Source organism: Kineosporia mesophila, assembly GCF_021129235.1.
Lineage (GTDB): Bacteria > Actinomycetota > Actinomycetes > Actinomycetales > Kineosporiaceae > Kineosporia > Kineosporia mesophila.
The window spans coordinates 1-113,752 of the sequence record NZ_JAJOMA010000009.1 but is presented as its reverse complement, the minus strand read 5'-3'; the positions used below and the strand labels follow the sequence as shown (position 1 = coordinate 113,752).

Below are 113,752 nucleotides of genomic sequence, written 5' to 3'. Positions count from 1 at the left end.
AGCGGTTCGTGATTCCGATCGGATTGTTCCTGGGGCTGGGGTTACTGGGCGCTTTCATCGACGAGCCGGTGGAGAAACCGTCGGCCCGGCAACAGCCCGGTGTCGGGGTGAGCACGAGCGAGCCGTCCACGTTGCAGGCCGAGGCGGCCGCCCTGGCCGAGGCGCGGGTCTCGGCGACGGCGGAGGCCCGGGCCCGGGCGGAGGCGAGGGTCCGGGCCAGGGCCAGGGCGAGGGTTCAGGCCAAGGCCCGGGCGAAGGCTCGCGCCCTGGCTCGGGCGAAGGCGAGGAAGCGGGCACGGATCCTGGCGGCGAAGGCACAGGAGCGACGTCGGGCCGAGGCGGCAGCAGCCGAGGAGGCAGAGGCCGCGCAGGAGGCGGAACCGGTCGCGGCGTACTACGCGAACTGCACGGCCGTCCGGGCCGCCGGTGCGGCTCCGATCCGTACCGGCGATCCGGGGTACAGCCGCAAGCTCGATCGCGACGGTGACGGTGTGGCCTGCGAATAAGCCCCTTCCGGGTCAGGAAGTCGAGCGGGCTCAGGCAGCACTACCGGCTCGAGTCGGACTTGGACATGATGGCGCGTGCACCAACTGGTTCTGTCTCATGCTTGGAGGGTCTCCCGTGCCACCTCGGGTCCGTGCCGCTGCCCCCGTCGTCATCGGGCTCATACCCCTGTTCTCGCTCGCCGGTGCCGGACCTGCGCACGCGGGCGACTCCTCGGAGCCGCTCCAGCTCGGGGCGGCCCGGGTGACGACCGGCAAGGCGCTCCTGGGCAAGCTGACGGTGCGGGCCGAGCACCGGGGTGGCTACCAGCGGTCGAAGTTCAAGCACTGGATCGACGTGGACAACGACTGCCAGGACACCCGCTCCGAGGTTCTGCAGAGAGAGTCCCAGGTCAAGGTCGCCTTCTACTCGGCCCGCCAGTGCGCTGTCCTGACCGGGCGATGGACGTCTTCCTATGACGGGCTCGTCGTCACCCAGGCCGACCAGCTCGAGGTGGACCACGTGGTCGCTCTCAGCGAGGCCTGGAAGTCCGGCGGGTCGACCTGGAAGAAGGCCAGGCGAACTCGGTACGCGAACGACCTGGGGTTCGCCTGGACGCTGGAGCCGGTGACCCGTAAGTCGAACCAGGACAAGGTTGATCAGGATCCCGCCGAGTGGCTCCCGGCCCAGGGCCGCTGCGCCTACGCCCGGCACTGGGTGGCGATCAAATACCGGTGGCGCCTGAGCATCGACACGGCGGAGAAGCGAGCGCTCTCGGGGCTTCTGTCGGGTGACTGCGGCCTCCTGAAGCTGAAGGTGCCGGCCCGGGCCCAGTGAGCCACCCGGCGAGCCAACCGGTGCGTCGGCCGGGTTGCGAGACCCGCCGGGCCCGGCGGAGAAGGCGTTGCCAGATCCGGGCCGGCGGTCTGTCCTGGCCAGATGCAACCCGCGACCGTCCACGGCCGGGCCCCTGGTCTCCGGCCTGCTCGCCGGGGTCTGGCCCGAGGTGTTCGGCTACCGCACCACGTTCGGGCTGTGCGCGCTCACCGCCGTCCTGGCAGCCGTGGCCTTCGGCAGCCGCAGCCGCCGATAATGGGCGCATGGCCCAGCCCTTCGACCCCGTGGACCGCCGTCCGACCCTGGAGGACGTGGCCCGGGCCGCCGGGGTGTCCCGGGCGACGGTCTCGCGGGTCATCAACAACGTGCGCAACGTGGACCCGGACATCACCCAGGCCGTGACCGAGGCGGTCGTCGCCACCGGGTACGTGCCCAACCAGGCCGCGCGCTCGCTGGTCACCGGGCGCACCGGCACGATGGCGCTGGTCATCAGCGAGGTGGTCCACCGGGATCCGGAAGACCCGTTCACGAGCCAATTTCTCGCCGACCCGTTCTTCGGCCGGGTCGTCGCCGGGCTCTCGAACGCGTTCGCGGAGGCCGGGGTGCGCCTGACGCTGACCTTCGCCGAGTCCGACGGTGCCCGGGCCCAATTGATGGACGACCTGCACGCGGGTCGCTGCGACGGTGCGGCGGTCATCTCGCTGTACCCGCGCGACCCCCTGCCCGGACTCCTGAGCGCGGTCAAGGTGCCGGTGGCCTTCTTCGGCCGCCCGCCGCGAGGTCTGCCGTTCAGCTACGTGGACCTGGACAACCGGGAGGGTGGCCGGCTCGCCGCCGAGCGCCTGATCGAGCTGGGTTGCCGCCGGATCGCCACCATTGCCGCTCCCGCGCAGTCGATCGCGGGCAAGGAACGCACAGCCGGCTTCGCCTCGGTGCTGGCGGCCCGGGGTATCCACGAGTTCCCCTGCGAGGCCGGTGACTTCACCCAGGCCGGGGGAGAGGTGGCGATGGAACGTCTGCTGGCCCGCGCCCCGGGCCTCGACGGGGTCTTCGCCGCCTCCGACCTGATGGCGGTAGGAGCCGTCGGGATTCTGAAGGACAGTGGACGACGCGTGCCCGAGGACGTCTGCGTGGTCGGCTTCGACGACGGCCGGGCGGCGACCGCCAGCCGGCCCCTGCTGACGACGGTGCGTCAGCCGGTCGAGGACATGGCTGCCGAGATCGGGCGCTTGCTCGTGTCCGTACCAGCCGATGGACGCGTGCGGTCGGTGATCTTCCGGCCCACCTTGGTGGTGCGCGGCTCGGCTTGATCCGAAGTCTTCGAAAATTGTTCGAGGCCGAAAACTTTCAGGTGCCGACCGGTCGGCGCACCGTCGCGACGGCCTGATTGACACCCAGGACTCCGGTCAACCATGTTGGAGAGCGCTCTCCACATCCCTGACCGGAGGAGCACCGTCATGAAACGCTGGCAAGTCACCACCGGACTCACCGCTGTCGTCGCCGGATTCGTGCTGGTCGTGACCAGTGCGGGCTGGGCTCCCGCCGCCCCGGCCCTGGCCGCGACCGGTTCCGTGCACCACGCCGCCCCGGCCGCCGCGGCCTTCAACCCCAACCTGGACCCGGGTGAGTCCGTCACGCTCTCGCCCCCGGTTGCGGGCATCGCCCCGCACCCGGGATTCCAGCCCGCGCCGGACACGTATCACCATGAGTTCCAGGCCAATTGCGCTCCCAATCATGCGGCCTCCGACGACCCGATCGTCTTCCCCGGCCAGGCCGGGGCCTCGCACAACCACACCTTCATGGGAGCCAGTACCACCAACGCCCGCAGCACGACCGGGTCGCTGTACGCGTCGTCCACCTCGTGCGTGACCCCGCAGGACAAGTCCGCCTACTGGTTCCCGACCATGTACAACGGCGACCAGGTGATCACGCCGAGCGGCGCTCAGGTCATCTACTACAAGTCGGCCGTGTACGACTACACCACGGTCGTCCCCTTCCCCAAGGGCCTGCGCTTCGTCGTCGGCAGCCCGACCGCCACCCTGGACGAGTTCAGGAACGCGCCGGGAGCGGTCGAGGGCTGGGAATGCGGTGACAGCACGAGGAACTGGGACTTCCCGGCGAACTGCCCGGCCGGCACGCAGCTGAACGTACGAATGCAGTCGCCTGGCTGCTGGGACGGCGTACACCTGGACTCGGCCGATCACAAGAGCCATATGTCCTACCCGGTCGGGAACGCCGCCGACTACGGTCACCTCGTGTGCCCGGCCAGTCACCCTGTAGCGGTACCGATGATCGAGTTCAAGATGGCCTTCCCGGTCTCCGGTGACATGTCGAAGGTGCGGCTGGCCAGCGGGCGCGGCTACTCCTGGCACTACGACTTCTTCAACGCCTGGGACCCGACCATCCTGAGTCCGCTCGTCCACCATTGCATCAACGGTGGTCTGCAGTGCAACCCGCGTGGTTTCGACCTGTACAAGCCCAGCCGGGGGGCCGTGCTGGACGAGAACTACCAGCTCCTGCCCGGCGTTTCCTGAACCGCCCCTGAACCCGTCCGCAGTAATCGTCACCCTAGGAGCCGAGGATGTCTCCCGTTCCCCGAACGTCCCCTGATCGTGCTGGCCATGATCGCCGATATCTACCGACCCTGATCGGCGCCGTACTGGCCCTGATGGCCGGTTTCCTGACCTTCAGCCCGGCGGCGCCCGCCCAGGCCGCCGCCACGTTGCTCTCCCAGGGCAAGCCGGCCACGGCCTCGTCCAGTGAGAACGACGGCGTCTTCGGTGCCGCCAAGGCCGTCGACGGAGACGCCGGAACCCGCTGGTCGAGCGCTTTCTCGGACCCGCAGTGGCTCCAGGTCGACCTGGGCAGCACCCAGACGATCACTCAGATCCAGCTGAACTGGGAAGCCGCCTACGCCTCGGCCTTCACGATCCAGACCTCGGCCAACGGCACCAGCTGGACGAACATCACTCCCACCACCGCCGGTGCGGCCGGGCTGCAGACCATCAACGTGACCGGTAGCGGCCGCTACGTACGGATGAACGGCACCGCCCGGGCCACCGCCTACGGCTACTCGCTCTTCGAGTTCCAGGTCTACGGCGGCACTTCCACCGACCCGACGCTCCCGACCTCCGACACCCCGGACTTCGGCGCGAACGTGAAGATCTTCGACCCCACCACCCCGACGGCCACGATCCAGACGGCCTTCGACAACGCCTTCAACTCCCAGCTGGTCAGCCCCACCGCCCAGTTCGGGACCCAGCGGTACGCCTTCCTGTTCAAGCCGGGAACGTACGGACGCGTCTGGGCGAACCTGGGTTTCTACACCTCGGTGGCCGGTCTCGGCCAGAACCCCGACGACGTCACCATCAACGGTGCGCTCAACGTGGACTCCGGCTGGAACTACGGCGACACCTCCAACGCGACCCAGAATTTCTGGCGCAGTGCGGAGAACCTGTCTGTCGTGCCGGAGGGCGGCACCGACCGCTGGGCCGTCTCGCAGGCCGCGCCGATGCGCCGGGTGCACATCAAGGGCAACCTGACGATGGGCCCGTCCAACCAGGACAACGGTCAGGGGTACTCCAGCGGCGGGTACCTGGCCGACAGCAAGGTCGACGGCCAGATCTCCTCCGGTTCGCAGCAGCAGTGGTACACCCGCGACAGCACCATCGGCAGCTGGACCGGCGGTGTCTGGAACATGGTGTTCTCCGGGGTCTCGGGTGCACCGGCCAACGCGTTCCCGAGCCCGCCGCACACCACCCTGGCCACCACGCCGGTGACCCGGGAGAAGCCGTACCTGTACGTGGACAGCGCCGGTAAGTACCGGGTGTTCGTGCCGTCGCTGAAGCGCAACTCCTCCGGGGCCAGCTGGCCGAACACGCCCGGCACCTCGATCCCGATGAGCCAGTTCTACGTGGCCAAGCCCGGTGACAGCGCTGCCCGGATCAACCAGGCGCTGACACAGGGCCTGAACCTGTTCTTCACGCCGGGCACTTACACGCTGGACCAGACGATCAAGGTCACCCGGGCCAACACCGTGGTCACCGGCATCGGCTTCCCGACCCTGATCCCCTCCGGCGGGGTCACGGCCCTCAGCGTCGCCGACGTGGACGGGGTCAAGATCAGCGGCCTGACCTTCGACGCCGGCACGACCAACAGCCCGACCCTGATGAGTGTCGGGACGGCCGGCGCCCACACCGACCACGCGGCCAACCCGACGAGCATCCAGGACGTCTTCTTCCGCGTCGGCAGCAGTGTGCAGGGCAAGGCCACCACCACCCTGGCCGTGCACAGCGACGACACGCTCGTCGATCACATCTGGGCCTGGCGGGCCGACCACGGCGGTGCGGCCACCGGCTGGACGGCGAACACCGGTGACACCGGTCTGCTGGTCAATGGGGATGATGTGCTGGCCACGGGTCTGTTCGTGGAGCACTACCAGAAGTACGAGGTGATCTGGAACGGTAACCGGGGCAAAACGATCTTCTTCCAGAACGAGAAGCCGTACGACGTGCCGAACCAGGCCGCCTGGATGAACGGCTCCCAGAACGGTTACGCCGCCTACAAGGTCGCCGACAGCGTGACCGATCACGAGGTGTGGGGCGCAGGCTCGTACTGCTACTTCAACGCCAATCCCGCGGTGAAGCTCGACCACGCCTTCGAGGTGCCGAACAAGACCGGGGTCAAGCTGCACAGCATCCTCACCGTCTCGCTCGGGGACGTCGGCACGATCAGCAATGTCGTCAACAACACCGGCGGGGCGGTTCCCAACCCGGCCGGCAACACGGTGCCGCGCAACGTGGTGTCGTACCCGTGAATTAGCTCGCGGTAAGGCCCGGGCACCGGAACATTCCTGATCGGTCCGTGAATCCCACTGGAATGGATGGGGTTCACGGACCGATCGGGTCGATCCGGTGCGGAATCAGTGGGCGCTACCGATTCCCCGGTCGGACTCGGCGCCGGCCAGCATGAGGGTGGTCTCCTCGATCCGGCGGAATCGGCCGTCCGGCGCCAGTTCAGCGAACAGGTAGACCTCCTGTGTCACGGTTGAGCCGTCGCGCTTGGTGATCGTCACGAGATGGCGGTCGGCGTAGCGCCGGTCATCGCTCAGCTCGTCCAGCACCTCGACGTGAGCACTTGCGACAACAGCCCGTAAGTGAGTCATGTGCTGGAGGAACCCGTCCAGGTCGTCCCACCGCCCGTCGGTGCGCTGGCGGTAGTCCGCGGCGAAGTACCGGGAGACGAGGTCGGGCAAGGGCTGCTCACGTTCGTTCAGCAGCTCATGCAGAACCTTGGCGATCGATGGCATGGCGACTCCTTTTAGCGTGTCTTCGGCACGCATTAAGGTAAACCAAAAGCGTGCTCGATGCACGCTATGATGGCAAGGTGAGCACCGACGACATCACCACGATCGCCGACGCGCTGGGCTCCGTGCTGGGCCGCGACTTCCGTGGCGGGCTGTACGAGTACCTGACCGCGGATCTGCACGACGCAGTCGATGCCGGCGCCTATCCCGTTCTCAGCGGCCTGGATCGGGCCGGGGCCGTCAGTGCGGCCGGTCTCGGTCACCTGGTCGGGCTGGATCGTTCCGTGGTCAGCCGTCGGGCCTCTCGCCTGACCGCCGCGGGGCTGGTGTCCTCCGCGCCGGATCCGGACGATGCCCGGGCCAGCTTGCTCACGCTCTCCCCGGCCGGCGTCCGGCTGGTCGGAGTCATGCGCGCGCGTCTGGCCGATGCCCTGGAGCAGCGCCTGGAGGCCTGGCCGGCTGCCGACCGGCGTGATTTCGCCCGCCTCCTGAAGTGCTTCGCCCTGGCCGGGCCGCTACAGCCACCCCATCGCTCCGGGCGCCGCTGACGCCTGGAGGCCCACGTCCTCGCCGCTGCGCCTCCCCTGTCGCGGTGCCGACGACCGCTCGTCGTCCGGTGGGGTTGTCCCGCCTCAGGCGGCCGGTGTCGTGGTCGGACCGCCACTCGGCACCGGGCCACCACCCGCGTCCTCACCCTCGTTCGTCGCACCGGGATCGACGCTCACCGTCAGGCGTGCGGTGACGCCGCGGTCGGTGCGGTGCTGGTGGAAGTTCAGGGTCAGCAGCCCGCCGGCGGACCCGGTGCCGGGGTAGATGCTGTCCTGCTCCAGAGTCGTTCGCGGCGTGGTGTTCTCGCTGTAGGGCGGGTACTGGTCGAGTAGGGCGATCAGTCTCTCGCCGAAGTACAGCTGCCCGGTGTGGCAGGTGTGGCCGCCGGTGTAGCCCGTCGCGGTGGCGCTTCCCTCCGTGTGCACCTTGACGTGAATGTGGACCGCCCGCCCGGCGTACCAGCCGGGAACGATGCTGGCGAAGGCCACCCGGCCGTGGCGATCGGTGATCTGCATTCCCCGCAGGAAGGTCAGGTCGTCGGTGGGGGTCACGTGCCCACCGCCACCGCCCCCGGTCGGCGGACCGCCGGGGGTGCCGGAGGGGGTTCCGGTCGGGGGAGGGCCGCTGGGGGTGGGCATGCCGGTCGGCGGTCCAGCACTTCCCGGCTCGCCGGTGCCCCCCGACCCCTGTGAGGCGTACCCGGAGTAGACGCCCTGTCCGTCGCAGTGCCAGATCTCGATGGCGGCGTTCTTGACGGGCTTGCAGCTGCTGCCGTCGATGAGCCGCAGCTCGAGGTCGAGGGGGATACCGGTGCGGTCCTCCGTGATGTCACTGCGCAGCAGGGCGTTGTCGAGGTAGTAGGGGCCTTCGATCTGTTCGCTGGTGAGCAGGCAGGCCCCGGCCGCCTCGGCCGCGGACACCGATGCGTTACCGGATGCCGAGGCGCCGGTGCCGGCCGGCACGCCCCAGGCACTCAGCAGGCCGGCCCCGGCCACCCCGCCGACGGCGAAAACCTTTCGGCGGGACAGTAATACTGCGGATACATCGTCATTGCCGGGCTCGTCCTCGTGGCTTGTGGTCATGGCCAGGGACGCTACTGGCAGTGCCGATTCGACTGCGCCAGGTAAAGCTGTGGGTCTTCTGTCAACGCGATCAGGAGGGGGCCCAGATTTTCAGGCCGCTCAGCGTCCACCCGGCCAGTTCCAGGCCGGGGAGAAAGCGATCATATCCGGCAATGTACCCGGGGCCGGGCGCGGGTAAGTGGCGCCCTCCAGGCATCGACCTAGGGTGAAGGCATGTCTTCGCTCACCGAGTACTTCACGCTCAGCAATGACGTTCAGATCCACAAGCTCGGGTTCGGCACCTGGCAGATCCCCGACGGTGACGACACCTACAATTCGGTCACCACGGCGCTGAAGCTCGGCTACCGGCACATCGACACCGCCCGGGCCTACGAGAACGAGGCCAGTGTGGGCCGGGCGGTGCGCGACAGCGGCATCCCGCGCGACCAGATCTTCATCACCACCAAGCTGCCGGCCGAGGTCAAGGACTACGACCAGGCCCGCGCCACCTTCGAGGAGTCCAGCTCGCTGCTCGACCTCGGGCACGTCGACCTCTACCTGATCCACGCCCCCTGGCCGTGGGCGGAGCAGGGTAAGGACTACAGCGAGGGCAACATCGCGGTCTGGACGGCCATGGAGGAGCTGTACGAGGCCGGGCGCGTCCGCTCGATCGGTGTCTCCAACTTCAGCGTCGCCGACCTGGAGTCGCTGACGGCGTCCACCCGGATCCGCCCGCAGGTCAACCAGATCCGCTGGTTCATCGGCAACACGCAGGACGAGACCACCGCCTACTGCGAGGCCAACGACATCCTGGTCGAGGGCTACTCGCCGCTGGCCACGGGCGCCATCCTCGACAACCCGCAGGTGCGGAAGATCGCCGAGCAGTACGGCAAGACGGTGGCCCAGGTCTGCATCCGCTACCTGCTGGAGAAAGACGTCCTGCCCCTGCCCAAGTCCACCACCCCCTCCCGGATCGCCGAGAACGCCGACGTGGACTTCGTCCTCAAGCCCGAAGACGTCACCTTCCTCGACGGGCTGACCGACACCACCGCCTGAACAACTCAGCCATCGATCTTCCATACGTGGTGACCCGAGGCGACTTCGACGCTCTCGCGCCCCGGTAACCGCACCGTGGCCGTGGTGCCGGTCGGCACCGTGGCCTCCACCACGATCACGTCACCGTCCCGCCGCCAGCCGGCGCTCGCCGTCCCGTACGGCGTGTGCAGGTCGGCGCGGGCGTGATCGAAGCTGGGCAGGGGTACCGGGGCGATCTCGAGGGTGCGGTAGCCCGGTTCGCCGGGAGCCAGGCCGGCCAGTCGCCGGTGCAGCCAGTCGGCGATCGCGCCCAGGGCGTAATGGTTGAACGATGTCATCTCGCCGGGGTTGATCGAGCCGTCCTCGAGCATGCTGTCCCAGCGTTCCCAGATCGAGGTCGCTCCCATCGTGACCGGGTACAGCCAGGACGGGTTGCTCGTGGAGGTCACCAGGGCGTCCAGTACCTCCAGCTGCCCGGTCTCGGTCAGGGCGTCGCAGACCAAAGATGTGCCGACGAATCCGGTACCGATCCGGAAGTTGTTCTCGCGCACCAGTGAGGCCAGGCGTTCACCCATCCGGTCGCGTTGCTGCGGCGAGTCGTGCAGGCCGAAGACGATGCCCAGCGCGTAGGCGGTCTGCGAGTCCGACGACATCAGCGCGTCCTCGCCGACGTACTCGTCCACAAAAGCCCGATGGATGTTGTAGGCCAGCGCCGAGTACCTCTGCGCCTGCGCCGGTCGGCCCAGAAGCATTGCGGTGCGCGATGTCAGAAGGGCCGAACGGTGGAAGTACGCCGTGGCCACCAGATCGGGTGAGGTCATGGCCCGGAAGGCGTCTTCGGGCGGGGCGGTCGGGTCGAGCCAGTCGCCGAACTGGAAGTCACCGGCCCACAGCAGATCCTGCCCGGCGCGTTCCTGCACCAGCCCGACCCACGCGCACATGCTGGTGAACTGCCGCTCGAGCACCTCGCGGTCGCCGTACCGCTCGAACAGTACCGCGGGCACCACGGTGGCCGCGTCTCCCCAGGCCGCCGTCGGGTTCGTCCCCTCGCCGGGCGGTTCGTCCCCGCCGCTGATCACGTGCGGAACGGTGAAAGGCACGCTTCCGGTGCCGATCGCGTCCTGCTCCAGGCCCAGGTCGACCAGCCAGGAGGCCAGGAACGCGTCGACGTCGTAGAGGAAGGCGGCGGTGGGCGCGAAGACCTGGATGTCGCCGGTCCAGCCCAGCCGCTCGTCGCGCTGCGGGCAGTCGGTGGGCAGGTAGAAGAAGTTGCCGCGCATGCTGCGCACCACATTGGCGTGCAACTGGTTGATCAGGGGGTGCGAGCTCTCGAAGAAGCCGGTGCGGCGCAGATCGGAATGAAGGACGACGACCTCGGCGGCCGCCGGATCGATCGGCTCGGGGAGCCCGGTCACCTCGGCGTACCGAAAGCCCTGGAAGGTGAAAGCCGGCTCCCAGATCTCCTCGCCGTTCCCGGACAGGACATAGGTATTGGTGGCCCGCGCCGAGCGCAGTGGCCGCACCCCCAGCTCGCCGTCCTCCAGCACCTCGGCGTGCCGCGTCACCACGCGGGTGCCGGCCGGGCCGGTCAGCCGGATCCGCAGCCGCCCGACCACGTTCTGTCCGAAATCCAGGATCTGCTTGCCACTACGGGAATTGAGGACGCGGGTCACGGGCATCCGCTCGATCGCCCGCACGGCGGGCGAGGTGCGGGCCTCGGGGACCGGAAAGTTCTCCCGGAGCACGTGCGCCGCGGACCAGGCCGAGTCGTCGAAACCGGGGCGGTCCCAGCCGGGCATCTCCCGGCGGGCGTCGTACTCCTCACCGTCGTAGAGGCTGGCGGAGCGGCGGGGGCCTTCCGTGGTGCAGCGCCACTGTTCGCCGCTGAGAACGTCGTCGGTGCTGCCGTCGACGTACTCCAGTTCGAGATGGACGGTCACGGAGGGCTGTTCGCCGTAAGAGACGCCGCTCTCGGTCATGAACCCGACCCGTTCGGTGTACCAGCCCCCGGCCAGGTCGATCCCCAGGGCGTTGGCGCCCGTCGCCAGCAGTGCGGTGACGTCGGTCGATTCATGGACGATGCGCGAACGATAAGGCGTCCAGCCGGGTTTGAGCACCTGATCGTCGACCTCGTGGCCGTTCACGAAGGCCTGGTACACGCCGTGAGCCGTCGCGTACAGCGTGGCCCGCCGCAGTTGTGGGCGCACGGTGAACTCGGTGCGCAGCAGGACCGGCCGGGCCGCAGTCGTCGGTTCCGGGGCGGCGATCAGCGGTGCCACCCAGTCACGACCGGACCGGAAGGCGGCCCGGATGCGGCAGGGCTCGCTCCAGTCCGAGAGCAGGCCGTCCGAGCCCAGCACCCTCACCTGAACGGTGCGTACGCTACGGGATCGGAGGGGTTCGAAGGGCCAGGGGACCAGGACCGAACCGGGTCCGTCCACCCGGGCGACCACCTCGTCCTCAATTTTCATCTCGGCCCATTGCTGTGACCAGCCGGGGGTTTCCGAGACGGTGGTCCAGGACAGGCGAGGCGTGGCGGTCGCGACGTCGGCGCTGTCCGACCTCAGCTCGGCCCGCACTGATGCGATCCGCGTGGTCATGAGAGATCCTCCTGGACGGAATGGTTCAACCCTTCACCGCGCCGCTGGTCATACCGGCGACGATCTGCCGGTTGAAGAAGACGTAGAGCACCAGCGGGGGAATGGTGGTGAGCAGGATGTCGGTGAACAGCAGGTTGTACTGGCTCAGGGTGCGGCTCTGGAAGCTGTAGAGCGTCTGCTGCACGGTGGCGTTGTCGCTGCCGGGCAGGAAGTACAGCGGCCCGGCGAAGTCGTTGAACACCGTGACGGACTGCACGACGATCACGGTGACGACCACGGGCCGCAGCAACGGCAGCACGACCGAGAAGAACAGCCGGATCGGCCCGGCGCCGTCGAGCACCGCCGCCTCGTCCAGGTCGCGGGGGATGGTGGCGACGAACGCGCGGAACAGCAGGATGCAGAACGAGAGACCGAACGTCGCCTCGATCAGGATCATTCCGCTCATGCTCTTGAACAGATGGGTCTTCTGCAGCACCCAGATCGTGGGCACTACGGCCGGCGGCACGATCAGGCCCGCCAGCACGAAGAAACTGACCACGCCGTTGAGGCGGGAAGGCCTGCGCTGCAGCACGTATCCGACCATCGCCGCCAGCACGACCATGATGGTGACGCTGCCGACGGTGAGCACGGCGCTGTTCCAGAACGCGCGGCCCATCAGTCCGTCGTCGGTCGAGAGCACGGTGGTGAGATTGTCCCAGAAGACCCATTCCTGCGGCCATCTGAAGCTCAGCTGGCCGGCGTCCGGGGCGGTCTTGACCGCCTGGAGCAGGATGAAGACGAACGGGACGAGGAAGACCACGAACGAGATCACGATCGCGATCCCGCCGACGATCCAGCGCTGGGTGGTGCGGTTCACAGGTCCACCTGCTTGCGGTTGAGGACGGCGAAGACCGGCAGGACGAAGGCGGTCACGACCAGGAAGAGCACCACGTTCCCGGCGGTGGAGAGGCCGTAGAAGCCCGCCTGGTACTGCTTGTAGATCACCGATCCGATGACGTCGCTGGAGTATCCCGGCCCACCGCCGGTGGTGGCCCAGATCAGGTCGAACGAGCGCAGCCCACCGATCAGCGACAGGATGACGACGGTGGTCGTGGCCGGGCGCGACAGCGGCAGGGTGATGGACCAGAAGATCCGCCAGGCGCTCGCTCCGTCGACCCGGGCCGCCTCGAAGTACTCCTCGGGGATGGCCACGATGCCGGCGATGTAGATCAGGGTGGCGATGCCGACGCCCTTCCAGACGTCGATGGCGGCCACGCTGAGCAGCGCCAGGTTCGGGTCGGTGAGCCAGCCCGGCTGGGGCAGGCCGACCGCGCCGAGAGCGCCGTTGACGATGCCGTGGAAGGGATCGAGCAGTGACTTGAACGTGAGCCCGATGCCGATGGTGGAGACCAGGACCGGGAAGAAGACCACCGCCCGCAGGTAACCACGGCCGATGAGGGACGAGGTCAGCAGCAGTCCCAGCGACATCCCGAGCACGATCTTCGCGGCCGAGGTGACGAACGCGTAGATCACCGTGTTGGTGAAACCCTTGAGAAGCTGCGGGTCCTGGAAGAACTCGACGAAGTTGTCGAGGCCGATGAACTCATGGTCGAACAGCGTCCACCGGGTCAGGGAGAAGTAGAACGAGACCAGGGTGGGCACGGCGAAGAAGATGACGTACAGGATCACGGCCGGGGCCAGGAACCAGGACGGGTAGAAACCACGCATCAGGCTGCGCGAGCGCGCTTGCGTCGACATCGACACAGAACCTCTCGTCGGATCAGGGGGGCCGGATGCGTCACCGTCCGGTGACGCATCCGGGTTGGTCACCAGCCGCTGAGCCCGAGCTGCTGGGCCTGCTTGCGGGCATCGTCGTCGTACTGCTTCGCACCCTGCGCCCCGCTGGTGATTCCGGAACCGACCTGGACGGTGATCTTGTCGAGGTTCGGGCCCTTCACCTCGGACAGGAACTCCAGCGCGGGGGCGACCTGACCGTCGTCCAGGTACTTCTGCACGTCCTTGACCGCCTGGGACACGTCGCTGGGCTGCTTGCAGACGGGGGAGACGAACGCCCCGATCGCGACGCCGGTGTCGGACTGGATCTGGCAGCCCTGTTCGCTGGAGCTGACGAAGGCCACGAATTTCTTGGCCGCCTCGAGCTTGTCGCCCTCGGCGCTGCGGGGGATGTAGAGGCCGCCCGGCTGCCAGATGGTCGCCGTGGTGTTCGCGGCGTCGTCCGCGGGCAGGGCGAAGAAACCGATGTCGTCCACCGCGTCGGGGCTGTCCTGGGCGATGGTCGGCAGCTGGTCGCTGATCATCGGGTACTGCGCGCCCTTGCCGTCGGCCAGCGCCTTGAGGGCCTGGATGTTGGTCATCGAGGCGTAGTCCTTGTTCACCAGCCCGGATTTACCCAGCTGTTCCAGGTGCGTGAACGCGGTCAGGGCCGGGCTCTGCCCGAATTTCTTCTGTCCGGCGGTCCAGCCCTGCGCCCAGGCCGGGTCCTGCTTGGTCACGTTGGCGAAGTCGGCCAGCACCGGGACCTGGGCGGTCCAGGCGTCGCCGTAGGCCTGGAGCACCGGCGTGATGTCGGGCTCGGCCGCCTTGATCTTCTGGCCGTTGGCGATGAACTCGCTCCACGTGGTCGGCACCGACAGCTTGAGCTGGTCGTAGACCTTGCGGTTGTAGAGCACACCGCCGCCGGAGGACTGGCCCAGCGGCGCGCCGTACATGCCCTTGTCGGTGCTGACCACCTTCTTGTACGAATCGGGCAGGTCGGCGGCCCAGGCCTCACCGGACAGGTCGGTCAGCTGGTTGTCGGGTTGCAGCGCCCGGAACAGGGCCCCGGCGTTGTAGTTGAAGACCTCGTCCATCTCGCCCGTGGACAGCTTGGTCTTGACCAGGTTGTCGCCGTCGGCACCTTCGGGAAAGGTGTCGAGCTTGACGATGATGTCGGGGTTCGCCTTCTCGAAGGCGTCGATCTCGGCCTGCGCGCCCGCCTTGCTGCCTTCGCGGGCGACCACCAGGTAGGAGATCTCGGTCTTGCCGCCGGCACCGCTGTCGTCACTGCTGCCGCAGGCGGCCAGGGCCGCCCCCGCGACCGCGATCGTGACGCCGAAACCGCAAGCACGCAGCGTGCTCCGTACACCTCTCATGGCCGTACCTCTCTGTAACGCTTCACGTGAGGGACACCCACCAGCAGCGGGTGTGGGCCGAGCATAGGTTTGCCGTTTACATCGATGCAATAGGCCCTCGGCTTAGCTCGGGCGCTGCCCTGAGGGCGCGAGGTTGCCTGAACGACAGCAGTTTCCGCCGGCCTGGAGATTTCGCCCAGGCGGTTTTGCGGTCCTGGCGGGTTACGACTCGCCGGCCTCGTCCGCGTACCGGCTCGGTGGGACGCCGAAGGTCTGGCGGAAGACCCGCGAGAAGTACAGCGGGTCGCCGTAGCCCACGTGCGTGCAGATCTCGCTGACGCGCAGACCGCTGGTGCGCAGCAGCAGCGCTGCCCGCTGCATGCGGACCTGGCGGACCCAGACCTGCATCGAATGGCCGCTGTAGCGGGTGAACAGCCGCTCGGCGGTGGTCGGGCTGCACCCACCGGCCTCGGCCACGACGCCGACGCTCAGGTCGGAGTTCATGTGGCTCATGATGTATTCGGTCATGCGCATGAACGGCGCCGAGGCGCGGGCCTCGGGGGTGGGGCCCCCGGTCCAGTCGGCGGTCTCGCGCACGAACACCTCGCCCAGAGCCCGGAAGACCTCCTCGTCGTACGGGCCCTCGGTGAAGCGGTCCACGACGTAGGTGCCCAGGGTGGTGAGCTGGCGGCCCGGCGCGGAGGCCGTCGGCATCGCGACCGCCTGACGGACCGAGCCCGGCAGATCCGAACGCTGCTGCGGGTACACGAAGTCGTCATCGGGCCGGTGGGCCACCACGGGGGTCACCTCGGTGTCCCGGGAGTGCCAGGGGACGATGTGGATCGTGCCGAGGCGGAACGGGTTCCGGGTGTCCGGCCGGTACTCGATGTCGTGCTGCCACGGCAGCCGCAGCACCGTGCGCGGGGACATCTGGAAGGGCTGCCCGGCGGAGACGATCAGGCCGGAACCCTCGGTGGCCCAGAGGAAGCAGGTACTCATCACCTGGGGGTGCCGGATGTGCTCGTGCGGGCCGAAGTGGTACCAGTTCGCCCACACGACCACCGGGCCGCCGGACGGAATCTCTCCCATCTCCTCATCCTAGGCACGGGTTCGGGTGGTCGGATTTTCCATGTCCGCAGTGGCGCCGTGTATGGGCTCTTTGTCCGTCCACGGAGAGTCAGAAAAAAGTTTGGTCAGGGCCCGTCAAGGCTGCTGCCGGAGTTCGAGGTGGAGGCGTTGAACGCGGCCGGGGACGTGTGCTCGACCAGCCGGCCGCTCAGCAGCAGGCCGGGCAGGACGGCGATCGGTGCGGCCCAGCGGCGGACGACAGCGGGGAACACCGTGCTCCTTCCAGCCGCATCCACCGGCGGCCACCCGACGCCGCCTCCGATCGGCACGCGGGCCCAGGACTCGAGTCCCGGGTTCTGTCCATCGGGCACCTTCGTCTCGACCGATGCGTTGGACTGTGCGGATAATGCTGGTGGACGCACGGAAGGCGGGGGTCATGGCAGTGGCGAGGTTCGCCAGTCGTTTCGTGGACGGCGCGCTCGACGTCGCCCATCAGCGGGCGCCCGTGGTGACCGAGCGCGCCTATCGCACCGTGGCCGGCCCCTTGCTACTGGCCGATCCCGCGGGTGCGGCCCAGGCGGTCGAGGCCCGGCTGGACGGTACGCGCGAGCGGGTGGCCCAGATGGCCGTGCGGGGGGCGGTGCCCTCGGCCGCCGCCCGGCGGGTGCGGCGTGACCTGGCCCGGTCCCGGGCCGACGTCGAATGCATCGCCTCCCGGCTGCCCGTCGTCCAGGCGCGATCCCTGACCCTGCGCTCGAGCGCCTACTCGGACACGCTTCAGTCGCTCTCGGCCCGGCCGCCGGCGCGCGCCGGAACCGACCTGGCGTGGGGCGCCGGGGTTCTGGGTGTGAGCCTCGCCGCCTGGATCGGTGGGCTGCTGCTGGTGGGCGGCGGCGTCCTCACCGCGAGCCTGGTCGGCGTGCTCGCGGGCGTCGTCACCGCCTCGTTCGTCACCGGTGCCCGCACCCGCCGGGTCGGCCGGGCCCGGATCAGCGCCATCGCCGAGAGTCTGGCCCGGGCCGATCTGGCGGCCATGGGGTCTTCTTCCGCTCAGGCCCCCGGTCTGGACCGCGACCGCCGCGCCCAGCTCGAGCGGGCCCGGGCCTCGGGCCGCCTGGACCAGCGGGGCCTCGCCGCGCTGGAAGCGATCGATACCCACCTCGACGACCTGCTCGTCCGTCTGCTGGAAGGTGAGCTCGAGGCCGACGGCATCCACCTGGTGCAGGGCACGATCGAGCGGTACCTGCCCGACACCCTGGAACCGTTCCTGGCCATGCCCGACCGTCAGGCCCGGGTGCGTGAGCGGCCCGCGGTGATCGAGGTCGCCGACCAGCTGACCTCGATCGAGGCGGCGCTGGCCGAACTGGTGCGGCGTCCCTCGCGCAACAACCTCGAGCAGCAGCTGCTGCGGCAGGGCGAGTTCCTGCGCTCGAAGTTCGGCACGCCGCAGAACGCTTCTTAGGACGAGTAGATCGCCAGCTCCGACAGTTGCGCGGCCGGGTAGCCGCTGCCCCCGGTGAAGGTCAGCCGTAGGTAACGGGTCTGGACCGGGGAGAAGCTGACGGTGACCGGCGGGGAGCCGGCCTGCGCGAACCGGTAGGACGATCCGCCCCGGACCGTGCTGAACGAGCTGCCGTCGGTGCTGCCGCGCACCGTGAGGCTCTGCGTGCGGCTCTTGGTGGTCGCGGGGGCCGACAGTTCGAGACGGGCTACGGTGACGGTGCGGCCCAGGTCGACGGTCACCGAGTCGGGGTATCCCGACGAGGCTTCCCAGTAGGTGCTCAGGTCGCCGTCGGTCAGAGCGGCCGCGCTGGTGCCGGACGCCTGGCTGGTCACGCTCAGGCCGGCGGAGGCGGCCAGGTTGCCGGTCGGGGCGGGCACATCGTCGTCGGACCCGGAACCGTCGCCCGATCCCGGACCGTCGTCAGATCCGGAACCGGAACCGGACCCGGCATCGTCGTCGGACCCGGTGGCGGGATCGGCCTCGTCATCGGTGGCCGGTGCGGTGCCGCCGGAGCCGTCCCCGGATCCGGTGCTCGGCTGTGCGGCGCCCTGGGTGCTGCCGGGCGCGGAACCTGCTCTGCTACCGGCCGTCTGGCTCGCACCCGGTGACGAACCGGGCGAGGCGGAGGCACTGGCCCGAGCCGTGGAGGTCGCCGACGCGGTGGACGAGGTGGTGGGCGAGGCGCTCACCGACGCGGAGGCGTCCGGTACGGGGATGTCCACCTGGAGCCCCGAAGGTGAGGGACCCAGGTCGGAGGAGCGGGTCGTCCACTGCACCACCGCCACCCCACCGACGATGACGGCCACCACCGCCGCGATCGCCCAGACCCCCAGGCTGATCCCGAACGGCCCGCGCCGCGGCGCGGGGGAGTGGGCGCCGAGGTCGAGCTCAACGGTGGACACATCCTCGGTCGACCGCCGCGGTGTCTGGTTGTTGCTGTCCACGCAGGAGTTCCGCCCAACGTCTGAGCGCGGCCAGGTTGCTGCACTGGCCGCACATTCTGACATATCGCCTGGACAGGCCTGCTGGTCACTGGCGGGTGGCCACCGCACTACGCCGCGGTGTAGACGACGACGCGCAGGTCGCCCCGGTGGAGAGTCAGCACGTCCAGGTCCAGGTCGAGGTGGCCCTGGACCGGGTTCGGCACCAGCAGACGGTCGGCGTGGGCGCCCGGGATCGGCGGGGCCTCCCAGAGCTGGGCGAACTCGGGGCTGAGGGCGTGCAGGTCGGAGATCATCGACGAGAGCTCGGCGTCGGCCGGGTAGCGGCGGGCCGCCTCGCGCAGTTCGGCCACGACGGTGGCGCGGAACCCGGCCAGGCGTTCGGGGACCTCGAACACCGAGGGGCCGGTCTCGGTGAACGCGCGCCAGACCACGTTCCGGTCGCGGCCGGGTGTCTCCGGCACGGTGCACACGTCGGAGTGCCAGAGCTCGTTCGCGGCCAGCACGGTCCAGCTCGCGTCGCAGACGCAGACCGCGACCTCGGTCAGCCGGTCGAGCATGCGGCGGGCCGGTTCGGTGACCTCCCGCGGGACCTGGCCGTCGGGCTCGGGGGAGGCGGCGAACCCGGCCAGGGCCCGGAGCCGCACGTGTTCTTCCGGGCTCAGCCGCAGAGCGCGGGCCAGCGCGTCGACCACACTCGGGGACGGTCGGCGGCGGCCCTGCTCCAGGCGTTTCATGTGTTCCCCGGAGACGCCCACGATGCCGGCGAGCTCCTCCCGGCGCAGGCCGGGTACGCGCCGCGTGGCGGGCAACGACGCCGGCACCCCGGCTTCGTCCGGTGTCAGCCGCCGGCGCAGGGTCCGCAGCGTGTTCCCGAAGTCGTCGTCCCGCCACACGGCTTCATTGTGTCAGTCGCGGGCCAGGCGCGGTCCACCCGGGACCGCGGCGTCGGCGGCGTCGATCGGCTCCATGTAGAACCGCGACCGGCGGATCAGGCCGTCGCGCACCGTGATGATGACGACGCCCTTCAGCTCCTGCCCGGCTGCCTGGGTGTAATGCCACTCGCCCCACACCTCGTCGCCGACCTCGACCGCGTTCGTCATGGCGATCGTGATGTCCGGCGACATCGTGAAGATCATTTCCCAGTTCCGGCGCACCTGCTCCGGCCCCTGGAAGTCCCGGCCCGGGTGGGCCGGCCATTCACCGGAGAAGTCCGGGCCGAAACAGGACGAGACCGCGTCCAGGTCGTGGTTGTTCAGCGCTTTGATCAGTTGCTCTACCAGGGGATTGCTCATGACGAACCACGCTATTCGCCGGGGCGGGAGGCCTGCCGGGGCCAGGATGTACCACCCGCGAGACAAATCAGTTGCGCCCGCAGAAGTGGCCCGGCACCATCGTCATCACCAAGTAGTGCCTGAGTGCCCGGAATCGAAGGGAGAGAAGACCATGCGAGCGACGCCTGCGCGACTGCCCCGTCCCCTGCCTGCCCTCTCCGTTTCGACTCCCCCGAAGGACATCTCACCGTGCACGAAAATGATCAAGAATTCGGCCGTCGCCGTCGCGGGCGCCGCCGTTTCGACGACGAGCTCAACGACTCGTATTCTCTGGACGAGCTGACCCCTCGCCCGGTCCGCCCGGAACCCGAGCCCGACCCGGACACCCCCGCCACCGGGGACCGGTGGAGCACCTGGGGTGAGACATCCCCCACCGCTCGGGGCCCGCGTCCTCACCCGGACTGGCTGGTCATCGAATCAGCAGCGGTGGATACCGATCTGGGTCTGCTGAAGACCGGTAAGGAAGCCGACGTCTCGCTGCTGCGCCGCGGTGTGCCGGGCACCGACCGCTCGTGTCTGCTGGCCTGCAAGCAGTATCGCTCGTCCGAGCACCGCCTGTTCCACCGCGACGCGGGGTACATGGAGGGGCGTCGGATGCGTGAGTCGCGCAGCAACCGCGCGATGGACCGGCGTACCGACTTCGGCCGGGAACTCATCGCGGAGCAGTGGGCCGGGGCCGAGTTCGAGGCCCTGAGCCGACTCTGGCAGACCAGCCGGGAGCGGGGGCGCCCGGTCGTGCCCTATCCCGTGCAGATTCTGGGCACGGAACTCCTGATGGAGTTCGTCGGCGACCACGGAACCGGCCACGGTGCGCCACGTCTGGCGCAGGTGCGGCCCACTCCCGAGGAGGCGCAAGACCTCTGGCGGCAGGCGGTCTCGGCGATCGGGCTGATGGCCCGCTGTGGTCTGGCCCACGGTGACCTGTCCGCCTACAACGTCCTGGTGCACGACGGGCAGCTGGTCCTGATCGACCTGCCCCAGGTGGTCGATCTCATCGCCAACCCCTACGGCCCGAAATTTCTGTACCGGGACGTCGGCAACCTGGCCGCCTGGTTCGGTGCCCGGGGCGTCCCCGGGATCGACGCGCGGCAGGTCACGCAGGAGCTGCTGGCCGAGGCCGGAGTGTACTGACAACGCCGTCGGCCCGCCCCGAAAGCCTCTCCGGGCGGGCCGACGGCGACTGCTCTAGGAGATCAGGTCCTCGGGCAGCTCCTGCGGCTGCGGTGCGCCCGGGTGCCGGATCGAGTCACGGCCCCGGCGGGCCGAGAGCTTGCCCGTAGTGGTCTCCAGCGATTTCGTCAGCTTGGGGACGGCACCGTGGTACGCATCGTGCACGTTCCCGGCGGAGTGTGTCACGACCAGTGACTTGACGCCGGCGATCCGCGCGTCCAGGGAGCACCGGATGTCGTCGGTCCCGGGCTTGTCGCCGTTCTGGTCGCTCAGGTGCACCTCGACGCGGACCAGCTGGTCGGAGAAGCGCGAGAGCGACTCAAGGAGCTGTTCCTCGATCCAGTCCGTCTCCGTCTTGATGTACTTGTCGGTCTGAACCTGAACCTGCACGGGCTTACCTCCATCGCAATCGTCTTACTGCACGGCAGCGTTCCACAAATGGATCAAGGCCGCGACGGGAGATCACGTGGCGGCCGGGCCGCAGATCGAGGGCGTCCGGTATCGTGCAGATACCGGCCGGTCGGTTTGCCAGTCGGCACCGGCCGCCGGGCCTGGGTAGGGATGAAGGACGATGTCGGCATGAGGCAGACGAGTGTTGCGGACGATGTGATGAGGGCGGCCCTGGAGCTGTTCGCCGGCCAGGGGTACGCGAACACGTCGGTGCAACAGGTGGTAGAGGCCGCCGGTGTCACCAAAGGCGCCCTCTACCACTACTTCCAGTCCAAGGACGACCTGCTCTTCGCGATCTACGAGCGGATCCTGTCGGTGCAGACCGAGCACCTGAACGCCATCGTGGAGAAGGAGCTGCCGGTCGGCCAGAGCCTGCGCGAGGTCTGTGTCGACGTGGTCGAGACCTCGGCCGACTTCCTGCTGGAGGGCACGGTCTTCTTCCGCAGCCAGCACATGCTCTCGGCCCCCCGGCAGCAGGAGGTCACCCGCCGGCGCCGGGCCTATCACGAGGTCTTCATCGGCCTTCTGGCGCAGGGGCAGACAGAAGGCCTGTACCGCAAGGACATTCCTGTCACCGTGATGGCGGCGCACTTCTTCTCCGACCTGCACTACCTCTCGTCCTGGTACTCCCCGGCCGGCCCGGAGGACAAGACCACGCTGGCCCACCAGCTCACCGACATGTTCCTCGTGTCGATCGCCGCGTCGAACCGGACCACCGAAACCTGATCCCCCGACCCTCAGGAGCAGCCCGTGTGTGATCTCGCCCCGCCCTTCGTCCTGGAAGTAACCGCACGAACGAGGGACGACCGATGAGCCCGGGCGGTGAAGGGCTGGCCGGGCGGGTGGCCCTGGTCAGTGGGGGAGCCCGGGGCCTGGGCGCCGCCTACGTGCGCGCCCTGCACGAGCGCGGCGCGAGCGTCGTGATCGGCGACGTGCTGGACGAGCAGGGCCGCGCCCTGGCCGAAGACCTCGGTGAACGGGCGCACTTCGCGCACCTGGACGTCACCAGCGAGCAGGACTGGGCCGGGGCCACCGGGGTGGCAGCCGGTCTGGGCGGCGTGCACGTGCTGGTGAACAACGCGGGCATCGCCAACGCCGGGCGCATCGAGACGTACGAACCGGCCCAGTGGCACGCCGTGATCGCGGTCAACCTGACCGGCGTCTACCTGGGCGTGCGGGCCGTGGTGGGAATGATGAAAGACGCCGGTGGCGGCTCGATCATCAACATCTCCTCGGTGCAGGGCATGCGGGGAGGGGCCGCGCTGCACGGGTACACCGCCTCCAAGTGGGGGGTTCGCGGGCTGACCAAGTCGCTCGCGGTCGAGCTGGGCCAGGACGGGATCCGGGTGAACTCGGTGCACCCGGGCTTCGTCGAGACCGACATGACGCAGCGCCTGGACGCCCAGCGGCAGGTCATCCCGCTGGGGCGCATCGCCCAGCCGGAGGATCTGGTCGGCGCGGTGCTGTTCCTGGCGGGCGACGCCTCGGCCTACGTCACCGGGGCGGAACTGGTGGTCGACGGGGGCATGATCGCCGGGGTCCCGTACAGATAGGACAAAAACATACCGTCCGGTCGGTTTAGGTCGTAGGGTGGCGATAACCGACTCAATGAGGTGTCGATGGCCACACACGGTGCGGCGACGGAAAGACCCGTTCCCCGTTTACGCATACAGGGACTCGGAGTACGGTTCGGCGGTCTGGACGCCCTGGTCGACGTCGGCCTCGAGGTCGGCGACGGTGAGGTCGTCGGCCTCATCGGCCCCAACGGGGCCGGCAAGACCACCCTGTTCAACGCCGTGTGCGCCCTGGTCCGCCCGTCCACCGGCACGATCGAGACGGCCGGGGTGCCCGCCCCCGGGCGCCCCGACCGCCTGGCCGCCGCGGGTATCGCCCGCACCCTCCAGGGCCTGGGCGTCCTGCCCGGGCTCAGCGTGCTGGAGAACGTCCTGGTCTCGGTGCTGGACCGCCCGGACCGCAACGGCCGGGCCCGGGTCGCCCTGGAACGCGTCGGCCTGGGCGCCCGGTCCGGCGACCCGGTCGGCGCCCTGCCCTACCCGGAGCAGAAACGCGTCGCCCTGGCCCGCGCCCTGGCCACCGGTCCGAGCCTGCTCCTGCTGGACGAGCCCGCCGGCGGTCTGGGCCCGGCCGACGTCCTCGACCTGAGCACCACGATCCGCGAGGTCGCGGCCGGCGGGTGCGCGGTGCTGCTGGTCGAGCACCACGTCGACTTCGTCATGGGCGTCTGCGACCGGGTCGTCGTCCTGGACTTCGGCCGGGTCATCGCCACCGGCCGCCCCGAGGAGGTGCGCCGCGACCCCGCGGTCGAGGAGGCCTACCTCGGCCTGGCGGTGGACCGATGACCGCAGCCCTCGAGATCCGCCGCCTCACCGCCGGTTACGGGGCCGAACCGGTCCTGCGGGAGGTCAGCCTCCAGGTCCCCGACGGCCAGGTCGTCACCCTGCTCGGCGCCAACGGGGCCGGCAAGACGACCTTGCTGCGCGCCGTCTCCGGTCTCCTGCCCACCACCGGGACGGTGCTGCTGCGCGAGCAGGACCTCAGCGACGTGCCCCCCGAACAACGCGTCCGCCGTGGCCTGGCCCACGTGCCCGAAGGCCGCGGCGTCATCGCCGAACTCACCGTCGAGGAGAACCTGCGCCTGGGCGGTCTGTGGCGCCACGGCCGCACCGCCCTGCGCGAGCGCACCGACGCCGAGTACCAGCGCTTCGAGCCCCTGGCCCGCCGCCGTAAAGCCCTGGGGCACCAGCTCTCCGGCGGCGAACGACAGATGCTGGCTCTGGCCCGCGCCCTGGTCGCCGCCCCCGACGTCCTGCTGCTCGACGAACCCTCCCTCGGCCTCGCCCCCCAGGTCGTGCACTCGATCATGCAGACACTGCGCGACCTGTGCGACAGCACCGGCCTGACCGTCCTGCTCGCCGAGCAGAACGCCGCCGGCGCCCTGTCCATCGCCGACCGCGGCGTGGTCCTGCATCTGGGAGAGGTCCGCTCCGACGGCCCGGCTGCCCAGATCGCTCAGGACGAGGCCCTCCGACACGCCTATCTCGGCTATTGAGGGGGTACTGATGGATCGTTTCGTCTTCCTTCTGGCCACCGGGATCGCGGACGGCGTCGTGTTCGCCCTCTTCGCCCTCTCCCTGGTCCTGATCTGGCGCTCCACGCGGATCATCAACTTCGCCGCCGCGGCCATGGCCGTGACCGCCTGCTACCTCGCGCTCGCCGTCACCGACCTGACCGGCAGCTACTGGGCCGGCCTGATCATCGCGGTGCTGGTCGGCGGCACCCTCGGCTGGGCCGTCGAGCGAGGAGTCATGCGCGCCGCCCGCGACCCCCTCTCCGGGGTCATCCTGGCCATCGGGACCGTGATGGTGCTCCAGGCCCTCACCGGCATCCTGGCCGGACCCCAGTCCCGTCCCGCCCCTGTCCCTTTCGGCGACCGGCCGGTGATCGTCGGCGGAGTGCCGACCCTGTCCCCGTACGACCTGTTCGTCATCGCCGTCGCGGTCACCCTCACCGCCGGACTGCACACCCTGTTCGCCCGCACCTCCCTGGGCCTGCAGATGCGCGCGGCCGCCTTCGCCCCCGAGATGTCCCGCCTGCTCGGCGTTCCCGTCGCCCGGATGCGCACGCTCGGCTGGATCCTGGCCGCGGCCGTCGGGGCGCTCGCGGTACTGCTGGCCGTACCGGGCGAACTGGGCCTGGATCCGCACGCCGGGGACCCGCTGTTCGTCAGCGCCTTCGCGGTCGCGGTGATCGGCGGCCTGGACTCCGCCGAGGGCGCGGTGATCGGTGGCCTGCTGGTGGGCGTCCTCGTCAGCCTGGTCACCGGCTACCTCGGCGCGGCCGTGGCCCCTCTGGGTGTGCTGGCCCTGCTGGCCCTCGTGCTGCTGGTTCGCCCGGCCGGCCTGTTCGCCGGGGTGGAGGCGAGGCGGGTATGAACCAGAATCCGCGCCGCATCGTCCTTCTCACCGTCGGCGGCCTGGTCGTCGCGTTGGCCGGGACGTTCCTGCTCGACCCTTACCGCAACTACCTGCTGGCCCTGGTGGCCGCCCACCTGTGCGCCATCGCCGGGCTGAGCCTGCTGATCGGGCGCACCGGCCAGCTGTCGCTGGGGCACGCGGCGCTGATGGCCGCCGGGGGCTACGGGTACGTGGCCGGGGTGAAGTTGGGAGACGGTGCCGTACCGGACGGCCTGCAACCGGTGCTCGGCCTGATCGTGGCGGTGGTGACCGCCTCGGTCGTGGGCCTGCTGCTGGGGCTGGCCGGGGCCCGCCTGCACGGCCCGTACCTGGCCGGGCTCACCCTGGCGGTGGTCCTGGCCCTGCCCGCGCTGACCTCCCAGATCCCGGCCCTGGGCGGCGACCAGGGCCTGATGGTGCCCTTTCGTTCGGTGCCGCAAGCCCTGTCGTCACTGATCGCCCTGGAGCAGTGGCAGGCCTGGATCGCTCTCACCGTGGTGGCCGTCGTCCTGGGAGTGCTGGCAACGGTGGACGCGGGTGCGTCCGGGATCCGGATGCGAGCGGTCCGGGACGACGAGGTGGCCGCCGCCCTGGCCGGTATCCGCCCGGGGCGCATCAAGGTCCAGGCGTTCGTGCTGTCCGCCGCCGCGGCCGGAGCCGGAGGCGGGGTGCTGTGTTTCGTCGACTCCGGGGTCCGGCCCGGCGGGTACGGCGTGACGCTGTCACTGCTGCTCGTGGTCGGTGTCGTCGTCGGCGGTACCGGCCGGCTGGCGGGGGCGGCGATCGGTGCCGCGCTCGTGGTGCTGTTGCCCTGGCTGATCGGGCTGGGCACGTCCGGCCTCGACCTGCCGGCCGAGGCGGCCCAGCGACTGGACGGCAATCTCGCCGTGCTGGTGTTCGGCCTGCTCCTGATCGGTCTCACCGTTGCGGCCCCCACCGGCGCCCTCGGGCTCCTGACCCGGGCCGGGGCGTCCCGTAAGAGATCCGCACCATCCATCCCGACAACGTCGAAGGACTGACAATGACGTCGCGTTCACGGCCCGCAATTCGTCGTCCGGCCACGGTGTTCCTCGCCGTGGCCATGATCGGTGCCACTGCCCTGACCGCCTGCAGCACCCCGGAGAAGTCCGGGTCGTCGGGGGAGGCGAAAGACGTCCCCGGCGTTACCAGGACCTCCGTCAAGATCGGCACCCACACCCCACTGACGGGCCCGGCCTCGGCCGGGTACGCGCCGATCTCGAAGGCCGCGGCGGCCTACTTCGCCTACCTGAACGCCAAGGGAGGGGTGAACGGCCGCAAGATTGACTACGTGGTCAAGGACGACGGCTACAACCCGGCCACGACCTCCACCGTGGTGCGCGAACTGGTGCAGCAGGACCAGGTCTTCGCGATCGTGAACGGCCTCGGAACCCCGACCCACGCGGCCGTGGTGGACTACCTGAACCAGCAGAAGGTGCCCGACCTCTTCGTCGCCTCCGGGGCCAGCCTCTGGAACCAGCCCGAGAAGTCACCCCAGACGTTCGGATTCAACCTGGACTACGTGCGGGAGGGCAAGATCCTCGCGCACTACCTGCAGGAGAAGAACCCGGACGCCACGTTCTGCGTGCTGCGCCAGGACGACGACTTCGGCAAGGACCTGACCACGGGTATCACCCAGGTCCTGGGCAAGGTCACGGCCGAGCAGAAGTACGCGGTGTCGAACGAGTCGCTCACCGCCCAGATCGGTGCGCTCCAGCAGGCCGGCTGCACCGTGAACCTGCTGGGCACGGTGACCCCCTTCACCGCGCTGGCGCTGGGGACCGCGGCCAAGATGGGCTACCGCGCGCAGTGGGCGGCTTCCTCCTCCGGCGGTGACTACCCCTCGCTGGTGGGCTATCTGGGAGAGGACGTGGGCCCGAAGCTGCTGGAGGGCCTGGTCGCGGCGAACTACCTGCCGTTCGACGCGGACGACGACTGGGTCAAGCTGTTCCGGCAGATCAACACCGAGTACAACGCCGACGCGCCGTTCACCGGCAACACCATCTACGGCATGTCGATGGCCTACACCTTCGCCGAGGCTCTCGGCCGGGCCGGCCAGAACCCGACCCGTGAAGGCATCGTCGAGGCACTGCAGTCGGGCTCGGTGAAGTCGAACGGGATCACCCCGGCGGCCTTCTCCGCCACCAACCACGATCCGTTCGGTGGAGCCGGGATCACCGTGGTGAGCAAGGGCGTTCAGGCCTACCTGGACGGCCAGGTGTTCACGACCGACGCGCAGGCCGGCCCGGTCGAGGCGTACACCGGGCCGGCCGTCGCCCTTACGGGCGAGGGAATTCCGGGGAAGTAGCACCCGAGGCGTTCCCGGCCGGTGCGTGCTCGGCGACCAGCTCACGCTTGAGCAGCTTGCCACTCGCACCGGTCGGCAGCGTCTGACGTACATGCACGACCCGCGGGTACTTGTAGGCGGCGATCCGTTCCCGGGTGAAGGCCAGGATCTCCTCCCCGTTCAGTGACTGCCCGGGGGCGGCCACCACCGCCGCGTGGACCTCCTGCCCGTGCACCGGGTCGGGCACCCCGAACACCGCGACCTGGGCGACCGCCGGGTGCCGCAGGATCACGTCCTCGACCTCGCGCGGGTACACGTTGTACCCGTTGCGCACGATCATGTCCTTCTTGCGGTCGACGACGGTGATCACGCCGTCCTCGTCCTTGGTGCCGAGGTCACCGGTGCGGAACCAGCCGTCCACGACCGCCGAGGCGGTCGCCTCGGGATTGCCCAGGTAGCCCTTGAAGAGGTTGTGGCCCCGGACCACCAGCTCACCGAGCTGACCGGCGTCCACCAGCTTGATCTCCCCCTCGAGAACCGGGTCGGCGACCTCGACGTCGACACCCCACAGAGCCCGCCCGACCGTACCGGGCCGGGTCGGCTCGCCGACGTAGTTGAACGAGACCGTGGGCGAGGTCTCGGTGAGCCCGTAACCCTCGTGAACCGAAGCGCCGAAAGCCTTCTCGAAGGCCTCCAGGAGCGGCACGGGCAGCGCGGCGCCACCGGACACCGCGTACCGCAGGGGCGGCGTCTCGTTACTGCGGGCCGCCGCCTGCACCACGCCCAGGAACATGGTGGGAACGGCGGTGAAGATCGTCGCGCCGTGACGCACCATCAGGGCCAGGGCCTCGTCCGGATCGAACCGCGGCAGCAGGAGCACGGTGGCGCCCCGACGGAACCCGATGTTCAGCACCGAGGACTGGCCGAAGGTGTGGAAGAACGGCAGACCGCCGAAGATCACGTCGTCGGGCTGGACGTCGCCGCTGTCGATGAGCGCGACGTGCACCTGCTCGACCAGGGCCAGATGACTGGAGACCGCCCCCTTGGGGCGCCCCGTCGTCCCACTGGTGTACAGAATCGTGGCCGGGGCCAGGGGATTGACCGAGGCGTAGGTGCGGATCGGGGTGCTCGTGCGGGCCTCGTCCTCCAGGCGGGCCACCGGTGCACCGTCGGGAGCCAGCACCGTCACCACCGGGACCCCGGCCGCGGCGGCCGCCGGCAGCCCCTCGCCGAGCGCCGGGGCGGCCAGGACCAGGAGGGATGCCCCGCTGTCACGCAGCACGTGCTCGATCTCCCCGGCCTTGAACAGCAGGTGCACCGGCACGACGACGGCGCCGAGGGAGAGCACGGCGTAGTAGACACGGGCGAAGTCCGGCACGTTGGGCACCAGCATCGCCACGCGGGTGCCCGGACCGACTCCGCGGTCGGCCAGTGCCCCGGCGTAGGAGCGGGTCTGATCCCAGAGCGGGCCGTAGGCGATGGACTGGTCCCCGCTGATCAGGGCGGTGCGGTCGGGTGTGCGGCGGGCGGTCTCGGCCAGGATGGCGGCCACCGAGAGGGTGCCGTGGCCGGGGCCGGCCAGGGCTTGGTCGTTTTCGGGGGTCATCGGTGTTTCCCTTTCTCGTCCTTGAGCGGGTACCGGATGCTGGTCTAAAGGGCTGAAGAACGGCGGAACTCGGCCCGGCCGAGAGAAGACAGGTGCACCTCGTCGGGGCCGTCGGCCAGACGCAGCGTGCGGATGCCGGCCCACAGACCGGCCAGCGGCACGTCCTGGGAGACCCCGGCCGCGCCGAAGATCTGGATCACCCGGTCGAGGATCTCCTGAACAGCCCGGGGCACGGCAATTTTGATGGCCTGAATCTCGGTCATCGCGGCCTTGTTGCCGACGGTGTCCATCAGCCAGGCGGTCTTGAACACCAGCAGGCGCAGCGCCTCGATCTGGATCCGGGCCCCGGCCACCCATTCACGCACCACGCCCCGTTCGGACAGGGTCCGGCCGAACGCCGACCGGTCCGCGGCCCGCTCCCGGGCCAGGTCGAGAGCGCGCTCGGCGGTACCGAGCGAGCGCATGCAGTGGTGGATACGGCCGGGGCCGAGCCGGGCCTGGGCGATCGCGAAACCCTCACCCGGACCACCCAGGATCGCGTCCGCGGGCACCCGCACCTCGTCGAAGGCGATCTCGGCGTGGCCGCCGTGCTCGCGGTCGTCGTAGCCGAAAACAGTGAGCGGACGGACGATGTGCACGCCTTCGGTCTCCCGGGGCACCAGGATCATGCTCTGCTGCCGGTGGCGGGCCGCGTCCGGGTCGGTGATCCCCATGACGATCAGCAGGCGGGCGTCGGGGCTCATCGCTCCCGTCGACCACCACTTGCGGCCGCTGATCACCCAGTCGTCGCCGTCGCGGCGGATCCGGGTGCCGATCTGGGTGGCGTCGGAGGAGGCGACACCGGGCTCGGTCATGCAGAACGACGATCGGATCTGCGCCTCCAGCAACGGGTTCAGCCATCGTTCCCGCTGGGCCGGGGTGCCGAACTCGGCCAGGAGCTCCATGTTGCCGGTGTCGGGGGCGGCGCAGTTCATCGCCACCGGGGCCAGCTGGGGGGAGTGCCCGGTCAGTTCGGCGATCGGCGCGTACTGCAGCTGGCTGAGCCCGGCGCCGTGCTCGCCGGGCAGGAACAGGTTCCACAGCCCGGCCTCGCGGGCCCGGACCTGGAGGTCCTGGATCACCGGGGGCCGCCCCCACCGGCCGGGGTCGGCGGCGAGCTGTTCATCCAGTTCCGGCTCGGCCGGCAGAACCTGGTCGGCGATGAAGGCCCGGGCCCGGTCGGTCAGGTCCCGGGTGCTGGGGTCGGGTGCGAAATCCACGGATTCTCCTCGGCTCTCGACAGTTGGTTCAGCCCGTGCACGGCCAGCGGAACGGCGAGGTCGCCGACCGTTTCGAACCCGGTGCCGACCGTGCCCCCGGCCTGGTAGCGGAAGTAGACGCCCTCGAGGATCACGGCCAGCTTGTAGGCGGCGAAGGCGCGGTACCAGGACAGATGGTCCACCCGCGTCCCGAGCACCTCGCAGTACGTGTCGAGCAGTTCCGGGAACGAGGGGTAGCCCGCCGCCGGGTCGACGGCGCTCACGGCCGTGCCCGGGCTGATCGTATGGATCTCCCAGTAGAGGCCGAGCAGCCCGACGTCGACCGCGGTGTCGCCGAGGGAAGACAGCTCCCAGTCGAGGATCGCGCTGATCGAGGTGCCGTCCACCAGGGCGTTGTCGAGCCGGAAGTCGCCGTGCACGAGTCCGTTGCGCCGGGTGGTCGGTACGCCGTCGCGCAGCCGTTCCTGGAGCCGGTCGAGCTGGGGCAGCTCGCGTGAGCGGGAGCCGTCGTACTGCAGCCCCCAGCGGTGCAGCTGGCGCACGAGGTAGCCGTCGGGGCGGCCGAAGTCGCCCAGGCCGATGCGGGCCGGGTCGAGGCGGTGCAGTTCGGCCAGCAGCCGGATCAGCTCGAAACTGACGTCGCGCAGCGCGGTGGGGGAGTAGGCGGCGTTCTGGTGGCGGCGGGCCAGGGCCTGGCCGGGCATGCGGGTCATCAGGTAGAAGGACGAGTCCAGACCGGTGGACGCGTCGGGCGAGCGTTGCAGGGCCAGGGTGGCGGGTACGGGGACGCCGGTGCCGGCCAGGGCGCTGATCACCCGGTGCTCGCGGGCCATGTCGTGGGCGGTGGCCTGGACGTGGCCCAGCGGTGGGCGGCGCAGGACCAGGGGCCGGGTCGCGCCGTCGATGCCGTAGGTGACGTTGGAGCGCCCGCCGGTCATCAGGGCGGCCGACAGCGGTCGGGGCCCGGTCAGACCGGGATGGGTTCGCCGCAGCCAGCTCTCGAAGACCGGTACGTCCAGGCCGGGGGTGGGCGAGTGCGGGTCGTCCGTCATCCGTGATCCTCTCGCCCGGGAACAGTCTGGAGCCGTGAGTCGAGGTAAGCATACCGCGCAGTCGGTTTGTCGTAGGGGGGATCGACGGGCTACCGTTCATGGCGCTCGTTGACTTCGCCGACCGTCCAGGAGCCCCGTGTGCGTGTACTGATCGTCACCACTGGATCGCGCGGGGACGTTGCGCCGTACCTGGGTCTCGGCCGGCACCTGGCGGACCATGGACACCAGGTCGCGATCGCTGCGCACGACACGTTCGAAGAGATGGTCCGGGAGACCAATCTGGAATGGCGCCGGATACCCGGCGATCCCAACGCCCTGATTGCCGGTAGCCTGCAGAGACAGGTGCCTGGAAAGCCGCTCCCCACGATGTCCGACTTCCTCGACGGCGTCGCCGACGGGATTGTGGACGCGGCCGGGCAAGGCACCGATGTGATGGTGACCTGCCTGGGCCAGGCCCCGGTAAGCCTGCTGGTCGCGGATGCACTCGGCGTACCCAGCCTTGGCGCATACCTCATACCTTCGATTCCCACCGACCAGTTCGCCCTCCCTCGGGCCACCTGGTCAGGCGCGGGTCATCGGGCCGACGGGCGGCGCATGATGTCCGGCGCCCGGCGGCACTACATCGACGTGCTGCCCCGGCTGGCCCGGCGCCTCGGCCTGGCCTCGAGTGCGGTCGATGGCATCTGGGAACGATGGCTGGGTGACAACGGCTGGCCGATCTGCCTCGGATATAGCCCCAGCGTCGTCCCCCGGCCGTCCGACTGGCCGAGCAATGTCGAGGTGACCGGTTACTGGTGGCCGCCGGTACCAGCTGATTGGGCCCCTGATCCTGTCCTGGTTGAGTTCCTTGAGGCTGGGCCGGAACCCGTCTTCGTCGGTTTCGGCAGCATGGTGGTCGATGACGGAGACCGCCTGGGACCGCTGGTAGCTGAAGCAGTCAGCACCGCGGGAGTGCGCGCGGTCGTGCAGGCCGGCTGGGCGGGATTGGCGGTCGCGGGGGACAACATCCTCTCGATCGGCAGCGTTCCGCACGAGTGGTTGTTGCCTCGCACCTGCGCTGCTGTGCACCACGCGGGAGCTGGGACGACCGGTGCGGTCTTACGCGCGGGCGTTCCGGCGGTGCCAGTGCCGGTAACTGCGGACCAGCCGTACTGGGCCCAGCTTGTGCACGAGCTTGGAAGCGCCACCGCTCCAATGCCTTACGGCCAGCTCACGTCCCAGGGTCTGGCTCGGGCGATCACCGAAGCTCTGAGCCTGGATCATGCGCGGGTCGACGAACTGGCGCGTTCGGTGAAGGCAGATGACGGTGCTGGGCAGGTGTTGTCACGGATAAATGCCCTGGTCCAGGACGGGCCTTACTGACGCCCCATCCAGGAACGCCTTGGTCCGCCGCCGGGCCCTCCCAGATTCTCAGGCTCCGTCCTGGCTGGGCAGTGATTGTGCCGACGATCTTCGCAACCTGGAACAGTTTCTGGAATCCCTTTTTCTGGCGGGCCGAGGTCAGGTAGTCCTTGTCACTGACGACGAGTGCGTCTCCGTCGTCATCCCATACCTTGAGGTCAGGATCTTCTGGGGGCGGGGACGAAGGCCTGCCGTCGCAGAGGCGCTACCGCGAAGGTGGACGTCCCGGCGTCCTGATCTGCGGTGCCGCAACGGCACACGGCCGAACTGTCCATGCGCACGATCGTTCACGGTGGCCCCTGCTTCCCGGCGAAGGGGGCACCTCCCGGCCAAAGGCTGGGGGATTGCCTGATCACGAATGAAGGGGTGAGGCCTTATCGGACGAGGAGGTCCCGTTCGATCGCGGCGCGTAGGTGGGCGGGGATCGGGATCGGGCGGCGGGTTTTCGCGTCGACGAAGACATGGACGAAGCGGCCTGTGGCCGCCGGTTCGGTGTTGTCCTCGTCTGCCTGCTGGCGGTGGATGGCCAGTTCCCAGGTGACGCTGCTGGTGCCCAGGCGTCCCGCCCGCAGACCTACCCGCATGACGTCGGGGAAGGAGATCGGGGCTCGGTACTCGCAGGCCGACGATACGCAGATCGCGATCTCCGTGCCGCCGGCCGGGACCAGGCCGGCCGTGATCAGCCAGGTGTTGATCGTGGTGTCCATCGCCTCGTAGTAGACGGCGTTGTTCACGTGGGCGTACTGGTCGTTGTCGTTCCAGCGGGTGGGGAAGAGGCCGTGGTGGCCGTAGTCGCTCATCGGCTCAACCACCCGACCGCATGACGAACGCGAACGCTGCCCGTACGCGTCCACTGCTGGGCGTCTCCCCGGTGATCAGGTCGGCGTAGGTGTGGGACTCGGAGATCCGGACCAGCAGGTACGCCAGGTCGGCCGGGCTGATGGCCGTGCCGAACGGCTGGTCGCCCATCTCCGCCTGCACCAGGTGCTCGACCACCGCGACGTAGCGTCGCTGGATCTCGCTCTCGTTGGTGGTCAGCAGGCGCAGGGCGCGGGCGGGTTCGCGTCGCAGGAAGGTGCGGAAGTAGTCGGCCGAGATCAGGTCTTCGGCGAAGGCGGTGAGGACCGCGACGACCCGCTCGGCACCCTTCAGGTCGGCGTGCGCCCGATCGGCCTGCGACAACGTGGGGACGGCCAGCGACCAGAGCAATTCCGACAGCAAGTTGTCGCGGTTGCCCACCCAGCGGAACAGGGACGTGCGGTCGATGCCCAGAGTGGCTGCGAGGCGGCCCATGTCGATGCGCTGACCGGCCACGAACGTCTCTCGGGCCAGGCGGAACACCGAGACCGTGTCGGGGCGCTCGGCGCTGTCCAGGCGCTGGGATAGCCAGGACGGCGCACTGGCCGTCCCGATCAGGGCCAGCGGGGTGCCGTGCGATCCGGGTGGTCCCTCGGCGAATGACGTGGCGGCCTTCGGCATATCCAGACTCTAGACCGCGCCTCCGGTTGTGGTGCAACATTCTGCAAAGTGATGCACGGGTGCTCGGTCGATGATGCTCGAGGAGGCCACGACCGACACGATCCGGAACGTCCCCCCGGAACCGGTTGCGCCAGAGCTCATTCCGGAGACGCTGGAGGCCGAATTCGACGGCTTCAGGCCGATCTGAGCCCGCTGGAGCAGGAGAGGGCCATGCAGGTGCGGGCCTTCCTGGAGCGCGAGGTGCGCCCGATCGTGAACGATTACCGGGACCGGGCCGAGTTTCCGCACCAGATCATCCAGTCCATCGCCGATCTGGGGCTCTTCGGGATGCAGATCGCCGAGACGGCCCGGTTCGAGAACAGTTCCGTGTTCCGGGGCTGGGTCGCGCTGGAGACCGGGCGGGTCGACGGCCACGTTCGTCGGGGTGCAGAGCGATCTGTCGATGCGCGCAATCGCCCTGGGCGGCTCATCGGGTGTTGCTGGGCGGCAAAGGAATCACGCTGGAAGGGGGAGCGGCCCGGTACTTCGCCGACGCGCTCTACTCGCTGGAGGGCGCGCGCGACATGAGCAATCTGATCGTGGGCCGCGACATCACCGGGGTGTCGGCCTTCGTCCGAGTCAGGTGCGGCGCAGCACCGAGACGACCTTGCCGAGGATGGTCGCGTGGTCACCGTCGATGTCGGCGTAGGCCGGGTTCCGGGGTTCCAGGATCACGTGACCGTCCTGGCGGCGGAACACCTTGACGGTGGCCTCGTCGTCGATCAGGGCCGCGACGATCTCGCCGTTGTAGGCCTCGGGCTGCTGCTTGACCACGACGATGTCGCCGTCGCAGATGGCCGCCTCGATCATCGAGTCGCCGCGCACCCGCAGTGCGAACAAGGTGCCCTTGCCGACCAGGTCGCGGGGCAGGGAGAGCATCTCGTCGGAGATCTCCTGGGCCAGGATCGGTGTGCCCGCGGCGATGTCGCCCAGCACGGGGACGCCGATCGTGCCCGGCTCGGCACCGGGTCGCGGTCCTTCCTCAGCGGCCAGGAACATCCGGACGTCGACCGGCCGGGTGGAGCGCCCGCGGCGCAGGAACCCCAGCTCCTCCAGCCGGCGCAGGTGCCGGCTGACCGTCGAGGTGGAGGCCAGGCCGACCGCGTCGGCGATCTCCCGCGTGGAGGGGGAGTAGCCGTACCGCACCGCCGACTTCTGGATGACGGCCAGGATCTGGCGCTGCCGGTCGTTCAGTATCGACGTGTCCATCGCGTCCAGATCTTCAAGCACCAGCAAATAGTCGCAGACGCGTAGTTCCTCCTTCGCACCGGCTCGACTACGGTGTCATCGGTACAAAACCGGCATAAGGAGACCTATGAGCTCGCTGAGCGACACCGAGACCGAGCTGCGCCGCCCGACCGCCGTCATCACGGCCGACATCAAGGCGAACGCCATCCAGGCCTTCGGCGAGCTGGCGGCCCGTGGACCGGTCTTACGTGTCACCCTCAGCAACGGCCTGGACGCCTGGGCGGTGCTCTCCTACGACGCGGCCCGCGCCGCGCTGACCCACCCGGCGCTGCTGCACGACGCGACCCCGGCCGAGAAGGCGCTCGATGCCGTCGGATACACCATGCACAAGGTCGGGCAGGGCATCGCCGGCTCGATGCTGATGTCCGACCCGCCCGACCACACCCGCCTGCGCCGCCTGGTGGCCCCGACCTTCAGCCCGCGCCGCACCAAGCTGCTGGCCGACCGCGTGCACGAGATCACCGCCGAACTGCTCGACGCGATGGGCCCGGCCGGTGAGGCCGAGCTGGTCGAGGCATTCACCGCGCCGCTGCCCATCACCGTCATCTGCGAACTGCTCGGCGTTCCGGTGCCGGAGCGGGCGGCCTTCCGGCAGTGGACGAACGACATGCTCGACCTGCCCTCACAGAAGCAGCGCACCGCCGCGGCCAGCCTCTACGGCTACCTGTCCGGCCTGGTCGAGCGCAAACAGGCCGAACCGGGCGACGACCTGCTGTCCGACCTGATCGCGCAGCACAACCACGAGGACGGGCGGCTCTCGCGCCAGGAGCTGATCGGCACCGCCGTCCTGCTCGTGGTCGCCGGGCACGACACGACCGTCAACCTGCTGGGCAACGCCCTGGCGGCGCTGTTCCGCCGGCCCGACCAGGCTCAGATCCTGCGGGAGCGGCCCGAGCTGATCCCCGGCGCGGTCGAGGAGTTCCTGCGCCTGGACTCCTCGGTGGAACTGGCCACGCTGCGCTACGCCGCCGAAGACCTCGAGCTGGCCGGAGTACCCATCCGCCGCGGTGACGTGATCGCGGTCTACCTGGGCCAGGCCAACCGCGACGCCCCGCAGAACGACGACGGCGACCGCGACGTCCTCGATGTGACCCGGCCCAGCGCCCGCCACATCGCCTTCGGCCACGGCATCCACCACTGCCTGGGCGCACCCCTGGCCCGGATGGAGGCGACCATCGCCCTCGGTGCCCTGCTGCAGCGCTTCCCCGACCTGGAACCGGCGACCGGCCCGGACGACGTGCAATGGATCCCCTCCGGCATGATGCGCGGGCCGATCTCGCTGCCCGTGCGGTTCACGCCGGTGGGGTGAAGATCCTCAGCGGTTGATTCCGTCGGTCCGGGAGGAGTCCTCGAGCGCGTCTTCCTGCGCCTCGTCCTCCTGGATCTCCCGGAAGTTGATGTACGAGTAGACGACCGTCGCCGCCGCGATCAGCCCGGAGAAGATCAGCGAGGCACCAGCACCCCAGCCTCCGGGCAGCCACCACCGATCATCCAGCGGCCACCACTGCGGCGTAGCCGGGTGCAGACCCCATACGACGCCGATGCCCATCAGGCACGCGATCCCCAGCACCGAGGCGGCGATGCGCAACGGGCTGGCGACACCGTCGGCGGCCGTGCGCAGAGCCGCCTTCCGCACCGGCTCCAGGCGGCGTTCGGCCCACTCGTACTGCGTGGCCAGCACCGCCAGACCGGCGAACAGGGCCAGCAGGCCGGGGCCGGGCAGGACGAGGGCCGCGATCCCCACCAGCACGAGCGCCCAGCCCACGATCTGCAGGGCAATGCTCTTGAGCGCTCCGCCGCCGGGCACCTTCACAGCACACCGCCCGATCCGGTCGACGTCGTCTTGGTGTTCACTGCCCACCTGGTCCCGGGCGTGCGAGACACCCGTCGTGTGTGCGGGCGCGAGGTGACCTCGGACCCCTGATGACCAGGACGTTACTGCCTACGGCACCGCGCCGCCGCCCGAAGATCTACTGCAGCCCGATCATCAGAGGACGCCCGTGGTCGCGAAGCGCTCGCGGTAGGCGGTGGGGGTCAGTCCGAGTTGGCGCTGGAAGGCCCGGCGCATCGTCTCGTCGCTGCTGAAGCCGCCGGCCCGGGCGGCCGTGCTGACCGAGGCGCCGCTCACCAGATACTGCTGCGCGGCCTCCACCCGGCTGACCTCGACGAACCGGCTCGGGGTCATGCCCAGCGCCTGATCGAACATCCGGTGCAGGTGCCGGGCGGACACCCCGGCCCGCCGGGCCAGAGCCTGAACGGTGTGCGGACCGGCCGGGTCGGCGGTCACGGCGTCGAGCACGTCACGCAGGGGCCCGGCCGGTTCGGCGGGCAGGGCCAGACGGGCCGAGAACTGCGACTGACCGCCGGGCCTCCGCATAAATACGACCATCTCCTGGGCCACGTCGCGGGCGACCGAGGCGCCGTGGTCGTCCTCGACCAGCGCCAGGGCCAGATCGATCCCCGCGGTCACCCCGGCCGAACTGAACACGGAACCCGAACGCACGAAAATAGCGTCCGCTGTGACCTTTACCTTCGGATAGGCACGCCGCAGCAGGTCCGCGTGACGCCAGTGCGTCGTCGCCTCACGCCCGTCCAGGATTCCGGCCTCGGCCAGCAGGAACGCTCCCGTGCAGACCGACGCCACCCGCCCGGCCGGGCCACTCAGGCGCCGTAGCGTCGTCACCAGTTCCTGATCCAGTCGCCGGGCGCCCTCGCCGCCAGGCACGATCAACGTGTCGAAACCACCGTCGCCAGCCGCCTCGTCCACACTCAGCCGCACCCCGCTGGAGGTGCGCACCACGGGCCCGGCCAGCCCCACCGTGACGATCTCGTAGCGGCCGAGGCCGGCATCGGCCTCGCTGAAGACCTGCACCGGACCGGCCACGTCGAGCAGCAGCACATCGTCGAAGACCAGCACGCCCACCCGATGAACCATCATCCTGCCCTCAGTTGTCAGGTCCGATTCCGAGGACTGTACGTCCGATCGGTCATCGCGCGGCAGCGGCCTGGTGCTGGAATCTGTGCAGGTGACCAAAACCAGCCTCCAGATCGCCGTCGTCCTCTTCCCTCGCGTCACCGCGCTCGACGCCATCGGGCCCTACGAGATCCTCCAGCGCCTGCCCGGCGCGACCGTGACCTTCGTCGGGCACCAGCGTGGCGAGGTCCGCACCGATAACGGCTTCCTCGGGCTGAGCATCGACCAGACCTTTGAGGACGAGGTGGCCCCCGACGTCGTGGTGGTCCCCGGGGGCATCGGTTCCCGGGCACTACTGGAGGACGAGGTTGCGCTCGGCTGGTTGCGTGGGGCCCACCGCACCACCCGCTTCACGACCTCGGTGTGCACCGGCTCGCTGATCCTGGCCGCCGCCGGGCTCCTGGACGGGCTGACCGCCACGACGCACTGGGAAAACCTCGACGATCTAGCCAAACTTGGAGCCGTCCCGACCTCGGACCGAGTCGTGGAGCACCTGGATCGCCGCATCGTCACCGCGGCCGGCGTCTCCTCCGGTATCGACATGGCCCTGCGCCTGGCCGAGCTCCTGACCGACCGGGTGACGGCGCAGGCCATGCAGCTCATCACCGAGTACGACCCGCAGCCCCCGTTCGACGCGGGCAGCCCGGCCGCCGCCGGGCCGGAGGTCGTGGCGCGGGCCAGGGAAATAGGGCTCCTGAAGGACTGACCTCGATTCCGGTCACCGAGCTCACGTCGGCCCGGGCCTGACGGAGAACACCACCGACCCCCGCCCTCCGCGGGGGAGGGAGGGCGAGGGGCCGGTTGGTGCCTGGAGTAGGCCTACGGAGGGAGGTGGCCTACCCGGTGTCCACTATGCAGTCCGGTCACGTTCTTGGGTGCCGACTACGAGAGCAACCAACCCTACGGACGAGTTGGACGTCAGGTGTAGGAGAACGTGGTTCCACCGTTCTGGCCATGTTCAACATCCCGCAGCTGCTTGACCGGCAGGCGTGCTCGGAGTGGATCGGACACCAGGTCCGCGAGAGTCTGCGGGGGGGGCACTGTCAGTCCTGGGGCGTTGCCGGAGCCGATGCGGCACCGATCACGCCGGTGACGCCTTTCGTTCGCTCTTCTGCGCGTACATTCTCTGGTCGGCCAATGCGCACACGTCGGTGAAGGTCGTCGCACTGGAGAAGACGGCCTGGCCGATCGATGCCGAGACCCCGGCGCCGGCGAGAGCGGATTGGATACGCGCGGACGCATCAATGACCTGCTGCTGCGTCAATCCCACCATCAGGAGGCAGAATTCATCGCCCCCCAGCCGGGCTACCACGTCTGTGCCACGCGCAGCCTCTCGCATGGTCTTGGCGGCCCGGCGCAGGTGTTCGTCGCCGGCCTCATGTCCGAGCGAGTCGTTGATAATCTTCAGATCGTCAATGTCCAGATACATGATGGCGCCCGGTTCGCCCAACCGGCGATAGCGCTCCTCCTCCACGTTCAGAATGCGCTGCCAGCCTCTGCGGTTGGCCAGCCCGGTCAGCTCATCGGTTTCCGACGCGGTCTGGGTTGTCTGAAGGCGGCGCTGCAAATCTGTTCGGTTGAGGTCAAGTTCGGCGACGCAGCCCAGGAGTCCTCCCAGGAGACGGAGCAAGGGTTCCTGGCCGCGCAGGTCCTCTCCCATGGGCGATGGGTTGAGACCGCAAAGGGAGCCGAACAAATGCCCGTCATCACGTTGGATCGGCACGCCGGCATAGGCATTGACCTGGTACTGCTTGCGCCCTGAGACCGGCTCCTGGTCCGGGACCGATTCCAGATCGGGAGTGACGCGGCTGGTTCTGTGCTCCAGCATGTGCCGGCACAGCGTCTGCGACCAGGGCATCGACAGGCCCGGCCGGGTCCCGTAGAAGCTGTCGTTGACGGTCAGGTAGATCTGATTCTCGCCGTCGTAACGGCTCACCAGCCAGATCCCCATCGGGATGGCCTGCTTCAGGTAGGACGTGACTTGACGGCACGCGACGTCGAAGCTCGTGATGGGCTCTGTCAGTGGCTTCTCGTCGGTGAGCCGAGCTTCTGCGTCCACCTGAACCTCCCCTCGCCTGAATTCCACCCTGCCTGATCGGCGCTTCCTGCCCTTCGCTGAAGCCTGAGAATCTGCGCGCCGCTCAGGGGCGCTGGTCCTGGCCGGGGGCCGGGTCGCCGGGTTGCCGGGGGCGGTGCGGGCTCAGGACTCGGAGCCTCGGAGGGCTGACCTGTGCGTCCTGTCACAGGTGCGGGGATGAACAGATCCGCGAATCCGGAAGCTTGTCAAGTTTTCTGTTTACAGGGCAGTAGCTTTAGCTGAGCTTTGGTCAGTGGTTGGGTGTGATGCGGTTCGGGTAGGCGGTGTCAAGGGTGTTGATCGCGGCGGTCCAGCCGACGACGGAGGCTCCTTCGACGAGGTGTCCGAGGGTGGTTCTGATGCCGGCGGGCTTGCCACGGTCCTTCTCCCGGGCCCGGGCGCGCTTGTCCTCGATGTCGCGGACCGTCATCCCGCCGGCATACAGCGAGATGATCATGTCGTCCAGGCCGCCCAGGCGCCGGGTTCCTTTCGATACCAGGGCCGGGCTGGAAGGTCCCGGCCCGGTCCCGGGGCGTGTCGATCCGGACATCACCCACCTGGGTGGCAACAATTTTCGGGGTCGACCCGTTCCGCACGTTGCCCGCTGCGGACGCGGCGTCCTCGCCGTGGGCGTAACCCAGGCGCTGCTCCCGGCCAATGCGTGGCAGAACGTCCTGGACACCCAAGGCCAGGCCCAGGACCTGGATAAGGCTGGCGTCGTCGAGCTGACCGGGATCCTGTGCGAGTCGGTCGGCGGTGACCAGCTGAAGACCTGGCCCGAGGGCATCCGCGCCATCGTGCCCCGCGAAAAGTCCCACCCCGGGGCCCACTGTCTCTCGTCGAGGAACTCGACGTTGGGGTCATCAGTTGTTCGCGACGAATACCCCCGCCATGACTCGATGCGTGCTCGGGCGGATCGCGGTCTTGAAGGCCCGTCACCGCGCTCATACAGGCGTGAAGGACCGGATCCGGGCCGGCGGAAACACGGGTTTGGAGTACTTCCCCTCCAAGGGTGCCCGGACAAACCTGGCCTGAATCGCCGCCCCGGTGACCTGGCTGTCGCTGCTCTGCCTGACTGGGCCCCTTGCGCGGGGCGAACCGAGAACCTGCTTCACCGGATCCTCCACACCAGCGCCCGGATCATCCGCGGCCAACACGGCAGGACCGTACGCGCCCCTCAAATTTGGCCCTGGAAAAGGAGCTCCGCGCCTTTGTCGCAGCCGCGATGAACCTGCCCATGAAGACCTGAGCAACTGGCGCAGGCCCTGCCCGCACAACCTGCAGGGACCCGCCCCGGACAGTTCCAGCGACCTCACCCGAGGATGATCGAGGTTGCGGTCCTCGGCGGTGGAGTGCCCGCGTTGTCCAACGGGTAACCACCATCGCAGGGCCCAGGCAGGCCCCCCGGGTGCATTCAGCAATCGAGTGATCAGATGAGGCTCTTGGCCGGATCTGCGTCGCCGTAGAACTTGGTCCAGAGAACCTTCAAGTGATCATGAAGATCTTCTGGTGTGTCGAATTCCCAGTCTGTGGCTTTTTCGTAATCGCGAAGAGTGATCTGGCCGGCGAGGCTCTTGGCGAAGCCCCGGCGAAAGCGCTCCTGGATTCCGTCGATGCGTAGACCGGCCATGTCTGTGATGAATGCTTCTTCCCAGTCGGCGAAGAGGGCATTGACGTTCATCATGCGGCCGGAGTAGTTAAGGAAAGCTTCGATGTCGGGATCAGGGTTCATGGTCAGTCCTTGGGGCGTGGGAACATGGTGATGAGTTGATATTCACCGGCCGCATTTTTGCGGTACAGAGCGAAGAGGGTGCCGTCGGTGAAGTCGATCGTGATCGGTTGCTGGCTTCCGGGTGGGTCTCCGGTAGGCTTGTTTTTGGATCCGGTTCTTTGTATGCCGTGAATATGATGGTGGTAATTGGCCCCAAAGACTTGTTGGAGGGGGACGTTGACTTGGACGCGGGGGTCTAAGGTGACTGCTGCGTTGCGTTCCTGGGTTTTGAACTCTTCGCTGGATCGTAGATATGTGTCGGCGTCCACGAGGGCTGTGTCGGTGGTGAACTTGGTGGCGTTGCGATTGTAGTTGTGGATGCCTCCCGTGGCGCCGTCTGTGGTGGTTCCTGTGATCGGGTCCTTGCCCCAAAGTGCCCGGTCGGTGAGTTGCTGGTCGGTGATCTGGGCGCCGTGGCGTTGCGGGGCGTGGCCTTGGCGTCGCAGTTCTACGATACGGGTCCGGGTTGCGGCCAAGGCGCCGGGCGAATCGCCTTCAGGAGCATCTCCGAATATTCCTCCTCGCCTGGCTGACACCTGTTCCTCGGCAATTTCCATCTGGATGGTGGAGAGCGCTTCGCCGGATTCTTCAATTTTCTCGATCACGTCGTGAAGGGCACCGGTGAGGTATTCTTCGCCGGTGGCGGCCATGGTCATGCGCGCTTCGTCGAGTTGGCAGAGGACGCCGTCCAGGCCGGTGCCGATCTCGGCGGTGGCCGCGTCGAGCCGATCGGCGACGCCGGTGAGGCCGTGCTCGTCGTGAAGAGGCTGGAGGATGTGCGCGCAACGCTCAGCTCGTTCGCACACCTTCGCGAGCTCGCCGACGATTTCGGTGAGGTGTTCAGAGGCGGTTTCGTATCCCTGAGCCACGCTGTCCCAGCCGTGCTCCCAGCAGTTGAGGGCCCGTTCCCCGGCCGTGGTGGCTGCGCCGACGACTTGATCGTGACGTTGGCGCAGGGCGGTGGCGAGCGCGGTCAAGGATCTCTGGATCTCCTGTGCCCGGTTCGTCACCGTCCATGACTATCGGTATCAATCGGGCAGAACAAGCATCAGGTGTCGCCCGAGCATGTCGGCCGGGATCGAACCGGTACGACCAGCTTGGAAGCCCTCTGACCGATGCCTCAAACTGGCGAATCGGCCTCGATGGTTGTCCAGGTGGCCTGGATTACCTCCAGCCGTCCCGCTCACCTGGCATGTATCTGGCGGCCGCGTCAAGGTACGTCACGACGGTGATACCTGATTCTTTCCAAGGCATATAGAGCGGCTGTCTGGACATGCCTCAAAGGGCCTTCAGTACTGCAACGACCCTTCGTTACTGAAACCGCGGAGCCACCGAAGAGGCTCTCTTGCGCAATGGCGCCCATACCGCGCAGGAGGAGGGCCGGTGCCGGGTCCGGACGGGGTCGGGTCCTCGGGTCAGCTGCGTCGCCTAGTAGTCCATGATGTGGCGCTGTACGTGCTGGCCCGATTGGTGACGTTTTCCTACTGAAGGAGATCCTGGTGGACCGCCCCGCCATTGACGCGAGTGACCACAGCGAGTTCGACGCCTTCGTCGTGGTGCGCACCGACTTCGACCGTCCGCAGGCCTGGGCCGCGATCCAGCGGGAACTGGACCCGCCGATGAATGGAGCGGCGGCTCACATGCCCGACCCGTTGCTGGTCGACGATCCGGCCTGGGCCGGGGCGAGCTGGGAGGAAGTGATCGCGACTCTGTCTGTTCCTTCGGGACAGGAAGGGCCCAGTGTCGTGCTGCTGGCCGACTCCATCGCGATGACGTCCGACAAGCATCAGCTTCTGGCCGTGGATATCCGTCGGCTGCTCGATCCGGAGGGGGGCGACGAGGAGGATGTGGAACTGGAGGATGACGAAGACTGGGACGGGCTGGAAACGCCATTCGTGGGGAAGATTTCAGCGCGCCAGGCTGCATCGGCGGCCGTCAACATCGCCTTGGGCAACTTGAACTTCGAGGAACTGATTGAGGCTGAGGTCTGAGCACCCACGACCTCTAGTACTGCAGTGGCAGCTCGTGATTCTGCTGCGTTGGTCGCAGACAAGACGTGGCCACCGCACCAGGGTCTTGGTGGCACGGTCAGGAGGAGGCGACGTGACGCGTCTGGTCTACCCGCAGCCCGACCCTCACTGGACGGCCCGGACGTGGGTGCTGGGGGCAGTCCCCAGCACCCCGATCGCGTGTTCGGTGACCGCGGATGCGACAGCAGCCCCCACTGCCGCAAGATCCGCAAGCTCGGCATCACCCCGTACATCGCCTGCCGCAAGACAGCCAACGGCTCCGGCCTCGGTGTCCACCGCTGGCCTGTCGAGCGAACCTTCGTCCGGCTTCACGGATTCAAGCGTCTGCGCATCCGCTACCAACGCCGCGCCGACATCGATCAGGCCTTCATTTCCCCTGCCTGTTCATGGATCTGCCTTCGGCATCTCATTCTGAACTGACCTCTGACAGCTGAGGCATCCACGGTCTTGGGGGAAGGTCAGACCGGACCCAGAGGAACTAACGAGCAGGACCACTGAGGTCCGGAACATCTCGTCAACTGTTCAGGACACCCGCACGGTTGTCGGCTCCGTTCCATAGTTCTGGACGGAGACCGGCACCAGCGCAGCATAGGAGCACCACCCTTGGGCCTGGGTGAAGCAGGCGATGGTGGCTGTCTGGGTGACGCCCGCGATGGAGACCACTACGTGCGAAGGTTGGCCGCGCACGGTGCCCACGACAGCGGTCACACCGTCGTTCTGACCTTCGGGGTCGAGGGTGGCCACGTCGTAGCCCAGGTCTCCCCACCGGGCGGTGGGGTCGGTGGTGTCCAGCAAGGTGTGCGTGCTGTCGGGGTAGCCGACCCCGAGAACCTTTCCCTCGCGCCAGGCCTGCAGCCCGTGTCCCAGGTCGACACGATCGTCACTGACCTGCACAGGTCCGGACGAGCCGGCGGCCAGAGTCAGCCCTGAACCCACGAGTTCGAATCTGGCGTCCCTATGGCTGGACAGGGCGATGCCACCCGTGACAGCGGCGAGCACAGCGGTCGTAGCCGTGGCGGTAGCACCCCATGTGCGCCGCCGGCGACGGGCCCGGAACTGCTGCCGGCCGGCGGCGACGATCTCCTGGGCGTTGACGGCTCCCTCGACCGGAGCGGTACGAAAGTGCTGACGTATCTGCTGCTCACTCATCGACACAACTGGTGTCCCTTCTACTCAGGTGCTGGAAAACGTGAGGAACGGCGCCGGGTTCCGGCGATCAGCGCGGAGACAAGGTCGGTGGCGTGAGGGGTGCCGGGGCGACGCGCAGCTTGGCCAGCGCCCGGGAGTTCAGGCTTTTGACCGTTCCGGTACTCACCTTCAGCAGGCGAGCGGTTTCCTTCTCGGACAGGTCTTCGCAGTAGCGCAGAACGAGGACAGCGCGCTCCCGCGGCGTCAGCCGGGCCAAGGCCCGATCCACGGCGTCGCGTTCGGCCACGGCCTGGGCCGGATCTCCGCCCGAGAGCGGTCCGGCGGCCTCGGCCGCGGTGCTGCTGGACGGGAGATCTTCGGGAGCGGTGCTGTTCTCCCGCCAGCGGCGCCGTCGCCACAGATCGGTATGGCAGTGGAGCAAGGCCTTGCGGGCGTAGGCATACGGCACCTTCCCCCGTGCCGCCGGCCACGCGAGATAGGTCTTCGTCAGCGCGATCTGCACGAGATCTTCTGCCAGCCAGCGATCGCCGGTCAGGAAGTGAGCTGCCCGCAGCAGCGCACCCCCGTGCTCCTCGGCGAACGCGGTGAACTCCTCGTCCCGCCGCTCTGATGACCCCATGTCTCCTTCAACGAGCTCAGAGATCTGGAAGGTTGGCAGATTCCGGAAAATACCCGCACCGGGAGTTCTAGAACTCCGGGGAGACTTTGCATGATCACGAAGGAGGGGTTTGGGGCGCAGAGGACGAGGCAGCGGCCGGGCTGGGTGGTCTCCGGGTCAGAGGGCGCCGAGTAGCGCCTGGATCCCCACCACCCCGGCACCCCGGGCCCAGTCCTCGAAACCCAGCGGCTCGGTCGAGATCGTCAATTCGCACTGACGGTTCCCGGCCGGGCCCAGGCGCAGTTCGAGGGTGGTGGCGGTGACCGGTGAGGCGTACAGCGTGCCGACGTCCTCCCCGGCCAGCACGATCCGCTCGGTCTGCAGGCCGCCGGCCACGGTGGCGATGAGGTGGCCCAGGGCGGTGGCGGCGCCGGTGAACCAGGAGGGGTCCAGGGTGGCCAGCTGCTCGAAGGTGACGTCGGCACCGGGCAGGCCGAAGCGGGCGGCCACGGCGTCGCGGTCCAGGTAGCCGGCCACGCAGCCGTGATGTCCCAGGCGGCAGGCCGGGCCGGTGCTGTCGACGGGGGAGTGGGACAGCAGGTGGCCGTTGTCGATGAGGTGCTCCAGCACGATTCCTTCACGAACGACGGCGAAGCCCAGCCCGGCCCCGACGGTGATCACGCCGAAGGTGTCGTGGGTGCGCCCGGCCCCGAACCACAACTGCTCGCGGGCCAGGGCGACCACGTCGTTGCTGAGAACCGCCGGGACGCCGCCGGATCGGCTCACGCGTTCGCCCAGATCGACGTCGCGCCAGCCGAGGAACGGTCCGTCACGCACCACCGAGCGCCCGTCGACGACCCCGCCCAGTGAGATCCCTACCCCGTCGACACTCTTGCCCAGGCGCCGCACCAGGCGCCCGATCACCCGCACCACACCCTCGACCGGAACAATGCCTTCGGCCCGGGCGGGCAGCGGCAGGCTGAGGGATGTGATCACCTCGCCGGCCAGGTCGCACAGCACGCCGTAGGCGGTGTCGCCGGTGAGCTTGATCCCGACCACGTGCCGGCTTTCGGGAACGGCGGTGAGGATCTGGCGCGGGCGGCCGATGCTCGTGCGCTCGGACTCCTCGGTGACGATGCCCGCGTCCGCCATGATCCGCACGACCCGCGACATCGAGGCTTCGGAGAGCCCGAAGGCCTCGCACAGGGCCGCACGGGTCGAGGGGCCGTGCATGAGCAGGTGCCCGGTGATGGCCTGGGCGCGTGGGGAGAGCGGGGGGTGATCGTCCATGACCCGAAAAACCATACAGAATTGAGGACGCGTCCCCGCACCTTTTCTTGCATGGTAAAAGTAAGTCTGTCCTGTCGGGCCGGGGAGAGCCGGGCCGACCACCACGAACCGCAACGGAGCACCCGCGTGACCGACGACCACAGCCGGGACGTGCGTCCCCCCGTCCACCTGCGCGCTGCCGGGGTCTCCCTGGTCATCGACCTGGAGGGGCCGGTCCCGTCGGTCGTGCACTGGGGCGCCGACCTGGGCGATGTGAGCGAGGCGGGGCTGTCGGCCCTGGCTCTGTCGGCCGGGGTCGAGCTGACCAGCAACGCCCCCGACGTCCCCCGGCGCCTGACTCTGCTCCCCGTCGAGCGCGACCTGTGGTCGGGCACCCCCGCGATCGCCGGGCACCTGGCCGGACGGCGTACCTCGCCCCGCCCGGTCTCGGTGCGCGAGGCTCTGACGGTGACCCCCGACCCGGCCGGCGGCGGCACGATCGAGGCCGAGTTCACCGACGAGATCACCGCACTGGCCCTCTCGCTGTTCCTGCGCCTGACCCCACAGGGACTCGTGCAGGTGCGCCACCGCGTCCACCGTTCCGAAACTGACGCTGATGGCGAACAGCCTTATGATCTGGCCGGTCTCACCGCCCTGATGCCCCTGCCGCCGCGCGCGTCCGAAATCCTCGACTTCACCGGCCGCTGGTCGCGCGAGCGCCAGCCGCAGCGGCTGCCCGTGACCGACGGCTCGCACCACCGGCACGGGCGCCGCGGCAAGCCGGGCGCTGACAATCCGTACGTGACCATCGTTGGCACAGCTGGTTTCGCCAACCGTACCGGCGAGGTGTGGGGCTTCCACCTGGCCTGGAGCGGCGACAGCCACTGGCGGGTCGAGCGGCTGCCCGAGGGTGCGGGCGGCGCGAGCGCGGTCATCGGTGGCGGTGAGGCGCTGCGCCCGGGGGAGATCCGGCTGCTGCCGGGCCAGGAGTACGTGTCGCCGGATGCGTTCTTCGCCTGGTCGGGGCAAGGGCTGGACGGGATCTCGGATCGGTTCCACCAGTACCTGCGCGCCCGGGACAGCCATCCGGTGCGGCCTCGTCCGGTGCTGGTGAACACCTGGGAGGCCGTGTATTTCGATCATGACCAGGACCGACTGACGGCCCTGGTGGATCGCGCGGCCGAGGTGGGGGCCGAGCGGTTCGTGCTGGACGACGGCTGGTTCCTGGGCCGGCGTAACGACCGCACGAGCCTGGGTGACTGGCAGGTCGACCCGCAGGTCTGGCCGCGGGGCCTGGCTCCGCTGGCCGATCACGTGCGGGCCCGGGGCCTGGAGTTCGGGCTGTGGTTCGAGCCGGAGATGATCAGCCTCGACTCGCGGGTCGCCCGCGAGCATCCGGACTGGATCCTCGCTCCCTCGCAGGGTTTCGGCGCGTCCATGCGGCAGCAGTACGTGCTGGACCTGACCAGCGAGGCCGCGTTCGGCTACCTGCTGGAATCGATCAGTGGCCTGGTCGCGCAGTACGGCGTGGCCTACGTGAAGTGGGACCACAACCGTGAGCTGCACGAGGCGGTCTCGCGTGTCCACGGTGACGCGGTCGCGGTGTCGGCGCAGACCCACGCGCTCTACCGGCTGATGGACGAACTGCGCTCGCGTCATCCGGGCCTGGAGATCGAGTCGTGCTCGGCCGGGGGATCGCGCGTAGACCTGGGCATTCTGGCCCGCACCGACCGGGTCTGGGCGTCGGACTGCATCGACCCGGTCGAGCGGATCATGACCGACCGCTGGACCTCACTGCTGCTGCCGCCGGAGCTGATCGGTGTGCACGTCGGCTCGTCCCCGGCCCACACCACGAGCCGGCAGACCGACGTCACCCTGCGCTTCGCCGGGGCCCTGCTCGGGCACACCGGCGTGGAGTGGGACCTGACCGGCCGGGATCCGGACGAACTGGCCGCGCTGACGGCATTCATCGCGTTCCAGAAAGACATTCGCGCCCTGATCGCCCGCGGCCGGGTGGTGAACGCCGACATCCCCGACCCGGCCACCACGCTGCGAGGTGTGGTCGACGCCGACGGAAGCCGGGCCGTGTACGTGTGGGCCCGCACGGTGACGTCCTCGTCCATCCTCTCGGGGCAGGTGCGGTTCCCGGGCCTGGACGCCGGGCGCGACTACACGGTGCGCGTCGTCAGCGAGTTCGGCCTGCCCTCGTTCCCGGGCCGCGAGCACTCCCCGTGGGTGGCCGCGGCGCTGGAGAACGATCTCACCCTGCCCGGCGCGGTGCTGGCCCGGGCCGGTCTGCCGATGCCGACGCTGGCGGCCCAGCAGGCCCTGGTGCTGGAACTCAACGCCGTCTGAGGTCTCACCGGTCAGGGCGGATGTCGGTGGGGCGTGGTTCGGATTAGGTTGGCCGTATGTTCGATCTGCGTCGCGAGGTTCTCGCCACCCACCCGGTTTTCGACGGTCACAACGATCTGCCCTGGCAGATCCGCAACGAGTACGGGTACGACCCGGCCGCGGCGGGTCTGGCCGACGGCCAGCCCGCCCTGCACACCGACATCCCGCGGCTGCGGGCCGGAGGGGTGGGCGCGCAGTTCTGGTCGGTGTTCGTGCCTTCGCACTGGGAGCACCCGGCGGCGGTGGCGGCCACGTTCGAGCAGATCGACATCGTGCGGCGGATGGTGCTGGCCCACCCGGACGTCTTCCGCTGGACCCCGACCGCGGCCGACGTGCGTGCCGCGATCGCCGAAGGCCGCATCGCCTCGCTGCCGGGGGCCGAGGGCGGCCAGAGCATCGCCGGTTCGCTGGGGGTGCTGCGGGAGCTGCGGCGCGCGGGTCTGGCGTACATGACGCTGACGCACAACGACAACACGCCCTGGTCGGCGTCGGCCACGGGGGAGGCGGTCGACTACGGGCTGACCGACTTCGGCCGTGACGTGGTGCGGGAGATGAACCGGATCGGGATGCTCGTCGACCTCTCGCACGTGCACGAGCGCACCATGAACGACGCCCTGGACGTCGCGACCCGTCCGGTGATCTTCTCGCACTCCAGTTCCCGTGCGGTCACCGACCATCCGCGCAACGTGCCGGACGCGGTGCTGGAACGGCTGCCGGCCAACGGCGGGGTGCTGATGGTGACCTTCGTCCCCGCGTTCGTGAACCAGGCCTGCGCCGACTACCGGGCCGAGGCGACGCGGGAGCAGGAACGCCTGGGCCTGAGCACTCGGGAGACCCACGAGCCGGTCGGTGAGGAGGCGGCGATGAAGGAGTACCAGGAGTGGCTGACGGCTCACCCGCGGCCCCAGGCGCAGCTGAGCGACGTGGTGGCGCACCTGGAGCACGCCCGTGAGGTGGCCGGGGTCGATCACCTGGGGCTGGGTGGTGACTACGACGGGGTCGACGAGCTGCCGGCCGGGCTGGACGACGTGTCCACGTACCCTGCGCTGCTGGAGGCGCTGGCCCAGCGCGGCTGGTCGACGGCCGATCTGCAGGCTCTGACCAGCGGGAACATCCTGCGCGGGCTGGAGCAGGCGCAGGAGGGCACCTCGGTCGACTGAGTCGTTTCCAGCAGGGGACGCTTCGGCACGAGTTTCGCGGGGGCGTCCCGGACCGTCCCGGCCGAGTCCGGGACTCAGGAAGAATCTGGTCAGGACCGGTGCCAGCACAGCCAGTTTCACGATGTGCATCTGGCCCGGCAGGGTCTCGTAGGTGGCGTCGGGCAGGGCCCGGACCAGTCCGGCCGTGGCCGTGCGTATCGAGGCCGGGCTCTTGCCGCCGTCGATGACGAGAGTCGGCGCCCGCAGCCCTTCCCAGCGGGAGGTGCCGTGTGACGCGTCCCCCTGTGTGGGTAGCGCCGTTGCCGAAGGCATTCACTCGCGCGGGGGCGTGCGGGCGTCACGGACGGACGGCGTCGGCGCTGTTGTACGTGCCCGGGGTGTGCCCGGTGACGCGGCGGAACGCGGTGATGAAGGCGCTGGGGTGGCGATAGCCGACGGCGCGGGCGGTGGCGGTGACGGACGTCCCCCGACCGAGGAGCTGGATGGCCGCGTGGATGCGCACCTGGGTGCGCCAGGCCGCGAACGTCAGGCCGGTCTCGGCCGGGAACAGACGCGACAGCGTGCGGACGCTGGCGTGCACCTCGTCCGCCCAGTCGGTCAGTTCCCGCTGATCGTCCGGGTGGGCCAGGAGACGCTCGGCGATGACGCTCACCCGCGGGTCGGCGGGCACGGCCACCTGGATGTCGTGGGTGGTCAGCGGCGTCAGCAGGTCGAACAGCAGAGTCTCGCCGGCCCGGCGGCTGGGGTCGTGCGGGGCGATCCGCAGCAGGTGGGTGATGAGCTCGCGCAGCAGCGGCCCGACGGCGACCCCGGTCGGCTCGGTCCAGGTGATCGGGCAGTGCTCGGTGTCCAGGTGCAGGATCGACAGCTCGCCGTGGTGCAGCACGGCGCCGCCGTGCTCGTAGCCGCCCGGGATCCACAGCCCGTATCCCGGCGGGATCAGCCAGTCGCGGGCCCCGACCGAGCCCAGCACCGTCGCGCCCGCACTGCTCATGAGCATCGGCTCGGGATGGGAGTGGGTCGGGAGCCCGGTGGGGATGTCGCGGGTGTGGCCGCGCTGGATGCTCAGGATCGGTGAGCCGGGTGGTCCGGGTGTCGAAGGTGCTTCGTGCCGCATGATCCGATCCTGGGGCACGAGCGGCCGGTGCCGCGCGGAACTGGCGTGTGCGCGCTATCGGCTGTCCGCTATTCGTACGACCGCCCGGCCTAAGGTGGGTCGAGACCACCGATCAGCCGTCCAGGGGATCCGACCGTGAAACACCGCCTTCTCGAACGACTTCTGTTGTCCACCCGGGTCCAGGCCGTCGAACTGGTGGCGCCGCGGCTACGCCGGGTGACTCTGGTCGGCCCGGCCCTGCCGGGCCTGAGCTGGATTCCCGGGCAGCACGTGCGGCTGCAGGTCGCCGACGGTCCCGCCGGGCTGGACTGGGTGCTCGGCACGCTGCGCACCTACACCGTGTGGAACCTCGAGGCCCGGACGATGGACCTGGTCGTCTTCGACCACGGTAACGGTCCCGGAGCCCGGTGGGCCCGCACCGCCCGGCCGGGCGACGAGGTGATGCTGCTTAAACCCCAGGGCACCTTCACCACCCGCCCCGCGGCCTGTCACCTGTTCGCGGGCGAGGAGACGGCCCAGGCCTCGTTCGCCCCCATGCTGCGAGCGCTGCCCGACGATGCGACGGTCCTCGCCCGGCTGGAGGTCGACACCCCCGCCGAGCGCCTCGATCTAGGTGATGCTTTCGACGTGGACTGGACCTATCGCCAGGGCCGGCCGGCGGCCTCCTCCGAGACTCTGGTGCAGGCCGTGCGCGACCTGGACCTGCCCGCCGAGCCCGGTGTCGCCTACCTGGCCGGCGAGGCCCGGACGATTCAGATGATCCGCCGTCACCTTGTCGAGGAACGGAACTGGCCCCGCCGCAACGTTCTTACCAAGCCGTACTGGGTGCCGGGCCGGAAAGGGCTCGACTGAGGTTCTCCTGCGCGATGGTGGCCGATGTGGTCGTCGTCGCCCGCGCGCTGCGGTGGCACGTTGCGGCGCGCACGGGTGGACGGGTGGACGGGTGGCGCCACCCGTCCACCCGTGCGCGGGGGTTCAGGCCGGGGAGCCGGCGCCGGCCCGCGCCGGCGTCGTGCGGATCCGGGCGAGTGAGGCCACCAGGGTCAGGCCTACGACGCCCCACAGGGTGGTCAGGGTGGCCAGGGAACCGAGCCGGAAGCTCCACAGCGTCGAGGCCGGGAAGTCGCCGAGCTCGTCGTAGGACGGCAGTACGGCCGCGACGGCCAGCATGAGCACCACGTAGGTGAGCGCTGCCGCACCCGCGCGCCCCCACGCGTCCGTTCGTCCACCGAGGGAACGGGCCACCGACCCGGCGACGCCGACCGCGACCAGCGAGGCCAGGAGCAGGCCGAAGTAGGCCGCGGTGCGGGTACCGATGGTGTCGGGGTCGCCGACGGCCGGGGGATTGGGCGGGTAGGTCAGGAAGGGCACCAGCACCACGGCGACGAACCCGATCCCGACGACCAGGGCGGCCGTGCCGCGTTCGCCGAGCGGGCCGATCCGCCCGATCGCCAGGGCCAGTGCCAGGGCGACGATTCCGCCGACGGCCAGGCCGATGGCGAGTGTGCCGGTCAGCAGGCCCCAGGTGGACTGGACGGTGCGGGAGACCTCGGCCTCCTCGCCGTGGGCGTGTTCCGAGGTCGCGGCTTCGTCGTGGTGATGGTCGGCGGCGGTGCCGGTCTCCTCGTAGGCGATGGCCGTGCGCAGTGAGGGCTCACCCACGAGGTAGGCGACGCCGAAGGCGGCCAGGCCCGCGAGCAGACCGGCCAGCAGGCCCCGGATCAGGAGCGTCCGCATGCTCGTCAGTGGCACGGGAAGCCCAGGAGGTGACGGCCGTCGTGGACGAACTCGTGCACGCCGGTGCCGGACAGCAGCGACACCGCGCCCTGTTCGGCACCCACGAAGTAGACCGTGACGATGGCGAGCAGGCCGAGCAGGAACGCCCAGGGCAGCACCTGGGAGACCGGGATCGGGGTGGGTGTGCTCTCGATCGCGGCGGGCGCGGTGATCGCGGACATGGAAACCTCCGGTCGGGATGACGGCCCGCCACGGGCCGTCGGCCTGATAACTACTTTCGTTTGGAATCATATGGATCGGTGAGCTTGGTGCGTCAAGCCCTCCCTGTTCCGGACCGGCGCATGCAGGAAAACGTAATCAGAGCGTCCATCAGCAGGTACATAACCGGAGACGGTGTTAAACGCGTGTAACGGATCCCGGCATCGGTTGACGTCCGGGGTGCCCCTCAAATACTTCTGAATGGAAATAACCGCGACCGGAAGGGGCTTCTCATGCACGGACCTCACGATGTCGGGGGCCGGGACGGGCTGGGGCCGGTGGCCCCGGGGTTCCTCGAGCCCGATCTCCCGAACTGGCGTTACCCGTTCGAGGGGCGCATGCACGCGGTCACAGCCATGGCCATCGCCAGGGGCGCGTTCAACCTCGACGAGCAGCGGCACGGCATCGAGCTGATGCCCTGGGCCGACTACACCGACTCCACGTACTACGCCCACTGGCTCTTCTCGGTCGAGAAACTCCTGCACGACAAGGGTTTCCTGACGCACGAGGAGGTCGACGCGCGGATGGAGGAGCTCGGCGAGCCGCAGATGGCCGAGCATCCCCGCAAACCGGCGGAACTGTCGCCGTTCGCGCAGCAGATGATCGACGTGCTGTGGGCCGGCACCCCGCACGACCTGCCGGCCCAGGCCCCGCCGCGGTTCGCGGTGGGCGACGAGGTCGTGGTGAAGAATCTGCACGACACCGGGCACAACCGCCTGCCGGGCTACCTGAACCGCAGCCGGGGCGTGGTCACCCACCACTACGGCGCACACCACGACCCGGCCGCCAGCGCCCACGAGCAGGTCGAGCGCCCGCACCACCTCTACGTCGTCACGTTCGCGGCGGACGAACTGTGGGGCGAGCGGACCTCCGAGTCGTTCGACCTGGCCGCCGACCTGTTCGAGGACTACCTGGAACCCCTCGCCGTCTCCGTCTGACCGACACCACCTGCGCAAGGAGAACTGACATGGACTGGCTCTCGATGAAGGACGTTGCGGCGCGGATCAACGCGCTGGAGTCCCTGATGGTCGAGAAGGGCCTGGCCGAGCACGCCGCAGTGGACGCGGTGGTCGCCTCGTTCGAGAACGACATGGGCCCGCTGAACGGCGCCCGGGTCGTGGTCCGCGCCTGGACCGACCCCGCCTACCAGGCCTGGCTGCTGTCCGACGCCACGGCCGCGATCGCCGACATGGGCTTCACCGGGCTGCAGACCGAGCACCTGGTGGCGGTCGAGAACACCGACGACGTGCACAACGTCGTGGTGTGCACCCTGTGCTCGTGCTACCCGTGGACCCTGCTGGGGATTCCGCCGGCCTGGTTCAAGTATCCGCAGTACCGCGCTCGCGTGGTCAAGGAGCCCCGCTCGGTGCTGGGCGAGTTCGGCGTCGTGCTCGGCCCCGACGTGCAGATCAAGGTCTGGGACTCCAGTGCCGAGATCCGCTACCTGGTGATCCCGCAGCGGCCCGCCGGCACCGACGGGATGAGCGCCGAGGAGCTGATCACGCTGGTCACGCGCAACTCCATGGTCGGCACCGACCTGCTCACGTCCCCGCAGGCGGCCTGAGATGACCGTGACCCTGGATCTTTCGGCCCTCGACGTGCCGCGTTCCAACGGCGAGCTGGTCTTCGACGCGCCCTGGCAGGGGCGGATCTTCGGCCTCGTCGTCAGCCTCTGCGAGTCGGGGCTGTTCGCCTGGGACGAGTTCAAGGCCCACCTGATCCGCGAGATCGGCACCGCCGACGAGGAGGTGAACTGCGACCCGGCGGTCTACTACCGCCAGTTCGCGGCCGCGTTCGCCGCGATGATGACCGAACGCGGCCAGCTCGACGCGTTCGAGTTCGACGCCCGCACGCTGATCGAGCAGGAGAACCTGGCCCACGACGACCACGAGGGCCACGACCACGAGCACTGAGCGAGGAAAAGGGGGTGATGGCCATGGCCGTCACCCCCTTTTCGGGCGTTCTACCGCACGGTCGCGGCGACCTGCCGCAGGTGCGCGTGCATCCCGTCGTAGGCGCGGGCACCGGGCAGGAACGCCTTGGCCACCTTCGTCACCGCGCTGTAGTTGGTGTCGACGACGTTCGCGATCGGGGACAGGCAGACCTGGCTGACCAGCTGGTAGGCATCCATCTCCTCCAGCCCGCACAACCCGGCCACCCACCGCACCATCTCGACCTGCCCGCTGCGCCAGGCGTCTTCCAGCGGACGGGCCGACCCCACGGTCATCAGGTGGGTGTCACTCTCGATCCGCGGCCAGGCCGGCGCTCCGCCCTTGATCAGCTCGACGATCACGGTCGAGTTCATCGCGCCTTCCAGGGCGGTGCCGCAGCTCTCGCCCTCGCCCTGGCGGTAGTGGCCGTCGCCGATCGAGAACAGCGCCCCCGGAACGTTCACCCCCAGGTAGATGGTTGTCCCGGGCCGCAGTTCGGGGGTGTCCAGGTTCCCGCCGTGGGTGTCGGGGGCCAGGGACGTGCGCACCTCGCGCAGGGCGGGGGCCACCCCGACGGTGCCCAGCATCGGGTCCAGGGGGAGGTCGACGGTGAAGTCGCCGGTGCCGGCCGCGAACCGCGCGGTGCGGGCCACCCGGTCGACCTCGTAGATCCACACCCGCTCCGGGAGGGACGCCTGGAGGGTCGCGGTGCGCTCGGAACCGGTCAGGGCCCCGAAGAACGGCAGCGTCGCCGAGGCCGCCCAGTCACGTGCGGGCTGGATGTCGACGAAGTGCAGGGCCAGCGTGTCGCCCGGCTCGGCGCCGGTCACGTGGAACGGCCCGGTCTGCGGGTTGAGCCGGCGGGTGTCGAGGATCTGGCTGGGGCGCTGGTCGCGCGAGGTGATCCGGCCGGCGAAGGCGTCCTCGCTCCAGAGCTTCAGGACGGTCCCGGGTTGCACGCTCGCCACCGCCGGGACCCCACCGAAGGTCCAGGCGTACTGCTCCGGGGTCGGGGTGAAGCTGACGACATCCATCGTTCCTCCAGTATTCCTTCTGAACGGAAGTAAACCGTGACTGCGGGGCGAGCGTACGAGCCGCCCATGGCGCTGGTCCAGGTGTGACGATGCCGATCAAAACTATTTCACATGGAAGTTTCATGGGAGTGATGCGGACGCGACGCGCCCCGGCCACGGTGGGGGAACGGCCCGGACGGCGGGCCCGGACACAGGAGGAATGCGATGTCGGAACAGAATGCGCTCGCGGTGGCGGTGGGGATCCTCGGAGCGGTCTCGACCTGGCTGACGGCGGTGGTCTGGGACCTGCCGGTCTGGGTGCTGTTCCTGGCCTGGGCGTCGTTCTTCTTCGTGGGCACCGGCACGTCGGGCTACCTCAGGTCGGTGGCCTCGAACCTGGCCGGGATCGTCATCGCCACGATCACGCTGCTGGGGGCCGACGCCGCCGGCGGGACCCCCGTGGTCGTGGCGGTGGCCGTCGGGCTGGGCAGTTTCGTCATGGTCCAGACACCCCGCCTGGCGGTCCTCGGGCCGGCGCCCGCGATCGTCTTCGGGTTCGCCATGACCGTGGGCACCTCGGCGGCGACGGGGACACCGATCACCAGCACCGGGATCGGCAACCCGGCCCTGGTGGCCGCCGTCACCGTGCTCGTGGGGGCCGGGTTCGGGATCGCCTCCGAACTCCTTGCTTCCGGTCTGAAGCGGCCGGTGGCTCTGCGATCGGGCGCTGAGCAGGCCTGACAGCGACCAGGTCCGGCGGTTATTCTCGTCCGGAAGTAACCACGGCCCCGGGAGCTGCTTGTGACCACCAGTACCGACGTGGGCGGGCTGAGCCGGCTCGTCTCTCGCGTCGGCCGCCAGCTCGACGCGCGGATGTCCGACGCGCTCGATGTCTCGGGCATCTCGGCCGAGCAGTGGCGGGTGCTGTCCGTCCTGGTCCCCGAGCCGGGCCTGACCATGAGCGAGATCGCGTTCGCGACCTCGTTGCCGGCGCCGTCGATCTCCCGGCTCGTCGACAAGCTGGTCTCCGACAACTGGATCTACCGGCGCACCGACTCCCTCGACCGCCGCCGCATCCTGGTCACCTTCTCGGCCCGCGGCCGCACCCGGATGAAGAAGCTCGAGCGGCAGGGGCAGCTGCTGGAGCGTGAACTGGCCCAGGCCGTCGGTGCCGAGGAGCTGGCCTCGGCGCTGGCCGTGCTCGGGCGGCTGAGCGCCTACCTGGAGACCTGAGCGTGGGCCGCGCCGGTCGGGAACGCCACGACGTCGTCGTCGCCTGCATCGTGCCGCTGCGTGGGCCGGCCGGTATCTACGGGCCCTCCTGCGAGTCCTGCATCGAGCTGGCCGTCGAGGAGATCAACGCCGACGGTGGCCTTCTCGGCCGGCCGGTCACGACCGTCCTGGTCGACGGCGCGGCGCCACCGCAGTGGGTGGCCCGCGAGATCGACGCGCTCATCACGAGCGGCCGCATCGACGCGGTCACCGGGTGGCACATCTCCCCGGTGCGTCAGGCGGTGGCGCCGGTGACCTTCGGCCGGGTGCCCTACACCTACGCGCCCCTGCACGAGGGCCACGAGTCCACCCCGGGCGTCTTCATGACCGGGGAGACACCCCGCGACCAGCTCCTGCCGGCGATGGACTGGATGCGGGCCGAGTACGGTATCCAGCGCTGGATCCTGGTCGGCAACGACTACGTCTGGCCCCGCCTGACCGCCCAGGCCGCGCGGGAGCACGCGCGCAGCGCCGGTCGTCCCTTGCTGGGCGAGCTCTACGTGCCGCTGGGCAGCGAGAACTTCGAGCAGATCGTCGACCGGATCGAGGCCAGCGGCGCCGAGGGCGTGCTGTCCCTGCTGGTGGGCGACGACGGCGTGCGCTTCAACCGGGAGTTCGGCGCCCGCCGCATCTGCGACGCCATCCCCCGGCTGAGCCCGCACGTGGAGGAGAACATGCTGCTGGCCGGTGGGCCGGAGAGCAACCAGGGGCTGTACTCCGCCGCGGGCTACTTCGAGGGGCTGAACACCACCAGCGGCCTGGAGTTCGCCGGCCGCTACTACTCCCGCTTCGGCGAAGGCTCCCCGGCGCTCAACAGCATCGGCGAATCCTGTTACGAGGCAATGATCCTCCTGGCCCAGCTGGTGCGCCGGGCCCGCTCGCTGGACGTCGCCGACATCATCCCCAGCTCCGAGGGCCTGACCTACGAGGGCCCACGTGGCGTGGTCCGGATGATCGGCCAGCAACTGCGCCAGACGGTCTACGTGGCCCGCGCCGACGCGGTCGAGTTCGACATCCAGGCGGCGCTGACCGTCGCCTAGGGGCGCGTGCGTCGGCGACGGGGTACGGCTGGCTCGGACCCTTGACGCGTCGGAGAAGAAGAAGCGTGCGCCGCAGCGAAAGATCTTGCGAGCGCGGCCCGCCAGAGTGGAGCGCAGGCGCCGGGCACATGTGCACCGATGTCCTGTCTGTGGTTTCGCTCATCTGGAGGATTTCGTGGGTCAGCTCGACGGCAAGACCGCGGTGGTTACCGGCGGCTCGGCGGGGATCGGCCTGGCCGCTGCCCGCCGCTTCGCCGGCGAAGGGGCGGTGGTCTATCTGACCGGCCGCCGCAAGGAAGCAGTGGACGCGGCGGTCGCCTCGATCGGTCGCGGTTGCGTGGGGGTGCCCGGGGACGTGGCTCAGGCCGCGGACCTCGACCGTCTGTACGCGACGGTCGGCGGGGACGGGCGGCGGGTGGACGTCTTGTTCGCCAACGCCGGGCTGGGGGAAGCGGCCCCGCTGGGGCAGATCACCGAGGAGCACCTGGACCTCCTGCTCGGCGTGCACGTGAAGGGGACGGTCTTCACCGTGCAGAAGGCCCTGCCGTTGCTGAACGACCACGCGGCCGTGGTGCTGTCGGCCTCCTGCTGGACGGTGGAAGGGGTCGAGGGGTTCGGGGTGTACTCGGCGACCAAGGCGGCCGTGCGTTCCTTCGCCCGCACCTGGGCCCAGGAACTGCGAGGCAGAGGTGTCCGGGTCAATGCGGTCAGTGCCGGGACGACCGAAACCCCCGGTCTGAACGCGGCATTCGGCGGGGCGGACACCGAACAGGCGAGGGCGACCAAGCAGTACCTGGTCTCGAAGATCCCGCTGGGCCGGATCGCGACGCCGCAGGAGGTGGCCGATGCGGTGCTGTTCCTGGCCTCGTCCCAGAGTCGTTTCATCACCGGCACCGAACTTTTCGTGGACGGCGGGGCGACTCAGGTCTGAGCGGCCGACCGTCGGGCCTCACGGGGAGAGCGGCCGAACTCCCGGCGGTAGACGGTCGCGAAGGAGGCCTGGCTGGTGAACCCGCAGGAGTGGGCGACCTGCGCGATCGAACATTCCGCCCAGCCGGCACTGGTCAGGCGTGAGCGGGCCAGCAGCAGGCGCTCGGAACGGATCAGGTCGCGGGCGGTCGTGCCGGCGGCGTTGAGTACGTCCTGCAGGTAGCGGGCCGACCAGCCCAGGGCCCGGGCGACGACGACAATGTTGAGGTCGGGCTCGGCGGCGTGCCGGCGGATGTACAGCCGGATCTCGGCCTCCACCCGCGCCCGCTGATCGAGCGGGGCCGCGTCACCCGCCCCGTCGGCCGCGAAGAGCACCAGGTCCAGCAGCTGGTCGGCCGCGAAGTCGAAGCTCGCCTCGGCCAGCTGCCGGCGTTCCTGGTGCAGCGTGGTGATCATCTGCCGGATCAGCCGCCCGACCCCGCTGAGCCCGTCGAGGGCCGGTGGGCGGCGGACCGCGGCGGGACTTCGGCGCTCGATCTCCTCGGCCGGCACGATCACCGCGATCGAGGTGAAGTCGAGCCCGTGGGCGAGTCCCACCGGCCGGTCGATCTCGCACAGCGCCAGCGACCCCGGGCCGATCTCACCAGAAGCAGGTCCCTGCTCCACCCGGGCCGCCCCGGCGATCGGCATGAGCATCTCGAACGTGCCGCGGGGGGCGCTGCGGATGTCGCGGCGCCCCCGGGTGAACTCTTCCCGCACGCCGCCGCACAGGGCGATGCCGTACCGGCTGGAGCGCTGCCAGTCCAGGCGCCCGGCCCAGGGCGTGCCCTCGTCCACCGTCATCCGCCCGGATCCGTGCAGCTCCAGGAACGCGTCGCGGTACTGGCTCCCGGTGCCGATCGAACCGGTCTCGTTCCCGTCGTACACGCTGCTGTCCCCGAACCTTTCGTACCGTCCGGACGGTGAGCTCGAAGCTGTTGCGGAACCAGGCTATATCGCCCGCACCGGCCACGACAAAGAAGCAGGCCTCGCCCAGTCCCGCCCTGACATCGCCCCGTACCATTTGTGGCTTCCGGAACAGATGGAGACAGATGTGAGTGGCGAACTGGTACTGGTGACCGGCGGGACCGGATTCGTGGGCGCCCACTGCGTCGCACGTCTGCTGCACGAGGGCTTTCGCGTCCGCACGACCGTGCGCTCGCTGCGGCGGGAGGCCGACGTCCGGGCCATGACCGGGGAGAACGGCCCGGCCCTGTCCTTCGCCGTGGCCGACCTGATGGCCGACGACGGCTGGAAGCAGGCGGTGCAGGGATGCGACTACGTGCTGCACGTCGCCTCCCCGGTGCCGCAGGCCAAACCCCGGCACGAGGACGAGGTCATCGAACCGGCCCGGCAGGGCGCGCTGAGAGTGCTACAGGCCGCCCGCACGGCCGGGGTGAGGCGGACCGTCCTCACCTCGTCCTTCGCCGCCGTCAAATACGGCCACGGACAACAGCGGACCTTCACCGAAGCGGACTGGAGCAACCCGGACGGTGAGGAGATGGCCGCCTACCCGAAGTCCAAACTGGCGGCCGAGCGCGCTGCCTGGGACTTCGTCCGCCAAGAAGGTATGGAACTGGCCGTGGTGAACCCGGTCGCCGTGTTCGGCCCGGCCCTGGGCCCGGACCTCTCGCTGTGGGCGGGCCTGATCGACAGCCTGCTGAAGGGCACCCTGCCCGCCCTGCCGAAAATGACCATCGGGGTGGTCGACGTGCGCGACGTCGCGGACCTGCACGTGCGGGCCATGACCGACCCCGCGGCGGCCGGCGAACGGTTCCTGGCCGCGGCCGGCACGTTGACGCTGCCGCAGATCGCTGCGGTGATGCGGGAGAACCTGGGGGACGCGGCCGCGCAGGTTCCGACCCGAACCATGCCGGACTGGGCGGTGCGGCTGGCGGCGCGGTTCAACCCCCGCGCCGCGCTGGCCGTTCCGGAACTCGGGATCGTTCGCGAGGCCTCCAGCCAGAAGGCTCAGGACCGGCTGGGCTGGAAGCCGCGGCCGGCGCAGGATTCGGTGCTCGACCAGGCGCGGAGCCTACTGGCCGGCGAAGGACGCTAGGCCGTGCCCAGGACCTCGGTGGGCATCAGCCGGGCCGCCCGATGGGCCCGGATCTGACCGCGGTGGGACCCCAGGGCCCGGCGCCGGCCGATCTCCGAGCGCCGCTCCAGCACGGAGATCACCACATCGTGCTGGCCACGCCGATCCCGCCGACGAGCAGGCCCGAGGCCCTGGAGAAGGTGTTCGACCGATTCTGGCGGGCCGACATCTCCCGGAGCCGTAGCACCGGCGGCAGCGGGCTGGGTCTGGCGCTCGCCCGCGAACTCACCACCCCACACTCCGGAACCCTTTCCGTATCCAGCGAACTACGCCGACCACCTGCGCGCCCAGGTCAAATGCATCAATGACCACGGTATTGCGATGAGGATCGACAAGGACGGCGGCCTCGTGACCGACGACGTGGTGCCGGCCGGCAAGGACCACTGGCTGGGTGACTGCGAGGATCAGGCCTTCGCCGATTACTTCAAAACCCTGTGGTGACCTGATCGTCCGCTCGCCTGGAGGCTGTGCGCCGAGGGCCGATCGGCATCAGGTGCGCGGGCGCAGCGTGCTGGCCGGCGTGAGCTGCCCGTTCTCGTCAAGGTCGGCCAGGACTGCGGGCAGGCCCTCGGACAGCATCTTGGTCCGCACCCGGCCCAGCAGCGTGGACATGATGAAGCCCTCGACACCCCGGAAGCCGGTGTGGGTCCAGGTCAGGCGCGTATCGCCGTCGCTGACCGGTTCGAGGAGGTAGCTGACCAGGGTGGGCCGGTCCTCGGGCTTGTTCCGCCAGGTGTACCGCAGCAGGGTCGGGGCCTGGACCTCCGTCACCTCGCAGCGCACGATGCCGTCCCAGCCCGGGAACGGCTTGCCGACGAACCGGAACGTGCAGCCCACGACCGGGGTGAAGCCTTCGGGACGCCCGCCCTGTCCGGTCGAGGTCCACAGCGGCACCAGGGCCGGGTCGGTGAGGGCCTTCCAGACGATGTCGGCCGATCGCGGATAGGTCCGCACGATGTGCATGTCGGCCATGTCTGCTCCAGGTGTCGTGAGGACGGCAAGTCGTTCCCACCGTCGTTGGTACAGGGACTGTAAAGAAAACAGTGGCTGTACGCAATGTCCGCGTGTCGTGGAGGGCGACTTGTTACAGTCCCTGTAAGGTAGCTGGCGGACCGAGCACGGTCAGCGGTGACGAGGAGGTGAGCTGGTGAAACCCGGCACGGCGATGCCCGGAACGGTGGCTACGACGTCCCTGAGGGAGCGTCGGCGCTTGGAGTTGCGTCAGCTCCTGTCCGACACGGCCACCGCGTTGTTCCTGGAGCGGGGGTTCGACGCGGTGACCGTGGCCGATGTGGCCAAGGCGTGCGGAGTCACCGAGAAGACCGTCTTCAATCATTTCCGCAGCAAGGAATCACTGCTCATCGATCGATGGCCCGACATCATCGAGCAGGTGTGCACCCGCGTCGCCGACCCCGCCGGACCGGCGGTCACCGCTGTCGTGGACACGCTCGACGCCGAACTGGACCAGCTCACCGGCCACGGCGCCGCGCCGCGGGAACAGCTCCTTGCCGTGCGGCGATTCGGGGCCATGGTTGCCTCCACCGCTGCCCTCAAAGACAGCCGCCGCCGCTCGATGGAACAGCTCGTCGATGCGCTGCACGATGCCCTCGCCACCCGCCCGGACCCCGCCCCGACCGACGCTGAGCTGCGCCTGACCGCCGTCGCGTTGGCGGGGCTGTTCGAGGTCTTCTACCGCAGCCTCGGCCGCAACCTGAGTGACCCCGTCCCCGACGCTGCCACCTGCCGAGAACGTGTTCGCGCGGACATCCGCCGAGGCGCGCGACTACTCCGCAACGGATTCGACACCTGAGCCAGGAAACCTGGCCTGTCCGAAGGGAAAACACAATGAGGGAATCCGGACGCACACCCGTGCGGTGCGGCGTGGTCGGCACGGGATGGCGGGCCGGATTCTTCGTCCGCCTGGCCCAGCTCGTACCCGAGATCCTGGACATCGCCGGCGTGGTGTCCCGGGATCCCGAGCGGGCGCGTGAACTCGGCTGGGGTGTGCCGGTCTTCGGGTCGGTGGAGGAACTCGTCGCTGAGACCGATCCGGCTTTCGTGATCAGCTCGGTCACCTGGCAGGCCAATCCGGCCGTCGTCGAGCAGCTGGTCGAGGCCGGTGTCGCCGTCCTCAGTGAGACCCCACCGGCACCGGATGTGACCGCACTGAAAGATCTTTGGGGACGCGTGGGGGAGAGCGGGCTGGTTCAGGTCGCGGAACAGTACCCGTTGATGCCGATGCACTCCGCTCGCCTGGAGGCTGTGCGCGCAGGACTGATCGGCGCGCCGTCGTCCGTGCATGTCTCGTCCACTCATCAGTACCACGCCATTGCCCTGCTGCGCGGGTTCCTCGGCGTCGGTCTCGGCGACGTTCAGGTTCGCGCCTCCACGTCGACGGCCGAACTGCTGGACCCGATGACGCGCGCCGGCCTGCGGGAAGACATGGGACCGCACCCCGCCACCACCACCATGGCCACCCTCGACTTCGGGCCGGGCCGGTCGGGGCTGTACGACTTCACCGACAACCAGTGGCACAACCGGTTGCGGGCCCGCCGGCTGCTGGTGCGCGGGAGTCATGGCGAGATCAACGACGAGAGCGTGATCCGTTGGGACGGACGCGTTCTCACCTCGCCCCTGCTGCGCCACCAGAGCGGCTACGACCTCGACCTCGAGGGCTACGACAGCGAGTACATCGCCCTGGACGGGCACATCCTGTGGACCAACCCGTTCATCGGGCTACGGCTGCCGGACGAGGAGATCGCGATCCTCACCCAGATGGTGGCCATGGCGGCCTGGCGACGGGGCGACGGTCCTGCGCCCTATCCGCTGGCGCAGGCCAGCCACGATCACGCCATCGCGCTGGCGGTGGAGCAGGCCGCCGTCAGTGGTGAGACGGTCGAGGTGAGCGACCTGCCCTGGTCGGTCTGATGCGGCCGGGGAGCAGCAGGCAGACGGGGGCCGGGCGGTGAAGGCGATAGCCCACCAGAAAGCGTTGCCGAAGCCGGATGCGTGGCTGCTGGACGAGCTGTGCTGGAGGACCACGGTGAGTAGCGCCGTTCCGATGGATCCGCCGACCTGCTGGGCGACTCTGATTCTCATGCGAGGTCGATCACGACCTTGCCGTGCACGTGCCGACTCGCCTGCCGCCCGACGGCGGCGCGGATCTCCTGGACGGGGAAGCTGACCGCGATCGGCACGCGGAGCCGGCCCTGCGCGGCGAGGCGGGCGATCTCCTCGATGGCGCCGGGGGCGGCGCTGGCGCCGTTCGCGGGCGTGATGCCTTCCACGACGGCGGCAATCGTGGTCATGCGGGAGTCCGGTACGCCGAGCTCGCGAGCCACGGCGATCGTGTTCGTGCCGTGCAGGTCCAGGGTCGCGGTGATGCCGTCGGGAGACAGTTCGCGGACCCGCTCGGCCAGGCCTTCGCCGTAGGTGACGGGTTCGGCGCCCAGCGCTCGCAGGGCGTCGGCGGAGGTGGCTGATCCGGTCCCGATGACCCGGGCGCCGGTGAGGCGCGCGAGCTGGACGGCGAACACGCCGACGCCGCCTCCGGCGCCACCGATCAGGAGGGTGTCCTTCGGGCCGGGGTTGACGACGGCGAGCGCGGCGGCGGCCGTGCATCCGGCGATGGACAGGGTGGCGGCGACGCGGTCGTCGAGTTCGGCTGGTGTGTGGTGGATGTCGCCGCCCTTGCCGATGTGGCCGGGTGCGTCGACGACTACGTGGTCGGCGACGCTGCGGGAGAAGGCGCCGCCGAACACCCGGTCGCCGACGGTGAACAGGTGAGCGATTCCGTCACCGACCTCGTCCACGATTCCCGCGTAGTCGTTCCCGAATCCGCACGGCAGGTTCAGCCCGAAGCGGGCGGCAGCGTCGGCGTCGGAGGTCATGAACCAGTCCATCGGGTTCAGCCCGGCCGCGGTGACCCGCACGCGGACCTGTCCCGGGCCGACGGCGGGGACGGGCACGGTGCGCAGTTCGAGGGTCTCGGGTCCTCCGAACGACTGGGCGAACTGGACGGCCCGGCTGGTGCTGATGGATGTGTTCATGCTGATCAATGCTCCGCGCCGGCCGGGCAACCGGAGACCTGCGCGACGACGTCACCGCCGAGGACGTCGCCGCGCATCTCATCGGCATCTTCACGGTCGCGCCCCTGCCCGAGCAGGCCGCCCGAGCCGATCGCCTGCTGGGCGTGCTGATGTGGGGACTGCGGAGCTCGTCATGCCTTCCTGGGTGAGGACCGGCTGACGGACGTCAGCGACGGGGCACGCCCGAAGCCCGGGTGATGAAGGCATCGAACCAGCGGTCCGGCAGGACCCGTCGCATCCCGATCGCTGCCCGGGCGCTCAAACCCACGGCGTAGCGGGTTTTCGGTCGCCGGTCGGTGGCAGCCCGGACGATGGTGTCGGCAACGTCGGTGGCCGCGGAGCGTTTCTGTCCGGGTGCCTGGGTGCGAAGGCCCTCGGCCACGGCCTGAGCCTGGCGGGCGTAAGGGCCGTGGCCGGAGACCTGATCGACGTGGTCGGCGGCGATGGATCCCCACTCGGTGTCGGTCGGGCCGGGCTGCACGACCACGACCTCGATACCGAACTGGGCCACTTCCAGGCGCAAGCAGTCGCTCATCGCCTCCAGCGCGAACTTGGTGCCGTGGTACCAGCCCCCCAAGGGGGTGTAGATCTTCCCGCCGGCCGAGCTGACATTGACGATCCGGCCCGAGCCCTGACGGCGCATGTGCGGCAGCACGAGCTGGGTGAGCTGCAGCGCGCCGAACACATTCACGTCGAACTGGCGCCGTCCCTCCTGGATCGGGGTCTCCTCCAGGGAACCGAGCGATCCGTACCCGGCGTTGTTGACCAGCAGATCGATCCGGCCGGTCTCGCCGAGAACCCGGGCGACGCCGTCGGCCACCGATTCCGGGCTGGTCAGGTCCATGGCGAACACCCTGATCCCCTCCGGCACCAGATCTTCGAGCCGGTCCCGACGACGGGAGACCCCGTACACCGTGTAGCCGTGCTCGCTCAGTCGTCGGGCGCTGGCCGCGCCGATTCCCGAGGTGGCGCCCGTGACGAGTGCGACCTTGGTGTCCATCATGCCTCCATAAGATGAGCGATGGTTCATCTTAATCATGAACTACCATTCACCTTGTGCCGACGTCACCCCCTGCCCCCGACGAGCCCGGACCGGCGTCCCGGCCGCTGCGCGCCGATGCCCTGCGCAACCGGAAGCGGATCCTGGAAGCGGCCCGGGCCCAGATCATGGAGCGCGGCAGCGAACTGTCGATGGACGACATCGCCCGCAGCGCGCGGGTCGCGGTCGGGACGCTCTACCGGCACTTCCCGACCAAGACCGATCTGGTCGCCGCCACCCTGGACGTGTACCTGATCGAGGTGGCCGAGGCAATGGAAAACGTTCTGGCTCAGCCGGTTTCTGGAAAACTGGCCGCCGCCGGGTTTCGGGACCTGTGGTTCGGATTCCTGGAATCGACGTCCGACCAGTTCGTCTTCAAGGAGGCCGCGCAGCAGCTCGGGATCGATCCGCACGGCAGCGAGAACCAGAAGAGGACGACGGCCGCACTGACGGCGCTGCTGGTCGCCGGCCAGGAATCCGGCCAGATCCGCCCCGGGATCGTCGCCGACGACATCTACCTGCTGATGTCCACGATGCCGGCCGGCCGGCCCGCACCCGAACGCCACCGGTGGGCCGAACTCGTCCTCCCGGCCATCATGCGCACCTGAGCTGCGCCAGACAATCCAGATCGCGGCGGTCTTGACGAACGCTGCGACGATGATGTTGAAGGCTGTCACCTGGACGGCATGTCGATGCAGCCTGCGATGCCGGCCTGTGGCGGACCGCAACCGGAGGCTGGTCCACGCGGGCGGTGGCCGCGCCGGGTTCCCCCGGACGGCGTACGGCTGCGGTTATCGGACGGCGCTCCCGGGCCGACGCTGGTGGAGTCCGGACAAGCTCCAACGACAACGGAATCGAGGTGCTGACCATGAGCATCGGCCCCATCGGCGATCCTGGGGATCCCAGCACGGCCATCGGCCAGCAGATCCAGGCCCAGCAGGCCCGCTTGCTGGACCGGGCCAACCAGACAGACGCAACCCAGCAGGCGACCCTGGAACGGCAGGACGAGCGGCAGGCACAGCTCGAGGCCGAGCTCGCGGCCCGGCAACGGATTGATGACCGGCAGGCCGCGTTGCAGGCCTTCGGCATTCAGCGGGCCCAGCTCCAGGACGCGATCCTGGCGGACCAGGACCTGCAGGCGGTCCAGGAGACCAGGGCCGATCAAGTTGCCGCTGATCAGCGCAGTTTCGACCAGACGGCGCTGGATGCGCTCCTGAACAACAACGGTAACTCCACCATTGCAACGGTTCAGGACGCCCTGGACGAGTTCGGTCAGTTCGATGAGGCCGATCAGCTGCCGGTCGCCCAGGCACAGGTGACGCTTACCTCATCGACCGGTAGCGACGTCGATACCCAGTTGTAACCGCTGCCGACGCCGTGGCCGGTTGAGCAGGCAGCCGGCAACCGGGGTGCGGAAAAGCGCCTGATGGCGGCGTAGCTTCGGGGCCGTGGGCCCACCGGCCGGGTCTCAACGAAGGACGCCGTCGTCACCTACGCGCGCGGCACATTCGGTGAAGGGGACATCCCCGGAGCCCAGATCGCCCTCGACGATCGGGACACTCTCTGCCGACGCGCGGAACGACGGCGGTTCGTCATCCGGATCGGTGCTGACCACCAACACCGGGAGCCCCTCGCCGGCACAGGCCACGCCGTCGAAGACGAAGAAGTGGGCGCCCTCGTCCACCGGGAAGGGCGCGGCAGCAGGTAGCGAGTCGATCGGCGCATCCCGGAGTGCCGGGTCATTCACGAAGTTGACGCGCGCACCGAAGTTGTCCTCGGTCACCCGATCGACCGCGTCCATCAAGGCTTCCCAGATCGTGTCGTCGCTGAAATCGGTGCGGAAGAGCGGAGTCTGTTCCGGCACCGCATCACGCGAGGGCGCCGGGGCCCGATCCGGCTCGGCGGTTCGGCCCTCGGGCGTCTTCGTCTTCCAGTCGAGCATGTCGCGGGAGAAGACCCCGGCCACCATCAGATCTTCGAGGTCCTTCGATCGCCGCGTCTTGTCAACAGCCATGCCCGGTTCACGGTCCCGGACCGCGAATGGTTCAGGGCATCTGATGAGCCGGTCCGCGTCACGACCGCCAGTGCAGCGTGGTCGAGCGTGTCCGAAGTACTCACCCGCTCCCGGGCCGGTCGCGCCCGGCTGCCGGCACCGCCGATCGTCACAGGAAGCATGACCAGGCCGAGCCCGAGATCGTCGCGGAACCCGGGCCAGGCATGCGGGGTCAGACCATCGTGGGGCTCGATGACCGGTGTCAGTACGTGAACAGGTCCGCTACGGCAGGCATCCGGTCGTGGCGGCGCTGCTGCTGTCAGCTGTCTGCGCCCCGGACTCCTCGTGCGGTTCAGGCAGGAGTGCACCGGAGGCTGGACGGTTCAGTTCTGCGAGGGCGGCTGAAGGAGGACAACGGCATTGTGGCCTCCCATGCCCAGGGCTGACTTCGCGACCAGGCCGGGCGCAAGGTGGTGCGTGCCGCTGAGAAGGCGCTCGTGACCGGGGGCCACCTGCGGTGCCAACGGCAGAACCTGCTGGGCCGCGGCCAGCGCGGCGACGGCGATCTCGGCCGCTGCCGAAGCCCCCTGGCAGTGACCCAACAGCGGTTTCAGGGAATAGATCCAGGTGTCCGGGGTGAACATCTCGTCGAGGATGGTGGCCTCAGCGCTGTCGCACTGGAGCGTGCCCGGCCCGTGAGCATTGAGGTAGCGGACGTCGTCGGCCCGGACGCCGCCGGCCCGCAGGGCCCTCTCGAAACACTGCCGCACCGAGTTCAGTTCGGGCTCGATCGAGGTGACATGGTGCGCATCGTGGGTCATGGCGCCACCCAGGACGCCGAAGTAGGAATGGTCAGGACGGCGGCCCGGCCCGGTGACCACGAAGGCGACGGACGCCTCGCCCATGACGAATCCCCTTGACCCTTGCTGGAAAGGGCGACAGGCCGAGAACGGCTCCTCGTCGGTGACGGCCACCCCCAGCCGGCGGAAGTGGGTCAGCATCTCGGGCGAGCAGGACAGGTCGGTGGTGACGACGACGACGTCGTCCACGAAGTCGCTGTCCAGCCACTGCTTGGCAATGATCAGGGCCGCGTTCCCCGAGGTGCACATGGCGCCCACGGACATGGTCGGTCCGTGAAAGCCGTGCTCCTTCATGCACATGGACACCGGGGTGGAGGGCATCAGCGAGAGGAAACTGCGCACGCTCACGTCACCTGCGTGCTGGGTGTAGAACGACCGCCAGAGGTCGACCTCGCCCAGAACCGCGGCGTGGAGCAGACCCACCCGCTCTCCCGGGCGCCAGCCGTGCAAGCGCGCATCGGCCACTGCCTCCCGCACGGATGCCAGCAGGCCGCGAGCGAAAAGTGTGGGGCCGTCATCGGGGTCGCCGCCGTCCGGGATGCGGGCGGCCCAGGAAGGGGACGGGGTCTCGGTGGTCTCGGTGTCGTCGTCGGCCTTGACCGGTCGGCAGGCGGAGGCACCGCTCGAGACCCCTTGCCACAGGGCCTCTACACCCCATCCGTAACCGGTGACGGCACCGATACCGGCAATGCGAACGCTGGGAACAGTCACGATCGGTTCGACCTCCTGGAGGGGGAGGGGCTACTGAAAGCGTCGAAAATGCCTGCGCTACCACATAGTGTGCCTAAAGATCGCCGTCGATAAAACCCTTTTGCCAGCTCGTACTGTTTCTTCCTTCCTTGCCCGCTCAAGATCAGGTGTGAACCGTCGATACGCCCAGGACCAATGCGGTGACACGAGCCGAGCGCTGACGGGGGAAAAGGGGTGCCTGGTCATGCCTGGGGGCGCGAACATGCTGAACTCACGCCGAAGAGGTCCGCGACGCGGCGGGCGGGTCCGGTGAAGTCGGTGTCGTCGGACGACTGGGACCTGGCCGACCGCTATCGTCAGCTGGTCGAGCTCATGCCGGACGGTGTGGTCGTGCACCAGGACGGTCTGATCGTGTATGCCAACGCCTCTACCGGCCGGCTGACCGGCACCGAGGCTCGCCAGATGCTGGGCCGGCACATCCTCGATTTCATTCACCCCGACTCGCGGTCGGCGTTGCTGGAGCGAGTGGCTCAGCTGGAGGGTTCATCGGGCCCCTCGGCGCCCACCCGGGTTCACCTGATGCGGGACGACGGAGATGTGACCGCCATCGAGTCGGTATCCGTGCGTACGTCATGGCAAGGGCGCCCGGCCATGCAGGCAATCATGCGCGACCTGACCCACCAGCTCGCGGCGGAGGATGCTCTGCGCTATCAGGGCACCCTGGTTCAGCACGTCAGTAATGCGATCATCGCCACCGACCTGTCAGGGCACGTCACGAGCTGGAACCCGGCCGCCGAGAAAATCTTTGACCTCAGCTGGGAGACGGTACGCGGCCGCCCGATCGGTCAGCTCATCGGTCCGGACCTCGATCCTCGTCACCTGGTGGAGAGCGGGCCGCTGGTGCGTGAGGTGGCCGGTAGCCATGTCGTCGTCAACGGCCGGGCCTCGCGGTTGTCCGAGAAGGACGGCTACGTGCTGATGTGCTCGGACGAGACGGCTCAGCGAACAGCTGAGGCGAGGTTCTCGACCGTCTTCCGGTCGCTCGACACCGGTCTGCTGCTCATCGACGAGCAGGCAACGATCCTGCTGGTCAATCCGGCTGCGTCCCGCTTCCTCCAGCAGAAGGAGAGCGCCCTCGTCGGGCAGTCCGTCAACGACCTGATCTTCATGCGCGAGGACGGACAACAGCAGACGGTTGTGGGGGAGGATGTGTTCGCGGCCCGGGCCCAGGATGTTCGGCCCACATCCCATCTGGGGTACCGGCGGCCGGACGGTACCGAAGGGTGGTACAGCGTCGCGGTACGCGCCCTGCCGTCCCAGGGGCGGAGCCGCTCGGCGGTCATCTCACTGAGCGATGTCTCGGAGCGCCGCCAGTTCGTCCAGAAGCTGCACCACGCTGCCCACCACGACGCCCTCACCGGCCTGCCGAACCGGGCGTACATGCTGGACTATCTACCGCCTCTGCTGCAACAGGTCGAAGCCTGCGGCCAGGTCCTGGTGGTTCTCTTCATCGACCTCGACAATTTCAAGCTCATCAACGATTCGCTCGGGCACGATGTGGGTGACGAAGCACTACAACTCGTGGGCCGGCGTCTGAAAGACACGGTGCGGCAGGCCGACGTGGTGGCCCGGCTCGGCGGGGACGAATTCCTCGTCCTGGCCACACTGGACCAGGAATCTCAGGCCACACTCCTGGCCGAGAGAATCCTCGATGCGCTGGGGCAGCCGTTGACCGGCCGGCTGGCGGGGTTGCAACTACAGGCCAGCCTGGGAATCGTCGTCAGTCATCCGGCCGATTCCACCGAGGCACGTAACCCCACGGACCTGATCCGGGATGCGGACGCCGCTATGTATGTGGCGAAATCCCGCGGACGCAATCGCACCGTGATCTTCGACGAGGCACTGCACACCACGCTGATACGGCGTATCCAGCTGGAGGCCGATCTGCGGGAGGCGCTGGCAGCCGGTTCGCTGTGGGTCGCCTATCAGCCCATCTTCGACCTGCGCACGGGTGCCTGCGCCAAGGCCGAGGCGCTGGTGCGCTGGAACCATCCGACTCTGGGACCCATCAGCCCGCTCGAATTCATCGCCATCGCCGAACAGTCCGACCTGATCCACCAGGTCGGTGAGTTCGTCCTGGACACCGCGTGCCGAGATGCCAGATTGCTTCGTGAGCAAGGTTTTCCGAATCTTCGGATGTCGGTGAACATGTCTTTGCGGCAGGTGGACCGGGCGGGCATCATCGACGTGATCTACGCAACCCTGGAGCGGCACCGTCTGGTTCCTGCGGCCCTGTGTCTGGAGGTCACCGAGAGCACCATCGCCGCTGACGACCTGGCCTCGGTGCGGATCTTCCAGACTCTGAGCGAGAAGGGGATCCACCTGTCCATCGATGATTTCGGCACGGGCTACTCGTCTTTGGCGCGATTGCTGAACCTCAAGGTCAATCAGCTGAAGATTGATCGCAGTTTCGTCACCGACCTGCCGGTCGAGCCGGACAACCGGCTGATCGTGGAGGGCATCATCGCCCTGGCTCATGCGCTCGATCTGGAAGTCGTGGCCGAAGGTGTGGAGAACAGGGAACAGCTCGACGTTCTCCGAGGTCTGGGATGCGATCACGTTCAGGGTTATTATTTCGCTCGGCCGTCGGCCATCCACGAATTCATCCCGGCGGTCGGTCAGGCGAAAAGCCTTTCGGACCCCGGGTAGGCGGACGACCGGCAGACCCGGTCGCGAGCGGCCTCGCTTCCGGCAGCCGGCGTTCGGCCGGCCACCGGAAGCCGGGCAGACGTCAGCTGGTCCGGTTGTCCTTGATCACGATGTCCGGACCGGGGGCCAGAATCAGCGGGTTCTGCGGGTCGGGCTGCACCACGACGATGTCGGTTGGTTCATTCCGGCGCACCACGTTGTGGGTGACCAGCACGTTCTGTACGGTCCCACCGGGAATGGCTCCCGGAGGGCTGGTGCCGGGAGGAGCCGCGAAGCCCACCAGCACGACCCCGCCCGAGGGGAAGTTCAGCGGCTCCTCTCCCGCGGGCACGGTGGCCACGTTGTCCCTGATCTTGTTGTCCTCGATCACCACCCGGTCGGCATTGACGACACCGATCCCGACCCCCGAGGTGCGCTGGCTACCGTCGCGCCCGGCAATGCAGTACCGGTTGTTGGCGGTGAGAACGTTCTTGCGAACCGTCCAGTCGCCGCCCTCGTAACTACCCTTGGTGTCCGGTATCTCCCGGGCCGAGTCGTCGAAAACCAGTATTCCGAGGCAGTTTCCGCTCAGCCGGTTGGACACCACGTCGCCGCCGCGCGCCTCCTTGAGGAAGACCCCGAGGTTGTAGTTCTCGACGCGGTTTCGCCGGACCAGGGCTTCGGCTCGCCCGGTGTCGGAGACCGTGATGCCCCCGGTGCCCGCGAAAACCGGTGACGGCCGGGTCAGCCCCTTTTCGATGTTCTTGCTGATCGATATGTGGACGGATGCCGCGACCGTGATCCCGTAGCGCTCATGGGCCAGCCCCTGGGTGTCGTGAATGTCGACGCCGTCCGCACCCCACACCGTGATCCCGTCCGCGGGATGATTTTTCGTGGTCAGGCGGCTGACCTCGACCCGGGAGTCCGGGTTGAGGAAGAACAGGCCGGAGACATCGTCGGCCAGAGTCGTCTGGTCGTTCTCGGCGTCCGCCTTCTGGTGCGCGCTCCAGCAAGGGTTGGCCGCCACCGCCGGGAGGTCGGCAACCGTGTTCCACGGGGGATACTCGATCACGGTCTTGCCCGTCGAGGCGCCCGTGACCTTGAGGCCCTTGCCGTTGACACAGACGGCCTCGTGATACGTGCCGGCCCGGATCTTGATGGTGTCGCCCGAGGCTGCTTCGTCCACCGCGGCCTGGATGGATTCTCCCGGATGCACCACCCAGATCCGGTGAGCGGCCACCGGGCTCGCGGGGTGCAGGGTGGCCGCCGAAGAGGGCTGGGGAACACCGAGCACGGTCAGGGCGGAGACAGCCACCGGGGCCAGGCTCCGGGTCAGGCTCATACGCATGGAAAGCTACCTCTCGTTCCGTGGGTGCTCCACTTTTCCTGTCCGAGGCGCTTTTCGGGTCTTGCGCGCCTGAAACCGGCCTAACGGATGAGGCGTTGGATGTACACCTCTCACACACGGCTCCTCTACCACCACGTACCCGTCACCCGTCGTATCGCCTGTCCTGCTGCGGTAGTGACGTGTGACGCAGGGCTGACGTCTGCGGTTACGGGAAGAGGTGCGGCTCGTGGTCGGGCCTGACCGGGGACCATCGATCGCCCGGGTCCGGTGGCCCGTTCAGGGAGCCGGTTCGGTGACGGGCTCGTTGTCCCCACAGGTCACGGATGTGGCATCCCGAACCACAGCGGAGTTTTCGGGAGCGCTGGTGGCCAGGACGGTGCTCCGGCCGGCCGTTGCCCGCCGGTGGATCGCATCCAGGTCGATCGTCGTCCGGGTGACGCGATACGTCTCGTCCTTCGAGTCGTAGTCCGCCAGATACCCGGCCAGGACCCGCCTCGAGCCGACAACCGGGCAGCCGACCCCGTTTCCGGTCTGGTCATAACCGAGATCGAACAGGTACGGATGCCCCTGAGCATTCGTCGTGGCGACGAGGTAGCAGTTCACCACGCCGTACAGGGCTGCCGAACGGCCCAGATCCACCAGGACGACGGCGGACCCGTCACCGAGTCGCCCGGAGATCGCCGTGGCCGTGTCGCCGACCCGTTGCTCCAGGGCCCCGGCGTCGAAGGCGTTGAGGCTGATGGAGAACCGGGCGCCGCTCGCGGTACTGATCCCCAGGATGCGCAGGTCTGCGTCACGGGCCAGCCACAGCTCGTCCGGAATACCGTCGCCGTCCAGGTCGTCCGTTCCCACCCGGTGGGAGTTCCTCGGAACGGGCGCTCCGCCGACCGGGCACCCTTGGCCCGCGGTGGTAGCGATCGGTGAAGCAGGCTCACCGGAGCCGGATGACGTCTGGATGCCGGCGGGGCCGGCCGTACCGGTGACCACGATCGGCCGGCCGCTCCTGGTGGAGCTGTCGCAACCGCCCATCATCCCCATGACGGCCAACCCCGCGGTCATGATGAGGATCAGTGGTCTGAGCCGGTTGCTATGGGTGCAGACCTGGGAACAGAGCACCACAGAACAGTACATGGGGATCAACGGGGGCTAGGCCGGGTGCTGACGGCAAGTTCTATTACCAAGGCTGGAACGGCAATGCCAGATCATAACAATTACGACATAGCACCCAGTTGCCGGTCCCGGCGCCCTACGCTGGCCCAGATTTCACGGACAGGCGGCGCCCGGGGAGGGCCGATGTACCACAGCTGGCCCTTGCTGCGCCGCGCACCGGGACGCATGCTGCACTCCGGTGCGCCGGCGCTCATGCTCACGATCAGCGTTGCTCTGCTGGCGGGGCTGGTCGCGGCCGGCCCGCTGTTCGCCCGGGCGACCGCGAACGGTTCGCTGGAGCGCAAGCTCGCGACGGTCCCGGCCGGTTCCCAGCTCAATCAGCAGGCCGCGCTGGGATTCGTGCTGCCGGGTCCCATCTGGGACGAGACCCGGGCCGAGGTGGTCCGTATGCTGGACGGAGTGCCCTGGCTGGGCCCGGTGGTCACCGAGGTGTGGGCGGCTTCCTGGCAGCTCGAGCTGGGTAAGCCGGTGCCCTTTCTCGGCGTCGGTGACCAGCACCGGGTGGCGGTGCTCTATCACCGCACGGGTGCGGTGCAGGCGCTCGACGTGGTGCGGGGCGAACGCGGTGCCCGAGGACTGTGGCTGCCTGATGGAGAGGCCCATGGTCTCGGGCTGGATCCCGGGGACGAGTTCCAGGTCGGTAAGACATTCAGCGACGGGCTGGACATCCTGGGTTGTAGTGGGCCGGTGGCCCCGGTCGCCGCCGACTCTCAGGGGCGTGGCACCCGAACCACCAGCCAGTCCACCGTCACCCTGGCCGGTACCTACCGCACCGTGGCGGACGGGCGATTGCCCGCCGGCTCGTACTTCTCATCCATCGCCGCGCGATTGCCCAGCGACCCGGCCGGGTGCCCGACGCCGCCCCTGCTCATGATCGGTGACCAGGAAACCGTCCTTGCCGCTCTGAAGGGGGCCGACGAGAAACCCCAGTGGAGTTTCTCGGCCGAGCTCACCCAGGAAGGGCGGTCACTGGGGCGACTCGGTCAGGCGGCGACGGCCGCCCAGAAGTTCCGGCTGGACGCAAGCGACCCGACCAGTGCGCTGCGGGTGGTCGCGGCCGGCCAGGGGGTGGTGCCCCGCGTCGAGACCGGACTCACGTCGCTGCACGACGAGGCTCAGGCCGATGCCCGCGCGGCGGCCCAGCAGGGCCGAGGTATCGCCCTGGCCGGCGCTGCCCTCGGGCTGGCCGCGGTGATCATGGCGCTGCGCGCCCTGTCCCAGCGCCGCCGCCGTGAGAACGAGCTGCTGGTCGGCGTGGGCGCGCCGCTGCCCGCGATCATCCTGGCCGGCGTTGCCGAACTGCTGCTGCCGGTGTTCGCCGGTGCCGTCACCGGCTTCACTGCGGTCTACTTCGCCTTCGTGGGCTTCGGCCCGCAGAGCCGGCTGGGCCCGGACGCGATCGTCGCTGCTCTGTATGCAGTAGGACTGGTCGCCCTCGTCACGCTGGCCGGCAACGCCGTTGTCACCCTGCTGCAGACCCATGCAATCGGACGACGGCTCGCCGGGCACGAATCCTCCCGGGGTCGGGCCGGATCCGGCGGGCCCTGGCTACCTCTCCTGCTGGGTGCCACCGGCCTGGCCATCGCCTCGGTGCTGACCCGCGACGACCGGGCCTCCTACACCGACCCGCTCGCTGCGGTCCTGCCCGTTCTCGTTCTGTCCAGCGGTAGCCTGCTGACGGTCCGCCTGGCCGCTGCCGTCGCCGCGCGCGTGCGCCGCCGCTCCACCACGACTCCAGGATCTAGCATCGACCGGCTGATCCTGCGCGGGTTGCGCGACACCGGACTGGCGGTCACCGATCTGGTGGTGGTTCTGTCCATCGGGGTGGGTGTGCTGGCCTACGGGCTGGTCTCCACCAGCATGGTGCGCGCATCGGTGCAGGACAAGACCGCCGTCCTGGCCGGAGCGGTCAGCACGGCCCACATCCCCACCTCCTCCGGCCTGGGCGCGGGTTCAGGCCCCCATCCCGCTCTGGGGCAGGACCTGTCGGTGCTGTGGAAGACCCGTGCCCAGTTGCAGCCCGACCACCACGACGTGGACATTCTGGTGATCAATCCCGAGACTTTCCCGGCGGTGGCACTCTGGGGGCGCGGACCGGATCTGGCCGAGGCGCGCCAGGCGCTGCAGACCCTCGGCGCACCCGCCCGGGGCGTCCTGCCGGCCCTCCTGATCGGGATACCCGGCCGCGAGACCGGACTCGGCGGGACCGTCTCGATCGGGTCCCAGGAGATTCCCCTCATCGCGCGAGCCGACCTGACCGCCTTTCCTGGCGCCACCGGCCCGACGGTCGTCTTCGACGCCCGGTCGCTGTTCGCCCATCTTGACGCTCTCGACGCCCTCGGCAACGTTCAGAACCCCTCATTGGCAGTGAATCCCGGTTCGCAGGGGACGTACACCACCTGGCTCTGGTCGACCCGAACCGCCACCGCCCTGGCGGCCTACCTCGACCGGAAGGACATCACCCCGGCAACCATCACCTCCATCCAGCAGGCCCAGGCCACACCGGTTCTCACCTCCAGCAGATGGGCGGCCACTTACCAGGTCGTCCTCGGGCTGGCCGCTCTGGCCCTGGCCGGACTGTCGGTCGTGGTCGCCGTCGACCGGCGTGTCGCCCGTGCCGCCCCGGTCGACCTCGTCCTGTTCCGGTTCGGTATCCGCCCGGCCCACCTGATCCGGCTCCGGGCCATCGAGCTCGCGCTGACCAGCCTGGCTGCGCTCATCGCGCTGGTCCCGCCCTTGGCCCTGCTCATGCTTCTGCTTCCCCGCCTGGTCGAGCCGGGACCCGCCCTCGCACCGGCTCTAGGCTTTCAGATACCGCTTCTGCCACTGGCCCTCAGCGCACTGGCCGCCGCGGGAGTCACCGTGGTGGCGGTCTGGGCCGCGGCGCGCAGATCGGCTGCGCTGGTGCCCTCGGAGGTTCTTCGCGATGACCGGTGAGACGACCAATGTCACCGGTCGGACCGCCGGGCTGAGTAATCTCGTGCGGATCTACCGCGCGGTCTCCGGTGAGGTGCACGCCCTGCGCGGGGTCGACGTCGACTTCCCGTCGGGCGGCATCACCGTCATCGCCGGCCCCTCGGGCGGCGGCAAGAGCACGCTGCTCTCGATCCTGGCGCTGCGCGACCGGGCCAGTGCCGGCACCGTCACGCTGTTGGGCGCCGACGTTACCCAGGCCCCGCAATCGGTTCTGAAATCCCTGCGCCGCAACAGTATCGCCTGGGTACCGCAGCGACCGGCCCACGGCCTCTTCCCGCACCTGACCGTGATCGAGAACCTGCTGCAGGCCGCGTGCATCCGTGGTCGTACCGATGGACTCGAACCTACCCAGACCCTGGAGCTGCTGGGCCTCACCCACCGGGCTGACGCCACGCCGGGACGGCTCTCCGGTGGCGAACAGCAGCGCCTGGCCGTCGCCGCGGCCCTGACCCACGCCCCGGCTCTGGTGGTCGCCGACGAGCCCACCGCCGAACTGGACGACGACAACGCCGAGCGGGTGCTCGCGGCGCTGGCCACGGTGGCGGCCGCAGGCAGCACCTGTGTCCTGTCCAGCCACGACCCACGAGCGCTGCGTCGCGTGCCGCGCGTGCTGCACCTGCGCCACGGCGTGCTCTCGGCCGAGCGGTCCGGCAGCGAACTGCCCGAGACCCGCCGGACCGAAGCGGTGATCGACTCCGCCGGGCGCCTGCAATTGTCGCCGGAGGCATTGAACCTCTTCCCCGGCCGCCGGGCCCGGATGGAGCTGATCGACGGCAAGGTCGTCCTCGAGGCACCGGAGAGCAGCTCATGAACGCATCGCTGAACGTCTCGGCGGTCAGCCATGGTGTGCTGAAAGATGTCAATCTGAGCGCGGGGCCCCATGCGCTGGTCGCCCTGACCGGCCACTCCGGCTCGGGGAAGTCCACACTCTGCCACCTGATCGCCGGGTTCGAGCGCCCGGAGCAGGGCGCGGTGACGCTCGACGGCACGCCGACCGACGAAATCACCGACTGGTCGCGGATCGCCGTGGTGCCTCAGCGTCTGGCCCTGTTGCCAGAACTCACCGCGGCGGAGAACCTGGTGATGCCGGTCCTGGCCGCCGGACGCACCGTCAGCCCGGACACCGTGGCGACCCTGCTCGAGCGGCTGGGCGTGGATGTGCTGGCGAGCCGCCCGGTGGGTCAGGGTTCAGTCGGTGAGCAGCAGCGCGTGGCGGTGGCCCGCGCGCTCCTGCTCGGCCCGTCACTGATGGTTCTGGACGAGCCGACGGCCCATCAGGACGACGACAACACGCAGCGGGTGATCGAGGCCGTTCTGTCGGTGCTCGCGCAGGGCACACTGGTGATCATTTCTACGCATGATCCACGGGTGCTGGCTCATGCCACCCAGACGCTACCGCTTGGAACAGGCCTCTGAACGACGAGCCGGCCCTGGGCGTCCGACCACCAGGGGCCGGCCCGGACCGCGCGCCTTCCCGCGGCCCCGGGACGGTCAGCAGGACTCCACGGGCGTCCGGGCCGGATGGATGATCGTCTTGTCCCGGCCCGCCTGCTTTCCCTGGTAGAGAACTTCGTCCGCCCGTCGCATCGTTTCCTCGGCGCTCAGGCCGGCGGTCCATTCGGCGAGACCGACCGTGCACGTCTGACCATTCGGCACGACAGCTCGAATCCGCTCGGCCACCACCAGCGCCTCGTGGGCGGTACAGGACGGGAGTGCCACGGCGAACTCCTCCCCACCCCAGCGGGCCAGAGTGTCGATCTCGCGCAGGCATTCCTCGGCCGCTCGGGCGAATTCGCGCAGCAGGTCGTCGCCCGCCAGATGACCGTGCCGGTCGTTGTACCTCTTGAAATGATCCAGGTCGAGCAGCGCCACCGTCAGCGGTTTGCCGGTGCGCTGAGCCCGGGCGATCTCTGTGGCCAGGGCCTGGTCCCAGCGGCGGCGGTTCGCCACGTTGGTGAGGCTGTCCCGTTCCGCGGCCCTTGCGAGGCGGTCCAGGAAGTCAGCGCGTTCAATGGCACTGGCGGCTTCCGCGGCCAGGGTCTCCAGCATCGGTGGCACGTGAGGCGGGTAGGTGGAGATGCTCTTCTTGAAGAACAGGCAGATCACCGCCACCGGCTTACCGGCCCGGAACACCGGCTGCCAGAGAGCGGAGCGCGCGTTCACTTCGGCCCTGATCCGCGGAGTCGCCTGTGTGGACGATTCCAGGTTGGCTGCGAAGACCATTCGTCCCTCTCGCAGGACGACGGCGGCCTGGGACCCCTCGGCACTCATGTGAAGACGTACCGGAGGCAGAGGCATGCCACCGGTGGCGGTGCTGACCAGCATGTCACCGTCCTGCGGTTCCAGCAGGTACGCGCCGTCGGCCCCGGAGATCTCACGGGCGGCCCGGCAGATTGCCTCTCGCGCGTCTTCCGCACCGGCCAGCGCTCGCGAGGCGCGGGCGAGAGTCTCCATGTGCTGAGCATGCGCCTGGGCCAGGTCGGCCTGGTCCTGAACCCGGCTGAGCAAGACATCTCGCTCGTCCCTGCTCATGGCCAGAGCCAGTCCCACCACGGCGACCAGCCCCGTGAAGGTCAGCACCACCAGCGCCCGGGAGGCAGTGGTGGGCAGGGTTGCGAAGGGCCCGTGGCCGGCCAGAGTCAGGAACACCGCGAAAGTGCCGGTCAGCAGGTTGTGTATCACCACGATGACGGTGTCGAAACGCAGAGCCATCCAGACGGTGAGCGCCTGCGTGAGAAACGCGATCGGGAGTGACGTGCCGTAGAAGACCAGTTCGTAGATCACGCTGGTACTGATCAGGAGCATCACGAGCTCGGCGGCGCCCCGGCCGCCGGGGCGGTGGAAAGGTACCTCGATCAGATCCGGTGCCTCGGCCTTGCGGCCCTTCCGTCGGCGCTGAGCCGCGGAGAGCAGACAGCCCACCCGGAAGCCGGCTGCCGCAATCAGCACGATGGCGATGCTGTTACTGAGTATCCAGATCAGTGCGGCCTGCCAGGTCGGGATCGTGGTCACGGCCCCGATGGCGCGCAGGACGATCAGCGCACTGCCGGCAGAAGCGACCACAGCGGCGCCCGTCAGCCGGAAGAGCTGTCGCATGCCGATCAGTGCCTGTTCCCCGCCGGCGCCCCAGGCGTGCGGACACCATCTCCTGAACATGACGGTGAACAGAAGGAGCTGAACGACGTCGCCCACAGCGAGGGAGCCGGCCAGACCGATGGATGATTCGGTGGCGAGGTGGAGACCAGAACTGATGACGCCGAGCAGGACGATGTCCCACCACCAGGTCCCGGCATCGCGCTGAACCGCGAACCACACCACCGCCACGCCGGCCGCCGGGCACGCCACGCTCAGGCTCGTTCCCGGCCCGACGGCCGGCAGACGCCCGAAACCCAGCGCTGCGGCAAACAGCAGGGCGAACAGCGCACTTCGCCACAGTCCCTGGCGCATGTGCCACCCTCTCCTCAGACTCGCCGTGCACATGCCACCGTGCGCATGCTTCGTGGAGAGATGTCGTCATCCCGCTGTGTCCCGGAGAGAGTGGAGTTCGCCTTTCTTCCAGGTTCACCCGGCAGCAGGAACGGGGGCGTCGTCCCGGCCGATCGCTCGGGTGCGCTGGTGGTCTTCCGGATTCATGGCGACCGGAGTGGGTTCAGTTGTTTCGTCGTGCGGCCGATCCACCAGGTGTGGGCCGGATTGCTTCCTGGGTTTATGTGCTGTGCTCCATGGCTCTGGCTTCGGCCTATTACGTGTTTCCCGGGCATCACCTCGCTCTGTGGAGCCCGCTCGGTTTTCTGGCCTCACTGGCCGTACTGGCCGGGGTGTGGCTGAATCGTCCGACCCGCCGATGGGCCTGGGTCATCCTGTCGCTGGCTCTCCTGGCGTTCATCACCGGCGACACGCTGTACAACGTGTACGTCGACGTCCTGGGCCGGGAAAACCCCTATCCGTCCATCTCGGACGCGTTCTACCTCCTGACCTATCCTCTCTTCGCCGCCGGTCTGATCCTGGTGCAGAGTCGGGCCGCCTGGCGCGATCGCGACGGTCTGCTGGACGCCCTCATCATCACCACCGGCGTGGGCTTTCTCTCCTGGGCCTATCTGATCGAGCCGTACGTCCATGACGAGAGCCTCAGCCTGGTGCAGAAGATGGTCTCGGTCGCCTACCCCCTGGGCGACGTCCTCGTCCTGGTCATCCTGATCCGGCTGGTCGGCAACGGAGGTATGCGGGTCGTCGCCGTGCAACTGCTGTCCCTCGGGGCGATCGGGCTCCTGACAGCCGACGTCTTCTACGGGCTCATCCAGTTGCACGGGTCCTGGGCGACGAATGGTCCGGTCGACATCGGGTGGATCGTCTTCTACATCAGCTGGGGAGCCGCCGCGCTGCATCCGTCCATGACCGGGATCGGCGAGGTCACGCCGGCACCGAGTGCCGATCTACCCCGCCGGCGTCTCGTGCTCCTGGCCCTGGCGAGTCTGCTGTCCCCCCTGGTGCTCATGATCGAGGCAGCCCGTGGTGCCGTCCGGGACGCCGGTACGGCAGCGGGCTTTTCCGTCGTCATGTTCCTGCTCGTCCTCCTCCGGCTGGAAAGTGTCCTGGCGGTCCACCGCCAGTCGATCGCGCGGGAACGGGCGCTTCGCGCGGCGGCCATGGATATCGGTGGAGCCACCGATCATGAGCAGCTGTACCTGGCCATTGTCCGCTCGGCGAGGCGGTTACGGCCCCCCTCCTCGCCCGCCCGGGCCGAACTGCATCTTTGTGAGGCGGGCGAACTGAGCGAGGTGGCAGCCTATGGAGACATCACCATGGCCTCCTCCCGGATCGGCCGCCGGCCGGTGCTTTTCTCCGGACCGGTCCAGGTGGAACGCGGTGAGGGCTGGGTCCGGTTCAGCGCGTTGTTCAATGCCGGCCCGGATGCGGTTCTGAGCCTGACCTCCCGATCTGTTCCGGACGAGACAGCCGACGCCCTGAAGGCCATCGCGGCCCAGGCGGCGGTGGCGGTCGAGAGCGCTCGCCTGGCTGATGACTTGCAGCGGCAGCGCAGCGACACGCACTTTCGGACCTTGGTGCAGAACGCCTCCGACGTCATCCTCATCACCGACGCGAACGGCCTCCTGCGGTACGTCAGCCCTTCGGCGGAGCGGATCCTGGGACTGCCGTCCGCCGAAGTGACCGGCCGGCCGATCCACGATTTTCTGCATCCGCTCGACCGGCCCGGATTCTCCGACGTTCTGGCCGCCGTCTCCACCGACCTGGAGACCGATCGGGCTGCGGCGGACTGGCGTCTGGTCCATCTCGACGGCACTTACCACGCGTACGAGGCTCTCTTCAGCAATCTGCTGAACGACGCCACGGTGGAGGGGATCGTCCTGACTCTGCGGGATGTCACCGAACGCCGAAACCTGGAGCAGGAGCTCATTCATCAGGCGTTCCACGACCCTCTCACCGGTCTGGCGAACCGGGCGCTCTTCCGGGAACGCGTCAAGCAGGCTCTGGATCGGCAGTCCGCCACCGGGTTGGTCGTCGCAGCGTTGCTGATCGATCTGGACGACTTCAAACTGGTCAACGACACCCGGGGTCACGCGGTCGGGGACGACCTGCTCGTGTGTGTCGCCGCTGAGATCACTGCGGCGCTTCGGCTCGAGGGGACGGCTGCCCGCCTGGGCGGTGACGAGTTCGCGATCCTGATCGAGACCGACGATCCGCAAGAGGTCCGGGACACCGCGGATCGGTTGCTGAGCGCCTTGACCAGGCCCCTGCTCGTGAGGGGGGACCTGACTCAGGTCGGAGCATGCATCGGGACAGCCGTCAGCTCTCCCGATCAGGAGGAGGCACTGGACTCGGTCGAGCTCCTGCGCCGCGCCGATCTGGCGCTGTACGCGGGCAAGGAACACGGCAAGAACTGTGTGGTCGAGTTCCGTCCCGATCTGCACACGCAGATGATGCAGCGCGCGGGTATGCGCACCGCTCTGCAGCAGGCGCTGGAGCTCGATGAGTTCATCCTGGTCTATCAACCGATCGTGACGCTGGAAACCGGTCAGCTGGTAGGGGTGGAGGCTCTGATCCGATGGAACCACCCGACCAACGGCCTCGTCCTCCCTCAGGAGTTCATTGCCCTGGCTGAGGAGAACGGGCTCATCGTGCCGATCGGGGCCTGGGTGCTGGATACCGCCTGCCGTCAGATGGGTCTCTGGGCCGAGCAATTCCCGGGGAACGCGCTGCGGATGAACGTGAATGTGTCCGGGCGGCAGATCGAGGAACCAGGTTTCGCCGCTCTGGTTCAGGATTCGCTCTCGCAGAATGATGTTCCTGCGGATCGTCTCGTTCTGGAGATCACCGAGGGCGTGCTCCTGGGCGAGGACACCGCAGTGGTGAACAGCTTGCGGGTCGTCCGTGAACTGGGCGTCACCATAGCGCTCGACGACTTCGGTACCGGGTACAGCTCCCTGGGGTACCTGCCCCGTCTTCCTGTCGACCTGCTCAAGATCGACAGATCATTCGTCATGGGGCTCTCCAGCGACCGGGCCAACGACGGAACTCCGGCCCGGACGGTCGTGGCCCTGGCCCAGCACCTCGGCGTCGCCGTGGTGGCGGAGGGGATCGAGACCATGTCGCAGAGAGCGGAGTTGCAGCGACTGGGCTGCCGGCTGGGTCAGGGCTACTTGTTCTCGCCCCCCTTGCCACCGAGCCGGCTGGCCGCTCTGCTGGCGAGCTCTCCGGACGGAACCCTTCCCTTCTCCTCCGCCCTGTCGGATCTTCCGCGGCAGAGTGGGTCGCCCGCGTCGCCGACCTTCGACGGAGGCGTCCGGAAAACGGGGAAAGTTGCCGGCGAAGGAAGAGACGCCTGGGAGGACGGCTCAACTCCGGGGGTCCAGATTCCGAAAGATCTGGTATGAAGCCGTTGGCTACGCTCGTACCGGTCGCCACGAAGCCCCAGCTCAGCGGATTGGCGCATCTGCGGGCAGTATCCGAGATGTGCGACGCCACCATCGACGAGGTGAGGGGGCGACGGATCCGGATCGGCGATCAGTGGCTCGCCGACTTCGCCTCGTGCAATTATCTGGGCCTGGACCTCGATCCCGAGATCGCTGATCGGATCGCCCCCGAAGTATCCCGCTGGGGAACGCATCCCAGCTGGTCGCGCCTGCTCGGCAGCCCCCGGATCTACCTGGACATCGAGGAGCGACTCAGCGATCTCCTCGGCGCTCCCGACACCCTGGTGCTACCCACCATCACGCAGATTCACCTGTCGGTCCTGCCGGCCCTGGCCGGTGACGGTCAGATCTTCATGGAAAGCACAGCGCACAAGACCATTTACGACGGATGCGTCATGTCCCGGGGTCTCGGGGCGTCGGTTCAGCGTTTCCACGACCTGACGGAACTGGCCGATCTTCTGCGCCGGGCCCCGGCTCACGAGACCAGGCTGATCTGTATGGACGGCGTCAACAGCATGACCGGGAACATTCCGGAACTGGGTGAATACGTAGCGCTGGCGCGTGAGCACGGCGCCCGGCTGTATGTCGATGACGCCCATGGTTTTGGCGTCATCGGGGAGCGCAGCGACCAGGAGAGCAGTCCCTACGGTCAGCGAGGCAACAGTATCGTCCGCCATACCGCGCAGTCCTACGACGACATCATTCTGGTGGGGGGCTTCTCCAAGGCGTATTCGTCGCTGCTGGCGTTCATCGCGTTGCCGACCGCACTCAAGGACCATCTCAAGCTGGCTGCTGCGCCGTACCTGTACTCCGGCCCGTCCCCGACCGCGTCCTTGGCCACGGTGATGGCCGGGTTCGATGTCAATGAGGTGCGTGGTGATCGGTTACGGGCTGACCTGCACGACAAGACCCGTCGCGTACTCAACCTGCTTGAACATCGAAACGTTTACACTCCCAATACTTCTGGTCTACCCATCATTGAACTTCCGCTGGCCACAGGAATGTCGATCGAAGAAGTCGGCGCCATCCTATTCCGTAAGGGGATCTACGTGACCCTGGCGGCCTACCCCTTGGTTCCCCGCGACCAGGTGGGCTTCCGGGTCCAGATCACCGCGGCCAATCAGGACGACGAGATCGACGAACTCTGTGCGGTGCTGGACGGCCTCGCGGATGCTGAACTGTTGCGCCGGCGCGATGAATGAAGCGGGTGAAGTACGGCCGGGCATCACGCCATCATCGCGGTTTCCTCTTCTGAAACCATTGCGGCAAAGAGATTTCCGTCTGCTCTGGATCGGCGCCTCGACCAGTCTGCTCGGGGACGGCGTCTACCTGGTCGCCATGGCCTGGCAAGCCCTCACCCTGGGGCACGGGGCCGGCGGTCTGGCCCTGCTGGGGGTCTGCGCGACCACCCCTCAGCTGGTGTGTGTGGTCTTCGGCGGAGTGATCAGCGATCGGTACGACCGGCGTCGCATTCTGATCGCCGCCGATGTGGTGCGCTGCGCGGCGATCTCGACGGTCGCGGTGACGGCGCTGACCGGGCATCTACATCTGTGGCACATGGCCCTGCTGAGCGTTGTGTACGGTGCGGGAGCGGGTTTCGCCGCCCCCGCCTTCGACGCCCTCCTGCCGAGTCTGGTGCACGAGAGCGACCTGGAGCACGCCAACGCCCTGGATCAGCTCCTGCGCCCGATGATGCTGCGACTGTTGGGGCCTGCGCTGGGTGGCGCCCTGGTCGCGGCGATCGGCGCGGGAGGAGCCTTCCTGGTGGATGCGACCAGCTTCGCCCTGTCGGCTGCCTGCGTGCTCATGATCCGGCCGAGGCCGATGGATCAGGACGACACGGGCGCCGGTCTTCTGGCCGAGGCCAGGGAAGGGCTGACCTTCATCCGCTCCCGGATGTGGTTGTGGGGAACTTTTCTCTCGGCCGGGGTGACCTATCTGCTCTTCATCGGGCCCACCGAGGTCTTGCTTCCCTACCTGGTCCGAACCGACTTCGGCGGCTCGGCCCGGATTCTGGGCGTCGTGCTGGCCGCCGGGGGCATCGGAGCGGTCGGAGCGGCCTTGCTGATGGCCCAGACCGGCCTGCCCCAGCGGCAGTTCACCTTCATGTACCTCTGCTGGACGACGGCGACCGTAGCGGTCGCCGGGTACGGGTTTGCCACCCACAGTTGGCAATTGGCCCTGGCCAGTCTTCTCATCAACGGGTTCGAGGCAGCCGGCACGATCGCCTGGGCCACCACCAAGCAGCGCCTGGTTCCCGACGCCCTGATGGGTCGTGTCTCCAGTCTCGACTGGTGCATCTCCATTGCCTTCCTGCCGCTGTCCTACGCGATCACGGCACCGGTGGCCAGCTTGCTCGGCACCCGTAACACCCTCGCGGGAGCCGGTCTTCTGGGAGGCGCCATCACACTCGGCTCTCTGTTCCTGCCGCAGATGCGGCTGCCCGACGGATTCCCGGCGGCTGCCTATGTCTCGACGGAGGAAGAGCACCCGATGGTGGAGGCGAGCATCCAGCCGGCCCTGGACGCGCTGACCACGAGCTTCGCGGATCGCGATGCCGATGCCTTCCTGAGCTACTGTGCCCCGGACATCACCTATGCCGGCTCCGAGATCGACGAACACGCCACCGGTCAGGATGACGTTGCGGCGCTCCTGGCGAAGGTGCTGGGACGCCCGGAACGATACGTCTTCACCTGGCAGCGGACGATCGTCTCGAGTTCGCAGGGCGACACGGCCTGGATTCTGGTGACAGGGACCGGGACCGTGCATCCTGATCACCCGGGACCGGGTGCGGCGGAGACCTTCCCCTATCAGCTCAGCGGCGTTCTGCGTCGGGAGGACGACGACTGCTGGCGATGGGTTCTCGTCCACGGCGCGGAACCGTCGGCTGGAGCCATCGATGTACCGCAACCCCGAGTGGCCCCTGATTCACAAGCGGCGAACCACTCCGAGGGCGGGCAGACGATCGGCTAAGTGCTGAACCCGGGGCCGGCGATCGAGGGGGCGTTCTGCTGAGAGCCGGGACCGGGCTGGATGGGCATCCTCCAGATCTCCGGCGGTACTCCCCGGTTCGCCCGATGATCGGAGCGGCTGTTCTTGTCGCGATACATGGCCTCGTCCGCTGCCCGCAGTGCCTGTTCCGTATCGCTGGTCGAGGTGATCGGCGAGGCACCGATACTCAGGCCCACCCGGACGTGGGTGCGAACCGGTGCGGTGGGTGGCTTTCCCGGGTCTGCCGGAGGAAGAACGACCTGGACGGGACGGTCGATGGTCGTGCGGATCTCCCGGATCGCCCTCTCCACGGCCGGCGGATCAGCATCGTGAAGGATGACGATGAATTCGTCGCCGCCCATCCGGGCGGTGATGTTTCCGGGGGGCACGGTCTGCCGGATTCTGTCGGCCACCGTGCGGAGCAGCTGATCACCGGCGTCGTGGCCATAGGTGTCGTTGACCTTCTTGAACCCGTCCAGATCCATGAACAAAAGTGCTGAGGCAAACTGCGGCGAACGGCCTCTTGCGTTCAATGCCTCGACGGCCCCCCGCCGGCTGAGAAGCCCGGTGAGCTGATCATGCGTGGCGGCGTAGTGAAGTTCCTCGTGCTGCCGTCGCTGTTGCTCATCGAGCTGGGCCTGGAGGATCTGGTGCCGCCGGCTGGTCGTCATGGTGCGGGCCAGCAGGACGCAACCGATGCCGGCCAGGATGGCCGCCAGTTCATCGGCCACCGCGGCCGGAGCCAGGCTGGTGACCAGACCACCGTGCATGGCCATCTGCATCAGGAGGGTGCCGGTGACGACAGCCGTCATACCCACCATCGCCGTGGGCAACGCGGGATGCCGACTCAGGATCTCCGAAACGCTGAAGGCCATGACCACAGGGAAGAGCATCGTGAGGCCGGTCGTGGCGACCGCCCACCAGATCGCGGCCAGGCACAGAACGACACGAGCACTCAGGCCGGGCACCGAGTCACTGACACGCTCCAGCAGAGGCTGCAAAGGCCAGGTGTAGAGCGCGAAACACAGGCCCCAGGAGAGCAGCAGCCAGGACAGAGAACCCCGGGGAAGCTCGAGCATCGCGAGCCACGCCCAGACGGCGGCGACCAGCAGCAGTTGCGTCGCTACCGTTGCTCCGGAGCGCAGGATCACCGGCCACCGGCCATCAAGCACGAAGGAGCCCTTCCCGATCGGGTCCGCTCCCGGACGGAAGCAGTCCCGGCCCTCTCGGTCGGGATGCCGGCGACCTGAGCCGGTTCCGCGGACATCACCCGTGCAGGCGATGACCGTCAGCCGGCGTCCGGCCATTAGGACCCCACCCGCAGCAGATCGGGGACGGGGCCCGGGAGGGCATGCGATGCCGGTTCCGGTCGCGGGCAGAATCTCGAGCCGGGCGGCGGGCGAGCGCTGATCGACCTGGGCGACTTTCGCAGAATCACTGGATGACGACGAACGCCGTGCCGAGAGGAACCGGTGGTCTCAGCTGTCTACCCTGTGAGGACTGCCCGATTGTCCGGTTCCGCGAACAGGTTCTGGTCGGCCGTGTCGCACCCGGCTGGAACGGCCGTTCTCGCCCTGGTCATCGCCCTGATCGGGCAGACGGTCCTCCAGCTGATGAGCTTGGGTGGCGGCGTCATCGGTCACGAGGGCATCTGGCGCGATGCCCGGATCCTCTCGGCCGCCACCGCGCTCGGGGCCACCTGGTGGATCGTCACCTGGCGCGCCCGGCGGTCCCTGGCCGAGCAGCGCGTGTGGCGGATGTTCAGCGCGGCCTGCGCCGTCTTCGGACTCAGCGGACTGGCGACGGAGGTGCTGTCGCTCTTTCCCGGCACCTCCGGGCTTTCCGAGCTGCCGGCCGCTCTGGGCACACTGGTGACTTTTCCGCTGACGTACTGCGCCGTCGTCCGCTGGAGCCGCCACAGTGCCGGCGTGGACCCGGACGATCTGCTGAACGGCATCAGCTCGGTGCTGGTGGTGACCGCACTCATCGGATGCTGCCTGGCCTGGAACGCTCCCGACAACGGGGAAGGGCTGTTGCTGGCCACCGTGACCTGGCGCGAACAACTGCTGGCTGCGCAGAGCGCTGTGTGGATCGTCGTTGTCACGGCCGCGTTGACCGCAGCATCCGTCAGTCGGCTGTACCTGGATCTGCGCATCTGGCTGGTGACGGGCGCCTACCTGATGGCCGGTGCCAGTGGCGTCTTCGGTTTGTTCGCCGACGGCTCGCTCCCGGGATGGACACTGTGCGTCTGGTGTTTCGGACTGCTGTTGCTGGCCACCGCCGCCCTGAAACCGGTCCGGTTCGTACCCACCCAGGCATCTGATCCGGTCAAGTCCACCGTCGGTGCCTTCGTGGTGGTCAGCGCGGGGATGGCCGTGCTGGTGGCAGCCCTTCTGACCGGGGTTCCCGCCCTGGTGGCCTTGTGCGCGGTCGCCGCCGTCATGGGGTCCAGCATTCGCCTGCTGATCAACCTGCGCGAGCTCGTCCAGCTCGCGGCCAGCCGGGCGGAGGCTCTGACGGACGATCTGACCGGAGGGTCCAACCGTCGCGCGCTCCTTCGCCGCCTGGAATCACGCGTGGCCCAGAACCGCGCCACTCAGCTGGCGGTCTTCGACCTGGACCACTTCAAGGAGGTCAACGACGGTCTGGGACACAGCGTCGGCGACGATCTCCTGCGCATGGTCAATCAGCGGGTGCAGTCACGGCTGCCTGTGTCCGCCCTGCTGGGACGATTGGGCGGCGACGAATTCGCGATCGTGTCGCCGACCGGCGCCGACGGGGAAAGGGCTCTGTCCCTCTTGTCCGAGACATTTGCGGAGCCGTTCCAGCTGGCCGGTATGAGCGTGCATGTCGATCTGAGCGTCGGGGTGACGTCATGGTCACCGCCCGAGGAGATCGTGACCGCGCGGCGAGGGGAAGCGACGATGGACGCCGCGACCCTCCTGCGTCAGGCCGACACCGCCATGTACGACGCCAAGCGGAACGACCTGCTCGTGGTCGCCTACGAGCCCGAACGTCATAGCGATCCCCGGGGACTCCTGGCCATGGTGGGTGAACTTCGACGGGCCATCACCACCGGCGAGCTGAAGGTCCACTATCAACCTCAGTTGCACACCGGTTTCCAGGACGACCGCACAACGCCATCCGGCGTGGTCACCGGAGAGACCCGAAACGGTCTGCTGGCGGGAGCCGAAGCTCTGGTCCGATGGCAGCACCCTCGGCTCGGGCTGCTCATGCCGGGGCAATTTCTGCCCCTTGCGGAGTCCCACGGACTGATGGACGCCATCACGCGGGAGGTACTGACCCAGGCCGTCGCCCAGCAATCCCGGTGGCGGTCTGTCGGCCGCGATATTCGTGTCTCCGTTAATCTTTCGGCGGGAACACTGCTGGACCGGTCTTTGCCGAAGACCGTTGAGGCGCTTCTGGACGAGTATCAGGTGCCGGCGACCTCGCTGGTGCTGGAAATCACCGAGACGGCGCTTCTGCGCGAGCCCGAGCGCAGTGTGTCCGTGGTGAAGGCGCTCATGGTTCTGGGGATCCAGGTCAGTATCGATGACTTCGGGACCGGGTACTCGTCGTTGACGCAACTGCGGCAACTACCGGTCAGCGAGCTGAAGCTGGACCGCTCGTTCACCGCGGACCTGCTGGTTGACCCACGGGCTGCTGCCATTGTGGCCAATACCATCGCCCTGGCGCACGACCTGCATCTGCGAGTGGTGGCGGAGGGGGTCGAGGACGAGCCTACGCTGGCCGCGCTGGCGCATCTGTCCTGTGACGAGACACAAGGTTATCTCCACAGCCGGCCCTTGCCCGCTGCGGACTTTGACGACTGGCTAAGACGATATGAGCTCGTCCGCGTGCCCGGTTCGTGCGCAGTGGCCTCGGAGCTGAGCATCTGAGGGCCGACCCAACACGGTATGCCGACATCAGGACACCACCGACCCTCGCCCTCAGCGGGGGAGAAGGGGCGAGGGGCCGGGTGGTGCCTGAGGTAGGCCGACACGGGGAGAGGACCTACCCCGCGACCACTATGCAGCTCGCTGGCGTCCGAGCAGGCTCGCTGCAAGGCAAACCCATCCTACGGATGAGTTGGACGTCAGTTGTAGGGGAACGCGATTCCACCATTCTGGCCATGTTCAATAAGTCGACCTATCGATGGGTCGCTACGGCCACTGGGTCGGATTGAACGAATCCACCACGGTTTACAGCTGACCTTGGCTACGGTGCTCTCACGAGCTGGGAAAGTTTCGGGTATTCCGGTGCCAGTCACGGCTTTGTCTCAACCGGCCTCCTGCGGGACGGGGCTGATCTGATGCAGCAAGCGTTCATGTGATGTCGGCCGCACAAGCCGATTAGTCCATTTGGCTCGGTCGGAGCGAGAAGGGGCGGTAGCCTCTGCATTCGAAGCTGCCGTGCGCGGGGTGAGCGAGTGGGGTCACGCCCGTGTTATGGGCTCTCCGGGGGGAAGACGTCGTGGACGCGCTAAATGAAAACTTGAAAGAACATACATCGGTGGGCCACCGGTGTCGGACATCCGTTGAAACTGCCTCCGGCAGGAGGTTTTCCGACCTCATCGTGCTCATTGGTATCAGTGGTGTCTACGCACACGGTCTATGTACTGGCTTGGCCGATGCGGGCATAGCCTGCTGCTGTCTGTCGGGTTCAGGTGACCTGACGGCAGTTCTGGGGGTAGCTGACAGCGTTCTGCTGGTGTTTCCCGAGACTCAGCAAGCGAACGTCGACGGCTGGCTCGCGGATTTGCGCCGGGACCGCGTCAGAACGGCATTGCTGATATCTGACAGCAGCCCGCAGGCGTATCGATGGGGGCTTGCCACTGGTGCGGCGGGTGTCATCCCTGCCCAGGCCGAACTGGAAGACATGATCAGTCTTCTGCGCTCGGCCCTGCACAACCGGACAGTACTGCCGGTTTCCGTGGTGGAGGCCCTGGCTCGGGCCACCGGTGCCGTCGGTGCTGATCTGACCGATATCGAGCGGCGCTGGCTTGCCGATCTGGCTGCCGGGCGTACGGTCGGCGAGCTGGCCCGCAGTTACCTGCGCTCGGAACGGGAGATGTACCGTTCCCTGAGTCGTCTCTACCGGCGGCTGGGGGTCGCAAACCGTTCGGCCGCACTGCTTGCCGCTCAGCGCGCAGGCCTGCTCACCTGAGTGGGCACGTCGTGCTGGGTGCCCCGCTCTGTCGTCCGGCGCGTTCGGCGCCTGACAGTCATCCTCGACGCCTCCGGAGGCAAGCCATGTTTCTCGCGCAGGCGCGATGGAACGGCGTATGACGGTGCCGGAAGCAGGGGTACACCTGGTGGGCCTGCCCACCCTGTACTCCCACGGTCTCAGGCACGCCCTGTTGCAGTCCGGGCTGCAACAGGTCAGCGTCACCCCCGTGGAACAGCTGACTCAGTCGGTTCCGGAGCAGGGGCGGTTCGTGGTGGTGATGCCGCAGGACCGTATCCCGATGCTGCCGTCGAGCCTGCGGCCTGACATCGCCCGTGCGCGATGCGCCGTGGTGGAGCTGACGGACAGCGTGGACGACTCCGGCTTTCTGGCCGCGGTACGCCGCGGGGCCTCAGGTTTCGTCGAGATGGACGGCGATCCGGACACGGTCGTGGATGCGGTGCGCTCGGCGGCGCGGGGATTCTTCACCTTGCCGACCCAGGTGCGCCGGGTGCTGGTCCAGGCCGAGGTCCAGGCCGACGCGCCGGCCTTGTCCGAGCAGGAGGTGCAATGGTTACGTGGGCTGGGGCAGGGGGCGACCGTGGCCGCCCTGGCCCACGGGTCCGCCTATTCGGAGCGGGAAATGTATCGGTTGTTGGCGCGGGTGTATCAAACACTGGGCGCGGACACACGTACCCAGGCGCTGCTGAATGCTCAGCGCTGGGGTCTTCTCGATGAACGGAAGTCCTGATGAGCCTGGAACCATCCCTACCGGCGGGGTCGTCCGGCGCGGAACAGTTCGATCGCCCCTCGGGCCCGCCCCTGGTGGACGCGGACTGGCTGGCCACACATCGGCAGGACGTGGTGCTGTTCCAGGTCGACGACGACTCCGCGGCTTACTACGAGAACCACATTCCAGGAGCGCTGCCGCTCGCGACCTATGACGAGCTGTACGAACGAGTACGCAGGAGCCCGCTGACGCGTACCCATTTCGAGGAGCTGATGCAGGTCAAGGGCGTACGTCCGGAGGACCACGTGGTGTTCTACTCGGCCGGGGACGGAAACTACGCCGCCTTCGCCTACTGGCTGATGCGGCTGTACGGTCATCGGCGGCTCAGTCTGCTGGACGGGGGACTGCAGGGCTGGATCCGCAAGGGCCGGCGCACCGACACCGAGGTGCCCGACGTGGCGGTCGTCCCGTCCGGGCCGGGCTACCGCAGCAGCGGCCTCAACTCCTGGGCCATGCTGGAAAGGGACGAACTGCTGCGGAGTTACGTGGAGCGTCCCCACCCTGCCCTGCTGCTGGACTGCCGCACCCCGGCCGAGTACGAGGGCAGCGGGCGTCACGCGCTGGATCTGCCGGTCGAACGGCATCGGGTCACTGGGCACATCGCGGGTTCACGTAATGTGCCTTCGGGCTCCATGCTCCAGGGGCCGTACTTCCGCCCGGTGGACGAGCTGCGGGAGGCGTTCGCCGAGGCCGGGCTGACGGCTGAATCAGACGTCGCGGTGTACTGCCGGGTGGCCGAACGCAGTTCGCTGCTGTGGTTCGTGCTGTCGGAACTCCTTCATCACCCCCGGGTCCGGCACTATGTCGGCGGGTGGGCCGAATACGGCAGTCTGGTCAACGTTCCCGTGGCGCGTTCCTGACGGGTGCCGCCTGATCCTGGCAGATTCCTGACCGTGGCGGCGGCAGGCTCCTGACCATCGGCCCGCGTCGGCCCTGAAGTGGTTGACGATCCAAAACTGGCGGACAACGCTAGTTCTCATGTCCAGTCCGAACAGCTCCGACCCGTCGACGGTGTGCCGCCAGGTGATCGTGGCCCGGATCAAGCCGGGTTCCGAAGAAGCCGTGGCGGGCATCTTCCGAGACTCCGACCGCACCGACCTGCCGTACGCCCTGGGGGTGCGCCAGCGATCCCTTCACAGTCTGGGCGACCTGTACGTCCATATCATCGACTTCGATCGCAGCGCCGAGGAGGCGATGCGGGCCGGGGTCGGGCTGCCGGGATTCACCGACATCAGTGATCGGTTGCGACCGTTCATCCAGCCGTATCTGCCGACCTGGCGTTCACCGGCCGATGCGGCCGCGCAACGCTTCTACACCTGGCAGCCGCAGTCATGAGCGCCACCGGCCAGTGGGTCTCCTGCTCAGGCTGCCGGTCCCTGGTGTACCGGCCGCGCCTTCGCCGTAACCTCCAGGTCTGCCCGGAGTGTGCCCATCACCACCGTCTCAGCGCGGTGGAGCGCATCGCTCAACTGGTGGACGAAAACACCTTTCGGACCCTGTCGGTCAGCGCCACCGACGACGATCCGCTGACGTTCGCGGACTCACGTCCCTACGGTGAGCGCCTGGCAACGGCCCGTCAGCTCACCGGGCAGGATGACGCGGCCGTGGTCGGGACGGCGGTCCTGGGTGGCACCCCGTGCGTTCTGGGGGTGATGAACTTCGGTTTCCTGGGCGGAAGCATGGGCAGCGCCGTGGGAGAGGCTGTCTGCACCGCCGTGGAAGAGGCCCAGAGGCGATCGCTGCCTCTCGTCCTGATCACCGCCTCCGGCGGTGCCCGTATGCAGGAGGGTGTCCAGGCCCTGCTGCAGATGGCGAGGACGGCCCAGGCCATGGCGCAGATGCGCGAGGCCGGACTGCTGAGTGTCTGCGTCCTGACCGATCCCACCTTTGGCGGGGTGACAGCCTCCTTCGCCTCGCTGGGCGACATCCTGATCGCGGAAGAGGGTGCGCTGATCGGGTTCGCCGGCCCACGGGTCATCACCCAGACCGTGGGCGAAGACCTGCCCACCGGGTTTCAGCGGGCGCATTCGCTGCTGGAGCACGGCCTGGTCGACCGGGTCGAGCACCGCGAGCAACTACGGCCGGTGCTGGCCCGCATCCTGCGGCTGCACCGCCGGGCCCCGGCCGCAACGGTCGGCGTAACCGGCAGGCGCTGCTCTGCCGGTGTGCCTCGTCAGGCCGCTGGGCCGGGGACCGCCGAGCCTCAGGAGGCCTGGGCCGTGGTGCAGCGGGCCCGGGACCGTGATCGACCCACTACCCGTGAATACCTGGCGGAGGCGTTCGACGACTTCCTCGAGCTGCACGGCGACCGCGCCTTCGGCGACGATCCGGCCGTCGTGGGCGGTGTGGCTCGCCTGGGAGAGCGCGCGGTCGTCGTGATCGGTCACCAGAAGGGCCACACAACCAACGATCTCGTTCAGAGCAACTTCGGCATGCCGCACCCGGAGGGCTACCGCAAGGCACTACGCCTGCTGCGGCACGCCGAACGGCTCGGGCTGCCGGTCGTCACCCTGATCGATACTCCTGGAGCCTATCCCGGGGTGCAGGCGGAGGAACGCGGGCAGTCCGCCGCCATCGCCGAGATCATCGCGGCATCCAGCCAGTTGATGGTTCCCGTGGTCAGTGTGGTGACCGGGGAGGGTGGGAGCGGCGGTGCCCTGGCCCTGGCCACCGGCGACCGTCTGCTGGTTCTGGAGAACGCCTTCTTCTCGGTGATCAGTCCGGAGGGGTGTGCCTCGATCCTGTGGCGTACCGCCCAGGCCGCCCCGAAGGCGGCAGCCGCGCTGCGGCTGACCGCTGCGGACCTTTACGACTTGGGGGTGGCCGACGAGATCGTGCCCGAGCCGCCCGGGGGAGCCCAGCGGGACCCGGCGGCGATGCACGAACGTCTGCGCGCCGCTGTTACGCAGGTGCTGGAGGACATCTGCTCCGGGGACGAGCGGGAGCGTGCGCAGCGCCGGCGAGAACGCATCCGGCGCTTCGGGCAGCCGTCGATCCTGGCCGAGCCGCCGCTCGAGGTCGAGACCGAGCACGTGACACAGGTCGTCGTGGAAGGGGCAAGCGCATGAAACAGACAGCACGACCAGACAGCGAAATGCAGTCCGAGCCGGACCCGGGCGCGGTCGACATCACGGATCAGGCTCTTCTGCTGGCTCGGCAGCTGCCCGGCCAGGTGCGACGGATCTCGGTGCGCCACGGCCGTAGTTCTGTGGAGATCGACTGGCACGGTGAGCCGGGCGGCGCCGCCCCGGCCGTGGCCGCGAGGTCTGACGGCGGCACGCCGGACGCGCCGGCCGGGGCCGGGGTCCACGCGGTCCCCTCACCGCTGGTGGGTACTTTCTACCGGGCTCCCTCGCCCGGCGCGTCAACCTTCGTGGAGGTGGGCTCGGCGGTCCAGACCGGTCAGACCCTGGGCATCGTGGAAGCGATGAAGCTGATGAACCCGATCATCTGCGATGTGGCCGGGCAGGTACTGGAACTGCCGGTGGCGGACGGTGAATCGGTGCAGTTCGGTCAGACCCTGGTGCGCATCGCCGCAGCTGAGCCGGCCGGCCCGGTCGAGGGCGGGTGAGACAGATGTTCTCCACCGTGCTGATCGCCAACCGGGGCGAGATCGCCCTGCGGGTGGCCCGCACCTGCCGGGAACTGGGCCTGCGCACCGTGGCGGTGCACTCCACCGCCGACTGTGACGCGGCCGTGGTGCGGTTCGCCGACCAGGCCGTGCAGATCGGCCCGCCCGCACCCCGGCGTAGCTATCTGAACATCCCGGCGGTGATCGAGGCGGCCCGGACCGCGGGCGCCGACGCCATCCATCCGGGATACGGTTTCCTCTCCGAAGACCCTGATTTCGCGCAGATCTGCGCCGACCACGACATCGTGTTCATCGGGCCACCGCCCCAGGTCATGCAGCAACTGGGCAACAAGGCGGTCGCCCGGGAACTGATGGCCGAGGCCGGCCTGCCGCTGCTGCCCGGCTCGACCCGGCCGGTGAACGATCTCGACCACGCCCGGGCGGTGGCGGCCGCCACCGGGTACCCGCTCGTGATCAAGGCCGCGGCCGGGGGTGGGGGCCGGGGCATCACCGTCGTCCGGGATCCGGCCGACCTGGCTCAGGCCTGGACCACCACCCGGCGCACCGCGCAGAACGTGTTCGGCGACAGCCGTGTCTACATCGAGAAGTATCTGGAAAGGGCCCGGCACATCGAGGTCCAGGTGCTGGTGGACCAGCACGGCAACGGTGTGCACCTGGGCGAGCGCGACTGCTCGGTGCAGCGACGCCACCAGAAGCTGGTGGAGGAGGCTCCCGCGGTGGGCCTGAGCCCGGCCCAGCGGGCCCACATCGGTGAGCTCGCCGTGCAAGGTGCCCTGGCCGTCGGATACACCGGGGTCGGCACGCTGGAGTTCCTCATGGACGAGCAGGGCAGCTTCGCGTTCATGGAGATGAATGCCCGCATCCAGGTCGAGCACCCGGTCACGGAGATGGTCACCGGCCTGGACCTGGTCCGGGAGCAGATTCTGGTGGCGGCCGGGGAACCGCTGGGCATCCGCCAGCCGGACGTGGTGTTCACCGGAGCGTCGATCGAGTGCCGGATCAACGCCGAAGACCCGTCTCGTGACTTCCTGCCCACCCCCGGGCTTCTGAGTGTCTTCGACGTGCCCGGCGGACCGGGGGTGCGGATCGACACCGGGTACCGGGCCGGGGCCGTCGTCAGCCAGCACTACGACTCGCTGCTGGCCAAGATCGTCACCTGGGCGCCGGACCGGGAGCGGGCCGTGGCCCGGATGAGCCGCTGCCTGTCCGAACTGCGGGTGGACGGGCCGGGAGTGGCCACCACCCGGGAACTGCACCAGGACATCCTGGCGTCCGAGACCTTCCGGTCCGGCCGCCACCACACCGGTTTCCTCGACGGGGCCGGATCGCCGCTGCACCTGCAGGCAACTGCCGGAGGGAAGATCTGATGACCGACCAAGCCTTCACCATGGCCGACTTGATGAACCTACTCGTGACGGCGGTGGGACTGCCGGCCTCCGAACGCACCGAGGACACCTCGCTCACGCTGACCGACATCGGTCTGGACTCCCTGGCCTTCCTGCAGTTGCAGACAGTGCTGCAGGAACGCTACGGGGTGGCCATCGACGAGATGGACGAGGCCGAGGACTATCCGCTGGGCCGGCTGGTCGACCTGGTCAACGGGGCCCGGGCCGGCGTCTCCCAGGAGGTGGCTCCGCGATGAGCACCCAGAGCCGGCAGCAGCCCGCCCGAGCGGAGGTCCAGACCCCCGGGCACGTCGACAACGAGATCGTCATCGACGCTCCGATGGACCTGGTCTGGGACATGACCAACGACGTGGCCTCCTGGCCGGAGCTTTTCAGCGAGTACGCCCAGGCCGAGATCCTCGAGCAGAAGGGCTCCACCGTCCGGTTCCGGCTCTCGATGCACCCGGACGAGAACGGCCAGGTCTGGTCCTGGGTGTCCGAGCGCACGCTGGACCGCCAGAACCGTCAGGTCCAGGCGCGGCGCACCGAACCCGGGCCGTTCCAGTTCATGGATATCCGGTGGACGTACGAGGCGGCCGGTGGCGGGGTGCGGATGCGCTGGGTCCAGGACTTCGCCATGCGCCCGGATGCCCCGGTCGACGACGCCACCATGACCGCGCGGATGAACGCCAACACCGGCATCCAGATGCAACTGATCCGCGAGAAGGTTGAGCAGGCCGCGCGGGCACAGGTGGCCGCCGGTCAGGACCGGATCCCGACGGTGCGGCTGTCGCAGGTCCCCTCCAACCGCCGTCGGGGCGGTGACCTGCGAACGCTTCTGTCCCCGTCGACCTGCGGGGCCACGGCGGGTTTCATGGGTGTCCTGCGACTGCTGCCCGGTGAGGTCGTCACCGAGCACTGGCACCCCTACTCCGAGGAGTTCATCTACTGCGTCAGCGGTGAGATCACCCTGACCCTCGATGGGCAGCCGCGGCAATTGCACGCCGAGGAAGGAGTCTGCGTTCCCATCGGCACCCGGCACCGCCTGCACAACCAGGGGGAGCAGGAGGCGCACCTGGTTTTTCAGCTGGCCCCGCTGGCCCCCGAACCACGCCTGGGCCACGTGGACACCGAAGCGCTGCCGGCCCCCGACGCGCCGCACGAACCGATGCGCCGGGCGCAACCAGCTCCGGTCGCCCCGGCTACCGGCCCCCGGCCCAAGGTCAAGCAGTGAAGGGCCTGCACCGGGCCGCCGTCGTGACCGGCATCGGGGTGGTGGCGCCCGGCGGAGTGGGCAGGAAAGCGTTCTGGCAGTTGCTGATCGACGGGCGCACCGCCACCCGCCGGATCACCTTCTTCGACCCGGCGCCGTTCCGCTCGCAGATCGCCGCCGAGGTCGACATCGACATGGCCGCGGCCGGGCTGAGCCCGCAGGAGATCGCTCGCACCGACCGCTTCGTACAGTTCGCGATGATCGCCGCCGACGAGGCGGTCACGGACTCGGGCCTGGACCTGAACTCCGGCAACGGCGTGGATCACGACCGGCTGGCGGTCAGTCTGGGCAGTGCCGTGGGCGCCACCATGAGGCTGGAACAGGAATACGTCGACGTCAGCGACGGCGGCCGGCAGTGGCTGGTGGACCCGGCCTACGGCAGTCACTTCCTGGATCGGGTGCTGCAGCCCAGCAGCGGCGCGGCCGAGCTGGCCGCCCGCTTCCACGCCCACGGCCCCACCTCGCTGATGTCCACCGGCTGCACCTCCGGCATCGACGCGGTCGGGCACGGGCTGCAGCTGATCGAGGACGGGGAGGCCGACATCGTGATCGCCGGCGCGGCCGACGCCCCCATCTCACCGATCTCGGTGGCCTGTTTCGACGCGATCCGGGCCACCTCGTCCCGTAACGACGACCCGCAGACCGCCTCCCGCCCCTTCGACGCCACCCGCGACGGATTCGTGATGGGCGAAGGCTCCGCGGTCCTGATCCTGGAGGAGGAACACCACGCCCGCGCTCGCGGCGCTCACGTCTACGCCCGAATCGGCGGTTTCGCCAACCGCTCCAACGCCTTTCACATGACCGGTCTGCGCCCCGACGGCGCCGAGATGAGTATCGCCATCGACGAGGCCCTGCGTCAGGCCCGCCTGGCTCCCGACCAGGTGGACTACGTCAACGCTCACGGATCGGGCACCAAGCAGAACGACCGGCACGAGACCGCCGCGGTGCGCCGCAGCCTGGGTGAGCACGCCTATCGCACCCCGATGAGCTCGATCAAGTCGATGGTGGGGCACTCGCTGGGTGCGATCGGCTCGATCGAGGTCGCTGCGTGCGCCCTGGCCATCCGGTACGGGGTGGTGCCGCCGACCGCCAACCTGGAGACCCCGGATCCCGACTGCGACCTGGATTACGTGCCCAAGACCGCCCGGGACATGCCGATCGACGTCGCGGTCTCGGTCGGCAGCGGGTTCGGCGGTTTCCAGTCGGCGATCGTCCTGACCGGCCACGACCGGATCGCCTCGTGAGCCGGGCCGTCGTCACCGGCCTGGGTGTCGTGGCCCCCAGCGGTGTCGGGGTGGCCGCGCACTGGGAAAGTCTGCAGGCCAACGAGTCCCGTATCACGCCACTACCGGGGGACAGGGCCAGGACCTACGGGGTCACCGGGGCCGGGCAGGTGCCGGGTTTCCGGGCCGCCGACCATGTCGACGAGCGGCTCCTGATCCAGACCGACCGCTGGACCTGGTTCTCGCTGGCAGCAGTGCAATTGGCGATGGACGACGCCGGTTTCGACCCCGGCGATCAGGACCCCTATGCGGTGTCGGTCTCCCTGGCTGCGGCCTCGGGCGGCAACGAGTTCGGGCAGCGGGAAATGACCAGCCTCTACACCCGAGGGCCGCGCGCGGTCACCGCTTACCAGTCCATTGCCTGGTTCTACGCCGCCAGCACCGGTCAGGTCTCGATCCGCCACGGTTTCAAGGGCTCCTCCAGCGTGCTGGTGACTGAGGGAGCGGGTGGCCTGGACAGTCTGGGCCACGCCCGCCGGGTGATCCGGCGGGGAACGGCCGCGGTGCTGGCCGGTGGTACCGAAGCCGGTCTCTCGCCGTATGCACTGGCTTGTCAGGCCGCCGGTGGGCGCCTGAGCGCCGGCGGCTACGCGCCCTTCGACACCGGTGCGAGCGGGTTCGTGCCGGGGGAAGGCGGGGCGGTCCTGCTGGTGCAGGACGCCGACCGTCTGGGGCGGCACGACGACACGGTGGTCTACGGCGAGATCGCCGGGTACGCGGCGACGCACGATGCCACCCACGACGTGACCGCAGGGCCCGACCACGAAGCCGGTTCCCAGCTGACGCGGGCCATGCGCCTGGCCCTGAGCGACGCCGGGGTCAGCGCCGAGGAGGTGGATCTGGTCATCGCCGACGCGGCGGGGCTTCCCGACTGGGACCGGCTGGAGATCCGGGCCCTTCAGGAGGTGTTCGGGCACCGGTCGTCCCCGGTTCCCGTAGCCGCTCCCCAAGCGCTGGTGGGGCGGATGGGAGCCGGGGGTTCCGCTCTGGCGGCCGCCACCGCCCTGCTGTGCATCCGCCACGGCTTTCTTCCCGCCGTGGGCAACCTTCACGAGCCGATCACCGCCCCGGGCCTGGAGCTCGTTCGCCGCCCGCGTCCGCAACCGGTCCAGACCGTCCTGGTGAATGCCCGGGGACTGGGCGGTTTCAACAGCTGCCTGGTTCTGCGCCGCTACCGTCCGGAGGAATCCCATGAGTGAGAAGTCCATCGTCCGCACCATCGTGCGGATGCGCGCCCGCGAGGGGTGCGAAAATGCCTTCGCCGCGGCCTGGCAGCGGGCCGCACCCCGGATCAGCCTGGTGCCGGGCAACCTGAGCCAGCAACTGCTGCGCGACGACGCCGACCCCCGCACGTTCATGATCGTTTCCGACTGGGCCGACCGTGCCTCGGTGGACGCCTTCGGCCGTTCGGACCTGCGCGAGCACCTCACCGAGGCACTGCGTGACCTGCGCGAGGAGGCATCCCGCTCGACCTTCGCGGTGCTGGAGTCGCTCAGTGCCGGCCAGGCCCGGCCGGTGCGGGTGGACGTCAGCACCAGCGTGCAGCCGGGCGAGGAGGCCGACTTCGAACGGGCCTATCTCACCGTGGCCGAGCGGGTTTCCACCGCCCCCGGGCACCTGCGGGAGGAACTGCTGCTGGAACCGGACGGGCTGCGCTACCACATCTTTGCCGAGTGGGAGTCGGAGCAGGAGTTCCTGCAGTGGGTGGAGGACCCGGCCCACCTGAAGGACGCGGGACCTCTGGCCCGATGGCTCTCGGTCGATTTCAGCCGCCAGGTCTACCAGGTGCGTCAGCGGCCGGAGAAGGCTGAAACAGCTTCCCCGATCGAGGCTGTCGACGTGCGCCGGGTGGAGGTACCGCGAGGGCCGGAACCGATGTCCTTCTCTGACGTGATCGTCGTGGGGGCCGGGCCGACCGGTCTGACGCTGGCGATCGAACTGGCCCGGCGCGGCATCGGCGTGCGGGTGATCGAGCGCCGCCAGGAAGCTGCCACCCAGGCCGACAAGGCCATCGGGATCCACTGCCGGACCATGGAGATCTGGGAACGCCAGGGGGTGGTGACCGAGGCGATCAACGCAGGGACGTGGCTGTACGGGCAGACGGTCTATGTGAACGGCAGACTCACGCACCAGGTCGACTGGTCCCATCTGGAAGAACTGCCCTACGCCCACCTGGGGCTGCCGCAGTACGAGACCGAACGCATCCTGCACGAACGCCTGAACCGCCTGGGTGTGCAGGTGGAACGAGGCCTGGAACTGACCGGCCTGCATCAGGGCACGGACGGCGTGCAGGCGCAGGTACGCGACGTGAACGGAACGGAAAGCTCGCTCGCGGCAAAGTATCTGGTCGGCTGCGACGGTGCGCACAGCGGGGTGCGGGCCGAGCTGGGGCTCACCTTCGAGGGCGGTATCTCGATGTTCCCGCAGCTGTTCATGCTCGGTGACGTCGACCTGGACTGGGACATGCCGGCCGGGCACCTGCTGCGGTTCGTGCGGATCGAGGAGGACGGTGATTTCACCGGCATGCTGGTCTGCGTGCCGCTGAAGGGCCGGGGGCGATACCGGGTGGCGACGCTGGCCCCGGAACATCTGCAGCAAAGTGTCGGCTCAGGGGTGGTCCCGGCCGGGTTCTGGCAGGAGTACGAACCGCCCGGGCTCCACGACATCCAGGACGTCCTGGACGACCTGGCCCCACCCGGCACCACGGCCTCCAACCTGCGCTGGTCCTCGGTCTTCCGGATCAAGCACGGCATTGTCGACCGGTACCGGCAGGGGCGGGTGTTCGTCGCCGGCGACGCCGCCCACCTGCACCCACCGGCCGGCGGCCAGGGCATGAACACCGGCATCCAGGACGCCTGGAACCTGGGCTGGAAACTGGCGCAGGTCCTGCGTGGGCACTCCCGTCCGGACCTGCTGGACAGCTACGAGGCCGAGCGCCGGCCGGCCGGGCGGGCCATCGTGGACCGGGCCGTCAACCTCGCCTTCACCGACGAGATGGACATGGAGGACCAGAAGGCCCAGTTCCTGCTGGAGATGCAGATGACGATGAACTACGCCGACAGCCCGCTGGTCGGGCAGCAGATCGGCGAGGAGATCGACCCCGGCGCCGGGCCACTGCCCGGGCACCGCGCCCCGGACGTCACCGGTCTGCGCAGATTCGGGGTCGGTCATCCCTTGCGGCTCTTCGACGTCCTGAACGATCCGCGCGCCACGCTGGTGCTGTACGCCGACGCGAGCACTGGCGATGCCGGGCTGGCCGAGATCGGCAGCGCGGCCGCACTGGCCCGGGAAGTTACTTCCGGGCAACTGAACATCTGCATGATCGTCGCGAACGAGCTGCCGCAGCAGACGCTGCCGGAGAATGTGCACGACCTGCCCGTCTACCGGGACGGCGACGGGTATTTCGCCAAGATCTACGAGTTGGGCGGCCCCGCGGCCTATCTCGTGCGTCCCGACGGGCACATCGGTTACCGGAGTGTGCCGATGTCCTCGCCCGCCCTGCGTGAGCACCTCACGCTGATCTATCGCTGAAGGGTCGGCTGTCGGATCCATGTCCCGATTCACGAACCTGGTCCTGGCCCATCGCCGGTGGGTCGTCCTGGCCTGGGTGGTTCTGGCGGTCGCCGGTGGGGCGCTGGCCGCCACCACCGTCGACCGGCTGGGCTACGACTTCAGCACACCGGGCCGGCCCGGGTACGAGACCAACGAGGCGATCGCCGAGGAGTTCGGTAACGGCGGGGCGACCGATCCGCTGCTGATCGTCGTCACGGTGCCCGACACTACGACCGTCATCAAGCAGCGCAAGGCCCTGACGGCGCTGTACGGGCAGCTGGCCCAGCCGGGCTGGCGGGTCGCCACACCGTTCGACGAGGGCCGGGGTGCGCGAAGGCTCATCGGGCGGGACGGACGCACCGCAGTCGCCCTGGTCTATCCGCCCACCGTGCCGGGCCCCGACCCCTACGCCGCCGCCCTGCCCCAGCTGGAACAGCAAGTGGCCCGGCAGTCGGTGGCCGGTGCCCCGGTCCGCATCACCGGAGCTCAGCTGCTGGCCGAGAACGGTGGTGAGGAGCGGCCGGTGGCAGTGGAGATCGCTCTGGGGGCCGGGGCCGCCCTGATCATCCTGGCTCTGGTCTTCGGCTCGTTCCTGGCCCTGATACCCCTGGTGACCGCGGCGGTGGCGATCACCACGACGTTCCTGCTGGTCCTGGGACTGACCGCGGTCACCGAGATCAGCTTCATCGTCCAGTACCTGATCGGCCTGATCGGGTTGGGGGTGGCCATCGACTACTCGCTGCTGATCGTCATGCGATGGCGTCAGGAACGCGCGAACGGCGCGGACGAGGTCAGCGCCGTGCGCATCGCCATGTCCACAGCGGGGCGTTCGGTCCTGTTCAGCGGGGTCACCGTGGCCATCTCGCTGGCCGCCCTGGTGGTGCTGCCTGTGCCGTTCCTGCGAAGCGTCGGCATCGGCGGACTGCTCATCCCGCTGGTCAGTGTCATGGTCGCGCTGACCCTTCTGCCGGTGCTGCTGCTGACCCTGGGCCCGCGCCTGGAGTGGCCCCGCCGTCAGGCCCCCCGCACCGAAAGCGCCCTGTGGCACCGTGTCGGCCAGGGGGTTCTGCGTTTTCGCTGGGCCAGCATCCTGGTCTCGGTGGGAGTGCTGCTGGTGCTGGCCTCGCCGGTTCTGGGGATGCGCCTGGGGGCTCCGGAGAGCGCAGCCGTCGCCGACGGAACCTCCGCCCCGGCGGTGGCTTTCCGGCAGGCGGTGGAGGCGGGCATTCCTCCCGGGGTCACCCGGCCGGTTGAGGTGCTCGCTCGCGACACCACATCGGCCGTCACGAAAATGGCCGCGGTCGAGGGAGTCTCGGCAGTTCTCGCTCCGGCCGGCCCGGCCTGGAAGGCTGACGGCGATGAGCTGATGAGTGTGGTGCTGACCCAGGACGCCTCCACCGAGCAGGCCCGACGGAGCCTGGACCGCGTCCGTGACACCGCACGTACGCAACTGCGTGTCACCAGGGTCGGGGGGAGTGCCGCCGCCGAGGTGGACGCGGTGGAAGCGATCTACGGCCAGGCCTGGTGGATTCTGCTGATGATCGTGGCCATCACGTTCGCTCTGCTGGCTTACGCCGTGCGCTCGGTGTGGTTGCCCGTGAAGGCGCTCGTGCTGAACGGCGTCTCGATCGCGGCCGCGTACGGCATCACGGTGTGGATCTGGCAGGAGGGTCATCTGACGCAGACGCTGTTCGGCGTCAGTGCGACGGGCAGCCTGACGTACTGGGTCCCGATCGCGGCGTTCTCGTTCCTGTTCGGCCTGTCCATGGACTACGAGGTGTTCATCCTCAGCCGTATCCGCGAGGAGCGCGACGGAGGGCAGGACACCGACACAGCCGTGGTCACCGGCCTGGCCCACACCGGTCAGCTGGTGACCTGCGCCGCCCTCATCCTGTTCTTCGCCTTCGTGGCCCTCTCCACCGTGCCGGTGGTGGATGTCAAGATCTTCGCCACCACGCTGGCCCTGGGTATTCTTCTGGACGCGACGGTCGTGCGGGGAGTGCTCACCCCGGCGCTGGTGGGAGCGATGGGGCAGGCCAACTGGTGGTGGCCCGGGCGCCCCCGGCACCAGGAGGCCACGGTGCTGGACGCGCGGAGCGAGCAAGAACTGATCGGCAGCGGTCCTGCTCAAGACTCGGATGCGGGTGCTCGTTAGGAGGAGCACCGGCAAGCCTCATCGGGAAAGCGCATGTCCACGGTTGCGCTGACGTGGGCGTCTGGACCGACCTGGCGTCGCTGTTCGAGGATCGGGGAGATCCCTGAGGTGGTTCGTCCATGGGTCTGGTGTGCCGGTGGGTATGTGGGAGAGGAATCTGTTCGTGATGGCTGTGCATCCGGTCCAGCGACCGCCCCGGCCGGGGCGTCGCGGAACCGAAAGGTGACCGTCATGAGCAGAACCGACAAGCATCGGCCGTACCGGGTCAGGCTCGCGGACGTCCCGCTGTGGACCAGTCGTGCGCGCCATGATCATCGGTACGGGCCCTGCACCCTGCCCGTGGACGTGACGCCCGGTGGCGTCGAGCGTATCCGTCACGGCTGCTACTGGACCTATGGTCCGGGGCTGTACGGCGTGCGTCTGGACAATGGTGGCGCGGAGCGGAATCGCTGGCGCACGACGGCAAATCGTCAGGATCGGCGTGGGGCTCGTCGCCTCCTGCATCGCTATCGCGGCGGCGCCGCCCGCGGCTGATGCCGGGTGCCCGGCGTCCGTTGCTCCTGGCGGCGGACGCCGGTGGACATCGGTTGGGTATCGCCTCACCGGCAGTCGTTTCACGTCGGTTCGTACGGGGAGACCTGGTCACTGTTGCGCGCCGATGTCTGCTGGGCAGTTTCGGTCGAGGGCTGCGGGCCGGTCCTGATCAGTGCGCCGTCGAGAACAGCCAGTCGACGTCGTACCAGCCTGGGAAGAAACACCAGGTACGCGCCCATTCCCAGGACGATCCCGCCCGGCAGCAGGAACCACCACGACCAGGCCACAGCGGCTGCGACGACGATGAGCGCGATGACGATCTGCGTGCCGCCCCGCCACACCCGGCGGCGCTCCAGCATCGCGACCCTGTCGGCGCACAGGTCTCGCGCAGCGCGCAGCAATCGGGGGTCGGTCGGGACGGGGCCTTTCGCACTGGCTTTCTGCGCCTGGGACAGTTCGTCGGACTCGAGCCCGGTGCGCTCGGCCGCGCGCCGGTTCCGCCGGATCGTCACGGGAATCATGACCAGGCCGAACATGAGGCCGTAAAGGAACCCGGACAAGGCATTTGCTGCTAGGCGGTCAGGCTCGATGGCCAGCGCCAGTAGGACCCGCACCAGTGCACAGGCCAGTCCGGCGAGGAGCCCGCCCGCCAGCGCCAGTACCCAGGTGGGGCTGCGCTTCCGTCGGTTTCGCATGATCCATTCTTGACGACTCGTGGTGTTTCGGCGACTTCGCAGTCCGGCCTCGCCGGGCCCGGCCGGATGACACACCGACGTCATCCCTGGTGCGGCTGTGGACGCCTACGAGATCGCCCTGACCGGCACCCGACCTGTCCGCTGAAAACCAGACCCGCGCGTCCTAGGCCCTTTACGTCAGAGGCGCCAACTGCCGCACGAAGAGCTGGACATCCTGACCGAACGGGGCCGGGTTTTCGGGGTCTTGACGCAGGTCATTCCGACAGTGCCTTGATCCGGGCGGCTGTCGTCCGGAACTGCCGGGACGTCAGCCCGATGGAGACCAGGAGCACCACGGTGGCAATCCACCATCGCGGTGCTACGAACACGGCCATGGCCACGTAGAGCGCCGTCGACCCGATCTCGAACGGGAGCAACCGGGTGCGGTTCTTCTGAAGCCGAGCGAGCCGTCGGGTGGCCAGGCCGTGGGCTGCCCGGCGCAGTCGGGGATCCGGTGGTATCTGCCCACGGCGGCTGGCTGTCAGGGCCTGGTCCACGTCGTGGTACTCGGTCAGGCCGGTGGCCTCGATCGTGCGGCGCACGCGGTCCGCGGTCATCCGGCCGTCTGCCGTGCCCCAGATGAGAAGGCCCAGCATCGACGGCACGAATCGTTCTAAGGGGTGGTCGGGAAACATCAAGGTCACGAACCCGAGGGTGAAGGCGGTACCGACGACGATCTGGCAGATGGAAATCACCCACCAGGGCGCGGTGATCAGGCGGTTCCTCACGGGGCAGCCTGCCCGGTGTCGTGTGCGTCGTTCGCGGCGGCGAGTTCGTTGACGCGGCGGTCGTTTCGCGTCTTCAGCACCCGGTGGAACACCAGCCGGGGCAAGAACACCACGCAGGCCAGCAGGCCGACGATGTGGAGAACCAGAGCCAGAACTGCGCTCGTCCCCACACTCACCGAGAGCGGGAAAAACCAGTGAACGCGGTTGATGTGCCGGTAGCTCACGGAACAACCTGTTCGTTGTTCGTGGTTTCCAGGTCGACGATGCGGAGGGTCAGGCGGTTGGGCTGGATCACGGTGCAGACCAGCAGGGCCGCGAAGAAGGCCGCGGTGACCAGCCACCAGGGTGAGAGCAGGGTTGCCATCGCGATGTAGGCAAGAGTGAACACGGCGAAGAGGGTGCGTGAGCTTCTGCCTCGACGCTCGGCCTCGCTGAGATGGTGCCGGGCCACCCGGAGGGCAGCCTGACGAATACGGGGGTCGGCCGGAACGGAGCCCCGGCGGCCGGCGCGGATGGCCTGGCGCAGCTCGTGGGGATCGTTCAGCCCGGCCGCTCTGACCAGGGCGCCGTTCAGGTTGGCGATGACGTGGCCCATGAAGAAGCCGAAGACCACGCCTCCGACCACACCCACGACCACGGGGCCGATGAAACGGGCCGCACCCTCTTCGGGACCGCTGGAGGAGAAGAAGGCGAAGATGGCCAGGCCGGCCCCGAAGAAGGTTCCCTGGACCAGCGCGAGCTTCCAGCGGGGTGCTCCGACGAGCCATGTACGCATGGTCAGGATCTTCAGGGGTGTGAGATACCGTCGCATGTCCAGATTGCGGGCTTTCCTATAGTGGCCCGTGGGAATGCCGATAGCCTGAGCGGGGTATCGGCGCGACGAAAACAACGGGCTGCGCGGCCAACGAGTCTCTTCGATCCTCGGCCTCATCCAGAAGAGCTTCGGAAGGCCTTCAAGCGGAGGTGTGGGGGCGCAACGGGTGGTTCCGCGAGCTCTCACGGCGTGGGTCTGCCTGGATCTCCATCAATCGGAGGGGCCGCGGCCAGCGGTCAAGATTCTTGCGCGACGGAGGGCTCGTCAGCCCTCGTCCATAGTAGTCTTCTGAGACTTAGTCGCAGTTTGCGACTCTGCCTCCAGGATGGACGACGCATGATGGACGACGCGCACGAGGCGACGTGCGTACAGGTCGCCCCTCGATCTCGGTCGAGAAGGGTGAGCCGCGCATGAGTGGCCGGCCGGAGCATGACCGGGAGCCCGGCGGACGTCCCCGCAGCGCAGGGGAGCCGGGTGGCCCGCTGCGGCTGCTCCCGAGCCCTCGCGCCGCCTCGGTCCGGGAGACGGACGAATCCGGTGAGCAGGGTCCGCGGGCCGGCGAGGTAGGGGCCGACCGGTGGCCCGATCGGTTCGGGCCGGTGGGTGAACGAGACCCCATAGCTGAGGCCGCGCTCATGCGCCGCCGTCTGGGGAGCTACCAGCGCGGCCTGACCAGCGCCCGCAGGACCAGACCGCAGTCAGACCCGGCGTCCACGTTCAGTCCGCGTGGGGCAAGTCTTTTCATCAGCACAAGCGCAGAACGAGGAGCGGACCAGTGAACACGAGTACCGACGTCACCTGGCTGGTCGACGGGTTCGCACAGCGGGTACCAGGCGTGGCACATGCGGCCGTGGTCTCGTCCGACGGTCTTCTGCTGGCGAGTTCAGCAGGGCTGCCACGCGATCGCGCCGACCAGCTCTCCGCGGTGGCCTCCGGCCTGGGCAGCCTCACCAACGGCGCCTCGATGCTCTTCACAGCGGGATCGGTGATTCAGACGGTCGTCGAGATGCAGGGTGGGTTCCTGCTGCTGATGGCGGTCTCCGACGGTTCGTGGCTGGGCGTGCTGGCCGCGCCGACCTCTGACATCGGCCTGGTCGGCTACGAGATGACGATGCTGGTCGACCGCGTCGGACAGCACCTTTCGCCGGAGATCAGGCGCTAGAGACCGCGCTGCTCCTCGGGAAGCGCCGCGCAGCGTCGCAACCTCTCGACGGCGTCGCGGTACAAGGCCACCAGGTCGGACTCCGGGGAGTCCACCCACTCGTCGAGGGTGGCCTGCAGAAGGGCGACCGTAGTCTCTGCCAGGACGCGGGTTTCGAGTCGGTCGTTCCCCTGCTCCGTCGCGAGCAACCGCGAACGGATTCTCTCGGCGAGGGCATGGGCATGAGCGTCCGCGGCCTGCCGTAGCGCGTCCTCGCGCTCGATCAGCTGGCGCAGGACGGCGTAGTGGGTCATCTGCTGCGGTGTCACCCGGCTGAGAAGGTCGGCGGTGCACTCGGTGAGGGCGGCAAGGGTCGGGGCGACGGCCGAGGACGCCCGGGAGCGCCGGTCCATGGCCCCGGACAGATCGATCAGTTCGTGCAGTGCCGCCTCTTCCTTCGACCTGAAGTAGCGGAAGAAGGTCGCTCGCGAGACCCCGGCTTCGCCGGCGATGTCGTCCACAGTCGTCTCGGTGAAACCCCGCTCGTCGAACAGGCGCAGGGCGACGGCGCTGATCTCGTCGGTCGTCTGACGGCGTCGGCGCTCGCGCAGCGACTCGGCCGGCGCCTCGATCGCCGACGTCGTGCCGGTGCGTGTCTGTGGAGCCATGGTTCATGATACCCGTGAGTGAGACTCAGTCGCATGCTGCGACTATGTAACGGCTGTGCTTGCGAAAGGCATGGTCGTCGACGCGGTCGACGTGGCGAACCTGGACGTGCCGGCCATGATCCACGCCGGGTGGGGTCCTCGCCCCGCAACCGCTGCAGGGTCTGGACTCCGCCCCGGCGTGGCCTGTTCATGTCTACCGGCACGATCGTGGGCTCCCGGGCCTCGACGACGTAACGGGCCTCGCTGGGGTCGCCAGCGATATCGCCGCGGTGCGGGGCCTGCCGGTGGGTTCCACCTTGTCGTCATCGACCGGAAGGATGGAGTGCTCACGAAACTGACCATCGTGATGGTCGGTTCCTCTCCGGCAATCCTCAGGCCTGCGGCTGACCGGTGATATCTGACTGGCCCGGGCCACCCGCCGCGAAGCTGGCGTGCGTGAGCAGGCCCGCGGTCCCGGCAGAACCCGGAGTTCCGGCCGTGACGGCCGGGGTGAGC

107 protein-coding genes and 3 pseudogenes (1 of these 110 cut by a window edge) are annotated in these 113,752 nt (G+C 68.7%); 63 read left to right on the top strand and 47 right to left on the bottom strand.

Going from position 1 to position 113,752, the window contains the following annotated elements:
• The 6 genes from LR393_RS14665 to LR393_RS14640 all read left to right on the top strand — a co-directional run.
• Positions 1-506, top strand: partial view of an excalibur calcium-binding domain-containing protein gene (locus LR393_RS14665; protein WP_231484463.1) — the 3' portion only. 67 nt of this gene lie to the left of the window's left edge; 506 of the gene's 573 nt are visible here — the last part of the coding sequence; its start codon lies off the left edge, out of view; it ends in the stop codon at positions 504-506.
• A gap of 115 nt (positions 507-621) precedes the next feature.
• On the top strand, positions 622-1,320 hold the full coding sequence (locus LR393_RS14660; protein ID WP_231484462.1) for an HNH endonuclease family protein: 699 nt from the start codon (positions 622-624) through the stop codon (positions 1,318-1,320).
• Between the two features lie 67 nt (positions 1,321-1,387).
• Positions 1,388-1,576: a hypothetical protein gene (locus LR393_RS14655; RefSeq protein WP_231484461.1), complete on the top strand. Its 189-nt coding sequence runs from the start codon at positions 1,388-1,390 to the stop codon at positions 1,574-1,576.
• A gap of 7 nt (positions 1,577-1,583) precedes the next feature.
• A complete protein-coding gene (locus LR393_RS14650; protein ID WP_231484460.1) occupies positions 1,584-2,630 on the top strand; it encodes a LacI family DNA-binding transcriptional regulator in 1,047 nt (348 codons plus the stop codon).
• Positions 2,631-2,777: 147 nt separating this feature from the next.
• Positions 2,778-3,854 carry a DUF1996 domain-containing protein gene (locus tag LR393_RS14645; protein WP_231484459.1) on the top strand — a complete coding sequence of 359 codons (1,077 nt, stop codon included), beginning with the start codon at positions 2,778-2,780 and terminating at the stop codon, positions 3,852-3,854.
• Between the two features lie 47 nt (positions 3,855-3,901).
• Positions 3,902-6,136 (top strand): discoidin domain-containing protein, encoded by a 2,235-nt coding sequence (locus LR393_RS14640; RefSeq protein WP_231484458.1) that lies wholly within the window; start codon positions 3,902-3,904, stop codon positions 6,134-6,136.
• A 105-nt stretch (positions 6,137-6,241) separates the two neighbouring features.
• On the opposite strand, the gene LR393_RS14635 is transcribed toward LR393_RS14640, so the two are convergent.
• Entirely contained in the window at positions 6,242-6,628 is a 387-nt protein-coding gene (locus LR393_RS14635) for a hypothetical protein (RefSeq protein ID WP_231484457.1), read from the bottom strand.
• A gap of 77 nt (positions 6,629-6,705) precedes the next feature.
• On the opposite strand from LR393_RS14635, the gene LR393_RS14630 reads away from it, so the two are divergent.
• Complete coding sequence (locus LR393_RS14630) at positions 6,706-7,173, top strand: MarR family winged helix-turn-helix transcriptional regulator (protein WP_231484456.1); 468 nt, start codon at positions 6,706-6,708, stop codon at positions 7,171-7,173.
• An 84-nt stretch (positions 7,174-7,257) separates the two neighbouring features.
• Here the strand turns inward: LR393_RS14630 and LR393_RS14625 are convergent, their stop codons facing one another.
• Entirely contained in the window at positions 7,258-8,256 is a 999-nt protein-coding gene (locus LR393_RS14625; protein ID WP_231484455.1) for an intradiol ring-cleavage dioxygenase, read from the bottom strand.
• Between the two features lie 213 nt (positions 8,257-8,469).
• Here LR393_RS14625 and LR393_RS14620 point away from each other — a divergent pair, with 213 nt between their 5' ends.
• Positions 8,470-9,291, top strand: a complete 822-nt coding sequence (locus tag LR393_RS14620; protein ID WP_231484454.1) for an aldo/keto reductase — start codon at positions 8,470-8,472, stop codon at positions 9,289-9,291.
• 5 nt (positions 9,292-9,296) lie between these two features.
• On the opposite strand, the gene LR393_RS14615 is transcribed toward LR393_RS14620, so the two are convergent.
• From LR393_RS14615 to LR393_RS14590, 6 genes are all read right to left on the bottom strand, one after another.
• Positions 9,297-11,870 (bottom strand): alpha-L-rhamnosidase, encoded by a 2,574-nt coding sequence (locus LR393_RS14615; RefSeq protein ID WP_231484453.1) that lies wholly within the window; start codon positions 11,868-11,870, stop codon positions 9,297-9,299.
• Positions 11,871-11,895: 25 nt separating this feature from the next.
• On the bottom strand, positions 11,896-12,726 hold the full coding sequence (locus LR393_RS14610; protein ID WP_231484452.1) for a carbohydrate ABC transporter permease: 831 nt from the start codon (positions 12,724-12,726) through the stop codon (positions 11,896-11,898).
• Positions 12,723-13,607: a carbohydrate ABC transporter permease gene (locus LR393_RS14605; RefSeq protein ID WP_231484451.1), complete on the bottom strand. Its 885-nt coding sequence runs from the start codon at positions 13,605-13,607 to the stop codon at positions 12,723-12,725. The genes LR393_RS14610 and LR393_RS14605 overlap by 4 nt, the downstream gene beginning before the upstream one ends.
• Positions 13,608-13,675: 68 nt before the next feature.
• Positions 13,676-15,001 (bottom strand): ABC transporter substrate-binding protein, encoded by a 1,326-nt coding sequence (locus tag LR393_RS14600; protein ID WP_231484450.1) that lies wholly within the window; start codon positions 14,999-15,001, stop codon positions 13,676-13,678.
• Between the two features lie 201 nt (positions 15,002-15,202).
• A complete protein-coding gene (locus LR393_RS14595) occupies positions 15,203-16,069 on the bottom strand; it encodes a helix-turn-helix transcriptional regulator (protein ID WP_231484449.1) in 867 nt (288 codons plus the stop codon).
• Between the two features lie 104 nt (positions 16,070-16,173).
• Positions 16,174-16,320, bottom strand: a complete 147-nt coding sequence (locus tag LR393_RS14590; protein ID WP_231484448.1) for a hypothetical protein — start codon at positions 16,318-16,320, stop codon at positions 16,174-16,176.
• A 164-nt stretch (positions 16,321-16,484) separates the two neighbouring features.
• On the opposite strand from LR393_RS14590, the gene LR393_RS14585 reads away from it, so the two are divergent.
• A complete protein-coding gene (locus LR393_RS14585) occupies positions 16,485-17,510 on the top strand; it encodes a hypothetical protein (RefSeq protein WP_231484447.1) in 1,026 nt (341 codons plus the stop codon).
• On the opposite strand, the gene LR393_RS14580 is transcribed toward LR393_RS14585, so the two are convergent.
• The 3 genes from LR393_RS14580 to LR393_RS14570 form a co-directional block, all read right to left on the bottom strand.
• Positions 17,507-18,454, bottom strand: a complete 948-nt coding sequence (locus LR393_RS14580; protein WP_231484446.1) for a discoidin domain-containing protein — start codon at positions 18,452-18,454, stop codon at positions 17,507-17,509. The two genes, LR393_RS14585 and LR393_RS14580, sit on opposite strands and share 4 nt — an antisense overlap.
• 149 nt (positions 18,455-18,603) lie before the next feature.
• Positions 18,604-19,389 carry a helix-turn-helix domain-containing protein gene (locus LR393_RS14575; RefSeq protein WP_231484445.1) on the bottom strand — a complete coding sequence of 262 codons (786 nt, stop codon included), beginning with the start codon at positions 19,387-19,389 and terminating at the stop codon, positions 18,604-18,606.
• Positions 19,390-19,401: 12 nt separating this feature from the next.
• Positions 19,402-19,788 (bottom strand): nuclear transport factor 2 family protein, encoded by a 387-nt coding sequence (locus tag LR393_RS14570; protein ID WP_231484444.1) that lies wholly within the window; start codon positions 19,786-19,788, stop codon positions 19,402-19,404.
• A 228-nt stretch (positions 19,789-20,016) separates the two neighbouring features.
• On the opposite strand from LR393_RS14570, the gene LR393_RS36435 reads away from it, so the two are divergent.
• Positions 20,017-20,958 carry a serine protein kinase RIO gene (locus LR393_RS36435; RefSeq protein ID WP_231484443.1) on the top strand — a complete coding sequence of 314 codons (942 nt, stop codon included), beginning with the start codon at positions 20,017-20,019 and terminating at the stop codon, positions 20,956-20,958.
• Positions 20,959-21,012: 54 nt separating this feature from the next.
• On the opposite strand, the gene LR393_RS14560 is transcribed toward LR393_RS36435, so the two are convergent.
• Positions 21,013-21,387, bottom strand: a complete 375-nt coding sequence (locus LR393_RS14560) for an HPF/RaiA family ribosome-associated protein (protein ID WP_231484442.1) — start codon at positions 21,385-21,387, stop codon at positions 21,013-21,015.
• A 189-nt stretch (positions 21,388-21,576) separates the two neighbouring features.
• On the opposite strand from LR393_RS14560, the gene LR393_RS14555 reads away from it, so the two are divergent.
• The 7 genes from LR393_RS14555 to LR393_RS14525 all read left to right on the top strand — a co-directional run bounded on the left by LR393_RS14555 (position 21,577) and on the right by LR393_RS14525 (position 27,747).
• The gene (locus LR393_RS14555; protein ID WP_231484441.1) at positions 21,577-22,173 is read left to right on the top strand and encodes a TetR/AcrR family transcriptional regulator; all 597 of its coding nucleotides are present in this window, start codon (positions 21,577-21,579) and stop codon (positions 22,171-22,173) included.
• An 83-nt stretch (positions 22,174-22,256) separates the two neighbouring features.
• Positions 22,257-23,000 (top strand): glucose 1-dehydrogenase, encoded by a 744-nt coding sequence (locus LR393_RS14550; RefSeq protein ID WP_231484440.1) that lies wholly within the window; start codon positions 22,257-22,259, stop codon positions 22,998-23,000.
• Positions 23,001-23,066: 66 nt separating this feature from the next.
• Positions 23,067-23,807, top strand: coding sequence for an ABC transporter ATP-binding protein (locus LR393_RS14545; protein WP_231484439.1), 741 nt, complete (start codon positions 23,067-23,069; stop codon positions 23,805-23,807).
• Positions 23,804-24,517: an ABC transporter ATP-binding protein gene (locus LR393_RS14540; RefSeq protein WP_231484438.1), complete on the top strand. Its 714-nt coding sequence runs from the start codon at positions 23,804-23,806 to the stop codon at positions 24,515-24,517. Before LR393_RS14545 ends, LR393_RS14540 begins: the two co-directional genes overlap by 4 nt.
• 10 nt (positions 24,518-24,527) lie before the next feature.
• Positions 24,528-25,400: a branched-chain amino acid ABC transporter permease gene (locus LR393_RS14535; RefSeq protein ID WP_231484437.1), complete on the top strand. Its 873-nt coding sequence runs from the start codon at positions 24,528-24,530 to the stop codon at positions 25,398-25,400.
• Positions 25,397-26,440 (top strand): ABC transporter permease subunit, encoded by a 1,044-nt coding sequence (locus LR393_RS14530; protein ID WP_231484436.1) that lies wholly within the window; start codon positions 25,397-25,399, stop codon positions 26,438-26,440. The genes LR393_RS14535 and LR393_RS14530 overlap by 4 nt, the downstream gene beginning before the upstream one ends.
• Before the next feature lie 2 nt (positions 26,441-26,442).
• Positions 26,443-27,747, top strand: a complete 1,305-nt coding sequence (locus LR393_RS14525; RefSeq protein ID WP_231484435.1) for an ABC transporter substrate-binding protein — start codon at positions 26,443-26,445, stop codon at positions 27,745-27,747.
• Here LR393_RS14525 and LR393_RS14520 read toward each other — a convergent pair.
• From LR393_RS14520 to LR393_RS14510, 3 genes are read right to left on the bottom strand one after another with little or no spacing between them, the layout of a single operon-like run.
• Positions 27,719-29,332 (bottom strand): long-chain-fatty-acid--CoA ligase, encoded by a 1,614-nt coding sequence (locus tag LR393_RS14520; RefSeq protein WP_231484434.1) that lies wholly within the window; start codon positions 29,330-29,332, stop codon positions 27,719-27,721. The two genes, LR393_RS14525 and LR393_RS14520, sit on opposite strands and share 29 nt — an antisense overlap.
• A gap of 44 nt (positions 29,333-29,376) precedes the next feature.
• Positions 29,377-30,591, bottom strand: coding sequence for an acyl-CoA dehydrogenase family protein (locus LR393_RS14515; RefSeq protein WP_231484433.1), 1,215 nt, complete (start codon positions 30,589-30,591; stop codon positions 29,377-29,379).
• Positions 30,555-31,643 (bottom strand): phosphotransferase family protein, encoded by a 1,089-nt coding sequence (locus LR393_RS14510; RefSeq protein WP_231484432.1) that lies wholly within the window; start codon positions 31,641-31,643, stop codon positions 30,555-30,557. Before LR393_RS14510 ends, LR393_RS14515 begins: the two co-directional genes overlap by 37 nt.
• Positions 31,644-31,781: 138 nt before the next feature.
• Here LR393_RS14510 and LR393_RS14505 point away from each other — a divergent pair, with 138 nt between their 5' ends.
• The gene (locus LR393_RS14505; protein ID WP_231484431.1) at positions 31,782-33,005 is read left to right on the top strand and encodes a glycosyltransferase; all 1,224 of its coding nucleotides are present in this window, start codon (positions 31,782-31,784) and stop codon (positions 33,003-33,005) included.
• 413 nt (positions 33,006-33,418) lie between these two features.
• Here LR393_RS14505 and LR393_RS14500 read toward each other — a convergent pair whose 3' ends face one another.
• Both LR393_RS14500 and LR393_RS14495 read right to left on the bottom strand, forming a co-directional pair.
• Positions 33,419-33,844 carry an acyl-CoA thioesterase gene (locus LR393_RS14500; protein WP_231484430.1) on the bottom strand — a complete coding sequence of 142 codons (426 nt, stop codon included), beginning with the start codon at positions 33,842-33,844 and terminating at the stop codon, positions 33,419-33,421.
• A 4-nt stretch (positions 33,845-33,848) separates the two neighbouring features.
• Positions 33,849-34,523, bottom strand: a complete 675-nt coding sequence (locus LR393_RS14495) for a QsdR family transcriptional regulator (RefSeq protein ID WP_231484429.1) — start codon at positions 34,521-34,523, stop codon at positions 33,849-33,851.
• A 210-nt stretch (positions 34,524-34,733) separates the two neighbouring features.
• On the opposite strand from LR393_RS14495, the gene LR393_RS14490 reads away from it, so the two are divergent.
• Positions 34,734-35,090: an acyl-CoA dehydrogenase family protein gene (locus LR393_RS14490; RefSeq protein ID WP_231484428.1), complete on the top strand. Its 357-nt coding sequence runs from the start codon at positions 34,734-34,736 to the stop codon at positions 35,088-35,090.
• A 51-nt stretch (positions 35,091-35,141) separates the two neighbouring features.
• On the opposite strand, the gene lexA is transcribed toward LR393_RS14490, so the two are convergent.
• The gene (gene lexA, locus LR393_RS14485) at positions 35,142-35,771 is read right to left on the bottom strand and encodes a transcriptional repressor LexA (protein ID WP_269327260.1); all 630 of its coding nucleotides are present in this window, start codon (positions 35,769-35,771) and stop codon (positions 35,142-35,144) included.
• 106 nt (positions 35,772-35,877) lie between these two features.
• Here lexA and LR393_RS14480 point away from each other — a divergent pair, with 106 nt between their 5' ends.
• On the top strand, positions 35,878-37,119 hold the full coding sequence (locus LR393_RS14480; protein ID WP_231484426.1) for a cytochrome P450 family protein: 1,242 nt from the start codon (positions 35,878-35,880) through the stop codon (positions 37,117-37,119).
• 6 nt (positions 37,120-37,125) lie between these two features.
• Here the strand turns inward: LR393_RS14480 and LR393_RS14475 are convergent, their stop codons facing one another.
• On the bottom strand, positions 37,126-37,617 hold the full coding sequence (locus LR393_RS14475; protein WP_231484425.1) for a PGPGW domain-containing protein: 492 nt from the start codon (positions 37,615-37,617) through the stop codon (positions 37,126-37,128).
• Positions 37,618-37,797: 180 nt separating this feature from the next.
• Positions 37,798-38,748: a GlxA family transcriptional regulator gene (locus LR393_RS14470; RefSeq protein WP_231484424.1), complete on the bottom strand. Its 951-nt coding sequence runs from the start codon at positions 38,746-38,748 to the stop codon at positions 37,798-37,800.
• An 88-nt stretch (positions 38,749-38,836) separates the two neighbouring features.
• On the opposite strand from LR393_RS14470, the gene LR393_RS14465 reads away from it, so the two are divergent.
• The gene (locus LR393_RS14465) at positions 38,837-39,490 is read left to right on the top strand and encodes a DJ-1/PfpI family protein (RefSeq protein ID WP_231484423.1); all 654 of its coding nucleotides are present in this window, start codon (positions 38,837-38,839) and stop codon (positions 39,488-39,490) included.
• A 375-nt stretch (positions 39,491-39,865) separates the two neighbouring features.
• On the opposite strand, the gene LR393_RS14460 is transcribed toward LR393_RS14465, so the two are convergent.
• From LR393_RS14460 to LR393_RS14445, 4 genes and pseudogenes are all read right to left on the bottom strand, one after another.
• A complete protein-coding gene (locus LR393_RS14460) occupies positions 39,866-40,843 on the bottom strand; it encodes a sensor domain-containing diguanylate cyclase (protein WP_231484422.1) in 978 nt (325 codons plus the stop codon).
• A 427-nt stretch (positions 40,844-41,270) separates the two neighbouring features.
• Positions 41,271-41,502: pseudogene (locus LR393_RS14455) on the bottom strand (transposase); the annotation flags it as partial.
• A 788-nt stretch (positions 41,503-42,290) separates the two neighbouring features.
• Entirely contained in the window at positions 42,291-42,593 is a 303-nt protein-coding gene (locus LR393_RS14450; RefSeq protein WP_231484421.1) for a hypothetical protein, read from the bottom strand.
• A gap of 2 nt (positions 42,594-42,595) precedes the next feature.
• Positions 42,596-43,609 (bottom strand): hypothetical protein, encoded by a 1,014-nt coding sequence (locus tag LR393_RS14445; protein WP_231484420.1) that lies wholly within the window; start codon positions 43,607-43,609, stop codon positions 42,596-42,598.
• Between the two features lie 522 nt (positions 43,610-44,131).
• Here LR393_RS14445 and LR393_RS14440 point away from each other — a divergent pair.
• Together LR393_RS14440 and LR393_RS14435 are read left to right on the top strand one after the other, a co-directional pair.
• Positions 44,132-44,623: a DUF6924 domain-containing protein gene (locus LR393_RS14440; protein ID WP_231484419.1), complete on the top strand. Its 492-nt coding sequence runs from the start codon at positions 44,132-44,134 to the stop codon at positions 44,621-44,623.
• Between the two features lie 198 nt (positions 44,624-44,821).
• Positions 44,822-45,082 (top strand): hypothetical protein, encoded by a 261-nt coding sequence (locus LR393_RS14435; protein ID WP_407937320.1) that lies wholly within the window; start codon positions 44,822-44,824, stop codon positions 45,080-45,082.
• A gap of 102 nt (positions 45,083-45,184) precedes the next feature.
• Here the strand turns inward: LR393_RS14435 and LR393_RS14430 are convergent, their stop codons facing one another.
• From LR393_RS14430 to LR393_RS14420, 3 genes are all read right to left on the bottom strand, one after another.
• Entirely contained in the window at positions 45,185-45,811 is a 627-nt protein-coding gene (locus LR393_RS14430) for a hypothetical protein (protein ID WP_231484418.1), read from the bottom strand.
• Positions 45,812-45,878: 67 nt separating this feature from the next.
• Positions 45,879-46,430, bottom strand: coding sequence for a SigE family RNA polymerase sigma factor (locus LR393_RS14425; RefSeq protein ID WP_231484417.1), 552 nt, complete (start codon positions 46,428-46,430; stop codon positions 45,879-45,881).
• 156 nt (positions 46,431-46,586) lie between these two features.
• On the bottom strand, positions 46,587-47,699 hold the full coding sequence (locus LR393_RS14420) for an ROK family transcriptional regulator (RefSeq protein WP_231484416.1): 1,113 nt from the start codon (positions 47,697-47,699) through the stop codon (positions 46,587-46,589).
• Positions 47,700-47,825: 126 nt separating this feature from the next.
• Between LR393_RS14420 and LR393_RS14415 the strand changes: the two genes are divergently transcribed.
• Together LR393_RS14415 and LR393_RS14410 are read left to right on the top strand one after the other, a co-directional pair.
• The gene (locus LR393_RS14415) at positions 47,826-50,033 is read left to right on the top strand and encodes an alpha-galactosidase (protein WP_231484415.1); all 2,208 of its coding nucleotides are present in this window, start codon (positions 47,826-47,828) and stop codon (positions 50,031-50,033) included.
• A gap of 56 nt (positions 50,034-50,089) precedes the next feature.
• Positions 50,090-51,232, top strand: coding sequence for a dipeptidase (locus LR393_RS14410; RefSeq protein ID WP_231484414.1), 1,143 nt, complete (start codon positions 50,090-50,092; stop codon positions 51,230-51,232).
• Positions 51,233-51,569: 337 nt separating this feature from the next.
• Here LR393_RS14410 and LR393_RS14405 read toward each other — a convergent pair whose 3' ends face one another.
• Positions 51,570-52,349 (bottom strand): helix-turn-helix transcriptional regulator, encoded by a 780-nt coding sequence (locus LR393_RS14405; protein WP_231484413.1) that lies wholly within the window; start codon positions 52,347-52,349, stop codon positions 51,570-51,572.
• A 135-nt stretch (positions 52,350-52,484) separates the two neighbouring features.
• On the opposite strand from LR393_RS14405, the gene LR393_RS14400 reads away from it, so the two are divergent.
• Positions 52,485-53,201 carry a siderophore-interacting protein gene (locus tag LR393_RS14400; protein WP_231484412.1) on the top strand — a complete coding sequence of 239 codons (717 nt, stop codon included), beginning with the start codon at positions 52,485-52,487 and terminating at the stop codon, positions 53,199-53,201.
• A 123-nt stretch (positions 53,202-53,324) separates the two neighbouring features.
• Here the strand turns inward: LR393_RS14400 and LR393_RS14395 are convergent, their stop codons facing one another.
• Together LR393_RS14395 and LR393_RS14390 are read right to left on the bottom strand one after the other, a co-directional pair.
• Positions 53,325-54,086: a CbtA family protein gene (locus LR393_RS14395; RefSeq protein ID WP_231484411.1), complete on the bottom strand. Its 762-nt coding sequence runs from the start codon at positions 54,084-54,086 to the stop codon at positions 53,325-53,327.
• A 5-nt stretch (positions 54,087-54,091) separates the two neighbouring features.
• Positions 54,092-54,307: a CbtB domain-containing protein gene (locus tag LR393_RS14390; protein WP_231484410.1), complete on the bottom strand. Its 216-nt coding sequence runs from the start codon at positions 54,305-54,307 to the stop codon at positions 54,092-54,094.
• A 270-nt stretch (positions 54,308-54,577) separates the two neighbouring features.
• On the opposite strand from LR393_RS14390, the gene nthB reads away from it, so the two are divergent.
• The 3 genes from nthB to LR393_RS14375 are packed head-to-tail and all read left to right on the top strand — an operon-like array spanning position 54,578 to position 56,257.
• Complete coding sequence (gene nthB / locus LR393_RS14385; RefSeq protein ID WP_231484409.1) at positions 54,578-55,282, top strand: nitrile hydratase subunit beta; 705 nt, start codon at positions 54,578-54,580, stop codon at positions 55,280-55,282.
• A 29-nt stretch (positions 55,283-55,311) separates the two neighbouring features.
• Entirely contained in the window at positions 55,312-55,908 is a 597-nt protein-coding gene (gene nthA, locus LR393_RS14380; RefSeq protein ID WP_231484408.1) for a nitrile hydratase subunit alpha, read from the top strand.
• A gap of 1 nt (position 55,909) precedes the next feature.
• Positions 55,910-56,257 carry a nitrile hydratase accessory protein gene (locus LR393_RS14375; RefSeq protein WP_231484407.1) on the top strand — a complete coding sequence of 116 codons (348 nt, stop codon included), beginning with the start codon at positions 55,910-55,912 and terminating at the stop codon, positions 56,255-56,257.
• A 50-nt stretch (positions 56,258-56,307) separates the two neighbouring features.
• On the opposite strand, the gene LR393_RS14370 is transcribed toward LR393_RS14375, so the two are convergent.
• Positions 56,308-57,309: an acetamidase/formamidase family protein gene (locus LR393_RS14370; protein WP_231484406.1), complete on the bottom strand. Its 1,002-nt coding sequence runs from the start codon at positions 57,307-57,309 to the stop codon at positions 56,308-56,310.
• Positions 57,310-57,513: 204 nt separating this feature from the next.
• Here LR393_RS14370 and LR393_RS14365 point away from each other — a divergent pair, with 204 nt between their 5' ends.
• From LR393_RS14365 to LR393_RS14350, 4 genes are all read left to right on the top strand, one after another.
• A complete protein-coding gene (locus LR393_RS14365; protein ID WP_231484405.1) occupies positions 57,514-58,029 on the top strand; it encodes a DUF1097 domain-containing protein in 516 nt (171 codons plus the stop codon).
• A 60-nt stretch (positions 58,030-58,089) separates the two neighbouring features.
• On the top strand, positions 58,090-58,521 hold the full coding sequence (locus tag LR393_RS14360; RefSeq protein ID WP_231484404.1) for a MarR family winged helix-turn-helix transcriptional regulator: 432 nt from the start codon (positions 58,090-58,092) through the stop codon (positions 58,519-58,521).
• 2 nt (positions 58,522-58,523) lie between these two features.
• Positions 58,524-59,600 (top strand): substrate-binding domain-containing protein, encoded by a 1,077-nt coding sequence (locus LR393_RS14355; protein WP_231484403.1) that lies wholly within the window; start codon positions 58,524-58,526, stop codon positions 59,598-59,600.
• Positions 59,601-59,775: 175 nt separating this feature from the next.
• Positions 59,776-60,531 carry an SDR family NAD(P)-dependent oxidoreductase gene (locus tag LR393_RS14350; RefSeq protein WP_231484402.1) on the top strand — a complete coding sequence of 252 codons (756 nt, stop codon included), beginning with the start codon at positions 59,776-59,778 and terminating at the stop codon, positions 60,529-60,531.
• Here LR393_RS14350 and LR393_RS14345 read toward each other — a convergent pair.
• Positions 60,522-61,457 (bottom strand): helix-turn-helix transcriptional regulator, encoded by a 936-nt coding sequence (locus LR393_RS14345; protein WP_231484401.1) that lies wholly within the window; start codon positions 61,455-61,457, stop codon positions 60,522-60,524. The genes LR393_RS14350 and LR393_RS14345 overlap by 10 nt on opposite strands.
• A 166-nt stretch (positions 61,458-61,623) precedes the next feature.
• Between LR393_RS14345 and LR393_RS14340 the strand changes: the two genes are divergently transcribed.
• Complete coding sequence (locus LR393_RS14340; protein WP_231484400.1) at positions 61,624-62,628, top strand: SDR family oxidoreductase; 1,005 nt, start codon at positions 61,624-61,626, stop codon at positions 62,626-62,628.
• A gap of 5 nt (positions 62,629-62,633) precedes the next feature.
• On the opposite strand, the pseudogene LR393_RS36430 reads toward LR393_RS14340, so the two are convergent.
• Positions 62,634-62,791: pseudogene (locus tag LR393_RS36430) on the bottom strand (FtsX-like permease family protein); the annotation flags it as partial.
• On the opposite strand from LR393_RS36430, the gene LR393_RS37035 reads away from it, so the two are divergent.
• Positions 62,757-62,975, top strand: a complete 219-nt coding sequence (locus LR393_RS37035) for an ATP-binding protein (protein ID WP_407937319.1) — start codon at positions 62,757-62,759, stop codon at positions 62,973-62,975. The pseudogene LR393_RS36430 and the gene LR393_RS37035 overlap by 35 nt on opposite strands.
• Before the next feature lie 181 nt (positions 62,976-63,156).
• Here LR393_RS37035 and LR393_RS14330 read toward each other — a convergent pair whose 3' ends face one another.
• Complete coding sequence (locus LR393_RS14330; RefSeq protein ID WP_231484399.1) at positions 63,157-63,639, bottom strand: SRPBCC family protein; 483 nt, start codon at positions 63,637-63,639, stop codon at positions 63,157-63,159.
• Between the two features lie 175 nt (positions 63,640-63,814).
• On the opposite strand from LR393_RS14330, the gene LR393_RS14325 reads away from it, so the two are divergent.
• Together LR393_RS14325 and LR393_RS14320 are read left to right on the top strand one after the other, a co-directional pair.
• A complete protein-coding gene (locus LR393_RS14325) occupies positions 63,815-64,477 on the top strand; it encodes a TetR/AcrR family transcriptional regulator (protein ID WP_231484398.1) in 663 nt (220 codons plus the stop codon).
• A 35-nt stretch (positions 64,478-64,512) separates the two neighbouring features.
• Complete coding sequence (locus LR393_RS14320) at positions 64,513-65,595, top strand: Gfo/Idh/MocA family protein (RefSeq protein ID WP_231484397.1); 1,083 nt, start codon at positions 64,513-64,515, stop codon at positions 65,593-65,595.
• 167 nt (positions 65,596-65,762) lie between these two features.
• Here LR393_RS14320 and LR393_RS14315 read toward each other — a convergent pair whose 3' ends face one another.
• Positions 65,763-66,716, bottom strand: a complete 954-nt coding sequence (locus LR393_RS14315) for an NADP-dependent oxidoreductase (RefSeq protein ID WP_231484396.1) — start codon at positions 66,714-66,716, stop codon at positions 65,763-65,765.
• 5 nt (positions 66,717-66,721) lie between these two features.
• Here LR393_RS14315 and LR393_RS14310 point away from each other — a divergent pair.
• Positions 66,722-66,904, top strand: a pseudogene (locus LR393_RS14310) (SbtR family transcriptional regulator); the annotation flags it as partial.
• Between the two features lie 17 nt (positions 66,905-66,921).
• Here the strand turns inward: LR393_RS14310 and LR393_RS14305 are convergent.
• The gene (locus tag LR393_RS14305) at positions 66,922-67,755 is read right to left on the bottom strand and encodes an oxidoreductase (RefSeq protein ID WP_345718823.1); all 834 of its coding nucleotides are present in this window, start codon (positions 67,753-67,755) and stop codon (positions 66,922-66,924) included.
• Positions 67,756-67,811: 56 nt separating this feature from the next.
• Between LR393_RS14305 and LR393_RS14300 the strand changes: the two genes are divergently transcribed.
• Both LR393_RS14300 and LR393_RS14295 read left to right on the top strand, forming a co-directional pair.
• Positions 67,812-68,402 carry a TetR/AcrR family transcriptional regulator gene (locus LR393_RS14300; RefSeq protein ID WP_231484393.1) on the top strand — a complete coding sequence of 197 codons (591 nt, stop codon included), beginning with the start codon at positions 67,812-67,814 and terminating at the stop codon, positions 68,400-68,402.
• A gap of 260 nt (positions 68,403-68,662) precedes the next feature.
• Positions 68,663-69,157 carry a hypothetical protein gene (locus LR393_RS14295; protein WP_231484392.1) on the top strand — a complete coding sequence of 165 codons (495 nt, stop codon included), beginning with the start codon at positions 68,663-68,665 and terminating at the stop codon, positions 69,155-69,157.
• Between the two features lie 105 nt (positions 69,158-69,262).
• Here the strand turns inward: LR393_RS14295 and LR393_RS14290 are convergent, their stop codons facing one another.
• Together LR393_RS14290 and LR393_RS36415 are read right to left on the bottom strand one after the other, a co-directional pair.
• Positions 69,263-69,808, bottom strand: coding sequence for a DUF6924 domain-containing protein (locus LR393_RS14290; RefSeq protein WP_231484391.1), 546 nt, complete (start codon positions 69,806-69,808; stop codon positions 69,263-69,265).
• A 362-nt stretch (positions 69,809-70,170) separates the two neighbouring features.
• Positions 70,171-71,358, bottom strand: coding sequence for a beta-ketoacyl synthase N-terminal-like domain-containing protein (locus tag LR393_RS36415; protein WP_231484390.1), 1,188 nt, complete (start codon positions 71,356-71,358; stop codon positions 70,171-70,173).
• Positions 71,359-71,655: 297 nt separating this feature from the next.
• Between LR393_RS36415 and LR393_RS14280 the strand changes: the two genes are divergently transcribed.
• Complete coding sequence (locus tag LR393_RS14280; protein WP_231484389.1) at positions 71,656-74,046, top strand: sensor domain-containing protein; 2,391 nt, start codon at positions 71,656-71,658, stop codon at positions 74,044-74,046.
• Positions 74,047-74,128: 82 nt separating this feature from the next.
• Here the strand turns inward: LR393_RS14280 and LR393_RS14275 are convergent, their stop codons facing one another.
• Together LR393_RS14275 and LR393_RS14270 are read right to left on the bottom strand one after the other, a co-directional pair.
• Positions 74,129-75,373 carry a right-handed parallel beta-helix repeat-containing protein gene (locus LR393_RS14275; RefSeq protein ID WP_231484388.1) on the bottom strand — a complete coding sequence of 415 codons (1,245 nt, stop codon included), beginning with the start codon at positions 75,371-75,373 and terminating at the stop codon, positions 74,129-74,131.
• Positions 75,374-75,649: 276 nt separating this feature from the next.
• On the bottom strand, positions 75,650-76,225 hold the full coding sequence (locus LR393_RS14270) for a hypothetical protein (protein WP_231484387.1): 576 nt from the start codon (positions 76,223-76,225) through the stop codon (positions 75,650-75,652).
• Positions 76,226-76,666: 441 nt separating this feature from the next.
• Here LR393_RS14270 and LR393_RS14265 point away from each other — a divergent pair, with 441 nt between their 5' ends.
• Genes LR393_RS14265 through LR393_RS14255 form a run of 3 tightly spaced genes read left to right on the top strand, consistent with a single transcriptional unit; the run spans position 76,667 to position 80,935 of the window.
• Positions 76,667-79,480 carry a hypothetical protein gene (locus LR393_RS14265; RefSeq protein WP_231484386.1) on the top strand — a complete coding sequence of 938 codons (2,814 nt, stop codon included), beginning with the start codon at positions 76,667-76,669 and terminating at the stop codon, positions 79,478-79,480.
• The gene (locus LR393_RS14260; protein WP_231484385.1) at positions 79,470-80,330 is read left to right on the top strand and encodes an ABC transporter ATP-binding protein; all 861 of its coding nucleotides are present in this window, start codon (positions 79,470-79,472) and stop codon (positions 80,328-80,330) included. The genes LR393_RS14265 and LR393_RS14260 overlap by 11 nt, the downstream gene beginning before the upstream one ends.
• Positions 80,327-80,935 (top strand): ABC transporter ATP-binding protein, encoded by a 609-nt coding sequence (locus LR393_RS14255; RefSeq protein WP_231484384.1) that lies wholly within the window; start codon positions 80,327-80,329, stop codon positions 80,933-80,935. Before LR393_RS14260 ends, LR393_RS14255 begins: the two co-directional genes overlap by 4 nt.
• 75 nt (positions 80,936-81,010) lie before the next feature.
• Here LR393_RS14255 and LR393_RS14250 read toward each other — a convergent pair whose 3' ends face one another.
• Positions 81,011-82,966 (bottom strand): sensor domain-containing diguanylate cyclase, encoded by a 1,956-nt coding sequence (locus tag LR393_RS14250; RefSeq protein ID WP_231484383.1) that lies wholly within the window; start codon positions 82,964-82,966, stop codon positions 81,011-81,013.
• A 275-nt stretch (positions 82,967-83,241) separates the two neighbouring features.
• On the opposite strand from LR393_RS14250, the gene LR393_RS14245 reads away from it, so the two are divergent.
• From LR393_RS14245 to LR393_RS14235, 3 genes are read left to right on the top strand one after another with little or no spacing between them, the layout of a single operon-like run.
• Positions 83,242-86,412 (top strand): putative bifunctional diguanylate cyclase/phosphodiesterase, encoded by a 3,171-nt coding sequence (locus LR393_RS14245; protein WP_231484382.1) that lies wholly within the window; start codon positions 83,242-83,244, stop codon positions 86,410-86,412.
• Positions 86,409-87,653, top strand: a complete 1,245-nt coding sequence (locus tag LR393_RS14240; protein WP_231484381.1) for an aminotransferase class I/II-fold pyridoxal phosphate-dependent enzyme — start codon at positions 86,409-86,411, stop codon at positions 87,651-87,653. Before LR393_RS14245 ends, LR393_RS14240 begins: the two co-directional genes overlap by 4 nt.
• Positions 87,654-87,711: 58 nt before the next feature.
• Entirely contained in the window at positions 87,712-89,424 is a 1,713-nt protein-coding gene (locus LR393_RS14235) for an MFS transporter (protein WP_231484380.1), read from the top strand.
• On the opposite strand, the gene LR393_RS36410 is transcribed toward LR393_RS14235, so the two are convergent.
• Positions 89,421-90,614 (bottom strand): GGDEF domain-containing protein, encoded by a 1,194-nt coding sequence (locus tag LR393_RS36410; RefSeq protein WP_231484379.1) that lies wholly within the window; start codon positions 90,612-90,614, stop codon positions 89,421-89,423. The genes LR393_RS14235 and LR393_RS36410 overlap by 4 nt on opposite strands.
• A gap of 585 nt (positions 90,615-91,199) precedes the next feature.
• Between LR393_RS36410 and LR393_RS14225 the strand changes: the two genes are divergently transcribed.
• The 15 genes from LR393_RS14225 to LR393_RS14155 all read left to right on the top strand — a co-directional run bounded on the left by LR393_RS14225 (position 91,200) and on the right by LR393_RS14155 (position 109,172).
• Positions 91,200-93,341, top strand: coding sequence for a putative bifunctional diguanylate cyclase/phosphodiesterase (locus LR393_RS14225; protein ID WP_231484378.1), 2,142 nt, complete (start codon positions 91,200-91,202; stop codon positions 93,339-93,341).
• A gap of 574 nt (positions 93,342-93,915) precedes the next feature.
• Positions 93,916-94,608, top strand: a complete 693-nt coding sequence (locus LR393_RS14220; RefSeq protein WP_231484377.1) for a helix-turn-helix domain-containing protein — start codon at positions 93,916-93,918, stop codon at positions 94,606-94,608.
• A gap of 118 nt (positions 94,609-94,726) precedes the next feature.
• Positions 94,727-95,359: a helix-turn-helix domain-containing protein gene (locus LR393_RS14215; protein WP_231484376.1), complete on the top strand. Its 633-nt coding sequence runs from the start codon at positions 94,727-94,729 to the stop codon at positions 95,357-95,359.
• A complete protein-coding gene (locus LR393_RS14210; protein WP_231484375.1) occupies positions 95,359-96,258 on the top strand; it encodes a sulfurtransferase in 900 nt (299 codons plus the stop codon). The genes LR393_RS14215 and LR393_RS14210 overlap by 1 nt, the downstream gene beginning before the upstream one ends.
• 118 nt (positions 96,259-96,376) lie before the next feature.
• Positions 96,377-96,733, top strand: coding sequence for a TcmI family type II polyketide cyclase (locus tag LR393_RS14205; protein WP_231484374.1), 357 nt, complete (start codon positions 96,377-96,379; stop codon positions 96,731-96,733).
• Positions 96,730-98,466, top strand: a complete 1,737-nt coding sequence (locus tag LR393_RS14200) for an acetyl-CoA carboxylase carboxyltransferase subunit alpha (RefSeq protein WP_231484373.1) — start codon at positions 96,730-96,732, stop codon at positions 98,464-98,466. Before LR393_RS14205 ends, LR393_RS14200 begins: the two co-directional genes overlap by 4 nt.
• Positions 98,463-98,969, top strand: a complete 507-nt coding sequence (locus tag LR393_RS14195) for an acetyl-CoA carboxylase biotin carboxyl carrier protein (RefSeq protein ID WP_231484372.1) — start codon at positions 98,463-98,465, stop codon at positions 98,967-98,969. Before LR393_RS14200 ends, LR393_RS14195 begins: the two co-directional genes overlap by 4 nt.
• 5 nt (positions 98,970-98,974) lie before the next feature.
• The gene (locus LR393_RS14190; protein ID WP_231484371.1) at positions 98,975-100,357 is read left to right on the top strand and encodes an acetyl-CoA carboxylase biotin carboxylase subunit; all 1,383 of its coding nucleotides are present in this window, start codon (positions 98,975-98,977) and stop codon (positions 100,355-100,357) included.
• Positions 100,357-100,632: an acyl carrier protein gene (locus LR393_RS14185; protein ID WP_231484370.1), complete on the top strand. Its 276-nt coding sequence runs from the start codon at positions 100,357-100,359 to the stop codon at positions 100,630-100,632. Before LR393_RS14190 ends, LR393_RS14185 begins: the two co-directional genes overlap by 1 nt.
• On the top strand, positions 100,629-101,609 hold the full coding sequence (locus tag LR393_RS14180) for a cupin domain-containing protein (protein ID WP_231484369.1): 981 nt from the start codon (positions 100,629-100,631) through the stop codon (positions 101,607-101,609). The genes LR393_RS14185 and LR393_RS14180 overlap by 4 nt, the downstream gene beginning before the upstream one ends.
• Positions 101,606-102,892, top strand: coding sequence for a beta-ketoacyl-[acyl-carrier-protein] synthase family protein (locus LR393_RS14175; RefSeq protein WP_331282944.1), 1,287 nt, complete (start codon positions 101,606-101,608; stop codon positions 102,890-102,892). Before LR393_RS14180 ends, LR393_RS14175 begins: the two co-directional genes overlap by 4 nt.
• Entirely contained in the window at positions 102,889-104,130 is a 1,242-nt protein-coding gene (locus LR393_RS14170; RefSeq protein WP_231484368.1) for a beta-ketoacyl synthase N-terminal-like domain-containing protein, read from the top strand. Before LR393_RS14175 ends, LR393_RS14170 begins: the two co-directional genes overlap by 4 nt.
• On the top strand, positions 104,123-106,462 hold the full coding sequence (locus LR393_RS14165; protein WP_231484367.1) for an FAD-dependent oxidoreductase: 2,340 nt from the start codon (positions 104,123-104,125) through the stop codon (positions 106,460-106,462). The genes LR393_RS14170 and LR393_RS14165 overlap by 8 nt, the downstream gene beginning before the upstream one ends.
• A gap of 19 nt (positions 106,463-106,481) precedes the next feature.
• The gene (locus LR393_RS14160) at positions 106,482-108,638 is read left to right on the top strand and encodes an MMPL family transporter (protein ID WP_231484366.1); all 2,157 of its coding nucleotides are present in this window, start codon (positions 106,482-106,484) and stop codon (positions 108,636-108,638) included.
• Between the two features lie 231 nt (positions 108,639-108,869).
• Positions 108,870-109,172, top strand: coding sequence for a hypothetical protein (locus LR393_RS14155; RefSeq protein WP_231484365.1), 303 nt, complete (start codon positions 108,870-108,872; stop codon positions 109,170-109,172).
• Positions 109,173-109,252: 80 nt separating this feature from the next.
• Here the strand turns inward: LR393_RS14155 and LR393_RS14150 are convergent, their stop codons facing one another.
• From LR393_RS14150 to LR393_RS14135, 4 genes are all read right to left on the bottom strand, one after another.
• A complete protein-coding gene (locus LR393_RS14150) occupies positions 109,253-109,867 on the bottom strand; it encodes a hypothetical protein (protein ID WP_231484364.1) in 615 nt (204 codons plus the stop codon).
• A gap of 254 nt (positions 109,868-110,121) precedes the next feature.
• Positions 110,122-110,634 (bottom strand): hypothetical protein, encoded by a 513-nt coding sequence (locus tag LR393_RS14145; protein WP_231484363.1) that lies wholly within the window; start codon positions 110,632-110,634, stop codon positions 110,122-110,124.
• Positions 110,631-110,858, bottom strand: coding sequence for a hypothetical protein (locus LR393_RS14140; RefSeq protein WP_231484362.1), 228 nt, complete (start codon positions 110,856-110,858; stop codon positions 110,631-110,633). The genes LR393_RS14145 and LR393_RS14140 overlap by 4 nt, the downstream gene beginning before the upstream one ends.
• Positions 110,855-111,409: a hypothetical protein gene (locus LR393_RS14135; protein WP_231484361.1), complete on the bottom strand. Its 555-nt coding sequence runs from the start codon at positions 111,407-111,409 to the stop codon at positions 110,855-110,857. The genes LR393_RS14140 and LR393_RS14135 overlap by 4 nt, the downstream gene beginning before the upstream one ends.
• Positions 111,410-112,223: 814 nt before the next feature.
• On the opposite strand from LR393_RS14135, the gene LR393_RS14130 reads away from it, so the two are divergent.
• The gene (locus LR393_RS14130; protein ID WP_231484360.1) at positions 112,224-112,610 is read left to right on the top strand and encodes a roadblock/LC7 domain-containing protein; all 387 of its coding nucleotides are present in this window, start codon (positions 112,224-112,226) and stop codon (positions 112,608-112,610) included.
• Here the strand turns inward: LR393_RS14130 and LR393_RS14125 are convergent.
• Positions 112,607-113,257: a TetR family transcriptional regulator gene (locus LR393_RS14125; protein WP_231484359.1), complete on the bottom strand. Its 651-nt coding sequence runs from the start codon at positions 113,255-113,257 to the stop codon at positions 112,607-112,609. The two genes, LR393_RS14130 and LR393_RS14125, sit on opposite strands and share 4 nt — an antisense overlap.
• Positions 113,258-113,752 lie beyond the last annotated feature (495 nt).

Coding starts and splice junctions, on each gene's coding strand:
- LR393_RS14650 (WP_231484460.1), top strand. CDS start 1,584: ATGGCCCAGCCCTTCGACCCCGTGGACCGCCGTCCGACCCTGGAGGAC.
- LR393_RS14645 (WP_231484459.1), top strand. CDS start 2,778: ATGAAACGCTGGCAAGTCACCACCGGACTCACCGCTGTCGTCGCCGGA.
- LR393_RS14640 (WP_231484458.1), top strand. CDS start 3,902: ATGTCTCCCGTTCCCCGAACGTCCCCTGATCGTGCTGGCCATGATCGC.
- LR393_RS14635 (WP_231484457.1), bottom strand. CDS start 6,628: ATGCCATCGATCGCCAAGGTTCTGCATGAGCTGCTGAACGAACGTGAG.
- LR393_RS14625 (WP_231484455.1), bottom strand. CDS start 8,256: ATGACCACAAGCCACGAGGACGAGCCCGGCAATGACGATGTATCCGCA.
- LR393_RS14620 (WP_231484454.1), top strand. CDS start 8,470: ATGTCTTCGCTCACCGAGTACTTCACGCTCAGCAATGACGTTCAGATC.
- LR393_RS14615 (WP_231484453.1), bottom strand. CDS start 11,870: ATGACCACGCGGATCGCATCAGTGCGGGCCGAGCTGAGGTCGGACAGC.
- LR393_RS14605 (WP_231484451.1), bottom strand. CDS start 13,607: ATGTCGACGCAAGCGCGCTCGCGCAGCCTGATGCGTGGTTTCTACCCG.
- LR393_RS14600 (WP_231484450.1), bottom strand. CDS start 15,001: ATGAGAGGTGTACGGAGCACGCTGCGTGCTTGCGGTTTCGGCGTCACG.
- LR393_RS14595 (WP_231484449.1), bottom strand. CDS start 16,069: ATGGGAGAGATTCCGTCCGGCGGCCCGGTGGTCGTGTGGGCGAACTGG.
- LR393_RS14585 (WP_231484447.1), top strand. CDS start 16,485: ATGGCAGTGGCGAGGTTCGCCAGTCGTTTCGTGGACGGCGCGCTCGAC.
- LR393_RS14570 (WP_231484444.1), bottom strand. CDS start 19,788: ATGAGCAATCCCCTGGTAGAGCAACTGATCAAAGCGCTGAACAACCAC.
- LR393_RS14555 (WP_231484441.1), top strand. CDS start 21,577: ATGAGGCAGACGAGTGTTGCGGACGATGTGATGAGGGCGGCCCTGGAG.
- LR393_RS14550 (WP_231484440.1), top strand. CDS start 22,257: ATGAGCCCGGGCGGTGAAGGGCTGGCCGGGCGGGTGGCCCTGGTCAGT.
- LR393_RS14545 (WP_231484439.1), top strand. CDS start 23,067: ATGGCCACACACGGTGCGGCGACGGAAAGACCCGTTCCCCGTTTACGC.
- LR393_RS14540 (WP_231484438.1), top strand. CDS start 23,804: ATGACCGCAGCCCTCGAGATCCGCCGCCTCACCGCCGGTTACGGGGCC.
- LR393_RS14535 (WP_231484437.1), top strand. CDS start 24,528: ATGGATCGTTTCGTCTTCCTTCTGGCCACCGGGATCGCGGACGGCGTC.
- LR393_RS14530 (WP_231484436.1), top strand. CDS start 25,397: ATGAACCAGAATCCGCGCCGCATCGTCCTTCTCACCGTCGGCGGCCTG.
- LR393_RS14525 (WP_231484435.1), top strand. CDS start 26,443: ATGACGTCGCGTTCACGGCCCGCAATTCGTCGTCCGGCCACGGTGTTC.
- LR393_RS14520 (WP_231484434.1), bottom strand. CDS start 29,332: ATGACCCCCGAAAACGACCAAGCCCTGGCCGGCCCCGGCCACGGCACC.
- LR393_RS14510 (WP_231484432.1), bottom strand. CDS start 31,643: ATGACGGACGACCCGCACTCGCCCACCCCCGGCCTGGACGTACCGGTC.
- LR393_RS14500 (WP_231484430.1), bottom strand. CDS start 33,844: ATGAGCGACTACGGCCACCACGGCCTCTTCCCCACCCGCTGGAACGAC.
- LR393_RS14495 (WP_231484429.1), bottom strand. CDS start 34,523: ATGCCGAAGGCCGCCACGTCATTCGCCGAGGGACCACCCGGATCGCAC.
- LR393_RS14490 (WP_231484428.1), top strand. CDS start 34,734: ATGCAGGTGCGGGCCTTCCTGGAGCGCGAGGTGCGCCCGATCGTGAAC.
- lexA (WP_269327260.1), bottom strand. CDS start 35,771: ATGGACACGTCGATACTGAACGACCGGCAGCGCCAGATCCTGGCCGTC.
- LR393_RS14480 (WP_231484426.1), top strand. CDS start 35,878: ATGAGCTCGCTGAGCGACACCGAGACCGAGCTGCGCCGCCCGACCGCC.
- LR393_RS14470 (WP_231484424.1), bottom strand. CDS start 38,748: ATGATGGTTCATCGGGTGGGCGTGCTGGTCTTCGACGATGTGCTGCTG.
- LR393_RS14450 (WP_231484421.1), bottom strand. CDS start 42,593: ATGAACCCTGATCCCGACATCGAAGCTTTCCTTAACTACTCCGGCCGC.
- LR393_RS14430 (WP_231484418.1), bottom strand. CDS start 45,811: ATGAGTGAGCAGCAGATACGTCAGCACTTTCGTACCGCTCCGGTCGAG.
- LR393_RS14425 (WP_231484417.1), bottom strand. CDS start 46,430: ATGGGGTCATCAGAGCGGCGGGACGAGGAGTTCACCGCGTTCGCCGAG.
- LR393_RS14420 (WP_231484416.1), bottom strand. CDS start 47,699: ATGGACGATCACCCCCCGCTCTCCCCACGCGCCCAGGCCATCACCGGG.
- LR393_RS14410 (WP_231484414.1), top strand. CDS start 50,090: ATGTTCGATCTGCGTCGCGAGGTTCTCGCCACCCACCCGGTTTTCGAC.
- LR393_RS14405 (WP_231484413.1), bottom strand. CDS start 52,349: ATGCGGCACGAAGCACCTTCGACACCCGGACCACCCGGCTCACCGATC.
- LR393_RS14395 (WP_231484411.1), bottom strand. CDS start 54,086: ATGCGGACGCTCCTGATCCGGGGCCTGCTGGCCGGTCTGCTCGCGGGC.
- LR393_RS14390 (WP_231484410.1), bottom strand. CDS start 54,307: ATGTCCGCGATCACCGCGCCCGCCGCGATCGAGAGCACACCCACCCCG.
- nthB (WP_231484409.1), top strand. CDS start 54,578: ATGCACGGACCTCACGATGTCGGGGGCCGGGACGGGCTGGGGCCGGTG.
- nthA (WP_231484408.1), top strand. CDS start 55,312: ATGGACTGGCTCTCGATGAAGGACGTTGCGGCGCGGATCAACGCGCTG.
- LR393_RS14375 (WP_231484407.1), top strand. CDS start 55,910: ATGACCGTGACCCTGGATCTTTCGGCCCTCGACGTGCCGCGTTCCAAC.
- LR393_RS14370 (WP_231484406.1), bottom strand. CDS start 57,309: ATGGATGTCGTCAGCTTCACCCCGACCCCGGAGCAGTACGCCTGGACC.
- LR393_RS14365 (WP_231484405.1), top strand. CDS start 57,514: ATGTCGGAACAGAATGCGCTCGCGGTGGCGGTGGGGATCCTCGGAGCG.
- LR393_RS14330 (WP_231484399.1), bottom strand. CDS start 63,639: ATGGCCGACATGCACATCGTGCGGACCTATCCGCGATCGGCCGACATC.
- LR393_RS14320 (WP_231484397.1), top strand. CDS start 64,513: ATGAGGGAATCCGGACGCACACCCGTGCGGTGCGGCGTGGTCGGCACG.
- LR393_RS14315 (WP_231484396.1), bottom strand. CDS start 66,716: ATGAACACATCCATCAGCACCAGCCGGGCCGTCCAGTTCGCCCAGTCG.
- LR393_RS14305 (WP_345718823.1), bottom strand. CDS start 67,755: ATGGACACCAAGGTCGCACTCGTCACGGGCGCCACCTCGGGAATCGGC.
- LR393_RS14295 (WP_231484392.1), top strand. CDS start 68,663: ATGAGCATCGGCCCCATCGGCGATCCTGGGGATCCCAGCACGGCCATC.
- LR393_RS14290 (WP_231484391.1), bottom strand. CDS start 69,808: ATGGCTGTTGACAAGACGCGGCGATCGAAGGACCTCGAAGATCTGATG.
- LR393_RS14275 (WP_231484388.1), bottom strand. CDS start 75,373: ATGCGTATGAGCCTGACCCGGAGCCTGGCCCCGGTGGCTGTCTCCGCC.
- LR393_RS14265 (WP_231484386.1), top strand. CDS start 76,667: ATGTACCACAGCTGGCCCTTGCTGCGCCGCGCACCGGGACGCATGCTG.
- LR393_RS14260 (WP_231484385.1), top strand. CDS start 79,470: ATGACCGGTGAGACGACCAATGTCACCGGTCGGACCGCCGGGCTGAGT.
- LR393_RS14255 (WP_231484384.1), top strand. CDS start 80,327: ATGAACGCATCGCTGAACGTCTCGGCGGTCAGCCATGGTGTGCTGAAA.
- LR393_RS14250 (WP_231484383.1), bottom strand. CDS start 82,966: ATGCGCCAGGGACTGTGGCGAAGTGCGCTGTTCGCCCTGCTGTTTGCC.
- LR393_RS14245 (WP_231484382.1), top strand. CDS start 83,242: ATGGCTCTGGCTTCGGCCTATTACGTGTTTCCCGGGCATCACCTCGCT.
- LR393_RS14240 (WP_231484381.1), top strand. CDS start 86,409: ATGAAGCCGTTGGCTACGCTCGTACCGGTCGCCACGAAGCCCCAGCTC.
- LR393_RS14225 (WP_231484378.1), top strand. CDS start 91,200: ATGTTCAGCGCGGCCTGCGCCGTCTTCGGACTCAGCGGACTGGCGACG.
- LR393_RS14215 (WP_231484376.1), top strand. CDS start 94,727: ATGACGGTGCCGGAAGCAGGGGTACACCTGGTGGGCCTGCCCACCCTG.
- LR393_RS14210 (WP_231484375.1), top strand. CDS start 95,359: ATGAGCCTGGAACCATCCCTACCGGCGGGGTCGTCCGGCGCGGAACAG.
- LR393_RS14205 (WP_231484374.1), top strand. CDS start 96,377: ATGTCCAGTCCGAACAGCTCCGACCCGTCGACGGTGTGCCGCCAGGTG.
- LR393_RS14200 (WP_231484373.1), top strand. CDS start 96,730: ATGAGCGCCACCGGCCAGTGGGTCTCCTGCTCAGGCTGCCGGTCCCTG.
- LR393_RS14195 (WP_231484372.1), top strand. CDS start 98,463: ATGAAACAGACAGCACGACCAGACAGCGAAATGCAGTCCGAGCCGGAC.
- LR393_RS14190 (WP_231484371.1), top strand. CDS start 98,975: ATGTTCTCCACCGTGCTGATCGCCAACCGGGGCGAGATCGCCCTGCGG.
- LR393_RS14185 (WP_231484370.1), top strand. CDS start 100,357: ATGACCGACCAAGCCTTCACCATGGCCGACTTGATGAACCTACTCGTG.
- LR393_RS14180 (WP_231484369.1), top strand. CDS start 100,629: ATGAGCACCCAGAGCCGGCAGCAGCCCGCCCGAGCGGAGGTCCAGACC.
- LR393_RS14165 (WP_231484367.1), top strand. CDS start 104,123: ATGAGTGAGAAGTCCATCGTCCGCACCATCGTGCGGATGCGCGCCCGC.
- LR393_RS14160 (WP_231484366.1), top strand. CDS start 106,482: ATGTCCCGATTCACGAACCTGGTCCTGGCCCATCGCCGGTGGGTCGTC.
- LR393_RS14155 (WP_231484365.1), top strand. CDS start 108,870: ATGAGCAGAACCGACAAGCATCGGCCGTACCGGGTCAGGCTCGCGGAC.
- LR393_RS14150 (WP_231484364.1), bottom strand. CDS start 109,867: ATGCGAAACCGACGGAAGCGCAGCCCCACCTGGGTACTGGCGCTGGCG.
- LR393_RS14135 (WP_231484361.1), bottom strand. CDS start 111,409: ATGCGTACATGGCTCGTCGGAGCACCCCGCTGGAAGCTCGCGCTGGTC.
- LR393_RS14125 (WP_231484359.1), bottom strand. CDS start 113,257: ATGGCTCCACAGACACGCACCGGCACGACGTCGGCGATCGAGGCGCCG.